The organism is Elusimicrobiota bacterium (assembly GCA_016788905.1).
In the GTDB taxonomy this organism is placed as follows: Bacteria; Elusimicrobiota; Elusimicrobia; order FEN-1173; family FEN-1173; genus JADKHR01.
This window is the reverse complement of sequence record JAEURZ010000012.1, coordinates 1-87036: the sequence shown is the minus strand read 5'-3', so window position 1 is coordinate 87036 and position 87036 is coordinate 1. Positions and strand designations below refer to the sequence as shown.

The 87036-nt window shown below is 52.4% G+C and carries 29 protein-coding genes and 1 pseudogene; 23 read left to right on the top strand and 7 right to left on the bottom strand.

Annotated features, from left to right (window positions below; genetic code table 11):
- The first annotated feature begins 34 nt into the window (after positions 1-34).
- Complete coding sequence (locus tag JNK54_06410; GenBank protein ID MBL8023897.1) at positions 35-27943, top strand: hypothetical protein; 27909 nt, start codon at positions 35-37, stop codon at positions 27941-27943.
- Positions 27944-28171: 228 nt separating this feature from the next.
- On the opposite strand, the gene JNK54_06405 is transcribed toward JNK54_06410, so the two are convergent.
- Positions 28172-38140, bottom strand: a complete 9969-nt coding sequence (locus JNK54_06405; protein ID MBL8023896.1) for an AAA family ATPase — start codon at positions 38138-38140, stop codon at positions 28172-28174.
- A 231-nt stretch (positions 38141-38371) separates the two neighbouring features.
- Here JNK54_06405 and JNK54_06400 point away from each other — a divergent pair, with 231 nt between their 5' ends.
- Positions 38372-38746, top strand: coding sequence for a response regulator (locus JNK54_06400; protein ID MBL8023895.1), 375 nt, complete (start codon positions 38372-38374; stop codon positions 38744-38746).
- Positions 38747-38782: 36 nt separating this feature from the next.
- On the opposite strand, the pseudogene JNK54_06395 reads toward JNK54_06400, so the two are convergent.
- The 5 genes and pseudogenes from JNK54_06395 to JNK54_06375 form a co-directional block, all read right to left on the bottom strand.
- A pseudogene (locus JNK54_06395) lies at positions 38783-39944 on the bottom strand (Fic family protein).
- Positions 39945-40163: 219 nt separating this feature from the next.
- On the bottom strand, positions 40164-40844 hold the full coding sequence (locus JNK54_06390) for a response regulator transcription factor (GenBank protein ID MBL8023894.1): 681 nt from the start codon (positions 40842-40844) through the stop codon (positions 40164-40166).
- 89 nt (positions 40845-40933) lie between these two features.
- Complete coding sequence (locus JNK54_06385; protein ID MBL8023893.1) at positions 40934-42382, bottom strand: HAMP domain-containing protein; 1449 nt, start codon at positions 42380-42382, stop codon at positions 40934-40936.
- Between the two features lie 190 nt (positions 42383-42572).
- The gene (locus JNK54_06380) at positions 42573-42974 is read right to left on the bottom strand and encodes a transcriptional regulator (protein ID MBL8023892.1); all 402 of its coding nucleotides are present in this window, start codon (positions 42972-42974) and stop codon (positions 42573-42575) included.
- A 4-nt stretch (positions 42975-42978) separates the two neighbouring features.
- Positions 42979-43266 (bottom strand): type II toxin-antitoxin system HigB family toxin, encoded by a 288-nt coding sequence (locus JNK54_06375; protein MBL8023891.1) that lies wholly within the window; start codon positions 43264-43266, stop codon positions 42979-42981.
- A 279-nt stretch (positions 43267-43545) separates the two neighbouring features.
- On the opposite strand from JNK54_06375, the gene JNK54_06370 reads away from it, so the two are divergent.
- The 20 genes from JNK54_06370 (at position 43546) to JNK54_06275 (ending at position 84387) form a co-directional block, all read left to right on the top strand.
- Entirely contained in the window at positions 43546-46851 is a 3306-nt protein-coding gene (locus JNK54_06370) for a hypothetical protein (GenBank protein MBL8023890.1), read from the top strand.
- Positions 46852-47145: 294 nt separating this feature from the next.
- Entirely contained in the window at positions 47146-47295 is a 150-nt protein-coding gene (locus JNK54_06365; protein ID MBL8023889.1) for a hypothetical protein, read from the top strand.
- A 206-nt stretch (positions 47296-47501) separates the two neighbouring features.
- Entirely contained in the window at positions 47502-47717 is a 216-nt protein-coding gene (locus JNK54_06360; protein ID MBL8023888.1) for a DUF2283 domain-containing protein, read from the top strand.
- A gap of 579 nt (positions 47718-48296) precedes the next feature.
- Positions 48297-50657 carry a biosynthetic-type acetolactate synthase large subunit gene (gene ilvB / locus JNK54_06355; GenBank protein ID MBL8023887.1) on the top strand — a complete coding sequence of 787 codons (2361 nt, stop codon included), beginning with the start codon at positions 48297-48299 and terminating at the stop codon, positions 50655-50657.
- Positions 50658-50847: 190 nt separating this feature from the next.
- Entirely contained in the window at positions 50848-51894 is a 1047-nt protein-coding gene (gene ilvC, locus JNK54_06350; protein ID MBL8023886.1) for a ketol-acid reductoisomerase, read from the top strand.
- Between the two features lie 70 nt (positions 51895-51964).
- Positions 51965-52618 (top strand): phosphatidylserine decarboxylase, encoded by a 654-nt coding sequence (locus JNK54_06345; GenBank protein ID MBL8023885.1) that lies wholly within the window; start codon positions 51965-51967, stop codon positions 52616-52618.
- Positions 52618-53511, top strand: coding sequence for a CDP-diacylglycerol--serine O-phosphatidyltransferase (gene pssA, locus JNK54_06340; GenBank protein ID MBL8023884.1), 894 nt, complete (start codon positions 52618-52620; stop codon positions 53509-53511). Before JNK54_06345 ends, pssA begins: the two co-directional genes overlap by 1 nt.
- A gap of 4 nt (positions 53512-53515) precedes the next feature.
- Complete coding sequence (locus JNK54_06335; protein MBL8023883.1) at positions 53516-55072, top strand: 2-isopropylmalate synthase; 1557 nt, start codon at positions 53516-53518, stop codon at positions 55070-55072.
- A complete protein-coding gene (gene leuC, locus JNK54_06330) occupies positions 55072-56472 on the top strand; it encodes a 3-isopropylmalate dehydratase large subunit (protein MBL8023882.1) in 1401 nt (466 codons plus the stop codon). The genes JNK54_06335 and leuC overlap by 1 nt, the downstream gene beginning before the upstream one ends.
- A complete protein-coding gene (locus JNK54_06325) occupies positions 56469-57086 on the top strand; it encodes a 3-isopropylmalate dehydratase small subunit (GenBank protein MBL8023881.1) in 618 nt (205 codons plus the stop codon). Before leuC ends, JNK54_06325 begins: the two co-directional genes overlap by 4 nt.
- Before the next feature lie 13 nt (positions 57087-57099).
- Entirely contained in the window at positions 57100-57489 is a 390-nt protein-coding gene (locus JNK54_06320) for a PilZ domain-containing protein (GenBank protein ID MBL8023880.1), read from the top strand.
- Positions 57490-57576: 87 nt separating this feature from the next.
- Positions 57577-58611 (top strand): 3-isopropylmalate dehydrogenase, encoded by a 1035-nt coding sequence (locus JNK54_06315; protein MBL8023879.1) that lies wholly within the window; start codon positions 57577-57579, stop codon positions 58609-58611.
- Positions 58612-58669: 58 nt separating this feature from the next.
- A complete protein-coding gene (locus JNK54_06310; protein MBL8023878.1) occupies positions 58670-59725 on the top strand; it encodes a Fic family protein in 1056 nt (351 codons plus the stop codon).
- A 286-nt stretch (positions 59726-60011) separates the two neighbouring features.
- A complete protein-coding gene (locus JNK54_06305; GenBank protein MBL8023877.1) occupies positions 60012-60941 on the top strand; it encodes an SAM-dependent methyltransferase in 930 nt (309 codons plus the stop codon).
- 246 nt (positions 60942-61187) lie between these two features.
- Positions 61188-75917 carry a hypothetical protein gene (locus JNK54_06300; protein MBL8023876.1) on the top strand — a complete coding sequence of 4910 codons (14730 nt, stop codon included), beginning with the start codon at positions 61188-61190 and terminating at the stop codon, positions 75915-75917.
- Positions 75918-76078: 161 nt separating this feature from the next.
- On the top strand, positions 76079-77248 hold the full coding sequence (locus tag JNK54_06295) for an ATP-binding protein (protein ID MBL8023875.1): 1170 nt from the start codon (positions 76079-76081) through the stop codon (positions 77246-77248).
- Positions 77229-78707 carry a hypothetical protein gene (locus tag JNK54_06290; GenBank protein ID MBL8023874.1) on the top strand — a complete coding sequence of 493 codons (1479 nt, stop codon included), beginning with the start codon at positions 77229-77231 and terminating at the stop codon, positions 78705-78707. Before JNK54_06295 ends, JNK54_06290 begins: the two co-directional genes overlap by 20 nt.
- A gap of 291 nt (positions 78708-78998) precedes the next feature.
- Positions 78999-80351, top strand: coding sequence for a transglutaminase domain-containing protein (locus JNK54_06285; GenBank protein ID MBL8023873.1), 1353 nt, complete (start codon positions 78999-79001; stop codon positions 80349-80351).
- 371 nt (positions 80352-80722) lie between these two features.
- The gene (locus tag JNK54_06280; GenBank protein MBL8023872.1) at positions 80723-82417 is read left to right on the top strand and encodes a helicase-associated domain-containing protein; all 1695 of its coding nucleotides are present in this window, start codon (positions 80723-80725) and stop codon (positions 82415-82417) included.
- Positions 82405-84387, top strand: a complete 1983-nt coding sequence (locus JNK54_06275) for a helicase-associated domain-containing protein (protein ID MBL8023871.1) — start codon at positions 82405-82407, stop codon at positions 84385-84387. Before JNK54_06280 ends, JNK54_06275 begins: the two co-directional genes overlap by 13 nt.
- Positions 84388-84405: 18 nt before the next feature.
- On the opposite strand, the gene JNK54_06270 is transcribed toward JNK54_06275, so the two are convergent.
- Positions 84406-85392, bottom strand: coding sequence for a transposase (locus JNK54_06270; GenBank protein MBL8023870.1), 987 nt, complete (start codon positions 85390-85392; stop codon positions 84406-84408).
- 130 nt (positions 85393-85522) lie between these two features.
- Here JNK54_06270 and JNK54_06265 point away from each other — a divergent pair, with 130 nt between their 5' ends.
- Positions 85523-87007, top strand: a complete 1485-nt coding sequence (locus tag JNK54_06265; GenBank protein MBL8023869.1) for a hypothetical protein — start codon at positions 85523-85525, stop codon at positions 87005-87007.
- Positions 87008-87036 lie beyond the last annotated feature (29 nt).

Below are 87036 nucleotides of genomic sequence, written 5' to 3'. Positions count from 1 at the left end.
CGGAGCCACCGTGGTAAATGGGGTGTTCGCGAAGATGACGGACACGGGGGCCCATGGGTATAACCGAAGTGTGACCACGGTGAATTACAGCTTTAACGAGAAAGGGCAGTTGGTGGGGGCTGTGGGGTCAACGGTGGGGGACCAGAACAGTGAGGTATGGACAGACACGGACCGAGACAACGTGGTGGACCCTGGGGAGATGGTGGACCAGCCGACGACGTTCAGCGTGGAGAATACCTATCGGGTGATCGTGGGGCAAGCGCAGGTGGTGAAGAGCGTCACGACGAGCTACACGGCCACCGTGGTGAACGGTGTGTTCACGAAGGTGACGGACACGGGGGCCCATGGGTATAGCCGAAGCGTGACCACGGTGAATTACAGTTTTAATGAGAAAGGCCAGTTGGTGGGGGCTGTGGGGTCAACGGTGGGGGACCAGAACAGTCAGGTGTGGACAGACACAAACCAAAACGAGATCGTGGACGCTGGGGAGATGGTGGACCAGCCGACGACGTTCAGCGTGGAGAATACCTATCGGGTGATTATGGGGCAAGCGCAGGTGGTGCAAAGCGTGACGACGAGCTACGGGGCGACGGTGTCCAACGGTGTGTTCACGAAGATGACGGACACGGGGGCCCATGGGTATAGCCGAAGCGTGACCACAGTGAATTACAGCTTTAACGAGAAAGGCCAGTTGGTGGGGGCTGTGGGGTCCACGGTGGGGGACCAGAACAGTGAGGTGTGGACGGACACAAACCAAAACGAGATCGTGGACGCTGGGGAGATGGTGGACCAGCCAACGACGTTCAGCGTTGAGAATACCTATCGGGTGATCGTGGGTCAGGCGCAGGTGGTCAAGAGCGTGACGACGAGCTACACGGCCACCGTGGTGAACGGTGTGTTCACGAAGATGACGGACACGGGGGCGCACGGATATAGCCGAAGTGTGGCGAGTGTGAATTACAGCTTTAACGAGAAAGGCCAGTTGGTGGGGGCTGTGGGGTCAACGGTGGGCGACCAAAACAGTGAGGTGTTCACGGACACAAACCGGAATGGAATTGTGGACGCTGGGGAGATGGTGGACCAGCCCACGACGTTCAGCGTGGAGAATACCTATCGGGTGATCGTGGGGCAAGCGCAGGTGGTGAAAAGCGTCACGACGAGCCACACGGCGACCGTGGTGAACGGTGTGTTTACGAAGGTCACGGATACGGGCGCCCACGGGTATAGCCGAAACGTAACAACCGTGAATTCCAGTTTCAATGAGAGGGGCCAGCTGGTGGGGGCCACGGGGACAACCGAAGGTCAGCAAAATTCAGAAGTTTGGAACGATTCGAACCGAAATGGGAACGTGGATCCCGGTGAAATGATTGATCAGCCGGTGGTTTCAAACGGTGTGAACACCTATGCCGTGATAGCGGGCCAGGCTCAAGTGATTCGGAGCGAGACGACGAATTGGTCCGCGCGGTTGGAAAACGGCGTGTTTACAAAAATCATGGACCCAGGGGCCCATGGGTACAGTCGGAGCGTAAGTACGGTTAATTACACGTTTAACGAGAGAGGTCAACTGATCTCCGCCACCGGGGCGACCATTGGTGAACAGAACTCGGAAGTGTGGACCGATAGGAATCGGAACGGCTTATTGGAGGCGGGGGAAATGGTGGATCAAGCCTCCATGTTTCAAGTGGAAAACACCTACGGGGTGATCATGGGTCAATCTCAGATCGTGAAGAGCGTGACGACCAGTTGGTCTGCCCGTTTGGTGAACGGCGTTTTCAACAAAATAACGAATCCTCTTTCGGAAGGGTTCAGCCTCAGCGTATCAACGGTTCAAAATCGTTATAACGAACGCGGCCAGCTTATGGGAACAACCGGTTGGACAGATTTTGATTCTTCTCAAGTGACATTCAAATCCGTTGAGGATTGGGCAGGTCTTATTAAATCAGGTGGTTCTGTTCAGGTGGTTTTTGATGCAACGGACGGGAAATTTGATGATGAACATTATTCTGGGCTTCAAGACCCATTGGGCCCCCTGAAGGCGGGGGAGACCTATACCCTTCAGTTGAGAAGCAATGGGGGCACGGTGGCCACAGGATATCATCAAGAAACCGGAATTGGGGAAACGGTCTATTCCTCCTCTCCCTTTGATATTGAAAACAATGAAATCGCTGTTTGGCGAAATCGTTTTAGTTTTAACGAGAAAGGAGAGGTGTTCGATTCGCGATTCGGTCTGGTTGGGCATTTTTCAACAGGGGAAGGTCCTTCGTCGTCCTCGTGGGTGAATCTCGGGGATACGAATCGAGATGGGGTGCGTCAATCGAATGAAACGTGGGAAACGGAGGCCCAACGATCGAAATCCCATACGGAGAACACGTATGTGATTTTGGGGGGCCAGTCTCTTGTATCAAAGAGCGTGACGGAATCTTGGGCGTGCGATGCTCAAGGGAATGCCATCACCTCGAGTTCGACCCATGGATACAGTCACTCGATCATGACAACACTTTATTCCCATAATGATAAGGGGCAATTGATGGGGGTGAGCGGAGGGGAATCGGTGTCCCGCGGAAACGTAGAGGTTCGATCGCCCAAACGGAATGGTGCTGGCCTGATTGTTGGGGACACGAACCAAAACAATCTTCTGGAAGATACGGAAACCTGGACCTATGAATGGGTGGACCAGGGGACGGAATCCGTCACAACGAACACCTACAACATCATTCACGGCCAAGCCGTTGTCGTAAAAGCGTTGACAGTGAGTTGGGCCTTGAATCCCGCCGGGGACCGGATTTTGGATCCCAAAATGGAAGGGTATAACCACAGCGTGACAACCGTCCATTATGACTTCAATGACAAGGGGCAATTGGTTAAAGCGGTGGGGGAGACAACGGGGCGGTCCAATGGGGGGAAACAGTTCTCGGTCCAAATGGATGCGCTGGGCAACATTCAGGGAGACACGAACAACAATGGGGTTGAAGAAAACGGAGAAGTGTGGGAGTTTTCCGAAACGGATCTTTGGAATGATTTTGAAACTGTCAATAGTTACGTCGTGTTGCAGGGCCAAGCCCTGGTGGCGTCCAGCGTCACGGAATCCTGGTCATTGAATGATGCCGGGAATCGTATTCGGGATGCCCGTCTGGCGAATTATAATTATTCGAAGTCAACGGTGGACTATCGCTACAATGACCTGGGGCAAATGGAGGGGGCGACGGGGCTATCGGTGGGAGGAGCCAATAACGGAAAAACGTTGACGGTTGAGCAGAATGGCGATGGGAGCATTTTTGGGGATTCCAATAAGGATGGGATTCGACAGGCCAACGAAGAATGGCGGTTCGTGGAGAGCCCCCAAGGGTCTGATTCCGAAACGGTGAACACCTACGCGGTCGTTCAAGGCCAGGCTGTGGTCGTCAAAAGTGAATCCAAAAATTACGCTACGGACCCGGCCGGCCGACGAATTTCGGACCCCAACGCGCATGGTTATAGTTTGAGCCAAACGACGGTTCAATACCATTATAACGGGAAAGCCCAATTGGAAGGGGCGTCCGGGTGGACGGTGGGGATGTCCAATATAAAGGTCCTGGCGGATTCCCGTCAGGGAACCACGGGCGCCGGGGACTGGATCAATCAGAGAACCGAATCCTTGACCACGAACACCTATGCGATCATCAATGGCCAAGCCGCCGTTATGAAAAGTGTGACGCAAAGCTGGGCGGCGGATGCCCAGGGTAAACGTATTTCCGATGTGGGATCCCATGGGTACAATCGAACCGTCACGACGGTGTATAACCGCTATAACGCGCGGGGGCAGTTGGTGGGAGCCGTGGGATCCTCTCTCACCCGATCCACGCTGGAGGTCCTCAGTCAAAACAGTGGGGTGGACCGATGGGTGGACCAAATGACGGAGTCCGCCACGACCCAAACCTACATCATTGTCATGGGCCAGGCCGTGGTGCTGAAAAGTGTGACCACCAGCGATGCGTTGGATCCCCAAACGGGGGCGGTCGTTGGTCCTCAACAGAATGGCTACAACCACAGTGTTTCCTCTGTAAACAACCAATACAACGAGCACGGCCAACTGATCGGGTCTTCCGGGGGGACCACATCGAAACTGAATTTTCAGGTTTTAAAAGATTCTCGAAATGGAACCGAAGACGCCACCGCCTGGACCAATCAACGGTCCGAATCGGTGACACAGAATTCCTATGTGGTCGTGGCGGGTCAGGCTGTGGTCACGCAAAGCGTCACGGAGAGTTGGGCTTGCGATGGGAACGGGACGCGGTACGCCCCTGGGACCCACGGCCACAACGACACGCGCGCCACCGTTCAATACACCTACAACCCTAAAGCGCAGTTGATGGGCGCCACCGGAACCACGACGGGTGTATCCAATGTGGAGGTGCGAACTCCCCGTCAAGACGAAAACGGGTTCTTTGTGGGGGATGCGAACCAAAACGGTTTAAAGGATGACGGCGAATCCTGGTCCTTCACGTTGGTGGACCAATCCACCGAATCCAAAACGGAAAATATTTATGCGGTCATCGCAGGGCAGTCGGTCGTTGTCCGGAGTGTCACGGAAAGCTGGGCGTTGGGGGCCGATGGAACTCGGATCACCAATGATCGGTCCCAAGGGTTCAATCACAGCGTATCGTCTGTGAACTATTCTTCCAACTCTCGGGGGCAATTGACCGGAGCGGTGGGACGTTCGGATGGGCGGAGCAACGGAGGGAAATTGTTGACGGCCGATCGGGACGCGACGGGGAAGATTAGGGGTGATCTGAACGATAACGGGGTCCAAGAGACAGGGGAATCGTGGTCGTTTACATCCGAAGACATGCGGAGCGAATTCGCGACCACAAACGCGTACCTGGTCGTCATGGGACAGGCCCAGGTGAAAACGAGCGTCACGGAAAGTTGGGCGTTAAACCAAAGCGGGAATCGAATTCTAATCGACACTCTTCGCGGATACAGTTATTCCAGGTCTCAAGTGGATTACCGCTACAACAGCAAAGGCCAATTGATCGGCGCGGATGGAAATTCCAACGGTCGGTCCAATAGCGGGACCGTGTTAACCGTCAAACGCGATGGCAATGGTCGGATTGTGGGAGATGAAAATAACGATGGGATTCAACAATCGAACGAAACCTGGATTATCGATACGACGCCTCAGCGCACGGATGTGGAAACGGTCAATACCTACGCTGTTGTTCAAGGTCAGGCCGTGGTGGCCACCGGGGTGACGCAGAGTTGGTCCGTGGGGGCCGATGGGGTCCGTGTGACGGATGATTCTGATCACGGTTTCAGTTTCAATCAATCCACGGTCAATTATTCGTATAACACTCTTGGTCAATTGACAGGGGCGACGGGTTGGTCCGACGGTCGGTCCAACGTGCAAGTTCTAACCCAATTAAATGGGGAGGACAGTTGGGTGGCTCAACGATCAGAGTCCCACACCGACAACTCTTACGAGGTCTTTATGGGCCAGGCGGTAGTCATGAAGAGCGTGACCCAGTCGTGGGCCTGTGATGTGTCTGGATTCCGAATCGTTCGTGAATCGGACCACGGGTATAGCCACAGCGTGACGACACTGTTTAATCGCTACAACGCGCTTGGGCAGATGGAGTCTGTTTCGGGGAGCACGCGGACCCGCTCGAACGTGGAAGTCCTCAAGAATTCCCATATCCATGCCAATCTCAATGATCCCAATGCTTGGGTTGACCAGATCACGGAAACAATGACGCAAAATGCCTACGCGGTGATCCTGGGCCAGGCGGTTATCCTTAAAAGTCACACAAAGAGTTGGGCGGTGGGGGAAAATGGAACACCTATTCTGGATGCCTTAGCCCATGGGTTTTCCTATAGCGAAACCCATGTGCGTTATATCTACAACGGGTTAGGTCAGATGACATCCGCCGTGGGTCACACCACGGGGCGGCAAAATCAAAAGGTGTGGACGGATACGAATCAGGACGGAACCGTTGAGGCGCAAGTGAATCAGTCTACGGAAACGGAGACGACCAATGTCTACGCCGTTATCCAAGGGCAAGCGGTGGCCATTCAAAGCGTGACGGAAACCTGGGGAGTGGGGGATGACGGGCAACGCGTGACCGACGTGGGGACCCATGGGTATTCCCACAATATCAACCGAGTGGATTATCGATTTAGTGACAAAGGCCAGTTGCTGGGAGCCACAGGAAAAATAAAAAGCGAACAAAACCAAAAGGTGTTAACCATTTTTGATGGGGTGACCACCGAAAAAGATCAGCTTTCTGTGACGGAAACCACAAACGCTTATAAAATTGTTTTCGGGCAGGCTGTTGTGGTGGCCTCCCATTCTGAAACTTGGCAAGCGAAGCAAGTCGGAAACGATTTCGTGAAGCAAACAGATCCCAGTGTTCACGGGTATAGCCATAGCACGAATTGGGTGAACAGCACGTATAACCAACGGGGCCAATTGATCGGGGCAACCGGAGGGGGTGCCTCTCAACAGACCCAATGGGTGAACACGTTGGTCAATGGGGCCACTCAGACTGTTCCCCAATATTCCATGTCAGAGGTCACCAATACCTACGCGATTATTCGTGGACAGGCGGTGGTTGTGAAGGCCACCACGGAGACGTGGGGCGCCCAAGAAGGGGTGGGGGGGGGCTTCCGAAAGGTTCTGGCCCCGTCCTCAGAGAAAGCCTACACCTATTCCAACTCGTCCACTCAGTATCAATTCAATGGGGAAGGGCAACTGATCGGGGCCACGGGGGCCGGTCATTCTGTTACACAATCCATGGTTCTGGACGCTTCCCAGGGCCAAACAGTTGAAAAGATGGTGGAGTCTTCATCCTCTCTCACCAATCAATACGTCATTCTCCGTGGGCAGGCGATGCTCGTCTTGTCCATTGACACGAGCCGTTCGATCACCGGGGCCACCACCACGGATTCAAGTTCTCGCGTTCGGTATGCGTATGATTCGTTTGGCCGTTTGGTTTCAGCGGTGGGGACAAATTCGGCCACCACCCATACATTGAACGCGGACGGAACGATATCGGTTACGACTTCGAACGGGACGAACGACTACGTCATTTTTTCCGGTCAATCGGTTTTGTCCAAGAGTGTGTCGGAATCCACGACTCAGGCGGGTCCCAGTGTGACCCGTTCCACCATGGTGACAAACTATCAATTGGATAGGGAAACCGGGCGGTTGGTGGGGGCGACTGGCCGCTCCGAATCAACGGCGACCACGACCAACAAAGAGACCTACGTGGATCAAAACGGAAACATTGTGATGAATGACGCCTGGGTCAGTTATACCACGAATACGTCAGAGTCTGACATGACCTACTGGGTCATTAATGGCGTGGCGGTCGTGAAGACAACGACGGGGACATCCACCACAACAAACGCCAATTCGACGTCCCGAACCGAATCGACTCAAACGAATCACTCCAACGCCTATGGGCAAGTGACGGGGGCCACGGGAACCAGCACAACAACAACCGACACGGAAGTGGTCCACGGAAATGGATTGGAACATATAATCTCCTTTACATCCGCGACGAACGTTTACGCCCCCATCTGGGGCCAGGCCGCTTTGGTCTCGTCCACGACCACGAGCAATCGGAATGTGGTTGGAAATACCACCACGGACAGTCAATCCTATACGAACTACACGTACACCGCATTGGGGCAAATGATGGGGGGAGAGGGGACATCCACGAGCGTTTCGCGAACAACGAACGCGGATGGGACTGTTGATCGGTCCGATACCAATACCACGAATTATTTCGGAAACGCGTGGGGGCAGGCGGTTTTGACACGTTCGATACAGACCACTTCGGGTTGGAACGTGAGTCAAACTGTCCAAAACACGTCCATCACCACAACAGACTATTATTATTCCAACGGAGCGATGATTGGAGCGAAGGGCGCCCTGACGGGGACAAAAACTGAAAAAGTCCTGTCGGATGGAGAGGCGGAAGGAACCCAACAAAACATAGACCTCGTGACAACAAAGACGGGGACAACGTACTTCCGTGTGTTGCAGGGGCAGGCCGTGGTGGATTGGGTATACCAAAAAGAAGAAAGCATCGTTGGAAAGAAGAATGAAACCTATTCGTCGTGGACTTACAACGACTACAATTCGAAGGGGCAGCTTATCGGCGTGCGGAACAGCTTTACGCGCCACAGTGACACCACCGAGGCGGCTCATTTAACCCCCTCTGATCTCAATAAAGTCGATGGGTACACAACGACAACCAGTCGAGCCTATGGGAATACCTTCTTCGAGATTCAGCATGGCCAAGCTCAGGCAACTCGAACGGATCAAGTGACCACCAACACCTCGTCCCAAGGAAAAGGAATTGAACAATCCACGGCCCGGACCTGGCTTTCGTATAACGCTAACGGTCAACTCACAGGAAGTTCAACCGTTTCGAACAGCGCTCAAAATACTTACAATGACGATGGAACGTGGTCTCAGTCGTATTCCCGAACAACCAGCAACGCTTCTCTGATGAACGGAGAATTGCAATCCCAACCTTCTTTGACTGTTTCTTACACCCCGGACCGAGAGGGAGGGGCGTTTGATTCCATTTCATGGGATGGGTTCCCCCCGGCGGTGGAAAATGTTTTGGCCATGATTCCTGAATTCATGGGCCGTGCGAGTTCTCTTGCGAACAACGACGAGGCTTTGCAAGCGGAACTGCGTGGTTTGTCGGGGACCATTTCTTGGAGCCGGATGACCACCTCGTACAACGCCAAGGGGCAGGTGACCGGGGGATCCAGCGTTAGTTCCAGTGGATCAAATAAATTGGTCTACAATGATGTCAACCGCAATTCGTCAGTTTGGGACGACGGAGGATATACCTTCCTGCCGTCCTATTCTTCCACCTTCAGTCGCTATGGGGTGCAAAATGGTTCGACCGCCATTCGCTTCACCGAGACCTCTTCGAAAAGTTTTTCCCCAACGGATTCTTCCCATTCTCATTCCACCATCAATTATTATTACGACACTCTTGGCTCATTGAAGGGCGGGAGAGGGGAAACCACGTCTGTCGGCGCGTCGTCTGTTTATAATTCCGAAACCCAAACGTATACGACGGCCTATTCTTATTCGGACGGGTACGAGATTTATGGGGCCATCGACGGACATTCCGTACTGTTGTCCCGTTATTCGTTCGCGCGCGATGAAAATACGGCTTCTCCTGAAGAATTTACCCAATCCTACACGCAATACACCGTTGGTCCTGATGGTCGGTCAAGCAAAGCCGATATCTCCACCTACCAGCGATCTTTGTTGTTTCATGACCCGGACGGTGACGGGGTAGGCAGTTATGTTGCAAAGGGAAGTTGGAGTACCTCCACCCAAACTTTTACCACACGGGGAGGCGAGTCTTTAGTCGCTACTCAAAAAAATTCGTCTTCCAACACCAATCACGATGGTAGTTCCGATTCGCAAACGATTACCACCACGTATTCATACGATGGGGCCGGGCGGCTCTACGCCGCCAGTGGGAGTGGGACCACCACCAGTAACGACGGTGATGGTCGAGCGACCACAGGAACGATGACCCAATCGTACTGGATCATTAATGGGCAGGCAATGATCAAGTCCTCGGTCTCCAACTCAACCACGACAGGGAAATCATCGAGTGTCTCCTCCATGACCACGGATTATCGGTATGGGGGGCAAGGTCAACTGATCAGCGCTTACTCTTACGGGACGTCGTCAGGGAACAACGGGTATCAAAATGGAGTGTTAAGTACGTTTTGGAGTGAAATTACACAAACCTACGCGATCCGAAATGGCCAGGCGGTTGTGCTCACCGTGAGGAACAAGACGTGGACTTGGCCTGTCATCGATGGGGTTGGCACAACCAATATCAACGATTCCACAACCACCAACCGGTATGACAGAAAAAACCACCTGATCGGCGCCAGTGCAGTGGGAACGATTACGATCTCCAGCGCGGACACGCGGGGGCCGAGCAGTTACTCCTTTTACTCATTTAAAACCGATGGCTGGGATGGCGCCACGTCGCAAATGTATTGGAACCTGGGCTGGCACAAAAGGCACCAATACTACGTTGGGTCGGAAGGGGATAGAGACTATTATCAGTTCAATTCAGACGCCTACGCCAATGAATTCACATCAAATGTCGTTGGGTCCTATATCTTTGGCAGCGGCACATCCTCCCAAACCTTTGGAATTTTCTATGGAGTGGCAAAGGCTCTAAGTTCCAACACTTCCACCAGTCTCAATAAATACGTCACGGTCAGAGATGTCACGGTTCAGAGACGATATGGATATTACCGAACCCTTGTAATAAACAATTTTGTTGATGATTACAGCCATTCTGGATCATACTATCGCAGCTCCAAATACCATGAAACTTTTGTCTTTGATAATACGTATCAAGCCTATTCAAACCCAACGATGTATTATTCGGACCGATCCAGTTATGATGGGAACGGAAAATTCATCGGTCTCTCGGAAGTGACCCAAGGGGGGTATAAGCCGGGGTTTGGCAATTATTCCGTAACGCAAATCATCACGGGGCATGACGCCGACCATCGGGCCACCGCGTATACCGAACATTCCTGGAATGAAGGGAATGGCTACAGCGATACGGTTCGTTCGGGGATCACCTACACGGACCGAAATCAAGAGTATTCCTACACGGATTATTACTCCAAGAACGGCGGTGATACCGCCACGGTGAATGTCTACTCCACAGTGTATGATGGCGCGGGTCTGGAGATTCAAAAAACCCAGAATGTGACTTGGGGCAATTCCCATTATGGGTTGGTCCCCGGTGTGGATGACGGGCTGGAAGGATGGAAAAATGGGTCAGCGACGTTTACCACCAACACGGCCTACAATTCTTCCAACCGGGTCATCGCCACATTCACGACGGGGTCGGGATCCGGTTCCAACTCCGAACTCGCCAAGACCAGAGGGTATTCCAACGCCTTTAATTTCTCCTCTTCTCGCACCAATATCCAATACGACTACCTGGGCCGTACCCTCAGCAATAATTATGTGACGACGGCTCCGGGTGTTCAGCAAGGGAAGAAAGAAAGCCGTAACCGTGTGGTTTCCGTGACAACGGTGGGGTCCAGTCGGTTCGGTGGTTTCGATGAATTCGGACGGGCCACCAGCATTTCAAACAACTACACCCGAAATGTCAATCGCTCGCGTGGGTCGAGCAATATCTCCAACATCGTTTATAACTCCTTGGGAAATGTTGTCTCCCAAAAAGAAAACTATTGGAACTTTTCTAAAGTGGGTCGTATCAAGACCTCAACGACCGGTGAGAAGGATGTCTCGTTCACGTACGATGCTAAAAATCAGCTGACCGCTCGAAACGAAACCAAAATTTGGGAAAACACCAGGACCTCCGGCGGCGGCGGAAGCGCTGCCGGAATTTTAAAGATTGTCTCAATCGTCGCAACCATTGCCGCTTTGGTGATGATGCAACCCTACGCTATTCAAGCTGTGAGTCCAGGAATGTTATTATCAACAGCACAAGCCACAAATTTCGCAGCTTTCGTTGGCAGCTTGGGGTTGGCCGATGTGGTAGTGGTGGCAGGTATAATGGCCGCCACGGCTTTTGTCGTCAATTTTGCCGTGACGTTCGCTTTTACTGGGGATTTTAGTCAAGCTCTCTCGGCTGGGATTATGGCGGGTATTGGAGCTTTTGTGAGTGTCGTCGGGGCCCACCTGTTTGGTAGTTTGGATTTCTTTGGGTTGGGGGATTTGGCCAAAGGAGCGTTTGAAGGCCTTAGTGATGGGGCTAAGGAACTTGTCGGTGGGATTGCGAAATTCATCAATGAACTTAAACAGGCCTTCACGGGGGATTCTTTCCCCAATGGGATGACAGCTTTAAAAGAAATCATTACACGGTCCATCAAAGAGATCGTGACAACAGTTGTGTCTGATACGATGCAAGAAAAAAATCCAAACCTTGGGTTTTTGACAGGATTGGTTTCATCCACGTTGTTGGGCTTGATGGGGTTTCAGACCCCTACCTTTACCCTAAACTCCAAACCCTTCTTAAATAGCGTTATCCGGACCGTGGCCGGTTTCGCCTTCACCAAAATGTTGGGGAACGACAACGCTTGGCTCAGCGATTTGTTGATGAGCGCTGTTCAATTAAATGATAAATCGGATGGCGGGGTGTTTAACGAGTTTAACCCGAAGGCACTGATTAAGGGGCTTATCGATTCTCTTGGGTCAAAGTTGGTGGGGGCTCTTCAGCAACGGTTTGGAGAGTATATGTACCAGCAAAGCGGCGGTCTTCCCAACCGATTGACGGCGGGTGCCCACATCATGGTCAGTGGTATCCGCAGTTTCTTTAGCGGCATGGGTGAAAGGATTGTCAATGGACCCCGGGCCGAATTTGCAAAAAAGAATAATGAGTATGCGAATCCCCCTTCCAGCAATGGGAATGGGAGCAATCTCCTCACAGCGGTGGGGGCCGCTCCCATCCAATACAACGTCGGTATTATAAAAGGGGAGGAAGTTTCATCCCGTGTGGAATCCACTTCTCTGCCTGAATTGATTCCCACGGGAGAATTCGATCATTCCGAGGAGCTGTTTGAATTGCAGCTCCCAGAACGTTATTCGGAATCAAATCAGCCTGTTTCCAATTACTCGTCGATTTCTCCACGTGGGGGGGATCACTTAAACGACTCCATGGGGAACCCGATGGGGCCGTTAGGGCAGTCTGAGAATTCGATCCCCTCCGGTTTAAGTGTGGAAGAATTCCGGGGATTAAATCCTGTCCCCTCAGACCCAGGATTAGAATCCATTGAAAGCTCAGTATTGCCTGAAATGACAAAAACCGTTTCTGTTCGTTCCGTTGAACGAAATGTTCCCGAAAACACCGCAACTGTTGAGGGGAAAGAGCCTGTCGTCCCTGAGGAGAAGAAGACGGTCCAGACCGAGGATAAAAAAGTTGAAGTGGCGACGACAGATGAAGACCAAGCGGTTGAAACTGTGGATACGGAAAAAGCGGCAAAATTCAGGACCCAAGTCGCTGAGGCGGGGAATCTGTCAGCTCCCGATAAAAGTATCCTCATAAGTTTATCCGATAAGCAATTAAACACCTTAATGGATCATATTGGGTCCCTGGATGTCATCATTGAAGGAAGCGTCAAAATGGTGGCCGCCACTATTGGGAAAGAAGCGGTTGTCTCTGTGGAAGTCAAAACGGAGGCCTTGGTCGGTCAGGATGCCAAAATGGTGGCGGCGTCGGGCATTAAGCAGGAAACCGTGACGTTAGAGCTGGGGTTGGAATCCAATCGGGTGTTCGTGGTGTTTGCGGTGAAAGGCGATCTCACCCATTTGAAGAACGTTATGCTGGAAGCGGGGGCCACGGACGAGGCCATCGCCAATTCTGCCAAAAACTTGGGTGATGTCTTGTCCAGCGACGCCTTAAAAAATGGTTCTGTTACTTTTGTGGCGCGAATTTCCGCCGCAACGGAAACGGAAGGCGCAAAAGGGTTTTTGGTGGCCCATGTGAATGTGGCGGACCTGTCGGCCCAAGAACAAGCGCGGGCCGCTCACTGGGAAGTGGACACGGTGGAAGTGAAAATTGATGTGGAAACGGGCGCTGTTACGGTTGGCATTGAAAAAACCCAAGAAGCGTTTGCCAGCGCCATTAACACTTACGCGAAGACCAATAATATTACGGACCCTAAAATCGCGATGCAAGAGTTCTTAAAAGCGGGTGGGATTGGTGACGCTTTGTCAAAGACGTTGACGAGCCTGACGGGCGGAGATCCGACGGGGATAGAAAAGGTGAAATTCACCATTGACCCGAAAGATGCGACCAAGAGCACCGCTCAAATCCGGGTGAGTTTAGAGAACAAGGGTATGGCCGGGAACTTGCAGAGCCTGGTGACGGGCCCGATGAAAGGAATATTGGCGGTTCTCTCCCAGGGGGCTGAACGAGCCGGGGACGCCACCGCTGAGGTCCTGTTGGACGGGAAAGGTGCCGTGACAGACATTGAGGTGGATATCCCCAACAATGGGGGGAATCTTAAGGCGATTTTGCCGCAAATGGAAGGATTGCCATTGGAAGTCCTGTTACGAAAAATGCAGGCCCTGGAAGGGATGGCGGGCTTAGAAAGTGTGACGAGCGTCAAAATCCTGTCCACAAACAATAAAGTTGTGGCCGCGGTTGAAATCGATGGGTCCAAACTTACGGACGCCGCCCGGCAGTTGCTCAAGGGCAACGGGGTGCTTCCTGTGGATGGCGTTTTTGCCATTGGAGATAACGGACAAGGGGGGATCACCAATGTCAGCCTTCGAAAAGAAGGCGGTGCGGTGGAATCCCTGTTGGCGAAGTATTCGAATTCTTCCCTGTCGGCGGCTTTCGTTCCCTTATCAACGACCCTGGAGGTGAATGGGAAAGAAATTAAAGAGGATAGAAAAGGGACGTTGATGAAGGAGAAGGGGAATGAAAATACAGACTTTTATCAAGTCGATGGTGATGCCGGCGTGAAGTTTAAGGGGCCCGTGATGCATCACGACACGAAGATTTGCGATGGCGAAGGGACGTTGGTTCCTCGGGTTATCGCGGTCGATAAAAAAACCGGTGAAACCTACATCGTGGAATTCGACGTCATCGCCAAGGGTGGCCAGGGCGTCAAGATGGGGGAAAACGTCTACCTGAAAGGCACCATCACCGTTAAAGCCGGTGTGAACATGGGGCTTAAGAACGGAGAGGGGCAAGTTCTCATGCCCACACGTGGGAAAGACGGTGCTATTTCCTATGTGAGCGTATCCCGAACAGGCAAAGAGGCCCCGGTGTTGGCCCTGATGCGTCAGGGCGGCGAGGGCCAATGGAACAAGGTCATGAAAGAATTTAACATGACCGATCTTGTGGGCCAAGAAATCCGTGTTGGAGACCAATGGGCCGCGGTCAAAAGCGTTGAGGGCAAGAACAACTTCGTGGATGGCAAAGATCTTTCCAGTTGGACGCTGACCGTTAGCCCCATGGCCCTCGGTGATGGCCGCACGGTGACGGATGTGACAATGAACGGTCAGTTCAACATCATTGGACTCGCGGGCCATACCGAAGGTCCCGTGAGCCTGTTGGGAGGCAAAGTTTTAGTCGATTCATCCAAAGGGACGCGCTGGTCCATGGATGGCGCTGGGAAAATCTCGTTTGAGGTCGGAACGCGTGCGACCCTTAAGGGAGACGCCAATATCCAAACGGGCAAAGACCAAGCCATGGTCATCCCTGCGGGGACCGAATTGATGGCAGGCAAAGAAGGGTGGCAATTGAATGGCGGGAAAGATGTTGCTGTGGCGTTCCAAAATAAAGATGGTGTGGCCGAGGAAGGAATCTTGATGGCCAACGGGGCCGATGGGAAAACACCAGCCACTTTTGTGCTGGGACAAAGCGGGCTGGCCATGGTTGGGTTGGCCGATGTGGTCATTGGTAAACTCACGATTGATAAAGGCGCGGGGGGGGCCGGTGAATCCGTTAGGGTACACACTGAAGGGACCGTTTCAGAAACGAAAACGGGCCATGTGTTCGGAGGCATTATCTCTCTGGTGAACGGGCAACCCACTCTGGTGGGCGAAGGCGCGAAATTGTTCGCTGCCCAAGGCGAAAGCGTGAAGATTGCAGGGCACACTCTTTCGGAGGGGGCCCAGGTTGAAGTTGCGCTTGGTCGGCTGGTGAATCTTTCCGAGACGGGTAAAGTTGTCCTTCATCTTACTGAGACCCCAGGGATAAAATCAGCTGACATTAATGTCTTGTTTGTTGGTTCGCAAACTGTTGGGAAAACGACAACAGAGAACGGAACGCGGGTCATCGTAAATAACTTTGAAAAAGTGGCAGGATCAGGTTCGCTTCCGGGGGATATTCTTTCCCGCGATACAGGCGAAAAGGTTTTCTTGATCAATGATTCTCACGTGTCGTCTTTCAAGTTGGACGAAACCATGAAGGGCTCGACCTTGATCCAATCAAACAGTAATGAAAGTCTCCTTACCCTGGTGAGTGACGTGTCAACGTTGAATCAGGTTGGGGCCGAAAAAGGGTTGAAGGGTGGGATGAACGGTATGGTGTCTCTCTCTAAAGCCGATGGTCCGATGGTCTTTGCCGCTGAGGGTAAAACCACGAACGGAAACAAGGTGGTTGTCCAGGAGTGGAGCGCCACGAAAGGGGGAGAACAGCCCAAAGGTGTTGTTTATTTGACGGATGGAAAATCCTTACTGTCTCTCGATGTTGATGGTCGAGCCATTTCGGGTTCGGCGCTTGGGAAAATTAATGGAGAGGCGAACGATCGGCAAATTACCAGTGGCCTCGAGTTTAGCGTTGTGGATAAAGAATCGAAAGAGATGAAAGTCGCGCTTCGCGGAGAGCGGGCTGATGGCAAAACGGGGTTGTTTGAGGGGGTGGCTGGGGCCACGGGTGGGGATAATATTCGCGCGGTTGTCTTGAAGGGTCAGATCATTGAATTGAACGGAAAGACACAGGAAGATCGGGACGTCAAAGGACTCAACCACGGACTGGGAAAGACAAACGCGGTTGGTGTTGCCCGAATTATGGCGGATGACGGAAAGTATACAGCGGTTGGTAAAGATGGGGAAGGACGCCAGGTCTTGGTTGGGGTCGAACCCAAGAATGGAACAGGTTTTGCCGCAACGAAAGGCGCGGATGGTTTATACGACATAGTTGAAGCGTTTGGATACGCCACTGGGAAGATTGTGGATCTCGCTTCGGCTGTTCGTGGAAAAGGTTCCGATGTTTGGTCCGTCAGTATTCTTAACAAGAAAGGGAGTCAATGGGAAAGCACGATTTCTAAAGTGACGACCCCATTGTCGGACGGTAAATCTTTGATCGCGTTGATGATCAAGAATACACCGAAAGGTCGAGATTCTGTCTTGGCTGGGGGGCTCAAGGCCCTTCGGGCGGTCATGGGATTCGGCGGGGCCGGCAGTTCGTATGCGACGATCCATGACGGCAAAGGGGTGTCGTTGGGCATTGGTGTTGTGACTCGGTCGGGCCAAGTCGAGGGACTTTTGGATAAAAATTCAAACAAAATCCTGCGCGTTAGCGGTGGGACACTCGCGGCGGCGGGTTTCATGAAGTCTGTGGGTGGGATAAAGATTGCGGTCACCCGTGGACCCATGGATCGGGTTTTCACGTCACTGGCCCGTGCCGGTGGAGCGATGTTGGGGTCGAAAACGGGGAATGTGAAGATCTGGGTAAAGGGTGGAGAAATTCGAGGGGCTAGCGGAACTCAGCTTTATTTGTTGGGGGAAAAGAAAACAACGGAATTGAAGGTGTTCTCGGAGGGGGGAAGGTTATTCATTAAGGAGACATTTGTTTCGGAATTCCGCGATGGAATCACAAAGGACGGCATTGTTTCCCGATCCACATACACCAGCGGCCAATACGCGGTTATGGGGAAAAACGGATTGAGTTTCCGGCACTTGGAAAGTTACTCCAACACCCATCAATTGGGTTATTTTGACACACTGCCCGCGGGGACGAATGTCCGGATGTTGATGGATCTTGGAACGGGTGACAATGGTAAGTCCGAAGCGAAGTGGGTGACGGTCACCCTTAAGGGAACGGACCCTCTTCGGGAACCTTCCCTGGGTGATAGTTCGGGGGTCCGTAGCCGCGGGATCAATACGTTGTCTTTGAAGGGTAGTGGGGGTGCTGTTCTCAATGTCAGCCGAATCGGGATGATGGCGAACCAATCTTTCTCGGCTGGGGACCTTTACAACGCGGAATTCCGTAGTTCGTCCAATGTGACTCTCGAAATCGGTTCCAAAGCCCTGGTGGGAGGGGTGGTGGCCATGGCCGGGTCGGTGGAGTCTTCCGGAGGAAGTTTAGAAGCGACGTTTGCGAGAGACCGGCAGACCGGGTTGCTTTCGTTAGGGGAAGTGACGAATGGAGACTTAGTGGCTGTTGTTGGGCAAAACCTTGTCGTTCCCGCGGGGAATCGATTTGAAATTTCCAAAGTAACGGACTACATGGTGGATACATCTGATGGGAGGAAAGCCCTCCTATTAGAAGGATTTGATTCGGATCGTCTTGGAATTGTTAAAGACGCGAGCGTTTCAGCATTGCTTTTCGATACTGTTAAAACAGGTGATCGTGTTTCCTCTGTGTTTAACGGGTTTGCGGGGTATGGAACGGTGACTAATGGTGGTCGGGATGTTCGGGTTTCTTTCCTTGGAAAAGGCGAAATGTTCATGGTCGAACCGTCCCAGGTCAAAGACCTTGTGATGGCTCAGGTTGACGGGGTGGAACTGGGGGCCCTGATTAAAGGGTTCGAATGGGACGGAAAGGGTGGGGACCTGAAAACCCGGGTCACGTACCATCTCCAGGGAGAAGATAGGATTAAAGTTCCTGCGGGAGCGGGAGAAGGAGGGAAACTTCCTGAATGGGTAAGCGCGAGTGAGAACTTGATGGGTTTCGGGAAAGCAGGAGAAACCGAATATTATCAAGCGCGTCCGGGAACCGTTGGCAAAGTGGATGCTTTGGTGATTGCGGGCGAAGAAGCGGGAGACGCTTGGCACACGGTTCAGGTCTATCCCAAAGTTGCCGGGTCAACCATTCTGGCCAAAACGGCGGGGTTTGAAATGAAGGGTGTGTTGGTGGATCAGACCATCACCTATCAAGCGGATGGCACACGGACCATCGCGGGGGCCGAGGGAGGGTTGCGCCAAACCTCCCTAATCATTCATCCTGATGGGCCCAATGCGGCCCGTGCGCAATGGGGGGCGTTGGAGGGTGGCCCCGCCCGGCTTGCTAAGTTGGATGGCACCTTGGGAACCGCCACTTCGTCCTCCTATCAATTGGATGTCAAAAGGGATGGCCAGGTGGATCTCTCCCGTACGGGACTCAATAAATCCGGTGAAACCTTATACACGTTAGTGGCAAGAGCTGGGATGGGTGATGAGGTTCAAGGGAAACAAGTTTCGGTTCAAGGGACAGTGAAAGGCGGGATACAAATCCTGGCTCGGCTGAACATGGAGAATACGGATAAAGAAAGTCGTGTGGTGAGCGTAGAACGAGGTGTTGCGTTTAAGGAGGAGAAGGGGCGAATTGTTGTGGGGACCGGAATCGAGACGGCCAACCTATTGGCCCGGTCTCCTTTGAAAGATACGCCCATGACCGAGGGCGCCATGGAAAAAATTTCTGAACGGCTTACCGCTGTGGCGCACGTGGGCGCCGGCGAACAGCGTGTGTCAATGGATTTTACGTCGGATGGGATGATTAAAACCGCCGTCATTCGGTTGAGTAATAGTGATTTACGCATTTCCGCCACCCGTTTGGCCGACGCCACGGTGCGAGCGGTGGACCTGAAGGCCAATAAACTTGACGGCGGAACGGTGGAATATAAAGCCGTATCGGCCCGGGAGAATGGGAAAGAATTTAAGGCCGGTGTTGACAAAAACGGAAACCGGACGTGGGAAGGGAATCGGTTCAGTGATGAAAAGGGTGAAAAACGCCTTGAATTGATCGCCACCGTCATGGTGAAAGATGAGGTCCCAGCGCCGGGCAATCAAACAGGTCGTCTGACTTACATTTCTATGGGATCGGACTATGAGTCACTGGAAGGGCTGATTCGGATGGCGGATGGCCAAGATCGGTTGGAAGTCTATAAAAACGAGAACGGTCAAATGAAAATTGACCGGGAAAATACGTTCGGCGCAAAAGTGAGCCGAGAGGGAGAAGCGATCAGTTACACCCAAACCAAATCGTTGGGAGGGGGACGGACCGAGCTGATCGAGTATAACGCGAAAACCCTGGAGATAAATGGGACCGCCAATCTGGGGCCTGTTTTGTCTGATGGGGCTATCAAGACTGAAATTACGAGCGCTGAGCTCTGGACAAGTGAGGGGCGGCGGGTCGTGGTTTCCGCTGAGCGGACCGACCGTTTGCATACGGGGGAAACGGCCCATTTTGGGGGAACGGAGTATGCGGGAACAATTCTGGGGTCAACGTTATCCCTTAAAAATGGGGAGATTGGTGGTCCTTTGTTTGGCGGAGTTAGCACAACGGATCAGGTTGACACCCGGGGATTTATGGAAAAAGCGAGTTCTTTGATGGGAGAGGCCCTTTTCAACTTTATCGATCGCCCCGCTCAAGCATTAAAGGCCGTGGTCGGTTCGGTGGTGGCCTACGCCACCTCGAGCTACGATGTCACCTTTAGTCCTTTGGAAGGCTTTACTGTGACCCGGACATCGAGCGGCAACGATCGCCTGGCGAACGAAGCGTTTTGGGATTTGGGGCTCCATGGTTCATCCACGGACAGTGCTTTGGGTGGTTGGTTAACTCTCTTTTCCAGTGGACTCAATGTAATTCCGGCGTTGGGTGTTCGAGGCCTGTTCGCCAGTGCCGGTGCGGTGGCCACGACGACAAGTCTCACGGCCACCCGGGTGACCATGACGGACCTCACGTTGGGCGCCATTGGAAGCCATTTGGCGGCGCCCCAGTTTGCGCGGGGGGAGATCGGTTCGGGTTTGACAACCATGGGCCTCTTCGTGTTGCCTGGACCGGCCCTGTTGGCTATCAGCAAAATGGTGGGGGCGACCAAAGCGATCTTGGCTAACAAAGTGTTGGGGAGTTTGGTTAGATACTCGGAGGGAAAAGTTATTGCCGCTGGTGTGGGAGAAGCGGTGGCCGCTAAAATTTCGGGAAATATGTTTTCCAAAGTGTTTGGCGAAGCGTTCACCATGCGGGCTCTGGGACTTAATAATGTTAAAGAGGCAGCCCGGTTTGGGCTCTTGAACGTGACGGCGGATGGGGCGGGGGCTGTCGTTGGTCGATTGACCCAACTCACTGGCGCTCAAAACTTTCGGCAATTGTCTACCTTCTTTGGTCCCGGAGGCGGCTGGGCTCTCCGGCGGGTGGGGATCACCAGTACGGCGGTGAATAAGGCCGCGGTGAGCCGGTCGTTCAGTGGGTCTCTTGTTGTTCAGTCCGTTGTTTGGGTCATCAATCCATTCGCTCGGGGCGTTCCGGCCCTGTTCCAGGTGTCCGGAAAGGTGCTCGGAAAAGCTGAGAATTTCATGGGTCTCTTTACATTCCCGAAGGTGTTGTTAAACGTTGTGGTGTGGGGTAACCCAACGAATTTGTTCGTTTCTTGGGAAGGGTTGGTCCCCATGTTGATGTCGAAAATGGGGGTGGACTTTGGACTGAATCCCAGCACGGTCACTGCTCTTCAGGCGTTGGTGGTGTTGGCTCCCTTCCTCAGGGGGCCCGCGGCGAACTCATCCGGTGGGGGGAAAGTCTTTGCCTCGGTAGAAAACTTTTCGGGCGTGGGAAAAAATGTGGTAACCGAATTGTTTCTAAAGCCGTATGCCGTTTTCCGAGATGCGGCGACCATCGGACGCGGGGTGGTTGTGGGGACGAAACAAGTTTTCATAGGTCTCTCGGAAGTTTCTGGATTAACTGGAATAGGAAACAATTTGAGGCAGTTTGGGATTTTGCTCAGCGAGAGAGGTCCTCTTTCGGTGGGGATGAAGTTGGGGCGCGAAATCGGAAAAGGGTTCAGTACAGGTATTGTTGGATTGGAACGAACGGTGCGTGATGTGACGGCGTTCAATACCCTTGCTTTTGGTGTGGGGGGAATTGCGAACACGATTGTCGGTGGGGATGCCAAGGTGTTGTTCGGTGGGCTTATCAATATCCCGAATTTCAGTGCCGAGGGGTGGGAAAAAGCTCTGAGTGGAACGGCTGTGACAGCGCTCCAAACCGCCACCGATCCCATGATGTGGGCGTTTGGTGCGATGGTCGGTTTTGCTCGGCCGGTGGTGGGCCCGCTCTTGCAGAATGTTCCCTTCTTTGGCCCTTTTATTAAATATATTAATAAGTTTGAGTTTTTGGTAGGGGGCGTTTGGGCCAAGGGGAAGATGGGGTTTTTTCAGCGGTTTACTTTTGAAGAGGGCTTGAAAGAAAAGCCGATTGAGATGCTGGCCACGTCCCTCCCCCACCAAGCGTCTGAGGTTCTTCAGGAAATGGGAGACGTTGTGGGGAAAGGTGGTTTACGCGCTTCCGCCGGATTGAATCGTTTCTCCACGAACGATAGTCACGCGTCCCTCATGTTCTCCGTGGAACAGTATGCGGCGGGTGTGACCAGCCAGGCGACATTCCTCAGTGCGGCGAGCGAGGCGGGGGTAACCATTCCTTCCTCCTTGCTGCGACAGGCGGGCAATGATTCCCAGAAAATCGTCAACGCGGCCTTGGTGACCGCGATCCTTGATTCGGCTGAAGTGCAAATTCGGCAGGTTCCCACCATCAATGTCGCCCGTGTGGAATCGGCCTTGTTGGACCTGGCCAATCAATTGGGCGATGAACAAAGCAACGGTTTGTCGGAGGTGGCGGACACCCTTTGGACTGCGGCTCAGTTGCTGTCGGGGCCGAGCGTTAATTTCTTTAATGGTGAATCGGTTGTGGAGGCCATTGGTCGGCAATCTGAAAACCTGGTCAAGGCTGGACGTGGGGCCGAGCTGGCCCTCTTTGCGCGGGAAGCGTTTACGTCCATCGGAACCGAGAATAACTTGGGTCAGATGCATCAAATGGTGAATGCCTTGACCCAGGGGACTTCCCAATGGGACAACACTCCCGGGGCGGATAACGCCGCCCGTTGGGGCGTGCTGGGGAATACGGCGGACTTGCTGATTGGGTTGAAAGATATGGGGCTGGACGTTCGGGTTCAATCGGTCCTGGAAGCCCGAATTCTCACTTACCTCAACACGGCTGTCCGTTCTGTCCCTACACGTGCCCAACAGACGGAAGGGGCGAGGGCGTTTGTTAGCGCCCTTGAAGGGTTTGCCAAAGAGGTTCAATGGCGGGGCATGGACCTGGCGGGAAGTCTTTTCGGTGGACTTGTGGCTTCTCAATCATGGTTGGTCCAAACCAGTAACTCTCTCGAAAAAAATCGTTCCAGTGACCAGATGGGATTGAACGAAATTTTGGGTCGGTTGGCGGAACGGATGGATGCCCGTGGTCTGAACCGCGGGTTGGAAGGGGCCTTCTTGGAAGCGGCCCAATTGGACGCCCATCCGGAGGTGGGGACTCTCCCCATTTCAATGACGGAGACGTTGGCGCGAGGGGTGATGCCTTTTGTTGAGGGTGTCCGATCGGTGGCGTGGGCGGCCACTGAGGCGCTCGGCAACACGGGGCAATCGGGTCGGTTGGCGAACACGGGGCAGCAGGCCGCCCATGTCTTGGGCGATGTGGCTTCTCGAATGGGGAATCCCATTCCAAACGTTATGGAGCTCGAGGGCGTGCGGGGCCGGGCTGGGGTCACACTGGAGGCCGGTGCATTTTCTGAGGCGAGGAATTTAACCCTTCAGCTGGTAAAAACCTTGGGAGAAGAAGCCCCGCGGTTTATCGAACGGTCCAAACTTCGGGAACTTCAAACCCTTGTGCCGTTGCAAGGGAAAGATCCCAAAGCCTTTGCCGCGAAAATCGATGAAGTGCTCGAAGGGCGTTTCGGAAAGGCATTTCAGGTTGTGGGAAATGTCGTGACGGTTGGTGGGATGTTTTTGGTTGGGACACACGGATTAGCCTTGGCGATTCCCGTCCTTGCTGTGGGTGGTGTGATCAACGCCTTTGCTCCTGGGGCCAAATCCCCAATGGAAACAATTAAATCATTGTCCCGGGTGTTTAAAAAAGATGGGTTTATGGCTACCCTGAAAGACAAAGGATTCATAGCTTATGGGGTGCCCGTGATATCTGGGGCATCGATGGGAGCTTCTAATCTGATTTTCGGCATCGGGGCGTTGTTGAATGCGGCTGGGATGCTTGTTTCTCCCCTTGTCTTAGCTGTTGTAAGTCAATCACGCGCACTGGTCCAAGGGCGGACGTGGGGAGAAGACCGAAGGGCCATTTCGGAATGGTCGAAACTGGAAGCCCAAGGCGATTGGACTCTGGCTGACCTGGACAGCGTCACGACCAACACCGACATCCAAGCCGCAACGATTTTCCACTTGGCGGCACTGGCACGGGGAATAGAAGATACCACCCTGGCGGAACAAATGATCGCTAATTTTTCTCCTGCGGAAAAAGGAAGCGTGACAATGGATACTCTCTTGAAATCCCCGGCTGTGGTCAATGCTCGGATCGGTTTAATCCGCGATGCCCAGGAATATCAAGATCTGACGTCAGCGGATGAGGGGACGTTCCTCGAGTTTATTGGCCAAAGCACAAAGCGGTATGGGGAACATCTTCATGGGGATCAAATCACGACGATCGTCTTAGAGACATTGCCGGAAATAAGAGCGGATTCTTCGATCCCAAGTAAAGCCGAATCCCTTGCCGAAAACATATTGGCTGGAAAGCCAAGGGAAGCCACTTCCGGCTCTTTTGCCATGCAATTGATGGTGGAAACATTGGCTGAAAGGCTTCTTCGGTCTCAAGCTCAGGTGGAGCTGGGAAAAGAAAATGTTGATCAACAGAGTGTCGAAACCAAGTATAACGGCGCTCTTGACCAACTGGGTGCTGTTCAGAGCGTTCGGGTTTTGGGCCATTTTATGGAAATGGGTTTGGAAAGCTCAAACGATCTTGCTATGGAACAAATCAAATACGAACACGATAGAGATCGTCATATCCTAAGCCGAAATTTGGCCGTTAAACGAATGAATGACTTGCAGGAACAACTTGATGCGATGTCTTCCCCTTCTGTTTCGGGAGACGAAAATAAGATGCTTGATCCTGAACAACAAAAGAACAAAGAGAAAATTTTAGCCGAGTTAAAACAGGCAGAAACTGAGGTGGCCTCTTTCCGTGGGGAGATTTCCCAGGCGATGTGGGCCTTGCGGTTAATAGGTATCGCCCATCACGTGATCAAGGCGGGCGATTCCGTTCAGGACTCTGCGGAGGCAGAGACGTCAGCCCCATGGTCCGATATCAGTTCGGACGGATTGTTTGAAAGGCGTGGGCTTCCCCTGTCCGTTGCTCCTAAGGGAACGAGTGCGGAGTTTAGTGTGCCTGGGGTGCCTGCGCGGGAGAAGAAGAATGTCGTGTCGGCACAGCCGGTTGTGTTGGATGCTCAGCTGGAGGCTCGAGCGGTTGGTGAATTGACCGACGGGATAGGCGGTTATGAGCTCCGACCCTCAGCCGAAGCGGCTGGGCAAAAAGTGGAGTTTTCCCCTTCGGCGCGATCGGCCGGTGAGCCCGCGTGGATTGGCAACGAACCTGTAGCGGGAGTGTCTTCTGTAAAAGAACGAGCCGTTGAGAAAATTGAGGCTTCTTCGTTATTTGACAAAGATGAATTGGATGAATTTATGGAAGAATTAGATGAATTGCAGAATGAATACAATAGAATTCAAGATGAGCTAAGGACTTCGTACGGGGATGCTGAGAAAGTGGATCGTCTAGATCGCGAGTTTAGAGAAGTTGATAAACGTTTGCAAACCGTTGTGTCTCGAATTGAACAATACGACAAAGAAAATGGTACTCGTCTAAGTGCATCTCCAAAAGCTTTAGCTGTAAGGAATACGGAGAAATCTGTTAAAGGGATATTCGTTCAACTAAAAATACGGACCATTAATTCTAGTGGATCAGAAGTTAAATATAGCTTACTTCAAACTTTGGCAAATGTGAGATCTGAGATCGTCGGTTCCGCTTGGGCGATGCTTGAACGCCTTTCGCGCGTAAAACCTTTGGAAAAGGGAAGTGACGTGGTTGATCAAATTGATAAAAAGAGGGATCCAACCACTTCTGGAGAAAAAACAGTCAAAAAGCAAACGGTTCATCGAGCCAGTGGGTTTGCGGTTCAATCGATGCAGGTGGGGCTGGTTTCTGGGGCGCTCACGGGGCTTGTTGTGGCCCCTATGTTGGGTTTTGCTTTGGCTGTCGTCGTTGGGTTTGTCTCAGCGGTGGTCGTGGCGAAAGGGGTTGATGTTTGGGCGAGGCGCGAAGAGGGGGAGGAACTGGGGTTTGGTGGTGGGTTGAAAAAGGCGGTGGTTGTTCTCCTGGCGGCGGTGGGGATGGCGGGTGCCCCAACGGCGGCCCAGGGCGCGGTGGAGACCGCTGGGGTTGTTCGCACGGGGATCCCTGGAATGGGTTCTGAAACCCTTGTTGGGGTTCGTGCTGGTCAAGCCATCCTTCTCCCTGGTCAGCCGACGGCAGGGGGTGGGTTATCGGTCATGGCCAGTGAAATGAGCCGGTTGGGCGCCGGAGGGGTTGGTCACGTGCATACGGAAGTTCATGTTCTTCCCAACACGCCACCCTATAGCTTGCCCGATTTGATGATGAACCGGCGAATCAATGGAAATGTGGGGGCGTTGGGGAAACCTTCCTTTGACTGGGTCACCAATCCTGAAGGGACCTCCGTCGCTTTCTATCGGGTGATGGGGAACGTTGTTGAGCAGGCCCAGGTTACGCCCCAAGGGAAATTTGAAATTGTTGGAACAGAGTCTGTGGGGGCGGCTGTGCTCCGGGCTCTGCGCCAAGGAGTCAATATTGAAGGCCATGTGACCTTTGGGGCTAAAACGGTGCCTCTCCCCCTGTCGGTGGCGAACGCGGTGGCGTTGGCTACTGTGCTTCCAAAGGAAGCCACGCTAGACGATCTGGGGTTACCGTTGGATGTATTATTAAAACGGATCGCCCAGGTGGAACAAGCCGTGGCAACCGCCCGGGCAGGATCCCGGATGTGGAACGAGCAGAAGGATCTCCGCGCCCGGAGCCTGGCGTTCATGCATGTCCTGGCGCCGGAATTGGCACGGTTGGACCCCGCTCTCTCGGCCATTCTGGTGGATGCCCGTTTGACCGGTTACCTCAATGAGATGGGGATTGAAACCAGCGATGACGAGTTGTTGGCGAGCCTCGAACGGGAAATCGCGGGGTTGAAGGGTGTTTCCCTTTCCCGCCAAACGCTGAACAGCTTGGGGGCCCCTGGTCTAACCTTAACCCATTCTTCGTTAAACGTTGCCGCAGAACGAATGCTGAATCTGATGCTGACGTCCGAAGGTATTCCCTCTGCAAATCGGCCAAATGTGACCGTGGTCCTCCATGACCGGATGGATTATCTTCAGGCCTATCAAAAGTCGGTTCGGACCCCCGCGTTTGGAAAGGTTCCCTTGGCCTTTATCGAGGGAGGAAAATCTTCCTATGTGATTCATGTTCAGGGAGGGAATCGGGATGCGGTGTTGACGGCGGTCGCCCATGAGATGGCCCATGCGGTCCTCTCTGGAGAGGGGCAATCGTTGGCCAAGACTGGCGAAACGATGGTGGAATCCCTGGTCCAGCGGAGTATGCCAAAAGATATGGCCCGCTTGAGCCTGTTGGGTTTCCTGGAAGAAATCAAGGCTTTCCATGGGAAGGCGGGGGCGGACGTGACGCCTGTGCGCCTCTGGTTGGGCTATCAACTGACGGCCCTGATCGCCAGCCGGATGGCTGTGGGGGAATCTTCCACACGACTGAATTGGGAAACCCTGCGGGATGCTGATGTGAAGATGGCGGCGTCCCTGCGTGATCTGGCGAACCTCCCCAACGTGCGGGTTCTCTTGGTGGCCGCCAGTGAACTGTTAAGTTCGGCCGAGACTGTCAACGAGGAGATCCTTGGGAGAATGACCCAGCTCTCGGGTGAATGGAACCAAAATTCACCGGAATCCCCATTGAATGTTGTGGTGGTGGATAACTTGAACGGTGGAATGCCTGGGGTGTTGAGCGCCCGTCTCGCCATGAAAGGAGAGCAGGGATTGCCCTTATTTACCGTGATGTCCTCTGACGAGGTGGGAGTGGCGGTCACGCCGTTGGCGGGGGAATCTTATGGGGCCATTGATTTCAATAAGGTTGGTGCGCTCTTGATGGGGCTCTTGGGTCAAGCGCCCGCGGGCGTCCGCGTCTTGACGGGCCAGAAAGAACTTTGGAAGAACCTCTTGGCGGAGGCCATGATTGGGATCAAAACAGCGGTGGAAGACATCAAGAAGGCCCTGGAAAAGATTAAAGTGGTCAGCCGGGCGGCCTAACCGGGGAATCTCGGTTATTGTTTTTGAGGGTTCTCTTCCGGGGTGTCTCTTGACTTCTCTGAAGGTCCCGACGGAATAAGAAAGTGGATTCCCTGTCTCCTCTGTAAGATAAAGCGATCCGGAGAGATGGATGGACGTCTTCCATCGAAAACATCCCCTCTCCCGCCCCTCTCCCTCCAGAGGGAGAGGGAAACCCCCCTTCAAGAGGCTGAAGAGACACTTCTTTTTTTAAACCTGCCGTTTGATCACCCTTAAATCCTCCAGCGTTCTCGAAGGATCTGTGTGTACTGGGGTAGCGCGAGGAATCAAGTCATGGGATATGGAAAAGTCTTCCGCACTTGTTTGAGGTCGAGATCCCCTTCGAATTAACTCTTTTTCACAGGTGTTCAGAATTTCACCCCGAGAGCTTAGCCAAATCCCCATAAAAGGAACTTGAACCCTCGGTGCCAGTGGTGCCGCCATCTGGTGGATGGACTGAATTTCTCTGGTGGAGAGGGTGTTGAGGGTGATATCGTTTGATCCCTCTTTCATGACGATGGATTTCAATAACGCTCTTTCGGAATCCACGAGCCCTTCAGAAAAGGCCAGTAAAGCCCTTAAGCGGGGTTCTCTTTCCTGTTCCCTCTTTGTTATTGGAAGGGAGAGCTTGTTGTATATGGAAAGGGACAGAAGGGGGAGCCCCACGATTCCCAGGCTTTGGGCCATGGGGAGGAAATCCCCTACTTGAATAGGCCCTGACGCCGTTATCCCGAACAGTGAGAGAGCGGTTGTTGTCTCTCCCAGGAAGGCAAAGCCCATTAATCCCGCCAACATCGTTACCCCTATGATGGCGATCAGAAAAAATCCTCCCTGACCCAAACCTTGATTTGAATCTGTGGGGGGGGCTGGAGGAAGGTCTAAATGAGTTAAGACTTCATCCACAGAATTAGCCAGAAAAAATTGGGGGACGTCCTGTTCGGAAATGCCCGCTTCTTTTAATAGCTTGAGAAGGTTCTTTTTTTTCGGGGCGGTGATTTCAATGATTCCCCTTCCCGCGCGGTATTTTTTTTCAAGACCATTCGTTTTGGCGTAATCCAGGATTGCTTTGGTGGCCTTTTCCGACCAAACAGTGTTGTCCACTGATCCCGGCAGGGGGGAATGGATGGGTCTTTTGCTGAAAGTAACTCCGTCAGGATCTTTCCATTCCTCAGTGTTGGGGACCTCTCGGTTGGGCAGACAAAGGGAGACCTGATCCCCCCGCTGGAGAAATCCAGCGAGGCGAGGGTGTTTGTGCATGAGGCTCAATAGATCATCATTGCGCGCATTTAAATGGAAACGCGATACGCCGTCAGCACGGGCTCGCCGGAGACGTCGTTCCATGTCTTGTCCCACCTCGCGTATTTTTCCTGTGGCTTCAATTTCTCCGAAGAAGGCTGTTTCTTTTCCAAGGGCGTGATTGAAGGCTCGTGACGCGAGCGCGGCAAAGGTGGCCAGGGCTTCGTCCCCACTTGGGCCACTGGGGGCTCCCTGGAACTCCACCATAAACCGGTTTCCAGCGAGGTTCCGTGAAAAACGTTTCTGTGCCACGGTCCAAACGATTTGCAACATTTCTTTGATTTTGGTGACTTGCCGTGATCCTCCGCGGGGGGATCGGGATTCTTCTAATTCTCCACGGGGCCAAAGGAGGCGGGCGGGTTCTTTGGGCGTTTCCCGGCTCCAAACGGAAGTCCCCCCGGGTTGGTTGGATTCACCGTAAAAAAGAGCTTCCCCAGCCGTCGCGATGGGAGAAAGAGCTTGGGCTCTTGGATCTCCCTGTCGCCGGGACCCCAGAAGTTCTGGGAGATTTTCTTTTCGCACTTTGAAGGGGGGAACCTTGGCGTACCCTGCTTGCGCGGCGATCGCGCTGTTCTTGTCCAAGGCCGAATTAAGAAGGGCGGAAACAGCGCGGCCCAGTTCCCGGGGGCCCCCGGGGGCCCAGCCGTCAATAAAGTCCCGGAACAAGTCCGCCTTTTCTTGGGGGGTCCCAAAATCCAGAACCCGGGCCGACAGGGAGGCATCAATGTCTTCGAGGTCCTGGCCATCGGTCAAGACGATGTTTTTCTCGGTCGCAATCCGGTCCAGGAGCATGTCGGAAGCCAATCCAACCGTTTCTTCGTCCTCAAGGAGTGGGACATAGATTTCTTCCATTCGATCCCGCAACGAGGGCAAAAGAGCGTTTTCGTCGTTCAGGGTGGTGATGACCATCATGTTGGAATAGTTCCAGGGAATACCAAAAAATATTTCCTCCACATGATGGCGCTGTTCAGGGTCCATCAGGGGATACAGGGCATTTCGAGGGTCTCCCAAATGGCCTGGCTCCCCCTTATCAATTTCATCAATGAGAAAAGCGACTTTGCCTGATTCATGGATTTCGTCGGGGGTTTTTGTGGGGTCCTCCCGTTCTCTTTTGGCCTGCTGCATGGCGTCTGTCATTGCCTCATAAGGAATACCGGGTTGTGCCCCAACGACGTAGTGTTCAAAGCCCCGAATGCGGCGGGGATCATTCTCGGCCGCCATGCTGAACTTTTTGAACACAAAGTTGAACACTTCCGCGATCACGCTGGCGGCTGTGGTTTTCCCTGCCCCGTAGGGGCCGAGAAGCGCGATGACGGGCAATTTCGGGTTCTTTCCCTGGTGAAGTTGCCACAGGTAACCCATATACATTTCCAAAATACGACGTTTCAATTTGTGTTGGCCGTAGATTCGCTGGTCCATGATCCGTATGGCGCGGGCTTTTAGCTTGGCCATGTCTTCGAGGGTCGGGATCGGGGCGGGAGCTGGATTCCAATCCCATTTTAAAAGCCACTCCAAATAATTGGAGACAATCACCGACTCCGCATCGCTGGAATCAAGGGCTTTCAAACGGGCGAGAAATTCTTCCCCGCGACGTTTCGCTACAGGGTCGGGAATTAATGGGATTTCCCTTTCGGCTCGATTTAAAATTGAATCCATCGTATTTTTTTGTTTTACGCGGAGTTTGATCACGGAATTTAAAACATCGTTATCAACGGGTTCGGTCCTCTTCTCTTGGATCGCTTTCCCGGTCACTTGATTAAAGACAGCGAGGCACTCATCTAGATCTATTGGCAAGCGCCCATCGTCTAAGGCGGATTTCCAAAGGGTTTCCGCAAACCGGACTGGCGATTTCGAATCGATCAAGGCTCGGGCGCGGTTGTTTAAGAGTGCGACGATTTCCCCCGCTGTCGGGTCAGGAAGTTGAAGCGTGTGCGCGGTGGCTCCATAACGATTAATGGTGTTGTTGGTTTGGGTGTGGGTTTCCCTGTCGGACCCGAAAATCAAGGGGAGGGGGGGGGGGGTGGATTCTTCTGTGGCCGCGCGCAGGAGTCGTTTCATCACCACGAAATAGTCCGAACCGGCCCAGGATTTCAACGATGTGAGGTCGATATAGAGGATGGCACTTTCTGTTTCACGAACCTGCGTGATGATTGGTTCCATGAGTTCAAAGTCGGCCGCGGCGTTGGTGGTGTGATTTTTGGAAAAATTCAAGCTGAGCACGCGGTTTGATTTCGCCGAAAGGGGTAATTCCGCGGTTTCATGCAACTGGTCGGCGATTAACTGGGGAAGTTCTAGCCGTCGTTGGTTTGAGGGGCATACAACGGTGAGAACCCGATTTCCAATGCTGGAAACGATTTCTGCCGTAGCCGAGGCCGCAGGTTTGGCCCATTCCGAAATGGATTGGAGGGGAGATGCCTGGTCTGAACGGGCCGATCGGTTGGAATGGTCTTTGAGGTAATTGCCCATGATGGGGATAGTCAGCCGGGCGAGATTAAGCTGGATATCCGCCAGGCGGGAAGCTTCTCTCCCAAGTTCCCGGCTTTTTCGCGCGGTTCTCCGTGTCGTTTGGTCAACCACTTGAATCAGCATTTGAACCAGGGATTCTTCCCCCACGGCTTTTAAAAGAGGGTGCCGCAGTGAATCATTCATGAGTGTTGCGCGATGTTCCTCCATGTGGCGTCGTTCGGCCACCTTGAAATTGAGGGTAGAACGGAGAATGGCGCGGTAGGCTTCTGTTATCTTTACTAGAGATTCCGGGCTGGGTTCTGTCCCAGCTTCTTCAATCATCGTCAACAAATGGTCCCTTTGATTTAAAACGTTAAGCAGTTGATTTCGCCGATTCTCCCAGTAAAGACGAAGGGAAATGATATGAGGCAAGTCGTTCTTTAATTCAGCGGGAAGTTCTTCAATCGTTTCATTTGCAATATCATAATCTTCAACAATGAAATCGAAAATATCGGCTATCTTTTCTTGAATGGAATGGGTCCCATTTGCGTCATATCTCTTCAAAGAATTGAGTTTTCCTTCAAGAATTTTTATGAAGTTGGATTTTCTATAAATATGTTTGTCGACTGTTGCTCGATCCTGGGCGGCAACCATATGGGCGAGAAAGGGCACTCCCAGGCCGTCGTCATCCCGGGGGGAGGGGGGGAAGAGGAGGTTCTGGGTATCCAAGGTGTTAAAAAGTTTATTGAAGATGGCCCCGGCTCGTGTTGGATCCAAGACCCACAGTGCTCGGGTGAGGGCTTCAAAGAGGGGTAAGGCTTCTGTGGAATCAGATTTCAATAATCTTTCAAGGGTATTGAGCTGATCATCCGCCTCGTTCATTTGGAGAAATTCGGATGGGGTCATGGTTTCTCCCGTTGAAAGAGAGAGGGGGGTTGAAGCAGATCGATTGTACACATTATCTGGGATGAAGCTCCCCTGTATGGTGTTACGGGAAGGGGTTGGTTCGGGTGGCGTGACGGGGATTTTTCCTTTATCCTGTTCTGAATCGTTGGATGTTTGGTTTGTCTCAACCCTTGGGGTTAACGTGGTGATTTCCCCTTTCTGAAGGGGCGGAATGATAGTGCCACGGGGTAGGATCGCATCCGGGTAGTCGAGGATGTCGTCAATCCATTTGGTGAGAACAACGGTTGTTGGTTGTCTGTCTGCTGAGAGGTGGGGACTATCTGTTGCGCGAATGTAGATCCCTCCCGGCACTCGTCTTATTTTCTCCTCCGAAATGCCCTGAAGATCAACTTCCCCGTTAAAAAAGAAGGTTGTTTCTCCACCCGAGACAATGGCCACGGGTTCTGAGTCGCTGTTTTGACGTTCAAGATGGGTTTTGAGGTCATTTTCGTTCCCGCTTGGGATGAAAATTATCGATTTTCCTTCAATTCGGGCGGCTTGTATTTTTTCAGATATTCCACCGACCGCGAAACTCTGCCCGTTGGGCAGTAGCCCTCCGGTAATGGCTATGGCAGGATTGACCTGGCGTTGGGTGATTTCTGAATACGCGGCCACCGCCATGGCCATCCCCGCAGACGGGCCGTCCTTTTCGGATTGGAGAGGAGGGAGGTGGACATGTAACCGGATTTCGGACAGGGGGAGGGATCCATCAAAGTCCGAGGGGTGGCGTCGAGATCGGCCCCGTAATGCCTCTAAAGCGTTCTGTCCACTGGCTTGCATGGTTTCCGCCGCTCCACCGGTCATGAGTAAAGGGGTACCGGGCACCTGTTCCAGCGGGAGGGCAATGACTTGAATGGGCATAGTGACACCCACCCCACTTCCCATGACCCCTAACCCCGAGAGTTGGCCTGGGGTGTCTCCCCGCACCATGTGTTGGGGTCGTTGAACAGGTGAGCCCAAGAGTTCTCTCACAAACGCTTCATCCATGACGACCGGGTGATATTTGTGGTCCAAATCGATGGCGACCAAATTGGCGGCTCTGTGAATGCGCTCGATAATTCGTTCCAGTTCACGCAGGGCGGGGCGTTCGAGGTAATCGTCAACCACGAGCGAAATAAGGGGGTAGGGATCGTCGCAACGGGCCCAAGAGTCCGGAAATTCAAATCGTTTCGCCACTTTGGGCCAGGTGAAGAGGGCCGCCGTCCTTTTCAGTCCGGAAGGAGAAAATTCCGAGAAATTCGATTGCTGGAGGCGGCTTTTTAAAGCGTCGGGAATCGCGCTCCAATCATTGGCGGTGGCAATGATAACGATTCGGCGCTTTGGAGTTTTGAATGTGTCGTAGCGGCTATCGAGGGGTTGATTTTTTTCTAAGAGTTGGATCAATGCGTTCCAGAATACGGGAGAACCCTTATCGATTTCGTCAATGAGCAAGACCAACTCGTCCGTTTCCTCTTCCTCAAGGGCCAGATGAATCTTGCCGGGTTGGGAGCCCACAAAGGTGCTCATTGTGCCCAAAATTTGCTCTTCGGAACTGGCCCCGCCCGCATCGATTTTAATCAGTTTTCTCTTTAAATATTGAGCGAGAAGACTGGCGATTTCCGTTTTCCCCGTGCCGTGGGGGCCCACGAGACAGAGGATGTCGCTGGGGGCGTGGGGGCTTTTCCCCTGTTGTTCGAGTTCGTGCTTGATATAGGTGTCAATGACGGCCTGTTTTTGTCGTTCCAATCCCATGAGATGGGCGTTGAAAAAGGACCAGGCATTACTGACTCCCGTGTCTATTTCCTCCTGGGACAGCCGAACCTCTTTGGAGCTGTTTGTCTCTTTGGGGAACATATGCCAAAGACCGACGGCATGGCGAAGTCTGGCTTCGACGCTCGAATAGAAGGGGGAGTTGGGGCTCAGGGATTCGAAATTGGCCAGGAGATTGTTGAGCGCCTGAGCGAAGAGGTCATCCACGCGTCCGACAACAATGCGGACCTGTCGAGCCAGGGGCAGGTCTCGAAGCCGAGCGTCTTCTTGGAGAGTCAAATCGTGGGGCGTGACCACGGGAGGGGTCCCGTTTGACGCCGAGTGGATAAGGGCCTGTGCCGCTGCCCAGCGGAGCGATTTGATGGCTTCGGAAAAGTCCACTGTCCCGGTGGAAAAGACGGCATCCACAAGCCGACTCACCACCTCAGGTTGAATTTCGCAGGAAGACGTTGTTTGGATCCGTTCGGCTTCGGTTTGGAGGAGTGACTTTACGGAATCTCGGCTCGGGGGAAACGTGACCACATCGGATTTGTCTTGGCCTCCCGTGTTCAACAGATCTTGATGGGCTCGGCTGGCTGAAATGAAAACCAGCGGGGGGGGGGAATCCAGACCGGCCCAGCTTTGGAGCAGATGTTCTAGAGGTTTTTCGACGTTTTCCAGTAAAGGTCCCACCTCATCTAAATCAATGGCCAAGGCTGTGCCCCCCAATTCTCCGGCACGTTCCATCAGAAGTTTTAATGCGGTGGCGCGGAATTTAGGATCACTTTCCAACCGACTGAGACGGACCCGCAAAAGTCGGCGAGGACCGGGGGTGGAAAGTGAGGTTGTCGTTAAAGCATGCGCCAGGTCTTGGATCACGTCATTTTTAGCTTCTTCGTACGGAAGGGAAACCACGACGATCGGCCTTTCCTGGGTGCGGAGGGTCGATAGTGTTTGATCCAGACCGACCCGATTTACAGCGATCTTTCCAAAGGCCGACCGATCCAACGGAGTTGAATAGGCCGTTGGATCCGCCAATTTCCCTTGGGCAATAGAGCGGCTGAGGGTTTCCGCTGATCGCCACGCCCGCCGGGCCAATTCCCGTTGGGAGACTTCCATTGACTGTGTGAAACGGAGCCACTCCCGATACGCGGACAATTTGGCTCGTGTCTGTCCCGCCGGCGTGAAGTGGTCGGTGGCTGTGGGCAAAAGGATCTTTTTTATTGTGGGTTGAAAGTGGAGTTTGATTTTTCCGACCATTTTTTTTGTTTCTTGAAGAAGATCTGGACTTGATTCCGTATCCCATTGATCCATGAGATTCTTGATCTTATTCGCCAGGAAGGTTGTTTCTTCCCCATCTTTTTTGACCTGTCTTACCACGGCGTCCGTGTCGGGATCCATGGGGTCCATGAGGGTGAACCCAGGGGTTCCCTCTGAATCGACCCCAAGGATACCGTTCGCCTCATCCAGGAGGCTTTGATTGATTTGGGAAAGAGTTGTTTTAATACCATGGATCGCACTATCGCGGTTACTTTCAATGGCGTTTAGGTTATCTAATAGGGTCTGGTTGAGTTTTCGGCGTTCGTAAAGGCGTTCTAAGTCCCGGTCTTGAAAATAGTCCATGAGCCCTTGGCCCAAAAGACCTAGTGCCTGGGGGCTTAAGTGACTCGCCACGAGGTCTCTGGCCTGTCGGGGTTCCTTGTCGGTGAGGTTGAGGGCCATGAACGATTCGCCGATCAATCGGGCCGATCCATGGCCCGTCCACAGCTGCCAAAGGAAATTTTCGGCTTCCACCCAACGGGATTGTTGGACTAATGACTGAAATTCTTCCGCGATCTTTTCCCCTGACTCTCGTTGGGGGAGAGGGGGGGCGTATTCAGCCGGGGTTTGGTGAATGGATGGGGGAATCAAGTTCATTACAGGAGGGATCGGTGCTGTCAGGACCGCCCAGGCTGTTTTTTCTTGGGAACCGTGAAGAGTTTGAAAGAAGTCCCATTGCTCGCGTAAGAAGAGGGCGAGGAAATAGGCCCAACGGGTGAGGTCTTTTTTAAGGGATGTCCAAAAGACGGAGAGAGCTTGGGGTTCCCCAAACCCCGCCTTTCTTAAATGGCGTCGATTTTGGGAAGACAATTTATTCATCCAGCGTTGAACCGCGTCATTTTCTTCCGCCTGTAATTGGGTGGCGGTCTCATGGAGTATTCGGTTCCTCGTTTCGGGTTGTTGGAAAGCGTCCAGGGCTCGGAGGGTGGGTTCGACCTTGTGTTCAGGAATCGGGCACAGGACCTCAAAGGGTGCGCCCCATTGGCGAAACAGGTGGACCATCCCAGGGGTGTGGAATCCGCCAGCGATAACCACAGAACGGGTGGCCCCCACTCGCCGGGCCTGTTTAATTAAATTGTCGGCCATGGCGTGGTCTCTTAATTTTGCAAGCTCGTAAAATCTTTTGGCATTTTGGATCACATACGTGGAGGAGAAAGGGATAGGACTTCGTGGTTCACGAGACCATTTGTTGGATTCAAGCTCTCTTATTGAGTCGGAAAGATTTTGAATGTCATTGAATTCGTTCTGTGTTTGAAATCGCAACCAATCGTCCGGCGTGAGGCCGAGGGCGACAATCCCTCGCAGGAGAAAAAGGGTTTCCTTTATTTGAACGAGTTTTGAGGCTACGGGATGGGAGGGGGAGGAAGTAAAGAGGGACCTCCTTGCAACGTTGACTTCTTTTGACAAGGCCATTGGTTCGATCTCTCGGCTCCATAGACTTTGCTGGGCGTATTTCTTTGTGTGGGGGAGCGTCAATTTGCGGGCGTCTGCCATGGCGAAAATATTATTAAAAAAAACATCGGGATTTTTCATCGGGGATCCGGAGAAAAGCTGTTGGGATTCTGCGGGGGTCAACGTAAATGAGAGCATGTCTTTGAGTTCTTTTTGAACGGATTTGGGATCTACGGGGTTTTTGTGGATTTGGGCGAGATAAAACAAGTGGGGGGTATTTTCATTCATCCAAGTTGGCGAAACTTTTTCGAGAATCGATACAGACAATTCGTTAATTGAAATTGATCCTTCGTCGTAATCGGAAAAAGCCTTGTCCAGTATCACCCAGGCGGGTGGGAAAAGATGTTTTTTCAAACGATCCACGCGGGTGGCGAGGTCGCGCAGGAATAATTCTGTTTCCTTTCGGGAGGTTTCGACAATCCTTCGAGCTTCACTGTGCTGTTGATGCAACACGGGGTCATCAATGCCTATGAGAGTGACACGGGTCGGGGAACGCATCAACATCCAATACTCCTCCCCCGTTAGGTCGCCCCGCCAGAGAAGACGATTGAACCAGCGATTTCGCCACTCTCCGGGTGGGAGAGCGGCAAGCGGTGATATGTCTAAGATGTCCCAAGCCCCTTCAACCCCAATGAGAAGGGGTTCATTTCCGCGCTCTGAATCCACCTTGTCCAACAGGTGAACCGCCGCCAACTGAGAAGGTGTGTCCCCATGGTTGTCTTCTATTTGGGTAATGAACGGGAGTAACCGTCCCTCCACGCGCCAGCCCTGCCGACCGACCAATGACCATAAGGATTCCCGTAGAAGTGACGATGGGCCGATCCTACCCCCTTGATCTTGGGGCGTGACCTGAGGGAGCGAATTCTCGGAGTGCTGACGACTGTTCCCTACGGATGCATGATTTAAAGATGAGGCTTCTAAAAACGGGGAGGTAATAAAGGAAAAAAAACAAGCCAATGCCGTCACCGTAGCGATGACCTTCTTGGTGGGCATCAAGCGATCGCAAGATAAAGGGAAACCGAACATGGGCATCTAGGGATCAGTCCTTCTTGAATCAATATTGAGTGAATTCTTGATTCGTAAGATACCAAAGAAAACAAAAGGATCTCTTAAGAATTTGTAACAAATTTGTAAACGCAGGAAATTGTTACAACATCTTAAGGCAGGCGGGCGGGACTGGGTGTAGGGTAATTGTGTGACATAATGAATCGGAAGGAGGCGGGCATGTCGTATGAAAAACGAATTCTTGTCATCGACGACGACATCGGCATGGCTGATCTGTTGGGGGACTTTTGTGAAGCGTTAGGGTTTGACGTCCGGTGTGTGACGGACGCGCGGGATTCGCTTCGGGCGGCCATTGAATTTCGGCCGCACCTCATTACACTGGATCTGGAAATGCCGTTCGTGAACGGCTACGAAGTGCTGCGGCGGTTACGGGTTCATCCGGTGACGAACGGAACGCCGGTCATGATTGTTTCTGGTATGGTGGACGAAACCCGGTTGGGGGAATCTCCCGTGAAAGTCAAGCTGATTAAGCCGGTCCGGTATTCGGTTTTCGCCAAAAACCTGCAGGGGTTGTTGGAGACGAGAGACTTCTGAGCCGTTCCGATTTTAACTGGGGATTGTTTGCGCTGGTTAATGCATTTTTCCCGTATGGAGGACCTTGAGATACGGTTCATAGGAGAAAATGCGATCCCGGCGTTTTCCGGTGATTTCTTTGACGAAGCCCAGGTTTTGAAGGTTCAAAAGGGCTTTGTTGGCGGTGGGGAATGTGAGTTTTAATTCGTTCTGAATGACCGGGAGAGAAACGAGGCATCGTTTCTTCAAAAGTTCAAACACGTTCAAGGCTGAATTGGCGGCGCGGCCTATTTCTTCGATCTTGCTCTTGTGTTGTTCAAACATCCAGGTCAATTTTTCCACTGTCCCGCAGGCCTGGTTTGATACCTTTTCGATACCCTCTAAATAGAAATCCAACCATCGCTCCCAGTCTCCGTTGATCCGAACGCTTTGGAGGGTTTCGTAATAATACTGCCGGTTCTCTTTAAAATGGAGGCTGAGATATAGAAAGGGATGGGTTAAGGCTTGTTCCTCATAGAGAATAAAAGGAATGAGGAGACGTCCCAAACGTCCGTTTCCATCCAAGAAGGGGTGGATGCTTTCAAACTGCGCGTGTACGAGACCTGCTTTGATGAGTGTAGGGGTTTGGACGGGAACCCCATGAATAAACTTCTCCAATGCGCCCATTGCGGGCAGAACCTCTCGTGCCGGTGGCGGGACATAAAGTGCATTGCCCGGTCGGCTCCCCCCAATCCAGTTCTGTGAGCGACGAAACTCTCCCGGCTGTTGGTGCGCTCCCCTTGAACCACTCAGAAGGACGGCATGGATTTCACGCATCAACCTTAAGCTGAGAGGAAATCCGCCCTTCAGACGTTTCATGCCGTATTCCAAGGCCCCCACGTAGTTTGATACTTCTTTGACATCGCCTACCGGAACACCCGGGGCCTGCTTGTTTTCAAAAAGCAGGAGATCGGAAAGAGAGGATTGAGTTCCCTCAATTTGAGAAGAGAGTACCGCCTCCTTCCGGATGTAGGTATAAAGCAAAAGTGATGGGTTGGGCAATTGTGACACGGCCCAGTGCGTGGCTTGCCCTTGCCACCCTCTCTTGGAGGCGGCCGTTAAATTCAATGGTCGGACGGGGTGGTAAGGGGGCCGGGAGAAAGCAATAAAAGGGTTCCGGCCCAGATTGTTTTTCCCATCGGCCCGCACGAGGGTTCGTTTTGGGGATTCCTTGCCTCATGTCGTTATTAAATCTTATGCCAATATATTTTAATTGTCAATATCGTTATTAAAGGAGGAATTTCGTTGAGCTCAACGAAGCGAAGGAAGGAGTTCTTCCCCTCTTCTGTTCGAGCACGTGTTGGGGGAATCGATGCGAGGCGTTTTCCCGTGTAGAACATACCCTCTCCTTGGCTCTTTTCCTCCGGGGCTGAAGAAAAAACCGGAACGTTGGGACGTGTTATTCGAAGCGGTAGCCGATGCGTTCGACGGTTTTGACGCGGTCGCCTTGTTTGCCCAGTTTACGGCGGAGACGGCCCACATGAACGTCAACTGTTCGGGTGTTGCCGAAATATTCTTGACCCCAAACGGTTTCCGAGAGTTCGGCGCGGGTGAGAACTTTCCCTTCGTTGCGCATGAGGGTGAGGAGGAGATCGAATTCTTTGGGGGCCAGGTTGATGGCTTTCCCATCCATGACAGCCGTGTGTTTTTCCATGTCAATGGTGAGGGGGCCTTCTTTTAAGCCGGGGTCCTTTTTGTCCCGCCATTCGGCGCGGCGAAGGACGGCTTTGATCCGGGCCACCAATTCCGTTTGGTTAAACGGTTTGGTGATGTAGTCGTCGGCCCCGATTTCCAACCCGGCGATCTTGTAGGAATCTAGGTTTTGGACAGTGAGGAAAACCACCGGGATGTAGCGTGTGGCAGGATCCGCCCGAAGGATTTTGCAAATCTCGAACCCATCTTTGTCCGGCAATTGGAGATCAAGGATGATCAAGTCAGGTTTTGAATTGACGACTTTTTTTAAGGCGTCGGCCCCGTTTTCCGCCCCGATGGTGACAAATCCCTCTTTGGATAAGATGCTTTCCACCAAACGGCGGATGTCTCTGTCGTCATCCACAACCAAGACGCGTTTCTTTATCATTCCGGTATCCCCCTGAAAAAATGGCCCATCGGAAAATCCATCCTAGATCATTGTCTATCTCTTTGTAAATATCTTTATCTCTGTCAGGTTTAAATCAATTCGATATCTTCTTCCTCCCGGCCGGGTTGGGGAAGGAGAACATGGACCGTGGTGCCTTGATTCATCTGACTTTCGATCCACACCCGACCGCCATGGGCTTCCACAATCCCTTTCACAATCGTAAGTCCCAAGCCGGACCCCTTTGTTTTTCGGGCCAATCCTTGGGTGGGTTTGACCTGTTCAAATTTGTTGAAAATAATTCCCAGGGATTCCGGGGGGATCCCGATGCCGGTGTCTTTGATGAGGATGTGCACGTTCCCCTCTTCTTCGGTTGCGGCCAGAGTGACTTTCCCTTGGGCCGGGGTGAATTTGAAGGCGTTGCTCAATAAATTTGTCATCACTTCCAGAAGTTTGTCCGCGTCCGCGTGGATGGGGCGAAGGCGGGGGGGGAAGTCCGTTAGGAACGTGATGTCTTTTTCCTGGGCGAGGGGCCGGAAGACGACCGTCATTTCTAAAGCAAGATCTTGTAGCCGGATGCGTTCGGGGTGAAGTTCTATTTTCCCCGCTTCGATTTTTGCCACGTCCAAAAGGTTATCGATGAACCGGGCCAGCCGAACCGAATTGTTTTTTATAACGATCAGAAATTCCCGCTGCTCTTCGTTAATGGCGCCCGCCCCTTCTCGGAGGAGAAGTTCCACATACCCGCGCAGGGAGGTGAGGGGGGATCGGAGTTCGTGGGTGACGTTGGAAACAAAGTCCTGTTTCAATTGGTCCAATTCCTGGAGTTTCGTGGCCATGACGTTGAACTCATGGGCGAGTTCACCCAGTTCGTCCCGTGTGGTGATGCGAATGCGGTGGTCCAAATTTCCTTCACCAATTTTATGGGCGCCGTCCCTCAATAGCCCAATCGGGCGCGTTAGGAGCAAGGACAGCATGACCGCGACCACGACGCCGAATCCTATGGCCAAAAGGCCCGCGATCACGATGCGATGGTGAGCGGCTTCCAGGGCTTGCCCCACCAGTAGGCCCATGGAGGTCTGCGAATATCCGACCCGGGCAATTCCCATTCGGGTGAACCCTTGCATGATCGGGAGAGCCAAATCCACCACATCGTCTGTTGCCCCGCCTTGTTGGCGGAGAAGGCTTGTGGCCTCAATGGCGCGAAGACTGAGGGGGTCGGTTAGGCGTTGCCCCACAAAGGCGGGGTTGGTGTGTGCCACGACGCGTCCCGTGTTGTCTTGGATCATGGCGTAGCTGAGCGCTCGGGACCGGCGAAGAAGGGAAAGGTAACTTAAAAGAAGTTGATCGTTTTGGGCGGTGACGGCTTCCCGGCGGATTTGAACCAACGAGTTGACATTGTCTTCTTGGGATTGATCAAATCGTTGGATCAGGTAGCGTTTCTCCGCAATGTAAAGGGAAACCCCGACCCCGACGACGGCCACAAGCACCAGCAGGGTGGAATGGGCAACCAGTTTTGTGCGAAGGCTAATATGTTTCAAGGTATTTCAGTGTAACAGAGGGTGTGTTTTTCGTCAAGAGAAAAACCCGGTAGAACAAAGGACTGATGCGGCCCCTATTTTAGTTCAAATTTAGCGCTTGGGTCACGCCCCATTTTCAGAGGAAGATTCCTACCTGTTGGGACTGGTCCGGTAGATCCGTTTCAATCCGGTGAGGGGATTTTAATCAGGGTTACAGGAAGACGGCGGGGGCCACGCCGAAACGGTGGCTGAGTGCTTGGATTTGACGGATGTTGAGGCGTCGTTTTCCATTCAAGACTTCGGAGACGACCCCTTGGCTGCCCACCTCGGGGAGGTTCCCCTGGGTGAGACCATGTTCTTTCATGAGCGCTCTGAGAGAAAAGCGTGGCTCCTCCGAAAATTCGGGGACGTGGTGTTGTTCGTAGGCTTCGACAACGGCGGAGAGCGTTTCCATGAGAGAGGCCAGGGGATGATTTTCGTTTTCCCCCACGGTGTCGATCAATTCATCGAGCAACGCGACCGTCTCTTCATACTCGGCACGTTTGTGAGGAACGGACAGCGCTTTCGACAGAACGGGCCAGGCTTTGATGATTTCTTTCAGTTTGAGGCGCATATTTTTATTCCTTCCATTTGTCTTTGTCGTATTCCGCGTGAGTCAACACGTGGCGGATGTAGACGATCTTGCGGTTGTAGTGGATCGCTACAATCAATCGGACCTCGTTTCCTGCAATATTGAAAACCGTTAACGGATCGACAGCATCGGCACTGGGAAACGTAACCCGAAGGGCCGCCCGTGAGGCATAATCCGTATGCGTCATGACACGATACCAATGCGTGAGACCGTGTCGTGCATCGGGGTGCCGTTTTGAAAACTCGATCAACCGTTTTCGCGTGATGATCCTCATGATGTAAAGCGATTGTATCTCATAATGAGATATTTGTCAATGGCGATGGAATGCGGTCTGATCAGGAAGAGTCGTATGAATCGAGAGATTTATGTAGGGATCTGTGAGAGCCTGGGGGTGGAATCCCCCGGGCTACTCGACCCTCAGTTGCTTGGTCTACGAAACCCTTGAATTATGGACGTTCCTGCTGTATATGGAAGGGGCCGTTCCTCAGTGGACGGTTGATCGCGGGGCCGGTAGAGTCGGCTCCATTATTTTGCCTTAGGGTGGACTTCTCGGGTGACAAAACGGTTGGCATTTTTGGTTTCAATATTTATTGTTGGCGGCGTTGCCTGGGCCGATTTCAACTTCATGGTTCAGGGGCGCCTTTCCGACAACAACGGGAACCCCATCGGAACACCGACCTCGGTGGAATGGCGGCTTTACCGGGATGGCGATCCCGCCACCACGGGCGGGACTCCGGTGTATACCGAAACTGGCCTCATTACCCCCATTAACCCTCAAGGCGTTTTTTCTTATGAGCTGGGATCCGGTACCCCCGTGGGATCGCCCTTGGATGCCTCCGCCTATGCGGGCAGTGAACCTCTCTATGCGCTTTTGAGCGTCGCGGGAACTCCGCTCCTACCCAAACTCCGTGTGACACCGGTCCCGCGGTCCCATGTGGCCACTCTGGCGGAATCCGTCCAAGCGGGTGGTGTGAATACTGCGGCGTTACAAGACGGAGCGGTGACGGGTGTAAAAATAGCCACAAGTTCCATTTCAGGAAGCCACGTGAGCGGCACCGCCCAATTGAACGTAGACCGGATCGGGTTAGGTGGCGCCCCGGCCACGAGCCTTGACCTCAGCGCCAAGAGCGACGCGGTAAGGCTCCCCACCGGAACAAGTGCCGAGCGCCCAGGCACCCCCGCCAATGGGGACACCCGCTACAACAGCACCTTGAACGCGGTGGAAAGTTATGTGAACGGGAGTTGGCAAACGGTGTCGACCGGTGATGGGACGGTGACGAGCGTTGGCGCGAACGCGCCGCTGTCGAGCTCGGGGGGTACCACGCCCACGATTTCTGTTTCCCGCGCCAACGCGAGCACGGACGGTTACCTGGCGAGCGGGGACTGGGCGACGTTCAATAGCAAAGTGGATTCGGCCCTGCCGGCGGGTCAGATTCTTGTGGGGGACGGATCGAATGCGGTGGCGGGGGTGGCTCTGTCCGGTGACGCAACGATTTCTTCGGCGGGTGCGGTGACGCTTACGAGCACCGGGACCGCGGGGACGTATACCAAAGTCACGACGGACGCCAAAGGGCGAGTGACGGTGGGGGACACGCTAAGCGCGGGGGACATTCCCAACCTGGACGCCGCGAAAATCACCAGTGGGGTTCTGGATGCGGCGCGGATCCCCGCGGGGACCGACAGCGGAAAACTCCCCCTTGCTGGCGGGACCATGAGCGGATCGATTGATATGGGGGGAAACAACGTGACCAATGCCGGCTCTGTTGCCGCCTCCACCGTCACCGTGGGGGGAAACAATGTCATTTCAACGAACGCTCCTCTCACCTCCGGCAGTGTCCTCTTCGCCAACGGGGCGGCGTCGGCGGGGCAGGACAACAGCAACTTCTTCTGGGACAATGCCAACAAAAGGCTGGGCATCGGGACGGGGAGCCCCGGAGTGAAATTGAATGTTTACAGCAGTGAGACTGTTGGGAGTAATTTGTTATTGGCAATTATTAACAGCGTTGGATCGGATAATCGAGGGAGTAGTATTTTTCGTGTTTCGCGAAATGGGAATTACTTGGACATAGAACAAAACGCGGGAAATGGAGGATTCCGGTACGGGACTTTTGCGGACACCAACTTTATCAATAGTCTTAATTCACTTGTGGGTCCGTGGGGAAATTTAAATTTTCTTACGGGAGGGGCAGGAGGAACAGGAATTGCGATGGTCATCGCTGGGGGGACCCGCCAAGGGAATGTGGGCATAGGGACGACATCACCCACCTCAGTGTTGCATTTGAAGGCAGGGACAGCCACCGCGAACACCGCGCCGTTAAAGTTTACGGCGGGGACGAGTTTGACGACGCCGGAGGTGGGGGCCTTGGAATTTGATGGTACGAACCTCTATTTTTCGACCAACACCACCAACCGTCAGACTTTTGCTTTTCAGGGGAGCGCGGGGACTTTGTCGGGACTGACGTCCGGGAGCGTGCTGTTCGCCAACGGGGCGGCGTCGGCGGGGCAGGACAACGGAAACTTCTTTTGGGACAACACCAATAAACGGCTCGGGATTGGAACGGTGAACCCAGGGGCGAAGTTGGATATTTATGATGTTTCTTCGGCGTTTCCCGCTTCTAGCGGGGCGTCTCAAAGCGCGGGTCAGCGGCTTCGTTTGGGGCGAACTGATGGGGCTGTATTGGACATCGGGTCGGCTGGAGGTTCGGGGCTCTGGTTACAAACAGGAAATGGACTGAACCTTGCGACAACGTATCCTATGTTGATTAATCCAAACGGGGGGAATGTTGGTATCGGGACCACAAGTCCTGAAACTACTCTTCACGTTTCGGGTCGATCTCAGTTCATCGATACAAGTGGGTATAACAATCGGGCCATTATTATTGGGAGAACAACCACTGATGCTGCTGTTAAAAGTAGCGCGTTAACCTCAAGACATTGGCTCAATTCGGAAGAACCCGTGACTCTCATTGGGGCCGCAATTGATGATAGCGCTGTTAGTGCAGTGGCTATTGGAGGAGGTTATACTAACAATAACGCGGCGACTGAACTTCGTTTTTACACGGCTCCAGATAACACGACCCTTACGGGAACACGGAAGATGACTCTTGTTTCCTCAGGCAACGTGGGAATTGGAACGACGAACCCCAATGGGAAGTTGGACGTGAATCAGACGACCGCGGGATCGGTGGCGGTTCAGGGGCAAAACGCGGGAACCGTTTATTGGAAAGTGGTGAGTCCGGCCGGGGGGATTACGGGGGGGTATAACGCGGCGGACGCGGTGGAGTATGTGGCGAAGGACTCGGTGACGGGGCGGTCGATTAATGCGGCGGGGACAATTAACGCCAGCGGGGCGGACTTTGCGGAGTGGGTGGATTGGGAGGGGCCTATTCCAGCAATGGGATCGATCGTTATGTACCGGGGAGTTTATGTGGTGGTATCGTCCACCCAAACGGCGGCGTTTGTGGGGAACGATATCAAAGAACCGGGGCACGGGATGCTGGTGGCTTTTGCGGGGCAATTGCCGGTTCTGGTCAGAGGGAAAGTTCATGAAGGGGATTTGATTGTGGCCAACGGTGACGGGACTGGGCGGGGGGTTCCGCGGAGTTCGGCGACCATGGCCGAGATACAAAATGCTGTGGGGACCTCCTGGGCCTCGTCGTCTGATCTTGGATTAAAACGGGTCAATGTGGCGGTGGGGATTGGGCTGGCGGGGGGAAGTTTGGTCGACAAGAAAATTTTGCGGCTCGAAACTGAAAATGTTGAAATGAAGGTTGAAAACAAAAGACTAACAACAGAAAATGAACAGATAAAAAATCGGTTAGGACAAATCGAAAAACGTCTTTCTGGAATGAAGAATTAGCGTAAGGACCCGGGGCCGAGAGCTTAGGTGGGTTGTCTGCGACGGGGTATTAAAGATGAAGCCAACCACGGTATATCATGACGCCAAACCTGGGGAAATCCGGGCAGAGGAATGGAAGTCCGTTTCTTCGCTTGATGGGGCATGAATGTAGACAATTTAACCCAAAATCCCCAGTTGAATCACGGGATTCGACAAAAAAATCGGGCCTTTTTCCTTCCCAAAAAAGTTTGTCCGTATTCCCCGCGACCGCGCTAGCGGAAGTGTGACGGCGCTAGCCAGGAATGCCAAGGGGGAATGGCCCGCGTGGGAAGGGCCTACGACCTGCACTTTTTTGTTCGTAAAAAAGCCCGCTTTTTTCGTCTCGCATCAGCGGCTCTGCCGCTTCAGGTGCCAGGCTCTCTGAGCCTGGCCGGTCCTCGCGCCCAACTGAAGATTCCGAACTAAGGAAACGTCCTGAGGTCCGATAGGTATGGATAGAAACCGTTTTGAAGTCACCGATGAAACGGGTAACTCAAGAAAATGGGCGGATCAGTTTTTGGAGGGGGATCGAAGAGTTTGATGGTCGCGTTTTGCGCGTTATAACGTTAGAGGATGGAGAGACGGTTCACAACGCGTATTTTGATCGAGGATTTAAGAGATAGGAGGAATCCATGAAATTGAATTATTATGGGGATACGGATTCGCTGTATATTGATTTGAATTCGAGGCCAAGCGCGGAGACACGGGAGATAGTGGAAGGCCTTCTTGTGGACCTGGACAAGGACGGTCGTGTGGTCGGCATCGATATCGACCACGCGTCGACAATGAGGGACTTGAAAAAGTTGGAACTTTTGCACTTGCCCGTGGTGGAGATCAACGCGGCCTAATCATTGGGAAAGCAGCGGGAGGGGGTTTTCAGCAGAATCATATTGTATACATAATGGGTGATAGCAACATGCCCAGACAATCTCGATTGGATGTTTCTGGGGCATTTCCGCACGTGATGGGAAGAGGGATAGAACGACGGCCCTTTTTTGTTGACGATGCAGACCAACCAGAATTTCTGTCCTGGATTAAAAAGATGATGGCGGATAAGTGGTGGTAGAATTGGCTTGAGCAGCAAGAATGATGGCTGTCATGGATGAGGACGCCGCCAAACGCGGAGAAACAGGGGCGAAGAATAGGTGTCCTGGCTCAATGGCGTATGTATACAATAAATGCTACGTCCCCTAAGGCTAAGACTAAAAAAAAACTTGACATTTAAACCGCTTTGCTGTTAGACTGGTTCCCATGTTAAACAATCGAGCTCTTAGCGTTGTCGTTCTTTTGGTCCGGGGCGTTGTCCCGGGCCTGGGGAGTGGTGCGCGATAGCCGGTTGTTTTAACGAAAAGTTTGAGAGACCGCCGGCGCAGGAATCCGGCGGTTTTTTTGTTTTCGGGTAAAATCCAATTAAAAAGAGGAATCCCATGAACGGTGATCCAAAAAATGCGTTGCATCTCATCTCTTGTTTGGTGGAAGATCGGCCCGGCGTTTTGGCGCGCATCAGCGGACTGATTTCAGCCCGTGGTTTTAACATTGATTCCTTGGCGGTCGGCGCCACACAAATTTCTGAAATTTCTCGCATCTCCCTGGTTTGCCGTGGGGACCACCGGGTGGTGGGCCAGATCGTCAATCAGTTGAACAAGCTGGTGGACGTGATCCGCGTGGCGGATTTGAGCTGGGACGACTGTATGGACAGTGAGCTCATGTTGGTGAAAATTGCGATGCCAAGCGGTCGCGAGGCTTTGGACACCGTGTGCCGGGTGTTTCATGCCCGGGTGACCGATTTGGGTCAAGATGGCTTCATTGTGGAAGCCGCGGGCCGAGGCGAAGAAACCGATGCTTTGATTCAAGCTTTGGAACCCTTTGGCATTCTAGAAGTGTCCCGTACTGGTCGGATCGCTTTGCAGCGGGGGAAAACCTTGGATGTGACCGCGGACCTGATGCCTCACGCGGAAGAGAAGCGGCCTGTGCCCGGTGGCGGTGAAACCATGACCGGGGCGGACATGATCCCCCGCGTTTTCGCCCAAGAAGGGGTGGACACGGTGTTCGGTTATTCGGGCGGGGCCATCCTCCCGGGGATCGACGCTTTTTTCCGGTTTAACGAAAAACAACCGGAGAACAAACAAATTCGATTCATCGTGCCGGCCAACGAGCAGGGGGCGGGGTTCATGGCCTCCGGTTATGCCCGGTCCACCGGGAAAGTGGGTGTGGCGTTTGTGACCTCAGGGCCCGGGGCCACGAACACGGTGACCCCCATCCGGGACGCGGCCGCGGATTCGATCCCTCTGGTGGTGTTAACGGGGCAGGTGCCCCGGCCCGCGATTGGGTCGGACGCGTTTCAAGAGGCGCCCATATTCAACATTATGATGTCCTGCGCCAAGCATGTCTTTTTGGTGGAGAAACCGGAAGACCTGGAAGCCACCCTTCGCACGGCGTTTTGGATTGCACGGACCGGTCGGCCAGGGCCCGTGGTCGTCGATATCCCCAAAGACGTGCAATTGTGGCAAGGCCCCTATCATGGGGCCGGACTTCTTCCGTTGCGGGGGTATCGACGGCGGGTGGAAGCGTTGGCTAAGGCCCATCTGTCGGAAGAGGCGGGGCGGATCTTTTTTGAACGGTTATCCGTGGCGGAACGGCCCCTCCTTTATGTTGGTGGAGGGGTGATCAACAGTGGAGCGGCGGCGGAGTTGCGGGAGTTTGCCGAAGCGTTCCATCTGCCGGTGGTGACCTCCCTCATGGGGATCGGATCCCTGGACAACCATCATGCCCAATCGTTCCATATGTTGGGCATGCACGGGACAGCTTTCGCCAATTACGCCGTGGACGATTGCGATTTCCTGTTTTCCATCGGGGCCCGGTTTGACGATCGGGTGGCTGGAAAAGTGGCGGAGTTCGCGCCCAAAGCCACCTTTGTTGGGCACATGGACATCGACCCGGCGGAAATCGGGAAGGTGAAAATGGCCACCTGGAGTCATGTGTCTGACGCGAAGCGGGGATTGCGGGACTTAATTGACGCCGGACGGCGGATCGGTTTTAAAAAAGATTATTCCGCCTGGTGGAAGGAGTTGGAAGCCAGTCGTAACGATCACGCGTTGAACTACGATCGGAAGAGCGTTCTCCTTCAGCCCTATCGCGTGTTGGAGATCCTTTCGGAATTGACGAAAGGCGACGCGATCCTGACCACGGGTGTGGGACAACACCAAATGTGGGCCGCCCAGTACGGGCACCACAAGTTGCCCCGGCATTTCTTGACCTCCGGGAGTATGGGGACCATGGGGTTTGGTTTGCCCGCGGCCATTGGGGCCCAGTTCGCCAATCCGGGCAAAACTGTTATCAATATCGACGGGGATGGAAGCATTCGCATGAACCTGGGCGAGTTGGAGACGGTGACAACCTATGATTTGCCCGTCAAAGTCCTTCTCTTGAACAATGAGGGGGATGGGATGGTGCGCCAATGGCAAACCCTGTATTTCGGCAAGCGTTATTTTGCCATTGATAAAAATCTTCACTCCATTCAGTTCGTGAAGGCCGCCGAGGCGATGGGGTTCCCCTTTGCTCGTCGTGTTTCCAAACAAGACGAACTGGAAGGGGCGCTGCGGGATTTCGTTTCCACCTCTGGCCCCGCGTTTTTGGAGGTCATGATCGACACGAAGGCTATGGTGTACCCTATGGTGGGGCCCGGGTCGGCCTATAAAGATATGGTCACCGGGGAGTGGATCAAGTCCCGGGGAAAAGGGGCGGCGGTGTCGGAACCGAAAGGCGACGCGGTTCCCGACCTCTTCTAGAGTTGTTATAATCGAACTTCGTAACTGCTCAGGGGATTGATCGGTTCACCGTTAGAAAACCCCACCCTCTCCCCGCCCCTCTCCCGCGAGCGGGAGAGGGAGAAAGGCAAAGGCTCTCCCTTAAGCGGGAGAGGGAGAAAGGTCAGGGCCTGAGTTGTTACCAAATTTCTTTTTATTCAAAGGAGCTTCCATGAACACGGCAAACGAAAAAAAAATTGAACTGAAAGCAAAAACTTTTTATGACAAAGACGGTGATCTGAATTTGCTCAAAGGCAAAAAGATCGTCGTGTTGGGCTACGGGTCCCAGGGGCACGCCCAGGCGTTGAACCTCAAAGATTCAGGATTGAACGTGGTGGTCGCTGTTCGCCCCAGTGGTCGAGGGTATACCTTGGCCGTAAAACACGGGTGGACCGCGGGCAAAGATCTGATCTCCAACAACGTGGAGGCCATTAAAGACGCGGACTGGATTCATTTCCTCCTCCCCGACGAAGCCCAGGGGAAAGTGTGGCGTGAAGAAGTGGCGCCGAACATGAAGAAGGGTGTGGTCCTTTCCTGGTCCCACGGGTTTAACATTCGGTTTGGCCAAGTGACTCCGCCTAAAGAGGCGGATGTTGTGCTCATCGCCCCCAAGGGCCCGGGCCATTTGGTTCGACGCACTTACGAAGAAGGCAAGGGAACCCCCGCGTTGGTTGCGGTGGAACAGGATTATTCCGGCAAGGCGTTGAGCCTCGCCCTCGCCTTTTGTAAGGCCATTGGGGCCACACGGGCGGGCGTGATTGAAACCACGTTTACCGAAGAGACCGAGACCGACCTTTTCGGCGAACAGAACGTCTTGTGCGGCGGTGTGGTGGACCTGGTGAAAGCCGGGTTCGAAACCTTGATCGAGGCCGGGTATCAACCGGAAATCGCTTATTTTGAATGTCTTCACGAATTGAAGTTGATCACCGACATGATTCAAGAAGGGGGGATTGGGTGGATGAACTACTCCATCTCCGATACCGCCGAGTACGGAGAATACAGTCGGGGGCCCCGGTTGGTGACGTGTGAAACCAAAGCCCAGATGAAACGGAACCTGAAAGAGGTCCAAAACGGTGTGTTTGCCCGGGAATATTTGATGGAAAAGGCCATGGGTAGCACGGTGATCAACTCCCACCGGAGGGCCACCGCGGCTCACCCGATTGAAATCGTTGGTGAAAAACTTCGGGCGATGATGCCTTGGCTTAAGAAAAAAGAATAGGGAGAACTTTTTGTTGGGCGGGGGGCAGTGGGGGTTGGTGTTTCTACATTTTCACGGGAGATGATTGTATATGAATGATCCGTCACGGTTTATCCCTATTGCGGGGGATGGGTGGAAGTTCGTTTTGGCCTTTGCAATTTTGGGGGGACTTTTTTCTGCCTTGGGTCCGTGGTTTTCCCGATCGGTGGGGGTGATCCTTCTTCTGTTGGCGGTCTTTTCTCTCTACTTCTTTCGGGACGGGAAACGAAGCATTCCCGTCACGACGGACATTTTGTCTCCGGCGGACGGGCGGGTGTTGGAAGTGGCGGACATTGACGGCGAAGGGTATGGTCAGGGCCGGGTGGTGCGGATTTTCCTTTCGGTTTTGGACGGGCACGTGCAACGGGCCCCAGTGGCGGGCCAGGTGACTCGGACAGAATACCGGGCGGGCTCCTTCCTGGACGCCCGGAACCCCCGGGCGCCTTTCGTGAACGAGGCCAACAGCATCGAATTTAATACGCCTCAGGGAAAAGTGATGATTCGGCAAATCGCCGGATTTATTGCCCGCCGTATCCTTTGTTGGGTTCGGCCTGAAGACAACGTGGTTTTGGGTGAACGGGTGGGCTTGATCCGTTTTGGTTCCCAGGTGGATCTTTACGTTCCGCCGGGGGTGGAAATTTTGGTCAAAGAAGGGCAACGGGTTCGCGCTGGGGAAACTGTCATGGCGCGGTGGGGGAAATCCTAATGAAATTGAGCGGACGGCGCAGTTTTTTACAGGGTATTTTCGATATTCGGCGGGAGAGAACCCCTACTTTACCTGAGGCCTCTTTGGCTCCGCGTCCGCCCGCCCGGCGGGGAATTTATCTGTTGCCTTCCCTCTTAACCCTGGGGAACATGGGGTTGGGCTTTTTTGCCATTACCCAAGCGGTTTCCGGCCATTATGGGATGGCCGCCAAGGCGATTTTGTTGGGGCATGTGTTGGATATTTTTGACGGGGTCGTGGCTCGGTTGACCCGCACCACCAGCCGGTTCGGCATTGAACTGGATTCCTTGGCGGATTGGATTACTTTCGGGATCGCTCCCGCTCTGTTGATGTACGAGATGGTCTTAAAGAACAATCCCTCTTGGGGGTTTGCCATCGCGTTGTTGTTTGTGATTTGTGGAGCGTTGCGGTTAGCCCGGTTTAACCTGAAGGCCCAAATGGGCGAGCCGTCCGGAGGTGGATTTGTGGGGTTGCCCACGCCCGCCGCGGGTGGGGTATTGGCTATTTTTGCATTGCTTTATTCCATTCAGGAGATCGGTCTTCCGATCCGAAGTCTGCGGCTGGTCATGAATCAGGTGCCGGTGTTCTATGAAGTGGTGCCGGCGGTGATGTTGTTGCTCTGTCTTCTCATGGTCTCGAACGTCCACTACGCGAAGTTTCGGGTCCAGAACTTGGTTCGGCCGCGGGGATTGCGGGCCCTGGTGATTACGGTATTGGCGTTGCTCATGATTTGGGTTTATCCTCAGAACATGATCTTCATTCTCTATGTGTCGTATATTCTGTGGGGGCTGGTGGGATATTTTATTTTTCGCTCGCGTCCCCAAGAAACGAAACCGGTGGTGAAAGTGGATCCTCTGGACAATTACGGTAAATAACCCCATGAAAAAAACCGATCGTTTGATTATCTTTGATACCACCCTGCGTGACGGAGAGCAATCTCCCGGCGCCAGCCTGAACATCCCTGAGAAACTGCAGGCCGCTCGGCAATTGGCGGAACTGGGTGTGGATGTGATTGAGGCGGGGTTTCCTGTGTCTAGCCCCGGAGACTTTGAAGCGGTAAAAACCATTGCCCAGGAGATCCGAGGAGCCGAAATTTGTGGGTTGGCCCGGGCCGTAAAAGGGGACATCGATGCCTGTTGGAACGCGGTGAAACATTCCAAACGTCCCCGTATTCATACCTTTATTGCCACGTCCGACCTTCATATCGTTCAGAAACTGAGGATGACCCGTCAGCAGGTTTTGGATCGCGCGGTGGAATGTGTTCGCTACGCGAGTCAATTTACCGAAAATGTGGAGTTCTCCGCGGAAGACGCTGTTCGTACGGATTTCGATTACCTCTGTCAGGTGATTGAAGCCGTGATCGACGCGGGGGCCGCGACGGTCAATATCCCGGACACCGTGGGGTATTCCATTCCTTCCGAGTGGGGGGAGAAAATCCACCGTTTGATTTCCCGGGTTCCGAACATTAAAAAAGCCGTGGTGAGCGTTCATTGCCACAACGATTTGGGGTTGGCGGTTTCCAATTCTTTGGCGGCGGTCCAAAACGGGGCTCGCCAGGTGGAATGTACTGTGAACGGGATTGGGGAGCGGGCTGGGAACGCTTCCTTAGAAGAAATCGTGATGGCCATTCGGACACGGAAAGATTTGTTCCAGCTGACCTCCCGGGTGAACACGAAAGAGATCGCCCGGTCCAGCCGATTGATTTCTAAATTGACGGGAATCCCCGTTCAGCCCAACAAGGCCGTGGTGGGGGCGAACGCTTTTGCCCACTCTTCGGGGATCCATCAGGACGGGGTACTGAAATCCCGTACCACTTACGAGATCATGAACCCTTCCGACGTTGGCGTGGAAGAAAGCGCCCTGCTCCTCACCGCCCGTTCCGGGCGTAACGGGGTTCAGAACCGATTGAAACATTTGGGGTATACCCTGACCGCGCCGAAATTGGATGTTTTGTTTGGGAAATTCAAGACCTTGGCCGACAAGAAAAAGTATGTCTTTGACGACGATCTGTTGGCCCTGGTGGAAGAGGAAGGCCGAGACAAAACGGTGGAAGTTTTTCATTTGGATTATCTCAATACCACGTCGGGGACGGGCATTGTCCCCACGGCCACGGTTCGTTTGAAAAAAGAAGGGAAGGTCTTTCAAGAGGCGGCCTGCGGGGACGGTCCTGTGGACGCGGCCTACCGGGCGATGGATAAAATCACCGGGTTGTCCCCCGAACTGAAAGATTACACCTTGCGTTCCCTTTCCTCTGGGACGGATGCTCAGGGGGATGTGGTGGTTAAAGTGGAGAACCAGGGGCTCGTGGTGTCGGGCAAAGGGACATCCACCGACATCGTTGAAGCCAGCGCCAAGGCCTATCTGAACGCCTTGAATAAAATCATTTCAAACCCGGTCGGCAAGAAAAAACCGGTTGTCGAAAAGCGAGGGATGTGATGGGTAAAACACTTCTGGATAAAGTTTGGGATCTGCACACGGTTCGGGAATTGCCCAACGGGCAGACCCAGTTGTTTATTGGGTTGCATCTCATTCATGAGGTGACCAGCCCCCAGGCGTTTCAAATGATTCGGGAGAAAGGGCTGAAAGTGGCTTTCCCTGAACGGACGTTTGCCACAGCGGATCACATCATTCCCACCGAAGATCAGGCCCGTCCGTTTGCCGACGGTTTGGCGGAAGAAATGATGGCCGCTTTGGAAAAGAATTGTCATGAATTTGGTGTCAAATACTTCGATTTCAAGTCGGGCGAGCAAGGGGTTGTTCACGTGGTGGGCCCGGAACAGGGGCTCACTCAGCCGGGATTGACCGTGGCGTGCGGGGACAGCCACACGTCGACCCATGGAGCTTTCGGCGCCATCGCCTTTGGTGTGGGCACCACCCAGATTCGGGATATATTGGCCACCCAAACCTTGGCTCTTTCCCGGCCCAAGGTCCGACGCATTCACGTGTCGGGTCGGCTGGGGAAAGGGGTTTACGCGAAGGATGTTATTTTGGCGGTGATCCGCGCTTTGGGTGTGAAAGGCGGCATTGGATTTGCCTACGAGTTCGCCGGCGAAACGATTACGGGCATGAGCATGGAAGAGCGGTTGACTGTGTGCAACATGGCGATTGAGGGGGGCGCCCGGGTGGGGTACATCAATCCGGATCAAACCACCGTGGACTATTTGCGCGGTCGTCCTTTTGCCCCACAAAATTCCGATTTTGGGCGAGCCTCCGACTGGTGGCTTTCTATGGCGTCGGACAGAGACGCCGCGTTTGCCGATGCCTTTTCGTTGGATGGTGCGGCTTTAGAACCCCAGGTGGCTTGGGGCATTAACCCCGGTCAGGCGGTGGGTGTTTCTGAAAACCTTCCTATGCCGGGGGCGTCGTCGGGTGGAGATCGGGCCAGTTTGGAAGAGGCCTATCGGTTTACTTCTTTTGCTCCGGGTTCGCCTGTTCGTGATATCCCGATCAATGTGGCGTTTATTGGGTCCTGCACCAACGGCCGATTGTCGGACCTGCGTGAAGCGGCCAAGGTGGCCAAGGGACGTCACGTGGCCCAGGGGGTTCGGGCTCTGGTGGTGCCGGGGTCCCAAAAGGTGCAGAGGCAGGCGGAAGCTGAGGGATTAAACGAGCTTTTCAGGGCCGCGGGTTTTGAATGGCGGAACGCGGGGTGTTCCATGTGTTTGGCCATGAATCCGGACAAATTAAAGGGGCGAGAAATTAGCGCTTCCAGTTCCAACCGCAACTTTATTGGTCGCCAGGGCAGTGCCACGGGTCGCACACTTCTCATGAGTCCGGCCATGGTGGCGGCCGCCGCTATTCAGGGGCGCGTGTCCGATGTGAGGGAGATGCTATGAGCGTCAATACAGTCATTCAAAACGTGAAGGGGCGGGGTGTTGCTGTTCCGGGGGACGATATCGACACGGATCGCATCATGCCGGCCCGGTATCTCCGTTGCGTGACGTTTGCGGACATCGGGCAATACACTTTTCAAGACGAACGGTTTGATCCCCAGGGGAAAGAGAAGCCTCACCCTTTTAATGACCCCAAACACCGGGGGGCTTCTGTTTTGGTAACCAACAAAAACTTTGGTTGTGGATCTTCCCGGGAGCACGCCCCCCAGGGGATTCTGCGCTGGGGGATCCGGGCTATTGTGGCGGAATCGTTTGCGGAAATTTTTGCGGGAAACTGCACGGCCATCGGTCTCCCGACGGTGACGGCCCAAGAAGCCGATGTCCGATCCCTCATGGCCTATGTGACGGACCACCCCGAGGGGGACGTGGCATTGGATGTGGAAGCGCTCACGGTTTCTTTTGGCGAGAAGAGGATCTCTGTTGAAATGCGGGAGTCCTCGCGCGCGCTCTTTTTAGAAGGATCATGGGATTCCAGCGCGACGTTGCTCTCCGCCATGGACGCGGTGAAAGAGAAGGCGCGCAAACTGCCTTATGTCCAATGGGGTGCCCAGGGATGATTTCGTAATGGAAATGAGCGAGGGGAGGCGACCGTCGGGGCAGATTCCCCGGGCGGATTGTCGGGCGGCCACGGATTTTGTGGTGGAAGTTTATCATGGGGATGGAAAAACCTTGTGGGGGATTTCCCGACTATTGGATTTGTCCATTTCAGGTGCCTGCGTGGAATCCACGAGCGAGTGGAACGAAGGGGAAGACGTGGTGCTTCATGTTTTGCTCGATAAGCGGAACCTGTTGGCCCTCCCCGCGCGGGTGTTGTGGAAACGGGTGTATTCAAAAACCCATCATTTCGGATTAAAGTTTCAAAACTATCCACACGAATTCCAAAGCGTTATCGAAGGGTTTGTTCAAGATTATGAAACCCGATTGCATCGCATGTCACCTAAAAATATTTCAAAAGTGTAATTCAGGAGGTCCCACGTGAGTTCTGTCGTATCCAACCAAGCGGGTCAATCCGCGAAGCCAGCGAAAACATCCTTCAAAATCGCCGTGATGGGCGGTGATGGTACGGGTCCTGAAGTGGTTAACGAAGGGCTCAAAGTTCTGAAAGCGTTAGGGAAATCTCTCAATCTTTCCTTCGACTGGGTCCCTTTTGATCTGGGCGGAGAACGTTATAAAAAAACCGGGGAAATCTTGCCCGATTCCGCCTTGGCGGACCTGCGGAAAGTGGACGCTATTTACTTGGGCGCCATCGGCCATCCCGATGTGAAACCTGGGATTTTGGAAAAGGGTCTTTTGCTCCGCCTGCGGTTTGAACTGGACCAGTACATCAATTTGCGTCCGGTGAAGCTTTACCCCAACGTGGCCACCCCCCTGAAAGATAAGGGGCCGGAACACATCGATTTCGTGGTGGTGCGGGAAAACACCGAAGGTCTTTACACGGGCGCTGGCGGGATCTTAAAGAAGGGGACCCCAGACGAAGTGGCGGTTCAAGAATCCATCAACACGCGCAAGGGCGTGGAGCGGTGTTTGCGTTACGCTTTCAAGCTGACCCAGGAACGGGCCAAAGAAAAAAAACTGACCCTCTGCGGCAAGACCAACGTGTTGACCTTTGCCTTCGATCTCTGGGAACGGGCGTTCCACGAAGTAGCCAAGGACTTCTCCGATGTAAAAACCGATTACGCCCACGTGGACGCCACCTGCATGTGGATGGTGAAGAATCCGGAATGGTTCGACGTGATCGTGACCGACAACATGTTCGGTGACATCATCACCGATCTGGGCGCCATGATCCAAGGCGGGATGGGCATTGCCGCGGGGGGGAACATCAACCCCGAAGGCGTTTCCATGTTTGAGCCCATTGGTGGGTCCGCTCCCAAATACACGGGCCAAAACGTGATCAACCCCCTCGCCGCCATTTGCGCGGGTGGCATGATGATGGACACCCTGGGCCAGAAGGAAGCCGCCAAACGGGTGGAAGGCGCGGTCATCAAACTGCTCAATTCCGGTAAAATGAAAAGCCAAGCCGCCGGAAAAATGGGTATGTCCACTTCCGAAATTGGAGATTGGGTCGCCGCTAACGTTTAACCCGAAATCCCTGTGTAATTCAGGCGGGGATGTCTGTCTCAGTGATTGGAGAAGCCCGATGATGTCTTTCCGTGACCAATGGCTGACAAAATTTTCAATTCCATCTGGTGCGGTTTGGCTGATGACAGACATCGCCCGTTGTCAGGGGCGGCAGGATTTATTCACTAAGCAATCGCCGCAGACACTGAACGCCCTTAGAGAAATGGCGCTTATTCAGAGTGCCGAGTCCTCCAACCGAATTGAAGGAGTGACTGTCGACCCCGAGCGATTGCGTCCGCTGGTCCTTGGCGCTTCCCGTCCACGAGACCGGTCGGAGGAAGAGGTCTTTGGTTATCGCCAAGCCCTCAATCTTATTCATGCGGAAGGGAAGGCCCTCCTTTTCACCCCCGCTCTTCTAAGAAAATTACATCAACTCATTCAAGAAGGGGCTGGTGACGCGGGGCAATGGAAAAAAGTCGATAACGAAATTATTGAGGCCCGCTCAGGTCAACCTCCCCTTATTCGCTTCAAACCCGTCTCGGTGGCCCACACTCGACAGGCAGTGGAGGAGCTTTGTTTGGCCTATCAACACTCGGTCGAGCAGGGAGAGCATCATCCTCTGCTCCGGGTCGCCGCGTTTATTTTTGATTTTTTGTGCATCCACCCGTTTCGCGATGGAAACGGTCGCGTTTCACGATTGTTGACATTGGCCGGGCTCTACCATAATGATTTTGAAGTGGGTCGCTACATCAGTTTGGAACGGCTCGTGGAAGAATCGAAAGAGGATTATTATCGGGTTTTGCATGAAAGTTCTTTGCATTGGCATACGGCTCAACACGATTTCGTTCCGTGGTTTAGTTATTTTCTATCGATTCTCCGGAGAGCTTACCGCGAGTTTGAAGATCGGGCCAAACAGGCCGTGTCCACACGCGGGTCCAAGACGGCCCTTGTTTTAGGGGCCATAGAAGGAATGAAAAAAGAAAAATTTACTCTTGGCCAACTTGAACATAATTGCCCAGGAGTGAGCAAAGACATGGTTCGGCGGGTGGTCCGATCTCTTCAAAGCAAACGGAGGTTGAAAAGTTTGGGAAGGGGTCCCGGGGCACTCTGGCAGAAAGTTGATAATAAACAATGAAAAGGTGGTCGTTGGGTAGGGAATAAGGGCATTACCTCTAAAAGAGGGTAATAAAAAGGGTAGTATTCGTTTTTTACGTGCGCTCATTGAGATTTTTGGATTTAACGTTCAGCCCCCTGCCTCCCGGATAGATTGGGAGACGGGGGGATTTTTGATTGGGAGGAAACCTAAAGTATTCGGGTGTCGGTGGGGTATCGATTTTAATTTTCTTCAGGGGTTGTAATTTTTGTTCGCGAGGGTTACATGTATATCTGGGGTTAGTCTCGGGTGGAGGGCACTGTAACCTATGCATAGGGCGAACCATGACGTTGTTCAGTGGTTGGCGGGGCATCCCTCGTTAGATGGGCTGAAGGCGCGGTATCCCCGTTGGTGGCAGGAAACGGCCGCGGAACTGTTGGGGGTATTGGGCGAGCGGAGGTTGGGCTTGGTGGCGGACCATCTCTCCCATTTGCGCACGCTTGAGGCCAATGCTCTTGGGCGATTGGCTGGAAAAAAAGTCGATTCCAGTGGGGCCACCAAAGATTTGGTCAAAAGTCGTATGGCGGTTTTGGCCATGGAACAAATTTTGGCTGGGGCGGTGGTGGGGAAAGACACCGGACCTCTTCGGTTTAATTGGTGGAACGGGACGGTGTTGCAACGGCTCTTTTTTCGACGGGGGCTGGAAAGAAAGCCCGCTTCTTATGGGTGGTTTCGGGTTTGTTGGCCGTTTTTAACCCAGCGCAAATTCTTGATGCCGCTGGTTCAGCCCAAGGGCATTTATTGTTTTTTTACCACACGGTTGGTGAAAGAATTGGCTCAGAAGATCGGGACTGCGCCGGCTTTGGAGATTGCGGCTGGGGATGGAACGTTAACACGGTTTCTGGCGGATAAAGGGGTTCACATTCACGCCATGGATAACCACAGTTGGTCCCACGCCATTCAGTTTCCTTCCCATGTTCAAAAAACGTCGGTGGGCCCGGCCTTGGCCGCCCATCGGCCCGAAGTGGTCCTTTGTTCTTGGCCTCCGGCGGGGAACGATTTTGAACGGACGGTGTTTTCTTTCCCAACGGTAAAAACCTATATTGTGATTGCCAGCCGCCATTCCTTTGCCGCGGGGAATTGGAGAGACTACACCCTTCAAAAAGAATTTAGTTGGGCCCGTGACGAAACATTGAGCCGCTATGTGTTGCCCCCTGAATTGGACCCCGCGGTGTATGTTTTTCAGAGGAAAAGGTAACGACTCTGGTGTCCGGAAACCCCACCCTCTCCCCGGCCCTCTCCCGCGAGCGGGAGAGGGAGAAACGTGTGCAACCTGCTGGATAGGTGGCATTGCCGGTGGATTGGAGGGGCGATGCTCGGTCAAGGAAATTCCTTTCAAGGGCTAAAGAGACACCCCCTGCGTTACTGGATTCCAAAAAACTCGTTACAACAATGTTACAAGATGTTAAGGTGACCTTAACTTTTTACTTGTAACATAAGAGCTATGAAACATAATCACTTTCATTTAATTGAGCCCAACCGCCTTTTTCGGCGATTTCTGGCGGGGTTTGTGGCCTTTGTTTATGGGGCCACCAACGTGGTTTTTTGTCACGCGGCGGAGGCCAGTTTTTGGTCTTCGCGCCGTAACGCCGCTCAGAAAGTGGGGAAAACAAACGCCTCAGCCCCTTCCCTCCCGAGCCCCAACGACGCACTCATTTTGGCCCAACTTCCCGGTGGGGTTCGGCTGGATTTCCATGGGCCGGTTGAAAGTTCCGTCATGCCAGTTTCTCCCAAAGAACATTTGGTTGGGGGGAAAATTCCTGTTTTTGAAAGGGATCTCCCCCGTTGGTTGGCCGATGTCATTGCGCCGTACGGAAACATGCGGGATGTGTTTTTGTCAAAACGGCCTGGCGCGCCTCTCGTTATCCAAATCCAAGATCTTCATGATTCGACCGAAGCCCAAAGGAACATTGCCGGTCTCGTTGAGGCGTTGCAAGATGAGCGAGGCGTTAACCTGGTGGGGTTGGAAGGGGCCCAGGGGGCTTTCGCCACGGAAGCCTTTCGATCGTTTCCCGACGCGGATATCACCAAAGCGGTGGCTGAACATTTTATGGAGGAAGGGTATTTAGGCGGACCGGAATTCGCGGGGATCACGGCCAAGCGCATGCCGTTGTTGTGGGGCGTGGAAGACATGGACGCTTACAAGGCCAACGTGACGGCGGTGAAGAATTCCGCTGCAAATCGGCCCGAGGTTGAGGCGTTTCTCCGAAAAGCCCGGGGGATTTTAGCGGATGTAAAAGACCAGCGGCTTTCGCCAAAACTTCTTGAATTTGACCGTCATCTGACCGGGTATCACTCTCGCAAGGAACCCCTGGGTGTGTACACACGCTATCTTTTGCGCTCTTCAATGCTGTCCCGGGCCCATTTCCCTAACCTTGTTTTGTTGCAGGACGCCCTTCACTGGGAAGATTCACTGGATTTTAAGCGGATTGAATCCGAGCGGGCCGTCCTTTTGGAGCGACTTGTCAGCGGGCTTTCGAAATCGAGCCTTACTCAACTGGTGGACCGGAGTGCGATGTACCGGTTGGGTCGGATTTCCTATGGAGACTACTACCGGTTCCTGCGTAAGCTATGTTCCCAGAGCGGAATCAATTTGGAAGAGTTTAGCCAGCTGAGCGCGTATGTTCGATACGTGTTGTTGGCCGAGAAGATTAATCGCAATGACCTGTTGACGGAACTGAGCACGTTGGAACGGTCGGTGCAGGACGGTTTGGCTGTGACGAACGACGAACGGCGCATCGTCTTGGCGGCGCGCCATTTGGCTCTCCTTGAACGGTTGGTTCAGCACGGATACACTCCCGCCGACTGGTTGTACCACATCACCCACGAAACGGAAATTCAACGTGTGGGGACGGTCATTCAGTCGTTGGCCCAGGAATCGGGATTGCCGGAAGCTTTAAGCCCCCCTGCGCCGGAGACTCTGAAGCCCTTTGAGGAATTTTGCCTTCAGGCGTTGGGTCGGAACGGGGCCCTGGTCCAAAACCTCATGGCCAAAATGGTCGCGGAAAAAAGCAACACCGCCATTTTGGTGGCTGGCGGGTTTCACACGGAAGGCCTGACCCAACTGCTCCGTCAAAAAGATATTTCCTACGCCGTCGTCACCCCGAAAGTGAACGGCACCCTGCCGGACGGCCACCGCACCCTGGAACTTTTAGCGCGGGATCCCGCGCCTTTGGAAAAGCTCTTTGCGGGGGAAACCATCAATATCCCCACGCCGCGGATGGTGGCGATTGGCAATATCTCGGACGCTGGGGATGGAAAAGGATTTGGATTGGCATCGAAACTCGCGACGTTACTTGTGGCGATTGTTTTGGGGTTGAGTGTCCAGTCAACACAGGTGCCCCTATCGACACCGGCTCACTTTCCTGAACAGATACAGGCGAAGGCTGTCCCTGTCCCTACGGGTGTGAATGTGTCCTTCTCTGGGGGGAATAAATTCTTTATTCCAACGGACCCGCAGTCCGGATTGCTTTCTGAGTATCAGGCTGATATTCCTGGGTATGGAAATGTTTCGGTGAGGCCGGTTCCTAAGTCTAGACCGTTGAAAGTCCAAATAAGGGATTCTTTTTCTTCCATGCGGGCGTGGCCCAACCGGTTGTCCACGCGTTTTGAACTGGGGTGGGAGTGGTTGTTGGGTTTCATCGGTCTTGGAACTATTCGGAGAGTGGGATTCGGTCAGACAGCGGATGCGGTCAGCCCTCCCCAGCCCGCCACCCGCGCGTTGGATACGACGGCGAAACCTCTCGCGCCGATGATCATGAGTATTGTGTCGATAGAAAGCCAAATCATGTTGGCCATGGAAAAACTGGAACAAGAGATTCCGCGGGAAGGGTTAACGCGAGAGCTTGTGATTCAAGGAATCACAGAAAAAACAATTCTTCGTGATATTCCTGAACATGTTCGTGGACCGATGACCGTTCACGTTGGTGAATTGTCTTTCGATGCTCAAGGTCGATTAACGAAAGAAATAGTTAATCAATGGTTGGCCGATCATCGGAAAATGAATAACCATCTAAAGAAATACATACTTCAAAAACCCTCAACGTATGAGTTGTTGGAGAGATGGAAAAATTCGACTGAGAACACGCTGAAAAACTTTTTGGGACGCCATGATATTTTCGGAACATCGCTTATAGAAGAAATCGGAGTCCTTTGGAATTGGGGTTCTGTATGGGAAGGACGTGTGCCGGCCGCGCTGGCTGGGGTGGGGCTGGGAATTCTTGCCATTGTGTTCTCGCTGACAATCGTACAGGGGGTGGGGTTGGCTGTGGCGGGATCTTTCATCTGGTCCATGGTCGGACCCCAATTGAAATTTGTTTTAGATCATGGAAGTGACCAAACCGACCTCCAGCGACGGGTCCGCATGGGCGGAACGTTCCTCCTGAACCTTGTGGCGGTTTCTGTTTCGGCCGTGGTTCTGTTTGTTGGATTTCAAGTTGGCGTGGATGGGACGCTTTGGGTGTTGGTTTCACTTTCTCCTGTTTTAGGTCTCGTTGGAGCCATCCTGACCCACGCGATCCTTGAAGTCCTCGACATCCTTCCTGACGCTTCTCCTCTCAGTTCAAAAACATTTGAGAATTTACCCGAGCACCCTTCCATTAATCAGGATCCTCTTGGGAAACCCTTAACGGGAGAAGAAGAAACGCAAGAACTTGTTGAAAAATGGGGTGGAAAAAGTATTGAGGCATTGGATGAAGTGTTTCGGGTTGTGGCGGATCATGACTTGGGAGGATCGGTTAACGATTTAACCAATAAACATTCGGTGGGGGTTTTAGGAGATTCTCGGTCCGTTGATGTGGTGAGTGCCTCCGAAGGCTTTTCGCCCTATTGGTGGCAACGGTATTGGATTAAAGAGGGTATCACCCAGGTGCAAGGAGAAATCAGAAAGGGCCCTGGTGGTGACGATTACAAAATGATTTTCAATGAGCGAGACTTAAAAAATGGTGGAAAGACTATCGAAGCCGCTTTGACGGAAGTGATTGATGCTGAAAACGATGTCATGCGCGACCAGTTTGCGTTCTACTCTCTGGAAGGACCTCAATTTGCAAATGGGAAGGAAGAAGAAACGGCTTATCTTGAAAAAATCGCCAATGCGTTTAAAAGTGAGATAGGGCCCTGGGGGAGGATGAGCATTGTGCGCCACGGGAATGGCGTAACGATTGCTGTGAAACGAGATTATCCGGGAGAAAATTTAAATTCGATTGAGAATCGCTTGGATAATCTCGGATCCTGGGAACGGTTGGACACCACCCGGCCGGGGTTGGGGTTGTTTACCTATTCCATGGGGGGGGTGCGTTTAGGGGATGTGGTTCGAAGGTTAACGGATGAATATCCGAAATTGCAATTACTCGCCGAGGACGGAACCCTACGCCCTGAAATGGTTCCGGTGGTGATGATGTGGGCAGATCGTTTGGCGGAGGATATGCTGGCGGTGGCCAAGGGACGGGGACGAAAACAAGTTTTTATCGCGAATGATCTGGCTGAAGTCTATTCCTTTGAACGGCCTGGCACAGTGAAGGAAGATAATATTAAACAGACCATGCAAGAGCATTCAGACCCGTCTCACGACGCTTTTAAGGTTCCTAAAGCCGAAGAATTTTGGAAAGGGTTAAAAAAAGAAGTGAGCGGCCATGTTTTGATTTATGAGGTAGCCCAATATCGGAAACAAGGACTTCGGTGGGGGGTGAACGCGACATCCGAATGGGTGTTCCGTCATTTACCCTCCGTCCTGTTTCGGTTTGTTCCGGAACGGTGGGTGCGTGGATTGGAAAAACGTATTCAATCCCGAGCGTTCCATTCCTGGCAGGGATCCGATCAACACGGGAAAGGGAACGACGCTATTAAAGCTCACCATGAAATGGTGACCTCCCTTGGTTCTGAGCCAACGAAACTCGGTCGTGCGGTGGACACGTTCTATTCTCTTTCCAGGGGCCCTCCTTCTATAGATCAGTTGGTTTCAGCGGCAGACACCATGCGGAATAAATTAGCGACACAACACCCGGACGAAAAAAAGAAGTTACAACCCTTTCACGTTGTTTACGATTTTAATTTGGGCGATTGGGCTGCCTTTTTAAGAGTGAATAGGACTGAAGACACCAATCCCAGTGATCGCGTTGGGCCCCGGTTGTCCCTTGAAGATGTGGCGGCCATGCAAAATGCGGTCGTCACCTATTTGGGCCGGCGTTATGGGGGAGAAATACTCTTAGAAAAACTCCGGGAGTTCTTTGTTGTTCAACCCAGCGAAGACGTTTTCCTGCTCTCCATGGATGTCAAAAGCGATCGCGCCAAAGAACGATTTAGAAAAATGGAATTGGTTTTCCGTAAGGCTCAGGCTGAAAATGCCAGGGCGGCCAAGCTTGTTTTGAACGCGCGGGCCCCCATTCGCATGGGGAGTTTCATCTTCTCGATGATGGCCAAAGGGGTGGAGCGGGTGATGAAGGTATCTCCAGCCCGGGCCAGGCAAATCGTTTCTGGGCGGTATGTTCAGTCGCTCCTGGTCCCCCTGGCAGAATTGCCTTTCCTTCCGTACCTTTCGGTGGGTTTATCCCTTTTGGTGGCTTCCGTTATGGGGCCTTGGGTCGGCGTTATTGCGGGATCCTTTCTGATGGCTCTCATCCATGGCAAACCTGTTATGACCCGGGGTCCCCCGAGTTCCCTCGTTGTCCCGAAAGACGATTTTGGTCGCCCCATTGAGTCTCAACAGACCATTAAGCAGTTCACGATTCGGTTTCTTGTTGCTTTGTCTATCAATACGTTTGCGGTTTTCGTGGGGGGATTGGATCCCACCCTTTTCTTTACGCCCCAATCACTTCCTCTTGAAAGCCTGAATTTACTGAACGCCGGTCTTACCGGCTATTTCTCCCACGCTCTTTACAACTTTGTTGTTCCGGAATCCTATCGGTTGAGCTTAGGGACAGATCCCAACGAAATAAGGGATATCACGGAGCGAGGTTCGATCGCTGAGCCAAACCGAACGTCAGCGCCCTCCCCAGAATTGCAGGCGCTCATTAAAAAAACAAGCGATGCCTCTTTCGATTGGCACGGTATTCAAGAAGAATTTGCCCAGTCGATTCAGCAACGATGGGGAGAGGAGGCGAGCCGGAGATTTCTTCGCATTGTCGATGGGCTTCCTTTTGTTCGACAGGACGCAAAGGGAAGTTGGGTGCCCGATCAACCCGAACTTTTTATGAAAGCTGTCGTGCAAGAATTACGACCTGTGTCCAATGCAAGGGATAATCGTTCGAGAAGGAAGGAGGATCGAAAGAAACGAAAAGGGGCGGACGAACGATCTTATCCGGGTGACGCTGATCTTATGGAGTATGTTTTTTACTTTTCCAGAAGTGTGGTTCAAGGAATGTTGCGGGAGAAGAGGGAGGCCTACGCGCGGAGCAAAACGATTGTTGAGCTGACGGAAGAAGAACAAACCATTGTCTTAAAAAGTGTGGCGGGGTTTGGCACATTGGCCGCGAGATTGGGATGGTCGACTATGGCCATCGATTTAACTGATGCGGGAATGGAATTATGGCGACCCCAGGATTATTACCTCACGAAGGCGAGTTATGACAAAAGAATGGGAACCGATGAAATGGGGAGAAATAAGATTGCGGAAAAGATCTTAGGGAAACTCAAAACGGTTCTTGGGAAAGATTATGAGGTCCTTCCTCGTTTTGATGGTTTTACGCTTTCAAAACCAGAGGCTTTTGTCACTGTTCGCGCTAAAGATATCTTTTCGTTAATGAGTAAACTGATGCGAGAAAAACGGAAGGGTCGAGACTATTCTCTCGATCATGTACAAGATCTATTTACGGCTAAAATTGTTCTCCCCAATTCCAAAGGACTAAGGGAGTGGGGCGCTGATGTCGCCGAGGTTGTTGAGAAAATTAATTCCGAATTGAAAACGACCAACATAGAAGATTACGATGTTCGTGACCGTGTGATGGGTGGAGCGACCTATGTGACGGTGTTGATCAGGATAAACGAGGGGTCTGAGGAGATTGAGGTTCCGTTAGAGTTGCAGTTCTTTTCCCATCGCCGCTACCGTTTGTTGGAACGAATGGCTGGGGTAGGCGGAAACAAAACGAAACCCTACTGGATTTATAAGGCATCGGATTTCTTCCGAAATATCTTTTCGGATGGAAAGGAAATTGTTTTGACGCCAAATTCCTATGTTTTGCAAGAAAATTGGCGGGAAAATATTTCGATGTTGGCCCAGGAATGGGACCAGGAAAATGTGGTTCAGGTAAAAACCGGTTCAGCTGTCAAATATGTGAGTCTTCCTAATCGCGGTGAGAAGGCGGCCACCTTTATTGATTTGGCCGCGATGAGTGGATTGATCAAATGGGAGAATAATGAATGTTTCGCGAGCACGCCATTCGTTGGGGGCAACGGGAATTTATTAAGCGCTTCACTAGAGAATCCTATTCCCCTGGGAGCAACCATTGAGTGGAAAACCCCCATTGCTCTCCCTGAAGCGAGTCGCGCCATCCTTCGTTTGCGAAGTTCCGAAAAAAAGACGGCGCATGACCTGACTTCCCCAGAAGAAAGGAGAAAGCATAAAGAAAAATTTGATTTGGCCTTTCAATGGTTGACCAATTCTTTATCTCGTTTAGTAAGTAGAGAGAGTCCTGGAATCTTAAATCCTCTATTTCTATTACATATGTGGAACCAACCAATGTTGAAACAAAAAGATTATGTGTCACAAATCTCCGATGGAATAAATGCTGAATTGGAATCCTATGCGAACCATCTCAACTTATCATTGGATGAATTTAAAACGTTGGTTGTAGGGGATCCCAAAATTATTATCCCCGTTTTTGGCCGATTTTCTTCCGACCCTGCCCCTGAAAAACACAGAGGGTATGAGCCTCCTGAACTTATTAAAGCGCGTGAGATAATTACTTCTTTCGTGGAGAGCCTTGTTGTTTCAACGGGGGGGCGGAACTTTGTTGCGTACGAAATTGGAGACCTTTTGGATTTGTTGGTTACGATTGGAGTTTTTAATCAAGAGCAGAAATCGCAATTTCAATATCAGATGTACGAAGGGTCAATTGTGACTTCCCAGGATAAAAACCAAGGATCTAAATTTTTTATTGATTCAAAGGATCGCCCTGGTCTTTTTAATCGAGTGATGAAAATTATTGTTGATAATGGTGGGAAATTAGTAAGGGCATCTTCTTCACGAGGTCGCAAAATCGCAGTTTTTGTCGCTGGGAATCGTGAAAATTTGGACTCGATTAATTCGGCACTTAAACAAATCCCCTTGAGAGGAGGGCATGTCTCTAAACGGGACCTTCAGGTTAAATTAGAAGTGGAATTTCCCGAAGGAAGACCCACTGAATCTTTGGATTTAACCTCTCTCACCGCGGCGTTATCGCGCTGGCTGGCTTCTTTGGGAGGGAATATTAATTCCCTTTCTGTTTCGACAGAAGATTCCGGCCCTTCAATTCAATTCATTGTTGACCTTACGGAAACAGCCTATGAACGTCTCATGGATATGGATGCTGAAGGGAACGAGCATTCCTCTCTGGTCCGAAAGGAATTGGATGCTGTTCAAGGAGATTTATCAATCGAATCAACCGAAATCGTGAATGGAGTGGCAGATCCGCTGGCTGAGGGGAAAGGAATTGGTGTTCTCAAGTCGCCGGAATCCCCAAGTAATTTGTATTCAGCGGCGTTTCTTTTGGGTGGGATGTATGGAAATGTCGTTCCAGTGGTTCTCGACCCTTTACTTGGTTTTGGAATTGTTTTTATGGTGGTGGCCAGTGTTTTGGTGTGGATGACTATTCACAAAAATGGGGTTTCAAAAGTATTCGGAGATGAGGAAATAACGAAGAGCGTGAAAAGGAAGAAAAATCCTCTGGAAAGTGTTTGGAAGACTTTTTGGTCTGCATGGGGTAACCTCATCCATGGGAAGCGATGGGTATTGGGGCTCGCCCTTATGGCTGTGCTCTTGGGATTTCCAATCGACGCGCTGGGGGCGGAGAGTTTGTCTGGCTTTGGGACAGGCATAGGGATTTTGCAAGAAGGGGGGGCTTTGGCGGGAGGGGGCCTTGGATTGGTTTTGATGGGGCTTGGGATTAAAAAAATCGGCAGGGACAGGTCCAAATATTTTGTTGGTTTGGGGGGGACGAACGGTGTCAAAGTCATTGAATTCGGTCTGGCAACCCATTTTAAATCATTGGTGTCGGATGGGGAGGTTGTGCGCTATGTGAGTTACTCCCTTCAGAATCCGGGGGATTCGGAAGCACTTATTGCTAATAAAGTCGGGAAAGAAAAAGCGCGACTCAGAGAGGCTTATTCAGTGGTGTCGGGGTATGAAACGATAAAAGATTTGAAGACCTTGGCTCTGGGATTGGACAAGATTGAAAAATCAAAAGTGAACGCCCAAGCCGCTATTGTGGATGTCCTCGATGGTTTGGGTGGAACGGCAGACAGCCATTTGAAGGCCGAAATCCAATCGTTTAAGAAAGATTTGTTGAACCATATGGCGGAGACCCATTCTTTGGAACACCTTGGTTTGAGTGACCAAGATCTTGAAAGGGCTATTAAACGTGAAAGGGAATTGTTGCTCCGTGCCATTGGGCGGGTGCAAGAACGTGTGGAACGACTTAAAAACACGCCTCTTCCCGAGGGTGCTAACGCGGAGCAAATTGAACAGCATCAACAGTTACTTGAATTAGCTGGGGTGGATGAAATGGTCCTCAAGGATCTCGAGAATGAAATTGGAGATCTCATTAAAAGCCGTAAGCAGTCGGCATTCGGCGCATTAAGACTGAAACTTAAAGGGATCGAGATTGAGCCGGATATGGAAGAGAAGTTGAAAGAAATGTGGAATCAAGAAAAAACATTGATTTTGTCCGTTATGGCTGAAACACATGAGCGGGTGCCTTCGGGTGAAATTGAAACGGAAGTCAGTCGCTTTAATGAGGCGTGGGGAAAAAAATCATTTAGCCCACATACAATGGATGGGGACACTTTAAAGAATTTCAATATTCAAGTTGTTGATCGAATCCGTGAGGGGTGGAGCGTTGAATCCGCGCTTCTTTTTGTCCAGGACACCTTTCATCTCCAAGGTCTCCGTGTTGGAGATATTGTCTCGGATCTGATCGATGGGCTTTCGTCATCGCCTTACGATACGGAAGCAGACAAGGTTGTCTTAATTGCTGAAGAAATTCCAACGCCTTTGGATTTAATCAAATTAATCTCCCGAGGCGTTCGAATCGTTGGAATCGTTTCACGGAAAGGGAACATCGGGTCCCATGTTTCTATTGTGGCCATTTCTTACGGTATCCCCTGCGTTACGGGTTTCCAGTCCGATAAGGTGGGGGATCGTTCCCTCGCGGAGGTTATTCCTTCCGGTGTCGTGATCGCTGTGAACGGAGCCAGTGGGCAGGTTGAAATTAATCCTTCGATCCAGAGAATTAGTGAATTGGAACGATTTCATCACGAACTCATGGCCAAAGAGCGGGTTTATTTTGAAGAGCGTCATGAAGCGGTGTCTGTCCCGATTTTGGCCAGCCCTGACGATCCCCATCAGGTTAAAGATGTGATTTCTTTAGGGGGCGCGGGTGTGGGGTTGATTCGTACGGAATTTTTGTTTGATAACGAAGAGTTTAGACCCTTAGATGAGGAGGGGAAACCGAACCCCCATTTTGAAAACTATTTGGTGGAGGAGTTTGAAAAAGCGGTGGGGGCGATGGAAGGAAAAACAATTGATATTCGTGTCGTTGACAATCAAGGGAAAGACGACAAGCCGTTGGCGGGGGTGAAACAACGGGATGGGGGGCAAACGGGAATTGATTATTTGCTTTATGATCATGATGGGCGAAAAGTTGCCCTTCAAGAAATTCGTGCCATTATTCGGGTTTATCAAACACGGAAGAATATTCGGATGTTTTTCCCCCTTGTGTCGACACCCGAGGAAGCGAGGGATATTGACAAACTGATTCAAGAAGCGGTGAAGTCTCTCCCTGTGGGGGAACGTTCCTCATGGGATATCCCTCCTGTGGGGTATATGATTGAGACCCCGGCCGGGGCGATCTCTGCTTCGACCAACCCTGGTTTCCTAAAAAAAGCGGCCTTTTTGAATTTTGGAACAACGGATTTAACAAAGTTCATATTTGGGAAAACAAGAAATGCGGAGTCCCTGGGAGGATTGCTTTCCACCAACCAGCCCATCGTTATTTCACATATGAGTAAAGTTCTGAAGGCGTTGAAGAATTCCCGGTCAACGATGGATGTGACATTGTGCGGTGCTCTGGCCACGTCCCGGGTGTTTTGGCCCATCGCACACATTTTAAATGAGTCCTACCCGATTCGTTTGAGTGTGGCCCCTTCCCGAATCCCTGAAGTTAAATACTATATGAGACGTGTCGGACAGGATAAAGAAGCGATTAAGCGAATAAAAAAACTTCTTGAAGAAGAGTCGACGACGCCAGAGCAATTGACTGCGGAATGTCAGAAACTTATTGATCGGATTGATAGGGAATCGAAAAATGAAAAAGCGTATCGTGATTACATGGAGAAATTACGCACGGACAATTTGAGGCGTGTCATTGGTGGTGCAATTTCCCTTGTCGCACTCCTCGGATTGGGAATGATCTTTGCCAGCGCGATTTGGACTGTCCCTTCCCCTGAAATGGTGGGGCTGGTTTGGTCTCAGGCGGGGGGCTTGTCGTTGTCTCCTCTGAGTTCCAGCTTTCTTGGTTTGGGTGTTCTTATGGGTATAACGAAACCTTGGGATTCTTTAATGGAAATATTCTATGGGGAAAATGTAGAAGAGGATCTTCCTCCCATCGTTAATAAACGGCGAAAAACAACTCGGTCTCAAAATAAGATTTCACGATTGCCGGGTTCTCGAGTTTTCCAGCCCACCCGAAATCCGGCAGCAGATTTCTTATTCTCCCATGTCGGAAAACCCCGTGTGGATGGGGCCGAGTTAATGGCTGGAATTAAAAAACGTCTTGGGAAGCCCCTTGATTCCAATGGGCTTAAGAATTTCTCGTTTTATGTTGCCTTGTGGTTAAAGCGTTACGAAAATCAAAATTCCACGGATCCGGTTCTTCAGCAGGCGATGGCTCTTCAGCAGTGGGCCGATACGTTGCGGTTGGTGGGGGAACTGCGTGATTTGACTGGGTCGATTAAGGATTCGCGCACGTCTGGAAAATCTTGGGTTCATGTTTTGGTGGAGAAAAAGAAAGACATTAAGAGAATACGGAACAACGTGGGAAGTGCGGCGTATTGGATGGGGGGGCGAGATTCCCGGAGCAATCAAAATCTTAAATTTGTTCAGTCAATTTTCGATATGTTTACATTAAGAAACCGTAATAAATCAGAACAATGGGACGAAGTTGACCGGCTGAATCGTCTATTAACCATTGCGCATGATCGTTTGGTTGATTGGGATATCGCAATACCCTTGCCGTCACGAGAATTTAAAGGGATTGCTATTGTCGATTTGGAAGTTCTGGGTGGGGGTGGGCAAACTCCTTCTGTTGGACAAGTTGCCCCTCGTGGCGGGGAGAGGAATTTCCGAGATCCTTTAGCTGTCGTCAGTGCTGTTTTTCTTCTTGGACTCTCTTTGTTGTTCATCCCTGCGGAGGCCATGGCCGTGGTGTCGACCGTTGATCCACTGGGTTGGGGTGTCGGTGACCCGCTGGGTTTAGCCTTTATGATGGGTGGTGTTCTTGGGGGGCTTGGTGTTTTTGGGCGACGGTCCGTGAGGCGCGCTTCAACACGGATGATGAGCGATGCCCAAATTAATGGTCGGATTCGACAACTGGCGGACCGATTAAACAATGAGGCATCGAACAAAGAGGACGCCTATCGTATGGGGCAAGAATTTGTTCGGGATCTGTTGTCCCAGGGACTCAGCGTTAATGATTTGGACGTTGTTCGAAATAAGTTGTTCCTGCTTGGAAACTATGTTCAATCAAGGGAGGATGAAAACCGTAATGCCCTCTTCCTTGCTACACAGCGAATTCGATTTCTTATGGAGGCCGCCTTCGTCTTAGTGGATTTACATGCCCGATTAGAAAGATATGGGAATTCCGGTGAATTGGGAAAAGGACCCAAGGTGGTTCAGAATCCTAAACCCATCAATGAAGGATTGAATGTTATTTCTGAAATGGGGAAAAAAGTTGTTCGGCAATTTAAAATTACAGTGGATGAACCTGAGAAAAGGCCAGAGGAAGTCAAACTAATTCAAGCTGAAATTGAAAGGGCTTTACATGGGTTGGTTGTTGTTAGTGCCTATGGGGATTGGACCAAGAGTGCCACCGGATTGTTCGGTTCCCATGATTTGTTCAGTTCTCTCTTGAAAATGACAGAGGCTCAAGAAACTCAAACAACGAAAAGAGTTGAAGGGTATCCGCTTCGTGTCGAGGGAAAGGCCGTTCGGTCGGAAGAAGAATCTTTATTGGAAATGCCTGAGCCTTACCTTCTCTCAGTTATAAGAAGAGTTTATTTGGCGGCTTTGAAAGCGGTGGAACCTGTCAATCCCTTTCAAGAAATTCTTTCCACTGTTTTGAAGGAAATTGGCGATGCCCGGCTAACAGAAGAAAATGTCCGAGTCCTTTTTGGTTTAAACGAAGCGCCCCGAAAAGGGAATCTGCGGACAAGTGGAATCCTCGTTTCTCGCTCAAAATCGGGTGGGGTTTTTGGTGTTTTGATTCGTTTGCAGAAGGCCCAACTTTGGACTGCCATGGATTCTACGGTTACCATGCGAAATAAAGACAAGGCCGCTGTGCAATTTGCTGGATATCGTCATACCATGTTGTATTCGGTCCTTCTTGCGGGGCTTGCCTTTGAGTCCGGCGTGTCTCAGGAGCGGATGGTACGCGAAGGGCTGGGTGAGGCGGGTGTTCGCGCGTTGTTTGAGCAGGGGATCTCTGCGAGTGAAATCAGGCGAATTCAAAGGGCCATATACGATGGAGTTACGGGTCTCTCTTTGCCCTTACGAGTCGTCCCGCGTCACGATCCCGTTCGTGCCGCCACGGAATCGGCTTTGGCTGATTTATTTCCATTGACTCCGGGACCGGCGCTCATGGATCTTATCCTTTTGCCAGATGAGGTTGAGGGAGTTCAACGTTCCCTAAAAGAGAGAAAAAATCGTTTGTCCAACCTTACGGCAGGGTTATTGGAAGGCGCCAAACAAACCAATGGAAAAGTTGGACCCGCGTTGGAGAAAGTGGTGACGGATAGCCACAATTCTCCCGAGGCCTTCCAACCTGGTCCCCTCGTCATGGCTCTTTCCCATCTGTTGCAGTCGAATAAGGTCTCTTTAGAAAGAGCGCGGGCTGTTTTTGCCAATCGAATCTTACAGGGGACCCAGAGGGGAACCCCGATTTCAGGAGAAGCGATTGGGCTCCTCATGGCGATGGGGGGAAGTCTTTTTGAGGGGGATCGTCGGTTGGGGCACGACGAGGAAGAGGTTTCTCGGGTGAGGCGTCTTTATCAAGGGTGGGATTTTGCCTTGTTTCTGGCCACTCTATCGGTGGACCAAGAATCCTTTGATTTGGATGCTTCTCCTGTTCAACAGGGATTAGAGGCGTTCAATCGGGTTCGCTCTCAGGCGTGGGGCTTACGGGATCGTCATTCGGCGCTCTCCGAAGCGTTTGGTAAAAACGAAGACATGCTGATTCATCTTTCTCCGGCCATGGCCCAAGGGAAACGGGGAGAACTGACTCCGGAAGATTTGACACAATTGGACTTTATTGACCAACTGGAACGTCGATTGGGTCAGGAGGATGAACGGGCTGAAGATTGGATTAAATCTGGAAAAAAGATTGGGTTTGCTGTTATCGATCCCCAGGGGGAAAGTTATCGGCAGGAAGATGTCATGGCCAATTTGGAAGCCCTCTTGTCAAAAAAAGTTAGAGGGAATTTGGAACATTTGAAACGACGCCCATTATCCTTTGGAGTTATTTCGGGGGAAAAGGCACAGGGTTCCGATCAGAACATTGTTTCGGCTAAAACTGAAATTGAAAAATTGGGTTTTGATGGGGCCGTCAGTATTTTTGCTTTGGATATTCCAGGGGTCTCTTGGGATTACACGGGGATGGACGAGCGAATTGTTTCATTGATCCTTGCTTTGAGCGGTGGACTCATGTGCCAAGTGAGCGCCTCGTTTACGGAATCCTTAAAGGCACAAAGGGCTGTGAAAAGAGCGGCGTAAAGCTATTTCGGTTGGTTTTCTTTCTTTCCGAAATCTTCCCTTTCCACTCACTCTCAAGTTTCTGTCATTAATTTCTTCTATGTTCGTCGGCTCCGAAATACAGCGGAATGAACCTTGAATTTTCTATTTTTGTGTAATATACTTCCTTTTATGGGGCATAAATGGAATTAGACAGGCTGTTTTCACCGCCTTCTCAGAGCTTTTTTCTTTTTGGGCCTCGAGGGTCCGGAAAGACCACTTGGGCGAGAAAGGTTTATTCCAAGGCGTGTTGGGTCAATTTGTTAGAGATGGACATGTTGCGGCGGCTTTCTTCTCGACCGGAAGGGCTTAAGGAGATCGTTATTCCCCAACCCATGGGGGCGACGATCGTGATTGATGAGATTCAAAAAATCCCCGCTCTTTTGTCCGTGGTTCACGATTTGTTGGAACAGGAAGTTAAACGGGGGTGGCAGTTTGTTCTAACCGGGTCCAGTGCCCGGCAACTTAAACGTGCAGGGTCGGATTTGTTGGCGGGCCGCGCCATCACGCGGACGATGCACCCGTTCCTGGCGGTTGAACTGGGGGAAGCGTTTAATTTGGATAGGGCTTTGGAGCAGGGATTGCTCCCAGTCATATGGATGGCGGCAAACCCATCGGAATCCCTCAAGTCCTACATCGGGACCTATGTCCGCGAAGAAGTTCAGGCCGAGGGATTGGTTCGGAATCTGGGGAATTTTCACCGTTTTTTGGAAGCCATCAGTTTTTCCCACGCTTCAGTCCTGAATGTCAGCAATGTTGCCCGAGAATGTGAAGTGGAACGGAAAACGGTTATGGGTTATGTGGACCTTTTGGAAGATTTGCTCTTGAGCGTGCGGCTCCCGGTGTTTACGAAGCGGGCCCGTCGAAAGATGTCGGATCACCCCAAATTCTATTTTGTCGATTCCGGGGTCTTTCGTTCTTTGCGTCCCGCAGGGCCACTGGATTTAGGGGGCGATGTGGTGGGCGCGGCGTTAGAGGGGCTTGTTTTTCAACATTTAAGGGCTTGGAAGGCTTACGGCGCGAACGATCAATCGTTTTTTTATTGGCGGACCCAGGCTGGGGTGGAGGTTGATTTTGTCATTTACTCCCCTCAGGGACTGTGGGCGATCGAAGTAAAAAATTCTTCCCGGGTTCGTTCCCAGGATCTCCGATCGCTCAAATCGTTCAAAGAAGACTATCCCGAAGCGAAAACCTTTCTCCTTTATCGGGGAACGGAACACCTCATTGTTCAGGGAATTCCATGTCTTCCGGTGACCGATTTTCTGAAGAAACTTCTTCCCTCTAAATCTCTGGATGACGTTGTTCCTCTGTAACCGAGCGATTTCGGTGGGTCTTCGGGGGCGCGGTTGGATTTTATTATTGGGTTTGTTTTTTTGTGGCGTGGGGGGGACGGCCTCGGAGTCGGTGAAGTATGTTGCGGGGGGAGATTATTTTTCGGTGGTTCAGCGGGAGATGGCTCGGGCGCGGTCTTCGGTTTCTGTTTGTCTTTACCTTTTTTCGTTTCGGCCAGAGGAATCGGATTCGCCGGTGTTTGAATTGGCGGAGTCGCTTGCGCGGGCCCATGGGGCTGGGGTGAAGGTTGAGGTTCTTTTGGATCAGAACTTCAACTTCGTGGAGGGGGAACCCTTTAACCCCTTTGAGGGGAAAAATACCGCGGCCTATACCTACCTGAAAGCCTTGGGAATTCCTGTTTCTTTCGACCGAGCTTCCACCTACACCCATTCTAAAGTTGTGGTGATTGATGAGGAGACCGTGATTTTGGGGTCTTCCAACTGGTCTTACTCGGCGTTGACGAAGAATCTCGAGGCCAATGTGTTGATCCGATCCACGACTGTGGCGCGGGCGGTGCTGGACTCTTTCGCTGAGATCCCTCGGGAGGAGCCCCTGTGGGGGGAATTTGAGGGTGGGGTGGACGTGCCGGGGAAATTTCTAGAAGATTCGGATTTGTTGGGGCGGATGATTTCTACTCCTGACGAACGGGCGTTTGATGCTTATCTTTTTATCCTTCAGCAGTCTTCGACTTCTTTTCGTCTCAACTATGAAGAAATGGCCCAGGCCTTGGGGATTGGGCACATGGACCGGTTCGGGTATCGTCGGCAAATTAATCGGATTTTGCGGAAGCTTCAGAAGAAATACGAGCTGATTCGGTTTGCGCCCCATTATGGTGAGGATCCGATGATTGAGGTTCTTCCTTTGATGGAGGGGGATCGTTCCGTGCGGGTGCCGGGGGGATATTGGTCCTTGGGGTGGGATCGGCGGCTCTCTTTTGCTGGGAAATGTTTTTTCCTTGTGAGTCGGTATGAGGCGGCTGTGTCGACCCTGCGGCCCCGGTGGTCGGTGGCCCAATCCACCTTGGCGCGGCGCTACGGGGGGCGCGCTCCTTTTTGGGGGCAGGGGGTGACGGATCTCCGGCGATGGAATTTGTTGGAAGTGGAATACGCTCCCTACGCTTTTGATGGGACTTCTCCCCGGAAACCTACCTTGTATACTCCTAACGCGCTTTATGATCCGCTGGTGTTGGATCAAAAGTTTCTCGCTCTGGAAGCCACTTATGGGGGGGAAGCGGTGGACCGGGCTCGGAATGCCGCGGCGGTGGTGTATGAGGATAAGGACATCCGTGGGATCGAAGAGCTTTTGAAGCTGGGGACCCGATACGGGTGGACGCGCGTGGATGAGGCCCTGGAGATTGTGCGGGTTAAAAACCCGGACAATCCCCTTAGGACCATGGGGTATTTGATCGGGGTTGTGCGGGGGTGGGGCACGTTCCCGTGATGGGGACCGTTCTTTTAAGGGTTAGCGAGTGGTATGATCTCACTTAGAGGAGCCCCTTCTTTTCGAACCAGGCGCTCTTTAAGGAGAAAACGATGAAATTGATCAGCAAGACAATGGCAACAATGGCAATTCTGGGTTCAGTCCTTGGAGTGGGATGTCAAAAATCACAATCTCCCGCGGAACAGATGCAGGGTCACCCGACGACGGCGGAACACGCAATGGAACATATGACAGTACATCCAACGGAACCTGCGACGGAGCACCCCTCCTCTGAACACCCGAAATAAGAGGATGGCTCACGTGCCTCTTCAGTGGGCAATCGCTTTAGTCGTGGCGAGCCTTCTTACAGCTTGTGGGCAGAATGCGCGGAGCGGGGCCTCAAAAGGCCCCGCTCCGTCATTAGTGAGCGCGGACATTCAGGCGGGGATTGAAACGCATATCGAGAACGAATCCCGCCGCGGGGGGGGCGTGTTTCGGTTAAATCACGGCGACCGCGAATTGCAAATGACGTTGGTACGTGTTCACACCGAATATTTGGCAAAACTTGGACCTGAGCGGCATTTCGCCTGTGTGGACCTGGCCGACGAGAAGGGCGATGTTTACGATGTGGATTTCTTTATGGCTGGGAAACCTGGCCGCATGACGGTGACGGAAACCACGGTCCACAAGTTAAACGGACAGCCTTACTACGTGTGGGAACAGGACAAAGAAAAGAATTGGCATCGGATCCCCGTGGAAAGAGCTTCGGAAATGGATTTTGGCGTTCTCCGGGGGACCGATTCATTCCACTTTACCTACGCGGGCGTATTGCCTGCCCTGGATGGTCCTGCCCGCATGTGGATCCCCGTGCCGACAACGGACCGGTTTCAGAACGTGGAGTTGCTTTCGCTTCAAGCCCCGGGGCGTCAGACCTTTACCCAGGATTTGGATCACGGCAACCGCGTCCTCGTTCTGGATTTGGACCCGGGAGACGCGGGTAAACCCATCGATATCCGCTTTGCGGTTCAACGATTTGAAAAATCCGCCTATTCGGCGCCATCACCGGAGGCTCGGGATCTGGCGCCGGAACGGCTTGTCCCGAGCGATCCCATGTTTAAAAAAACAGCTGAAGAGGTTCTTCAAGGGAAAAAGGGGGAGCTGGTCCGTGCGCGGGCGCTCTACGACCATGTGATTGACCGGATGCGTTACGCGAAATCGGGGGAGGGGTGGGGGAAGGGGGATGCTGTTTACGCCTGTGACTCCCGGTCCGGCAACTGCACGGATTTTCATGCGTATTTTATCGCCTTGGCTCGGTCTGTGGGGATCCCGGCCCGCTTCGCCATCGGCGTGGGAGTCCCCTCGGAACGGAACGACGGAGGCATCGATGGATACCACTGTTGGGCGGAATTTTACGCGGACGGAAAATGGTGGCCCGTGGACATTAGTGAGGCTGACAAGTATTCGGCACTGGCGACCTATTATTTCGGGCACCATCCGGCCAACCGCTTGGAACTGAGCCGGGGTCGGGATTTGAACGTGGACCCGGCCCCCGCCTCCGGCCCCATTAACTTTCTCGCTTATCCTCTCCTGGAAGTGGCCGGAAAACCCGTGACCGTTCCCGTCCAATTCTCGTTTGAACGGACAAAGGTTCGCACAAAACAATAGTTATTGTCGCTAGTGATTGTGAATGTTAGCTAACACTCAAAACTCGTGATGAAATTTCTCTGCTGAGCCCCAGGTTTTTGGTCTACGGGAAGGGGAACACTTTGTCCCTCCGATTTGGGACCGGCCCGCAATACTTTTGTCAACAACATTCCCTCTCCCTCCCCTCTCCCGCCAGCGGGCGAGGGAAACAGTTTCAAAGGGCTGAAGAGGCGTTAAAAAAAAGGCTTGATTTGTCGAATAATGGGCTATGCAATTTCTTTTATTGGCTATAAACTATTATTACCTCTTCCTCCTCCGAGGTTTTTACTGCTTCCTTGGGAGGCTCCCAGGATGACTTGGGTAGGAAAGGGGTGTCCAAGGGGAATGGAGAAATGATAAATAATCAACCTCTCATTGTTCAAAGCGATCACGGCATTTTGGCTGAAACCGATCATCCCCTTTATTCCGAGGTTCGGGAGACGTTGGGGCGGTTTGCGGAATTGGTGAAATCGCCGGAACATATTCACACCTATAGGATCACCTCTCTTTCCCTTTGGAACGCGGCGGCGTTAGGGATGACGGCAGGGGGGATTAAGGGATTTTTGGTCGCCCATTCCAAGTATCCGTTGCCGGGAAACGTGGTTTCGGAAATTGACCATGTGACCGCGCGGTATGGGAAAATTGAACTTCATGCGACGGAAGACCCGGGGGTATTGAGGCTCGCTGTGTTGGATCCCACCATTGCGGCACAGGTGGCGAGACATCCGAAAGCGGTGGAATTTATTACCCCCAGGGGGACACCGGGGGAGTTTTCTTTGCCGCCTGTTCACCGGGGGACGATTAAGCAAGTTTTAATCAAGATAGGCTATCCCATCGTCGATTTGGCCGGATTTATTGAGGGGGATGAGCGGGCCCTGGCCCTTCGGCCCGTGACCTTGGGCGGAATCCCGTTTACTTTGCGCGCTTATCAGGAAGAGGCGGTGGCTCATTTTTACCAGGGGGGGACCGTGCGGGGAGGCAACGGGGTGATCGTATTGCCTTGCGGGGCCGGGAAAACGGTGGTGGCTATGGGGGTGATGGCGCAAATTCAACGGCGTACGTTGATCTTGTGCACATCGGTGGCCGCGGTTCACCAATGGATTCGGGAGCTGTTGGACAAAACTGATATTCCCCCCGAAATGGTGGGGGAATACACGGCGGCCAATAAAGAGATTCGGCCCATTACGGTGGCCACGTATCACATTCTCACTTATCGGCATCCCAACGATTTTGATTTGAAATATTTTGACCTTTTTAACGCGCAGAATTGGGGGCTCATTATTTATGATGAGGTTCACCTCTTGCCGGCGCCCATCTTTCGTCTGACCGCGGGGTTGCAAGCCCGGCGCCGGTTGGGGTTGACCGCCACGTTGGTGCGGGAGGATGGCAAGGAAGACGAGGTGTTCTCTCTCATTGGGCCGAAACGCTATGAGGCCCCTTGGAAAATTTTGGAGAACCAGGGGTGGATTGCCGAGGCGATGTGTCACGAACTGCGGGTGCCCCTGGATGAAAAACATAAAATTATTTATTCCTCATCGGATCAGAGGGTGCGGTTTCGTTTGGCGGCGACCTATGTGGGGAAGACCCCTGTCGTTAAACAGCTGTTGGCCCAGCACGCGGGGGAACCCACGTTGGTCATTGGGCAATATTTGGATCAACTGAAAGGGTTGGCGAAAGAACTGAAGTTGCCTCTGATCACGGGGCAGACCTCCAACAAACGGCGGGAGGAGCTGTACGAACAGTTTCGGACGGGGAAGATTTCGGCCATGGTGGTGTCGCGGGTGGCGAACTTTTCCATTGATCTGCCGGAGGCGCGGGTGTTGATTCAAGTTTCCGGCTCGTTTGGGTCGCGGCAGGAGGAGGCTCAGCGGTTGGGCCGCATTTTGCGACCGAAAGCGGGCGGGGGGGCGGCTAACTTTTACACGGTGGTGGCCACGGACACGGTGGAGCAAGAGTTTGGCCTTCACCGGCAAATATTTTTGGCGGAGCAGGGGTACCGTTACGCTGTGCGAGATATTGAAATCGGGGGGGTCCCTTGTCCCGTCTAATCGAAATCCTTCAGGGGTATCCCCCAGAGAAAATCTCCGAAAAGATCGAGCAATTAGGTGGGCCGCCCGCGCGTCCTTTTGAAATGCCCACAGAGAGAATTCATGTGTTGGCGAATATCTTACTGGATGGGGGGCAGGTGAGGTCGGCGATCGGTTTGATGAAGAAAAAAGAATCCGACGTTTTTGGCTACATCACGGCCCAGGGGGGGCATGTGAAGGAGGAGGAGGTGGAGGCCCTTTTCCCGGGTGGGCGGGAGATTTTAAAAGGACTTATTAACTCGTGTTTGGTTTTTGAAAACCCTTCGGTGAAAATGAAAACCGGGTTGAATGTGGTTTCTGTTCCGGATGAATTTACACGGGATTCTGACAACTTGGTAGGTGAGGATACGCTGGGGGCGCTACTGCTTGCCCAGCCGTCGAAATTCCATTCGGTTGTGGCCACTCGCTACGCTTTAGATCGGAAAGGGGGGTCTGTGCTTTTTCATTCCCTCCAGATTAAAGAAAAAATATTGACACCCGGTGTGGCGCAGGCGGTTGTCCATGAAATGTCGACCGAAGAAAGGGCTTTGTTTGACAAGGCGTTGGGCGCCGATGGCATTCTTCAACCCAGTGATCTCGGGCCTCTGTGGCGGGATGTTGTTGAATTTCAGTATGCGATGAGCTCTCGGACGGACAACGCCATTCAACGGCTCTATTCCCGGGGAATGCTTTTTCCCAATCGGCCATCCTATCCCACTTATTTGGTTGTTCCTTCGGATGTGGTGGCTTTGTTGCGCCCACGGCGCGAACTCACGGGGCCCATGGCCCCCGCCAAGGATTCGCCCGTCCACCTGCGCAGTTTTGGATTGCGGTTATGGGGGGATCTTCGGGTTCTTCAGGCGGCGCTGGTCAGTGAAGCGATCAAGGCCACTCAGAAAAGGTTACCCGAAAAGAGGGGGATGGTGTCGTTTTTAAAAGCGTTGGGAGTGGACGAAGTTGATTACGGGTTCTTCCTTTATTCGAATGGGCTTCACCATGTCGACGGTCTGGGATCTCCAACAGAAAATGTGAAGAAGATCGTTCAGCGGTGGGTGACGTCGTGGGACTATGTTGAATCGTCGCCCCAGCGGTTTGGGGTAGCGGCGAGCGAGATGGACCCCTGTTTGCCCGATCAGAGGCGTCTGGTAATGAATGCCTTGAAAGATCTGCCCTTGGAACAGTGGGTTTCGTTTTCGGAGTTTACCGATCGAGTGGAAACGCCGAAATGGAAGCGCCTGTCCCTTCAAAAACATGTGCCCTTCTACGTTTTTTCCGAGTCTCAAACGAAACCCAAGGACAGTCGTGCCGTTCTCCATGTCATTGTTGCTGAAAGTTTGGTGTGGTTGGGTTTGGTTGAGATCGGATGGAGGCTTGGCTCGAATGGAAAGCGCGGAATTACGCATATACGGTTGACCCGGTGGGGGCAGTTTTATTTGGAAAAGACTTCTGGGGCCTTTTCAGGTTTAGAGGTTCCGCCGAAAGAAGACAAATTCGCGGTTCTTCCTCATCTCGATATTTCGGTGCCGCCGGGATTGAAAAGAACTTTGTTGGCCAAATTATTTGGGGTTGCCGTTCTTTCGGGGCCCCATACGTTTACGTTGACAAAGGGTTCCATAGCGGACGCTATGAACGCTGGACTGAGCCCCACGAACATCTTGGATTTCCTTAAGGAAAACTCGAAAACAGGGGTGCCCGATGCGGTTCATCGTTTGTTGGGGGACATCGGCAAAAAGCATGGTCAGGTGAAGGTGGGAGTGGCTGAAACGTATGTGACGGTGGAGGATCCTTTTTTGGTGCGGGAGATTTTAGCCAACAGAGCTTTTCAGCGAATGGGACCCCGCGCGGTCGGTGAACGGGCTGTCCTTTTCTTAAATGGAAATCCCAATCAGGTGTTAACTCAACTAAAAAAAATGGGACATTTTCCGGTTTTTGATAAAACAGAAAATATCTAAGCTCAGGTGATTCTGGGGTCAGGTCTTGAATTGGTTGTTAAAGATGTTTGCGATCAGGGATTGAGCGTGTTTGGCGAAGGTGGGGTCAGTTTGAATCTTTTCGGTTAGGCGTATTCCGGCCGCGGAGACGGCCGAATAGGTGGATTGGACCGCTTCCCCAATGGCCTTAAGCGCGTGCCCTCCCGGGCGGCGGCAGAGGGCCATGGCCACCATGCGGGGAATGCTCTCGTCCCTTCGGCCTCGACCACTTCGAAACAATTCGTCAACGGGCAGACCATACGCTTCCGCCACTTTTCCGAATATCGTTGTCATGGGCACTTGTTGGTGAAGGAACTTTTTTTCGGGAATCTCCGGATTGTTCGTATCGTCGTTGGATTCTGAGGGCAACTTTTTTCGAAAGGCTTCGTCTCCTAGGATGGGGCCTTGTTTGGGCTTTCCGTAAAACTCTCTTGTAAGCGCATCGACCCCCGCTGAAAGAAATTTCGCATAGCTTTCTTTTGCGGCACCTCTTTTTCCGAAATATTCCAGAGTGGCATTGACCTTAAGCCAGGGGGGGGCTTTCACATCTTTTGAGAAATAACGGGCGCTGGACCAGGGATAATTGGAGGGGTCCGTTGTCGTTTTTGATTCCACGGGGTTCAGGTGAATGTACCGGCTCACTTGGGTCAAATAGGTGTCGGCGTCCACCAGGATGGCTTTGTATCTTCCCCGAAATAAGGGGCCATCCAGCCGATGGCGGAAATTAAATCGTTGAGTATAGACCCCATTCAAATGGCGCATGGCTTGCCCGAGGTTTCCGTGAGGAGTATGAATCAAGAGGTGATAATGGTTGGTCATCAGGCAATAGGCATGAACTTCAATGTGGAAAGTTTCAACGATGTCGTTAAGGAGGTTCAGAAAAGTCGTTCGATCTTTATCATTGAGATAGGTGGGTGATCGTCGGGCGCCTCTGTTCATGACGTGATACCACGCGCCAGGGAATTCAATTCGAAGGGGGCGGGCCATGACCCACTTTAAAATTTCATGAATGGAAAGTCAAGACTTGACCCCACATTCACATTCACATTCACATTAATTCACAAGATTGTTACAAGCTCTTAAGATGGTCTTTCGAGGGGATAGTTATACTGATTGGGTGATCACTAAACTTTCTACTCTTGTGGCTCTTTTCAGTATGGCCAGTCAGTGTCTTTTTGCTTATCAACCGGGAAATAGTTTTTGGGTGGAACGACGGCGAGCGGCTCGGCCTTCTGGAACCACTCTCCTTGCGTCCCTTCCTTCAGCGCCCGAATCCCAAGGGATGAGCGGATTGGCTTCCCGGTATTCCAAGGGAACTGTTGATTCGGCGGTGATTTCCTCCTCCCTGGCTGCTTCTGTCCCCAAAGATTTTTTAAAAGGTTATGAAAAGATCCTGGCCACCCTTTCTTCTGCTCATGGGATGGTTCGCAAAGTCTCTTTTCCTGAAGGGCGAACCCGTCACGGGCCTCTGGTCATTCATATTCAAGATGTGCACGCCAATCCGGAAGCCCAATGGAATATTCGAGAAACGGTGCGCGCTTTGATGGAGGCGGGGCTCATTGATCTGTTGGCCCTGGAAGGGGCCACAGGGGACATTGATCTTCAACCCTTTGTGGAATATCCGGACCGGATTCCAATAGATAAAACGGCGGAATTTCTTCTCCAAAAAAACAAAATTTCTGGACCGATTCATGGAGCTCTCACCTTTCAGGGGAAATTACCCCGCATCCTTGGCATCGAAGATCCGGTTCATTATGACGCCAATGTGCAAGCATACCGTGATTCTCTCGTGGGACGAGAGGCGATTGTTGACAAGTTGCACAGCTTCGAACGCGCTGTTAAAGAGCAGAAACAGCGGGTTTTTTCTCCCTCCCTATGGGCCCTTGACCAAAAGATAGGGGAGTACCGATCCGGAAAGGTGCCCCTTGGGGACCATGTGCAACTCCTCCAAGATCATTTGGCAAAAGAAAAAGAGTTTCCGGAAATCAAGGCGTTTAATGTGGCCTTGGACATGGAGCGATCCCTAAACATTAAAGAGGTGGAGCGGGAACGCGCCGCGTTAATAGGAAAACTGGCCGCTCTGCTCACAAGCGAAGAATCCCAATCGCTCATCTCTGAAAGCATTGCCTACCGCTCTGGCCAGGTTCGCTATGCCGTGTTTTACCGCCATTTAACCTCGGTTTGTCAGAAGAAGGGAATAAATCTCTCCCATTACCCAGTCCTGGATACCTATGTGCGCTACGTTCTCCTCTCCGATGGGATTCAAGTCGAACGCTTGATAGAAGAAATTGGTGTTGCGGAGAAAAAAATTACCTTTGATTTGGCTCACTCGGAGGAGGAACGGGATCTCTTGGCCCTTTCCCGCCAAGGGTTTTTGACCCGGAAGTTAGTGGAATTTACCCTCATTCCTTCCGAATGGGAAGAGTATTCGTGTCACTTGAGACCGCTAAAGTTTACGACGGAGAAAAAAAGGGGATTCCAGCTCCCCTCCGTGGGAGATGGTGCTGAGAAGCTGCGGATAAGGGGAGGTTTTCCTTCGCTAACATTCCCTCTCTGTGCAACCCGGGGGATAGGTAACACTTTAGACCGGGTACATGGGTAACAGTTTTACCGGATCGCAGCGTTGTAATC

What these genes read in the sequence shown, in the direction of transcription:
- JNK54_06410 (MBL8023897.1), top strand. Translation starts at nt 35, where the DNA reads ATGACGGACACGGGGGCCCATGGGTATAACCGAAGTGTGACCACGGTG.
- JNK54_06405 (MBL8023896.1), bottom strand. Translation starts at nt 38,140, where the DNA reads ATGCCCACCAAGAAGGTCATCGCTACGGTGACGGCATTGGCTTGTTTT.
- JNK54_06400 (MBL8023895.1), top strand. Translation starts at nt 38,372, where the DNA reads ATGTCGTATGAAAAACGAATTCTTGTCATCGACGACGACATCGGCATG.
- JNK54_06390 (MBL8023894.1), bottom strand. Translation starts at nt 40,844, where the DNA reads ATGATAAAGAAACGCGTCTTGGTTGTGGATGACGACAGAGACATCCGC.
- JNK54_06380 (MBL8023892.1), bottom strand. Translation starts at nt 42,974, where the DNA reads ATGCGCCTCAAACTGAAAGAAATCATCAAAGCCTGGCCCGTTCTGTCG.
- JNK54_06375 (MBL8023891.1), bottom strand. Translation starts at nt 43,266, where the DNA reads ATGAGGATCATCACGCGAAAACGGTTGATCGAGTTTTCAAAACGGCAC.
- JNK54_06365 (MBL8023889.1), top strand. Translation starts at nt 47,146, where the DNA reads ATGGCCCGCGTGGGAAGGGCCTACGACCTGCACTTTTTTGTTCGTAAA.
- JNK54_06360 (MBL8023888.1), top strand. Translation starts at nt 47,502, where the DNA reads ATGAAATTGAATTATTATGGGGATACGGATTCGCTGTATATTGATTTG.
- ilvB (MBL8023887.1), top strand. Translation starts at nt 48,297, where the DNA reads ATGAACGGTGATCCAAAAAATGCGTTGCATCTCATCTCTTGTTTGGTG.
- ilvC (MBL8023886.1), top strand. Translation starts at nt 50,848, where the DNA reads ATGAACACGGCAAACGAAAAAAAAATTGAACTGAAAGCAAAAACTTTT.
- JNK54_06345 (MBL8023885.1), top strand. Translation starts at nt 51,965, where the DNA reads ATGAATGATCCGTCACGGTTTATCCCTATTGCGGGGGATGGGTGGAAG.
- pssA (MBL8023884.1), top strand. Translation starts at nt 52,618, where the DNA reads ATGAAATTGAGCGGACGGCGCAGTTTTTTACAGGGTATTTTCGATATT.
- JNK54_06335 (MBL8023883.1), top strand. Translation starts at nt 53,516, where the DNA reads ATGAAAAAAACCGATCGTTTGATTATCTTTGATACCACCCTGCGTGAC.
- leuC (MBL8023882.1), top strand. Translation starts at nt 55,072, where the DNA reads ATGGGTAAAACACTTCTGGATAAAGTTTGGGATCTGCACACGGTTCGG.
- JNK54_06325 (MBL8023881.1), top strand. Translation starts at nt 56,469, where the DNA reads ATGAGCGTCAATACAGTCATTCAAAACGTGAAGGGGCGGGGTGTTGCT.
- JNK54_06320 (MBL8023880.1), top strand. Translation starts at nt 57,100, where the DNA reads ATGAGCGAGGGGAGGCGACCGTCGGGGCAGATTCCCCGGGCGGATTGT.
- JNK54_06315 (MBL8023879.1), top strand. Translation starts at nt 57,577, where the DNA reads ATGGGCGGTGATGGTACGGGTCCTGAAGTGGTTAACGAAGGGCTCAAA.
- JNK54_06310 (MBL8023878.1), top strand. Translation starts at nt 58,670, where the DNA reads ATGATGTCTTTCCGTGACCAATGGCTGACAAAATTTTCAATTCCATCT.
- JNK54_06305 (MBL8023877.1), top strand. Translation starts at nt 60,012, where the DNA reads ATGCATAGGGCGAACCATGACGTTGTTCAGTGGTTGGCGGGGCATCCC.
- JNK54_06300 (MBL8023876.1), top strand. Translation starts at nt 61,188, where the DNA reads ATGAAACATAATCACTTTCATTTAATTGAGCCCAACCGCCTTTTTCGG.
- JNK54_06295 (MBL8023875.1), top strand. Translation starts at nt 76,079, where the DNA reads ATGGAATTAGACAGGCTGTTTTCACCGCCTTCTCAGAGCTTTTTTCTT.
- JNK54_06290 (MBL8023874.1), top strand. Translation starts at nt 77,229, where the DNA reads ATGACGTTGTTCCTCTGTAACCGAGCGATTTCGGTGGGTCTTCGGGGG.
- JNK54_06285 (MBL8023873.1), top strand. Translation starts at nt 78,999, where the DNA reads ATGGCTCACGTGCCTCTTCAGTGGGCAATCGCTTTAGTCGTGGCGAGC.
- JNK54_06280 (MBL8023872.1), top strand. Translation starts at nt 80,723, where the DNA reads ATGATAAATAATCAACCTCTCATTGTTCAAAGCGATCACGGCATTTTG.
- JNK54_06270 (MBL8023870.1), bottom strand. Translation starts at nt 85,392, where the DNA reads ATGGCCCGCCCCCTTCGAATTGAATTCCCTGGCGCGTGGTATCACGTC.